The sequence below is a fragment of the Streptomyces sp. NPDC060049 genome (assembly GCF_042736715.1).
In the GTDB taxonomy this organism is placed as follows: domain Bacteria; phylum Actinomycetota; class Actinomycetes; order Streptomycetales; family Streptomycetaceae; genus Streptomyces.
Genome location: NZ_JBHWVV010000008.1, coordinates 115,343 through 229,693, shown reverse-complemented (window position 1 = coordinate 229,693; position 114,351 = coordinate 115,343). Strand labels below are relative to the sequence as shown.

The 114,351-nt window shown below is 71.9% G+C and carries 98 protein-coding genes (2 of these 98 only partly in view); 66 read left to right on the top strand and 32 right to left on the bottom strand.

Annotated features, from left to right (window positions below):
* Positions 1-405 carry the final stretch of an MDR family MFS transporter gene (locus ACFWBY_RS17430; RefSeq protein WP_385342169.1) on the top strand. The gene continues 2,130 nt to the left of window position 1, outside the view, so only the last 405 of its 2,535 coding nucleotides appear in the window; the start codon falls outside the window, past its left edge; the stop codon is at positions 403-405.
* 95 nt (positions 406-500) lie between these two features.
* Here the strand turns inward: ACFWBY_RS17430 and ACFWBY_RS17425 are convergent, their stop codons facing one another.
* Positions 501-1,286 (bottom strand): VOC family protein, encoded by a 786-nt coding sequence (locus ACFWBY_RS17425; protein WP_385343662.1) that lies wholly within the window; start codon positions 1,284-1,286, stop codon positions 501-503.
* 183 nt (positions 1,287-1,469) lie between these two features.
* On the opposite strand from ACFWBY_RS17425, the gene ACFWBY_RS17420 reads away from it, so the two are divergent.
* Positions 1,470-2,330: a sulfurtransferase gene (locus tag ACFWBY_RS17420; RefSeq protein ID WP_385343660.1), complete on the top strand. Its 861-nt coding sequence runs from the start codon at positions 1,470-1,472 to the stop codon at positions 2,328-2,330.
* Positions 2,331-2,386: 56 nt separating this feature from the next.
* On the opposite strand, the gene sepH is transcribed toward ACFWBY_RS17420, so the two are convergent.
* Positions 2,387-3,394, bottom strand: a complete 1,008-nt coding sequence (sepH, locus tag ACFWBY_RS17415; RefSeq protein WP_385343657.1) for a septation protein SepH — start codon at positions 3,392-3,394, stop codon at positions 2,387-2,389.
* A 531-nt stretch (positions 3,395-3,925) separates the two neighbouring features.
* Between sepH and ACFWBY_RS17410 the strand changes: the two genes are divergently transcribed.
* A complete protein-coding gene (locus ACFWBY_RS17410) occupies positions 3,926-4,762 on the top strand; it encodes a hypothetical protein (RefSeq protein ID WP_385343655.1) in 837 nt (278 codons plus the stop codon).
* 34 nt (positions 4,763-4,796) lie between these two features.
* Here the strand turns inward: ACFWBY_RS17410 and ACFWBY_RS17405 are convergent, their stop codons facing one another.
* Together ACFWBY_RS17405 and ACFWBY_RS17400 are read right to left on the bottom strand one after the other, a co-directional pair.
* Positions 4,797-6,131, bottom strand: coding sequence for a D-arabinono-1,4-lactone oxidase (locus ACFWBY_RS17405; RefSeq protein ID WP_385343652.1), 1,335 nt, complete (start codon positions 6,129-6,131; stop codon positions 4,797-4,799).
* Positions 6,076-7,338, bottom strand: a complete 1,263-nt coding sequence (locus ACFWBY_RS17400) for an MFS transporter (RefSeq protein ID WP_385343649.1) — start codon at positions 7,336-7,338, stop codon at positions 6,076-6,078. Before ACFWBY_RS17400 ends, ACFWBY_RS17405 begins: the two co-directional genes overlap by 56 nt.
* A gap of 170 nt (positions 7,339-7,508) precedes the next feature.
* On the opposite strand from ACFWBY_RS17400, the gene ACFWBY_RS17395 reads away from it, so the two are divergent.
* Positions 7,509-8,684 (top strand): ferrochelatase, encoded by a 1,176-nt coding sequence (locus ACFWBY_RS17395; RefSeq protein WP_385343646.1) that lies wholly within the window; start codon positions 7,509-7,511, stop codon positions 8,682-8,684.
* Positions 8,685-8,699: 15 nt separating this feature from the next.
* Complete coding sequence (locus tag ACFWBY_RS17390; protein ID WP_385343643.1) at positions 8,700-9,512, top strand: inositol monophosphatase family protein; 813 nt, start codon at positions 8,700-8,702, stop codon at positions 9,510-9,512.
* A 97-nt stretch (positions 9,513-9,609) separates the two neighbouring features.
* On the opposite strand, the gene ACFWBY_RS17385 is transcribed toward ACFWBY_RS17390, so the two are convergent.
* Complete coding sequence (locus tag ACFWBY_RS17385) at positions 9,610-9,783, bottom strand: hypothetical protein (RefSeq protein WP_204357838.1); 174 nt, start codon at positions 9,781-9,783, stop codon at positions 9,610-9,612.
* Between the two features lie 246 nt (positions 9,784-10,029).
* Between ACFWBY_RS17385 and ACFWBY_RS17380 the strand changes: the two genes are divergently transcribed.
* From ACFWBY_RS17380 to ACFWBY_RS17365, 4 genes are all read left to right on the top strand, one after another.
* Complete coding sequence (locus ACFWBY_RS17380; protein WP_030008767.1) at positions 10,030-10,683, top strand: response regulator transcription factor; 654 nt, start codon at positions 10,030-10,032, stop codon at positions 10,681-10,683.
* A gap of 5 nt (positions 10,684-10,688) precedes the next feature.
* Positions 10,689-11,933, top strand: coding sequence for a sensor histidine kinase (locus ACFWBY_RS17375; RefSeq protein WP_385343640.1), 1,245 nt, complete (start codon positions 10,689-10,691; stop codon positions 11,931-11,933).
* A 383-nt stretch (positions 11,934-12,316) separates the two neighbouring features.
* Entirely contained in the window at positions 12,317-12,613 is a 297-nt protein-coding gene (locus ACFWBY_RS17370) for a DUF4193 domain-containing protein (protein WP_214953127.1), read from the top strand.
* 12 nt (positions 12,614-12,625) lie between these two features.
* Positions 12,626-13,543 carry a hypothetical protein gene (locus tag ACFWBY_RS17365; RefSeq protein WP_385343637.1) on the top strand — a complete coding sequence of 306 codons (918 nt, stop codon included), beginning with the start codon at positions 12,626-12,628 and terminating at the stop codon, positions 13,541-13,543.
* A 28-nt stretch (positions 13,544-13,571) separates the two neighbouring features.
* On the opposite strand, the gene ACFWBY_RS17360 is transcribed toward ACFWBY_RS17365, so the two are convergent.
* A complete protein-coding gene (locus tag ACFWBY_RS17360; RefSeq protein ID WP_385343635.1) occupies positions 13,572-14,033 on the bottom strand; it encodes a DUF3093 domain-containing protein in 462 nt (153 codons plus the stop codon).
* A gap of 58 nt (positions 14,034-14,091) precedes the next feature.
* Here ACFWBY_RS17360 and ACFWBY_RS17355 point away from each other — a divergent pair, with 58 nt between their 5' ends.
* The 7 genes from ACFWBY_RS17355 to ACFWBY_RS17325 all read left to right on the top strand — a co-directional run bounded on the left by ACFWBY_RS17355 (position 14,092) and on the right by ACFWBY_RS17325 (position 20,698).
* Positions 14,092-14,676 (top strand): PaaI family thioesterase, encoded by a 585-nt coding sequence (locus ACFWBY_RS17355; protein WP_385343633.1) that lies wholly within the window; start codon positions 14,092-14,094, stop codon positions 14,674-14,676.
* Positions 14,676-15,209 carry a dUTP diphosphatase gene (gene dut, locus ACFWBY_RS17350; protein WP_385343630.1) on the top strand — a complete coding sequence of 178 codons (534 nt, stop codon included), beginning with the start codon at positions 14,676-14,678 and terminating at the stop codon, positions 15,207-15,209. Before ACFWBY_RS17355 ends, dut begins: the two co-directional genes overlap by 1 nt.
* Position 15,210: 1 nt before the next feature.
* Positions 15,211-15,993, top strand: a complete 783-nt coding sequence (locus tag ACFWBY_RS17345; RefSeq protein ID WP_385343627.1) for a DUF3710 domain-containing protein — start codon at positions 15,211-15,213, stop codon at positions 15,991-15,993.
* A gap of 171 nt (positions 15,994-16,164) precedes the next feature.
* Positions 16,165-18,801, top strand: a complete 2,637-nt coding sequence (locus ACFWBY_RS17340; RefSeq protein ID WP_385343624.1) for an ATP-binding protein — start codon at positions 16,165-16,167, stop codon at positions 18,799-18,801.
* Positions 18,798-19,484: a response regulator gene (locus ACFWBY_RS17335; RefSeq protein WP_385343621.1), complete on the top strand. Its 687-nt coding sequence runs from the start codon at positions 18,798-18,800 to the stop codon at positions 19,482-19,484. The genes ACFWBY_RS17340 and ACFWBY_RS17335 overlap by 4 nt, the downstream gene beginning before the upstream one ends.
* Positions 19,485-19,508: 24 nt before the next feature.
* Positions 19,509-19,937 (top strand): OB-fold nucleic acid binding domain-containing protein, encoded by a 429-nt coding sequence (locus tag ACFWBY_RS17330; protein ID WP_112451269.1) that lies wholly within the window; start codon positions 19,509-19,511, stop codon positions 19,935-19,937.
* Between the two features lie 2 nt (positions 19,938-19,939).
* Entirely contained in the window at positions 19,940-20,698 is a 759-nt protein-coding gene (locus ACFWBY_RS17325; protein ID WP_385409670.1) for a DUF3159 domain-containing protein, read from the top strand.
* A 102-nt stretch (positions 20,699-20,800) separates the two neighbouring features.
* Here the strand turns inward: ACFWBY_RS17325 and ACFWBY_RS17320 are convergent, their stop codons facing one another.
* Positions 20,801-21,463: a TrkA family potassium uptake protein gene (locus ACFWBY_RS17320; RefSeq protein WP_214953432.1), complete on the bottom strand. Its 663-nt coding sequence runs from the start codon at positions 21,461-21,463 to the stop codon at positions 20,801-20,803.
* On the bottom strand, positions 21,460-22,128 hold the full coding sequence (locus ACFWBY_RS17315) for a potassium channel family protein (protein WP_385339921.1): 669 nt from the start codon (positions 22,126-22,128) through the stop codon (positions 21,460-21,462). Before ACFWBY_RS17315 ends, ACFWBY_RS17320 begins: the two co-directional genes overlap by 4 nt.
* Before the next feature lie 218 nt (positions 22,129-22,346).
* Here ACFWBY_RS17315 and ACFWBY_RS17310 point away from each other — a divergent pair, with 218 nt between their 5' ends.
* From ACFWBY_RS17310 to ACFWBY_RS17295, 4 genes are all read left to right on the top strand, one after another.
* Positions 22,347-24,410, top strand: a complete 2,064-nt coding sequence (locus ACFWBY_RS17310) for an APC family permease (RefSeq protein WP_385339920.1) — start codon at positions 22,347-22,349, stop codon at positions 24,408-24,410.
* A 131-nt stretch (positions 24,411-24,541) separates the two neighbouring features.
* The gene (locus ACFWBY_RS17305) at positions 24,542-25,873 is read left to right on the top strand and encodes a class I SAM-dependent RNA methyltransferase (protein WP_385339918.1); all 1,332 of its coding nucleotides are present in this window, start codon (positions 24,542-24,544) and stop codon (positions 25,871-25,873) included.
* Between the two features lie 140 nt (positions 25,874-26,013).
* A complete protein-coding gene (locus tag ACFWBY_RS17300; RefSeq protein ID WP_385339916.1) occupies positions 26,014-26,919 on the top strand; it encodes an antibiotic ABC transporter ATP-binding protein in 906 nt (301 codons plus the stop codon).
* The gene (locus ACFWBY_RS17295; protein ID WP_385339914.1) at positions 26,919-31,673 is read left to right on the top strand and encodes a caspase family protein; all 4,755 of its coding nucleotides are present in this window, start codon (positions 26,919-26,921) and stop codon (positions 31,671-31,673) included. The genes ACFWBY_RS17300 and ACFWBY_RS17295 overlap by 1 nt, the downstream gene beginning before the upstream one ends.
* Here the strand turns inward: ACFWBY_RS17295 and ACFWBY_RS17290 are convergent.
* Complete coding sequence (locus ACFWBY_RS17290) at positions 31,639-32,094, bottom strand: Lrp/AsnC family transcriptional regulator (protein ID WP_385339912.1); 456 nt, start codon at positions 32,092-32,094, stop codon at positions 31,639-31,641. The genes ACFWBY_RS17295 and ACFWBY_RS17290 overlap by 35 nt on opposite strands.
* A 127-nt stretch (positions 32,095-32,221) precedes the next feature.
* Here ACFWBY_RS17290 and ACFWBY_RS17285 point away from each other — a divergent pair, with 127 nt between their 5' ends.
* Positions 32,222-33,226, top strand: a complete 1,005-nt coding sequence (locus ACFWBY_RS17285; RefSeq protein WP_385339910.1) for an asparaginase — start codon at positions 32,222-32,224, stop codon at positions 33,224-33,226.
* 299 nt (positions 33,227-33,525) lie between these two features.
* Here ACFWBY_RS17285 and meaB read toward each other — a convergent pair whose 3' ends face one another.
* The 3 genes from meaB to ACFWBY_RS17270 are packed head-to-tail and all read right to left on the bottom strand — an operon-like array spanning position 33,526 to position 38,568.
* The gene (meaB, locus tag ACFWBY_RS17280) at positions 33,526-34,509 is read right to left on the bottom strand and encodes a methylmalonyl Co-A mutase-associated GTPase MeaB (protein ID WP_385339908.1); all 984 of its coding nucleotides are present in this window, start codon (positions 34,507-34,509) and stop codon (positions 33,526-33,528) included.
* A 10-nt stretch (positions 34,510-34,519) separates the two neighbouring features.
* Positions 34,520-36,715, bottom strand: a complete 2,196-nt coding sequence (gene scpA / locus ACFWBY_RS17275) for a methylmalonyl-CoA mutase (protein ID WP_385339906.1) — start codon at positions 36,713-36,715, stop codon at positions 34,520-34,522.
* Positions 36,712-38,568 carry a methylmalonyl-CoA mutase family protein gene (locus ACFWBY_RS17270; RefSeq protein WP_385339904.1) on the bottom strand — a complete coding sequence of 619 codons (1,857 nt, stop codon included), beginning with the start codon at positions 38,566-38,568 and terminating at the stop codon, positions 36,712-36,714. Before ACFWBY_RS17270 ends, scpA begins: the two co-directional genes overlap by 4 nt.
* 938 nt (positions 38,569-39,506) lie before the next feature.
* On the opposite strand from ACFWBY_RS17270, the gene ACFWBY_RS17265 reads away from it, so the two are divergent.
* The 6 genes from ACFWBY_RS17265 (at position 39,507) to ACFWBY_RS17240 (ending at position 45,458) form a co-directional block, all read left to right on the top strand.
* A complete protein-coding gene (locus tag ACFWBY_RS17265) occupies positions 39,507-40,490 on the top strand; it encodes a TauD/TfdA dioxygenase family protein (protein ID WP_385339902.1) in 984 nt (327 codons plus the stop codon).
* 44 nt (positions 40,491-40,534) lie between these two features.
* Positions 40,535-41,092 (top strand): NADPH-dependent FMN reductase, encoded by a 558-nt coding sequence (ssuE, locus tag ACFWBY_RS17260; RefSeq protein ID WP_385339900.1) that lies wholly within the window; start codon positions 40,535-40,537, stop codon positions 41,090-41,092.
* A 166-nt stretch (positions 41,093-41,258) separates the two neighbouring features.
* The gene (locus tag ACFWBY_RS17255; RefSeq protein WP_385339898.1) at positions 41,259-42,290 is read left to right on the top strand and encodes an ABC transporter substrate-binding protein; all 1,032 of its coding nucleotides are present in this window, start codon (positions 41,259-41,261) and stop codon (positions 42,288-42,290) included.
* Between the two features lie 9 nt (positions 42,291-42,299).
* Positions 42,300-43,121, top strand: a complete 822-nt coding sequence (locus tag ACFWBY_RS17250) for an ABC transporter ATP-binding protein (protein ID WP_385339896.1) — start codon at positions 42,300-42,302, stop codon at positions 43,119-43,121.
* Complete coding sequence (locus ACFWBY_RS17245; RefSeq protein ID WP_385339894.1) at positions 43,118-44,005, top strand: ABC transporter permease; 888 nt, start codon at positions 43,118-43,120, stop codon at positions 44,003-44,005. The genes ACFWBY_RS17250 and ACFWBY_RS17245 overlap by 4 nt, the downstream gene beginning before the upstream one ends.
* 121 nt (positions 44,006-44,126) lie before the next feature.
* Entirely contained in the window at positions 44,127-45,458 is a 1,332-nt protein-coding gene (locus tag ACFWBY_RS17240; protein ID WP_385339892.1) for an LLM class flavin-dependent oxidoreductase, read from the top strand.
* Positions 45,459-45,607: 149 nt separating this feature from the next.
* On the opposite strand, the gene ACFWBY_RS17235 is transcribed toward ACFWBY_RS17240, so the two are convergent.
* Together ACFWBY_RS17235 and ACFWBY_RS17230 are read right to left on the bottom strand one after the other, a co-directional pair.
* Positions 45,608-46,528 (bottom strand): NADP-dependent oxidoreductase, encoded by a 921-nt coding sequence (locus ACFWBY_RS17235; RefSeq protein ID WP_385339890.1) that lies wholly within the window; start codon positions 46,526-46,528, stop codon positions 45,608-45,610.
* 94 nt (positions 46,529-46,622) lie between these two features.
* Complete coding sequence (locus tag ACFWBY_RS17230) at positions 46,623-47,336, bottom strand: DUF2470 domain-containing protein (RefSeq protein ID WP_385339888.1); 714 nt, start codon at positions 47,334-47,336, stop codon at positions 46,623-46,625.
* Between the two features lie 203 nt (positions 47,337-47,539).
* On the opposite strand from ACFWBY_RS17230, the gene ACFWBY_RS17225 reads away from it, so the two are divergent.
* From ACFWBY_RS17225 to ACFWBY_RS17210, 4 genes are all read left to right on the top strand, one after another.
* Complete coding sequence (locus ACFWBY_RS17225) at positions 47,540-47,935, top strand: cell division protein SepF (protein WP_362735136.1); 396 nt, start codon at positions 47,540-47,542, stop codon at positions 47,933-47,935.
* A 67-nt stretch (positions 47,936-48,002) separates the two neighbouring features.
* Positions 48,003-49,379 (top strand): ATP-binding protein, encoded by a 1,377-nt coding sequence (locus ACFWBY_RS17220; protein ID WP_385339886.1) that lies wholly within the window; start codon positions 48,003-48,005, stop codon positions 49,377-49,379.
* 101 nt (positions 49,380-49,480) lie between these two features.
* The gene (locus ACFWBY_RS17215) at positions 49,481-49,822 is read left to right on the top strand and encodes a nucleotide pyrophosphohydrolase (protein ID WP_385339924.1); all 342 of its coding nucleotides are present in this window, start codon (positions 49,481-49,483) and stop codon (positions 49,820-49,822) included.
* A 123-nt stretch (positions 49,823-49,945) separates the two neighbouring features.
* Positions 49,946-50,431, top strand: a complete 486-nt coding sequence (locus ACFWBY_RS17210) for a DUF6099 family protein (RefSeq protein ID WP_385339885.1) — start codon at positions 49,946-49,948, stop codon at positions 50,429-50,431.
* 293 nt (positions 50,432-50,724) lie between these two features.
* Here the strand turns inward: ACFWBY_RS17210 and ACFWBY_RS17205 are convergent, their stop codons facing one another.
* Positions 50,725-51,003 (bottom strand): hypothetical protein, encoded by a 279-nt coding sequence (locus ACFWBY_RS17205; protein WP_385339883.1) that lies wholly within the window; start codon positions 51,001-51,003, stop codon positions 50,725-50,727.
* A gap of 201 nt (positions 51,004-51,204) precedes the next feature.
* Here ACFWBY_RS17205 and ACFWBY_RS17200 point away from each other — a divergent pair, with 201 nt between their 5' ends.
* Together ACFWBY_RS17200 and mmuM are read left to right on the top strand one after the other, a co-directional pair.
* Positions 51,205-52,128 carry an LLM class F420-dependent oxidoreductase gene (locus tag ACFWBY_RS17200; protein ID WP_385339881.1) on the top strand — a complete coding sequence of 308 codons (924 nt, stop codon included), beginning with the start codon at positions 51,205-51,207 and terminating at the stop codon, positions 52,126-52,128.
* 16 nt (positions 52,129-52,144) lie between these two features.
* The gene (mmuM, locus tag ACFWBY_RS17195) at positions 52,145-53,083 is read left to right on the top strand and encodes a homocysteine S-methyltransferase (protein ID WP_385339879.1); all 939 of its coding nucleotides are present in this window, start codon (positions 52,145-52,147) and stop codon (positions 53,081-53,083) included.
* Positions 53,084-53,345: 262 nt separating this feature from the next.
* Here mmuM and ACFWBY_RS17190 read toward each other — a convergent pair whose 3' ends face one another.
* Positions 53,346-53,543: a hypothetical protein gene (locus tag ACFWBY_RS17190; protein WP_385339877.1), complete on the bottom strand. Its 198-nt coding sequence runs from the start codon at positions 53,541-53,543 to the stop codon at positions 53,346-53,348.
* Between the two features lie 102 nt (positions 53,544-53,645).
* Here ACFWBY_RS17190 and ACFWBY_RS17185 point away from each other — a divergent pair, with 102 nt between their 5' ends.
* Positions 53,646-55,040, top strand: coding sequence for a hypothetical protein (locus ACFWBY_RS17185; RefSeq protein ID WP_385339875.1), 1,395 nt, complete (start codon positions 53,646-53,648; stop codon positions 55,038-55,040).
* Positions 55,041-55,206: 166 nt separating this feature from the next.
* Here ACFWBY_RS17185 and ACFWBY_RS17180 read toward each other — a convergent pair whose 3' ends face one another.
* Positions 55,207-55,575: a DUF1266 domain-containing protein gene (locus tag ACFWBY_RS17180; RefSeq protein ID WP_385339873.1), complete on the bottom strand. Its 369-nt coding sequence runs from the start codon at positions 55,573-55,575 to the stop codon at positions 55,207-55,209.
* A 95-nt stretch (positions 55,576-55,670) separates the two neighbouring features.
* A complete protein-coding gene (locus ACFWBY_RS17175; RefSeq protein WP_385339871.1) occupies positions 55,671-56,177 on the bottom strand; it encodes a DUF4188 domain-containing protein in 507 nt (168 codons plus the stop codon).
* 83 nt (positions 56,178-56,260) lie between these two features.
* On the opposite strand from ACFWBY_RS17175, the gene ACFWBY_RS17170 reads away from it, so the two are divergent.
* The 6 genes from ACFWBY_RS17170 to argF all read left to right on the top strand — a co-directional run bounded on the left by ACFWBY_RS17170 (position 56,261) and on the right by argF (position 64,277).
* A complete protein-coding gene (locus ACFWBY_RS17170; protein WP_385339869.1) occupies positions 56,261-56,902 on the top strand; it encodes a MerR family transcriptional regulator in 642 nt (213 codons plus the stop codon).
* An 87-nt stretch (positions 56,903-56,989) separates the two neighbouring features.
* Positions 56,990-58,579, top strand: coding sequence for a 3' terminal RNA ribose 2'-O-methyltransferase Hen1 (locus ACFWBY_RS17165; RefSeq protein ID WP_385339867.1), 1,590 nt, complete (start codon positions 56,990-56,992; stop codon positions 58,577-58,579).
* Entirely contained in the window at positions 58,576-61,170 is a 2,595-nt protein-coding gene (locus tag ACFWBY_RS17160) for a polynucleotide kinase-phosphatase (RefSeq protein WP_385339865.1), read from the top strand. The genes ACFWBY_RS17165 and ACFWBY_RS17160 overlap by 4 nt, the downstream gene beginning before the upstream one ends.
* A gap of 179 nt (positions 61,171-61,349) precedes the next feature.
* On the top strand, positions 61,350-61,817 hold the full coding sequence (locus tag ACFWBY_RS17155; RefSeq protein WP_385339863.1) for a hypothetical protein: 468 nt from the start codon (positions 61,350-61,352) through the stop codon (positions 61,815-61,817).
* A gap of 92 nt (positions 61,818-61,909) precedes the next feature.
* Positions 61,910-63,136 carry an arginine deiminase gene (locus tag ACFWBY_RS17150; protein WP_385339861.1) on the top strand — a complete coding sequence of 409 codons (1,227 nt, stop codon included), beginning with the start codon at positions 61,910-61,912 and terminating at the stop codon, positions 63,134-63,136.
* Positions 63,137-63,266: 130 nt separating this feature from the next.
* Positions 63,267-64,277, top strand: a complete 1,011-nt coding sequence (gene argF, locus ACFWBY_RS17145) for an ornithine carbamoyltransferase (RefSeq protein WP_385339859.1) — start codon at positions 63,267-63,269, stop codon at positions 64,275-64,277.
* On the opposite strand, the gene ACFWBY_RS17140 is transcribed toward argF, so the two are convergent.
* Entirely contained in the window at positions 64,278-64,787 is a 510-nt protein-coding gene (locus tag ACFWBY_RS17140) for an ATP-binding protein (RefSeq protein ID WP_385339857.1), read from the bottom strand.
* A gap of 209 nt (positions 64,788-64,996) precedes the next feature.
* On the opposite strand from ACFWBY_RS17140, the gene ACFWBY_RS17135 reads away from it, so the two are divergent.
* Together ACFWBY_RS17135 and ACFWBY_RS17130 are read left to right on the top strand one after the other, a co-directional pair.
* On the top strand, positions 64,997-65,824 hold the full coding sequence (locus ACFWBY_RS17135; RefSeq protein ID WP_385339855.1) for an enoyl-CoA hydratase family protein: 828 nt from the start codon (positions 64,997-64,999) through the stop codon (positions 65,822-65,824).
* 4 nt (positions 65,825-65,828) lie between these two features.
* Positions 65,829-68,102, top strand: a complete 2,274-nt coding sequence (locus ACFWBY_RS17130; RefSeq protein ID WP_385339853.1) for a bifunctional salicylyl-CoA 5-hydroxylase/oxidoreductase — start codon at positions 65,829-65,831, stop codon at positions 68,100-68,102.
* Positions 68,103-68,381: 279 nt separating this feature from the next.
* Here the strand turns inward: ACFWBY_RS17130 and ACFWBY_RS17125 are convergent, their stop codons facing one another.
* The gene (locus ACFWBY_RS17125; protein ID WP_385339851.1) at positions 68,382-69,182 is read right to left on the bottom strand and encodes a PaaX family transcriptional regulator C-terminal domain-containing protein; all 801 of its coding nucleotides are present in this window, start codon (positions 69,180-69,182) and stop codon (positions 68,382-68,384) included.
* A 9-nt stretch (positions 69,183-69,191) separates the two neighbouring features.
* Positions 69,192-70,841: an AMP-binding protein gene (locus ACFWBY_RS17120; protein WP_385339849.1), complete on the bottom strand. Its 1,650-nt coding sequence runs from the start codon at positions 70,839-70,841 to the stop codon at positions 69,192-69,194.
* A gap of 224 nt (positions 70,842-71,065) precedes the next feature.
* On the opposite strand from ACFWBY_RS17120, the gene ACFWBY_RS17115 reads away from it, so the two are divergent.
* The 3 genes from ACFWBY_RS17115 to ACFWBY_RS17105 all read left to right on the top strand — a co-directional run bounded on the left by ACFWBY_RS17115 (position 71,066) and on the right by ACFWBY_RS17105 (position 73,115).
* The gene (locus ACFWBY_RS17115; RefSeq protein WP_385339847.1) at positions 71,066-72,241 is read left to right on the top strand and encodes an acyl-CoA dehydrogenase family protein; all 1,176 of its coding nucleotides are present in this window, start codon (positions 71,066-71,068) and stop codon (positions 72,239-72,241) included.
* Complete coding sequence (locus tag ACFWBY_RS17110; RefSeq protein WP_385339845.1) at positions 72,238-72,636, top strand: RidA family protein; 399 nt, start codon at positions 72,238-72,240, stop codon at positions 72,634-72,636. The genes ACFWBY_RS17115 and ACFWBY_RS17110 overlap by 4 nt, the downstream gene beginning before the upstream one ends.
* 170 nt (positions 72,637-72,806) lie before the next feature.
* A complete protein-coding gene (locus ACFWBY_RS17105) occupies positions 72,807-73,115 on the top strand; it encodes a hypothetical protein (RefSeq protein WP_385339843.1) in 309 nt (102 codons plus the stop codon).
* A 116-nt stretch (positions 73,116-73,231) separates the two neighbouring features.
* On the opposite strand, the gene ACFWBY_RS17100 is transcribed toward ACFWBY_RS17105, so the two are convergent.
* Positions 73,232-74,611 carry an aminopeptidase P family protein gene (locus ACFWBY_RS17100; protein WP_385332445.1) on the bottom strand — a complete coding sequence of 460 codons (1,380 nt, stop codon included), beginning with the start codon at positions 74,609-74,611 and terminating at the stop codon, positions 73,232-73,234.
* Between the two features lie 171 nt (positions 74,612-74,782).
* On the opposite strand from ACFWBY_RS17100, the gene ACFWBY_RS17095 reads away from it, so the two are divergent.
* The 14 genes from ACFWBY_RS17095 (at position 74,783) to ACFWBY_RS17030 (ending at position 91,189) form a co-directional block, all read left to right on the top strand.
* Complete coding sequence (locus ACFWBY_RS17095) at positions 74,783-77,152, top strand: collagenase (protein WP_385332442.1); 2,370 nt, start codon at positions 74,783-74,785, stop codon at positions 77,150-77,152.
* Positions 77,153-77,245: 93 nt separating this feature from the next.
* Positions 77,246-78,397: an NAD(P)/FAD-dependent oxidoreductase gene (locus ACFWBY_RS17090; protein ID WP_385332439.1), complete on the top strand. Its 1,152-nt coding sequence runs from the start codon at positions 77,246-77,248 to the stop codon at positions 78,395-78,397.
* A gap of 35 nt (positions 78,398-78,432) precedes the next feature.
* Positions 78,433-78,780: a (2Fe-2S)-binding protein gene (locus ACFWBY_RS17085; protein ID WP_385332437.1), complete on the top strand. Its 348-nt coding sequence runs from the start codon at positions 78,433-78,435 to the stop codon at positions 78,778-78,780.
* Positions 78,761-80,314 carry an NAD(P)/FAD-dependent oxidoreductase gene (locus ACFWBY_RS17080; protein ID WP_385332434.1) on the top strand — a complete coding sequence of 518 codons (1,554 nt, stop codon included), beginning with the start codon at positions 78,761-78,763 and terminating at the stop codon, positions 80,312-80,314. The genes ACFWBY_RS17085 and ACFWBY_RS17080 overlap by 20 nt, the downstream gene beginning before the upstream one ends.
* Positions 80,315-80,390: 76 nt before the next feature.
* Positions 80,391-81,320: a dihydrodipicolinate synthase family protein gene (locus ACFWBY_RS17075; protein WP_385332431.1), complete on the top strand. Its 930-nt coding sequence runs from the start codon at positions 80,391-80,393 to the stop codon at positions 81,318-81,320.
* A 30-nt stretch (positions 81,321-81,350) separates the two neighbouring features.
* Complete coding sequence (locus ACFWBY_RS17070) at positions 81,351-82,355, top strand: proline racemase family protein (protein WP_385332428.1); 1,005 nt, start codon at positions 81,351-81,353, stop codon at positions 82,353-82,355.
* The gene (locus tag ACFWBY_RS17065; protein ID WP_385332425.1) at positions 82,352-83,383 is read left to right on the top strand and encodes a proline racemase family protein; all 1,032 of its coding nucleotides are present in this window, start codon (positions 82,352-82,354) and stop codon (positions 83,381-83,383) included. Before ACFWBY_RS17070 ends, ACFWBY_RS17065 begins: the two co-directional genes overlap by 4 nt.
* Complete coding sequence (locus ACFWBY_RS17060) at positions 83,380-84,327, top strand: ornithine cyclodeaminase family protein (protein WP_385332422.1); 948 nt, start codon at positions 83,380-83,382, stop codon at positions 84,325-84,327. The genes ACFWBY_RS17065 and ACFWBY_RS17060 overlap by 4 nt, the downstream gene beginning before the upstream one ends.
* 56 nt (positions 84,328-84,383) lie before the next feature.
* The gene (locus ACFWBY_RS17055; RefSeq protein ID WP_214956446.1) at positions 84,384-85,094 is read left to right on the top strand and encodes a GntR family transcriptional regulator; all 711 of its coding nucleotides are present in this window, start codon (positions 84,384-84,386) and stop codon (positions 85,092-85,094) included.
* A gap of 295 nt (positions 85,095-85,389) precedes the next feature.
* The gene (locus tag ACFWBY_RS17050; protein WP_385332418.1) at positions 85,390-87,132 is read left to right on the top strand and encodes an ABC transporter substrate-binding protein; all 1,743 of its coding nucleotides are present in this window, start codon (positions 85,390-85,392) and stop codon (positions 87,130-87,132) included.
* A gap of 22 nt (positions 87,133-87,154) precedes the next feature.
* Positions 87,155-88,138, top strand: coding sequence for an ABC transporter permease (locus tag ACFWBY_RS17045; protein ID WP_385332415.1), 984 nt, complete (start codon positions 87,155-87,157; stop codon positions 88,136-88,138).
* Positions 88,135-89,121 carry an ABC transporter permease gene (locus ACFWBY_RS17040; protein ID WP_385332412.1) on the top strand — a complete coding sequence of 329 codons (987 nt, stop codon included), beginning with the start codon at positions 88,135-88,137 and terminating at the stop codon, positions 89,119-89,121. The genes ACFWBY_RS17045 and ACFWBY_RS17040 overlap by 4 nt, the downstream gene beginning before the upstream one ends.
* Entirely contained in the window at positions 89,121-90,167 is a 1,047-nt protein-coding gene (locus ACFWBY_RS17035; protein ID WP_385332408.1) for an ABC transporter ATP-binding protein, read from the top strand. The genes ACFWBY_RS17040 and ACFWBY_RS17035 overlap by 1 nt, the downstream gene beginning before the upstream one ends.
* Positions 90,164-91,189 (top strand): ABC transporter ATP-binding protein, encoded by a 1,026-nt coding sequence (locus ACFWBY_RS17030; protein WP_385332405.1) that lies wholly within the window; start codon positions 90,164-90,166, stop codon positions 91,187-91,189. The genes ACFWBY_RS17035 and ACFWBY_RS17030 overlap by 4 nt, the downstream gene beginning before the upstream one ends.
* A gap of 98 nt (positions 91,190-91,287) precedes the next feature.
* Here the strand turns inward: ACFWBY_RS17030 and ACFWBY_RS17025 are convergent, their stop codons facing one another.
* Complete coding sequence (locus tag ACFWBY_RS17025; RefSeq protein WP_385332402.1) at positions 91,288-93,375, bottom strand: prolyl oligopeptidase family serine peptidase; 2,088 nt, start codon at positions 93,373-93,375, stop codon at positions 91,288-91,290.
* 97 nt (positions 93,376-93,472) lie between these two features.
* Here ACFWBY_RS17025 and ACFWBY_RS17020 point away from each other — a divergent pair, with 97 nt between their 5' ends.
* Complete coding sequence (locus tag ACFWBY_RS17020; protein WP_385332399.1) at positions 93,473-95,032, top strand: MFS transporter; 1,560 nt, start codon at positions 93,473-93,475, stop codon at positions 95,030-95,032.
* A 45-nt stretch (positions 95,033-95,077) separates the two neighbouring features.
* Here the strand turns inward: ACFWBY_RS17020 and ACFWBY_RS17015 are convergent, their stop codons facing one another.
* Both ACFWBY_RS17015 and ACFWBY_RS17010 read right to left on the bottom strand, forming a co-directional pair.
* On the bottom strand, positions 95,078-96,466 hold the full coding sequence (locus tag ACFWBY_RS17015; RefSeq protein ID WP_385332396.1) for a cytochrome P450: 1,389 nt from the start codon (positions 96,464-96,466) through the stop codon (positions 95,078-95,080).
* Positions 96,467-96,575: 109 nt separating this feature from the next.
* Entirely contained in the window at positions 96,576-97,232 is a 657-nt protein-coding gene (locus tag ACFWBY_RS17010; protein WP_385332393.1) for an excalibur calcium-binding domain-containing protein, read from the bottom strand.
* A gap of 312 nt (positions 97,233-97,544) precedes the next feature.
* On the opposite strand from ACFWBY_RS17010, the gene ACFWBY_RS17005 reads away from it, so the two are divergent.
* A complete protein-coding gene (locus ACFWBY_RS17005) occupies positions 97,545-98,168 on the top strand; it encodes an ADP-ribosyltransferase (RefSeq protein ID WP_385332390.1) in 624 nt (207 codons plus the stop codon).
* A 162-nt stretch (positions 98,169-98,330) separates the two neighbouring features.
* Here the strand turns inward: ACFWBY_RS17005 and ACFWBY_RS17000 are convergent, their stop codons facing one another.
* From ACFWBY_RS17000 to ACFWBY_RS16980, 5 genes are all read right to left on the bottom strand, one after another.
* Positions 98,331-98,477, bottom strand: a complete 147-nt coding sequence (locus ACFWBY_RS17000) for a hypothetical protein (protein WP_385332387.1) — start codon at positions 98,475-98,477, stop codon at positions 98,331-98,333.
* A 19-nt stretch (positions 98,478-98,496) separates the two neighbouring features.
* Positions 98,497-99,270 carry a hypothetical protein gene (locus tag ACFWBY_RS16995; RefSeq protein ID WP_385332384.1) on the bottom strand — a complete coding sequence of 258 codons (774 nt, stop codon included), beginning with the start codon at positions 99,268-99,270 and terminating at the stop codon, positions 98,497-98,499.
* 58 nt (positions 99,271-99,328) lie between these two features.
* Entirely contained in the window at positions 99,329-100,495 is a 1,167-nt protein-coding gene (locus ACFWBY_RS16990; RefSeq protein WP_385332474.1) for a helix-turn-helix domain-containing protein, read from the bottom strand.
* A gap of 459 nt (positions 100,496-100,954) precedes the next feature.
* A complete protein-coding gene (locus tag ACFWBY_RS16985) occupies positions 100,955-102,484 on the bottom strand; it encodes a helix-turn-helix domain-containing protein (protein ID WP_385332381.1) in 1,530 nt (509 codons plus the stop codon).
* A gap of 298 nt (positions 102,485-102,782) precedes the next feature.
* Positions 102,783-104,717, bottom strand: a complete 1,935-nt coding sequence (locus ACFWBY_RS16980; protein ID WP_385332378.1) for an amidohydrolase — start codon at positions 104,715-104,717, stop codon at positions 102,783-102,785.
* 92 nt (positions 104,718-104,809) lie between these two features.
* On the opposite strand from ACFWBY_RS16980, the gene ACFWBY_RS16975 reads away from it, so the two are divergent.
* The 5 genes from ACFWBY_RS16975 to ACFWBY_RS16955 all read left to right on the top strand — a co-directional run bounded on the left by ACFWBY_RS16975 (position 104,810) and on the right by ACFWBY_RS16955 (position 112,457).
* Positions 104,810-105,901 (top strand): LacI family DNA-binding transcriptional regulator, encoded by a 1,092-nt coding sequence (locus tag ACFWBY_RS16975; protein ID WP_385332375.1) that lies wholly within the window; start codon positions 104,810-104,812, stop codon positions 105,899-105,901.
* Between the two features lie 138 nt (positions 105,902-106,039).
* On the top strand, positions 106,040-108,769 hold the full coding sequence (acnA, locus tag ACFWBY_RS16970; protein ID WP_385332372.1) for an aconitate hydratase AcnA: 2,730 nt from the start codon (positions 106,040-106,042) through the stop codon (positions 108,767-108,769).
* Between the two features lie 305 nt (positions 108,770-109,074).
* The gene (gene ngcE / locus ACFWBY_RS16965; protein ID WP_385332369.1) at positions 109,075-110,526 is read left to right on the top strand and encodes an N-acetylglucosamine/diacetylchitobiose ABC transporter substrate-binding protein; all 1,452 of its coding nucleotides are present in this window, start codon (positions 109,075-109,077) and stop codon (positions 110,524-110,526) included.
* 44 nt (positions 110,527-110,570) lie between these two features.
* Positions 110,571-111,515 carry a carbohydrate ABC transporter permease gene (locus tag ACFWBY_RS16960; RefSeq protein WP_214956481.1) on the top strand — a complete coding sequence of 315 codons (945 nt, stop codon included), beginning with the start codon at positions 110,571-110,573 and terminating at the stop codon, positions 111,513-111,515.
* 12 nt (positions 111,516-111,527) lie between these two features.
* Positions 111,528-112,457: a carbohydrate ABC transporter permease gene (locus ACFWBY_RS16955; RefSeq protein WP_385332365.1), complete on the top strand. Its 930-nt coding sequence runs from the start codon at positions 111,528-111,530 to the stop codon at positions 112,455-112,457.
* Here ACFWBY_RS16955 and ACFWBY_RS16950 read toward each other — a convergent pair.
* Positions 112,450-113,181 carry an MgtC/SapB family protein gene (locus tag ACFWBY_RS16950; protein WP_385332362.1) on the bottom strand — a complete coding sequence of 244 codons (732 nt, stop codon included), beginning with the start codon at positions 113,179-113,181 and terminating at the stop codon, positions 112,450-112,452. The two genes, ACFWBY_RS16955 and ACFWBY_RS16950, sit on opposite strands and share 8 nt — an antisense overlap.
* 34 nt (positions 113,182-113,215) lie before the next feature.
* Positions 113,216-114,351, bottom strand: the 3' portion of a protein-coding gene (mgtA, locus tag ACFWBY_RS16945; protein ID WP_385332359.1) for a magnesium-translocating P-type ATPase. 1,585 nt of this gene lie beyond the right edge of the window; 1,136 of the gene's 2,721 nt are visible here — the last part of the coding sequence; its start codon lies beyond the right edge, outside the window — the gene reads right to left on this strand; its stop codon occupies positions 113,216-113,218.

Below are 114,351 nucleotides of genomic sequence, written 5' to 3'. Positions count from 1 at the left end.
GCCGGACTGCTGATCCTGACCGGCCTCGAGGGCGGTGTCGGGTACGTGCCCAAGGTGCTGCCCGCCACGCTCCTCATCGGCCTGGGCCTCGGCACGGCACTGATGCCGATCTTCGCCACCGCGACCGCGGGCATCGCCCCGCGGCACGTCGGCGCGGCCTCGGCGGCCGTCGTCACGGCCCGGCAACTGGGCGAATCGATCGGCGTCATGGTGCTCGGCGTCGTCATCTCCGCCCACCTGCACATCGAGTCGATGCAGGAGGTGGCCCGAGCACAACTGCGCGGCTACACCGTCTCCCTGTGGTGGGCGGCCGGAGGCATGGTGATCGCCGCTCTGATCGCGGCCCTGACGGTCACCACCAAGACGCCCCGCGACGAGGTACCGCGGGCCGCGGCGCTGCGGTAGCCCGCCGCCCGCCGCCCGCCGCCCGCCGCCCGCCGCCCGCCGCAGGGCGCAGGGCGGACCGGGCGGGGCGGCGCCGCCGGGCAGGGGCCCGGCGGTCAGCGCCTGCTGCGGACGAGGGCGAAGACCGCGCCCTCCGGGTCCGCCACCGTGGCCGCCCGGCCACTGAGGCCCTCGCGCGGCGGGGCGACGATCCGGCCGCCGAGCCGGTCGACCCGGGCGACGGCCGCGTCGGTGTCCTCGACCTCGAAGTAGGTCATCCAGTGCGGCCCCCGGTCGTGCGGCAGCGCCCGGCCGACCCCGTGCACGGCGGCCACCGGCCGGCCGCCCAGGAACAGGGTCAGGTAGTCGAAGTCGTCGGAGGCGGTCGCGTGCGCACGGGCCTCGTGGCCGAAGACGTGCTCGTAGAACTTGCCGACCGTCGAGGTGTCCTGCGTGACCAGCTCGTTCCACACCGGCACGCCGGGGACCCCGGCCGGCCAGGTACCGAGGTGGGCCGCGCCCTGCCAGAGCCCGAAGATGGCGCCCAGCGGGTCCGAACAGATCGCCACTCGCCCGGCGGGTCCGGCGTCCAGCGGTCCGACCGCGACCGTGCCGCCGCAGGAGCGGATCGATTCGGCGGTCGCGTCGGCGTCGTCGGTGGCGAGGTACGTCGTCCAGGCCACCGGCAGGTGCCGGTCCGGCGGCAGCTCGCCGATGCCGGCCACCTCCCGCCCGTCGAGCAGGGCCCGGACGTACGGGCCCAGCTGCTCGGGGCCCGGCACGTACTCCCAGCCGAACAGGTCGGCGTAGAACTCCTCGGTGGTTCCGAGGCTGTGCACCATCAGGCTCGCCCAGCACGGCGTGCCGGACGTGCGCCGCGTTGCTTCCAATGCCTCGGTCATGTCAGCCGTCTCCTCCGCGATCACGTCCGTCGGGCTTGCCGGAGTGATGCTTCCACTCCGAGGGGCTCGGCGCGCCCCGACCGGCCGGGTTTCGGGGCCCGCCGGGAGAGATGACCGAATCGGTGCGGCCCGCCGGTGCCAGCCTTGTGACGCGAGTGCGGCACGAGGAGCAAAATGGCCCGTATGACTGCGAACACCAGCCCTGCCCCCGTCCTTTCGGCCGCCGAACTGAAGACCGAGCTGGCCGGTCCGCGGCCGCCGGTCCTCCTGGACGTCCGCTGGCAGCTCGGCGGCCCGAACCAGCGGCCCGCGTACGAGGCGGGACACCTGCCCGGCGCGGTCTACGTCGACCTCGACGCCGAACTGGCTGGCCCGGCGGGGTCCGGGGGCCGCCACCCGCTGCCGGACCCGGAGGAGTTCGGGGCGGTGGTGCGCCGGGCCGGGGTCTCGGCGGGCACGCCCGTGGTCGTGTACGACGGCGGCCAGGGCTGGGCGGCGGCGCGCGCGTGGTGGCTGTTGCGCTGGACGGGTCACACGGACGTGCGGGTCCTGGACGGGGGACTGGCCGCGTGGGCCGCCGAGGACGGTCCCCTCTCCAAGGACGTCACCCCCGTACCGGAGGGTGATTTCAAGCCAAATCCGGGCTCCATCGGGCTGCTGGACGCGGACGGGGCGGCGGCACTGGCCCGGTCGGGGGTCCTGCTGGACGCGCGGGCGGGGGAGCGCTACCGGGGCGAGGTCGAACCGATCGACCGGGTCGGGGGCCACATCCCCGGGGCGGTGTCGGCGCCGACCACCGAGAACGTGGGTTCGGACGGACTGTTCCTGGCGCCGGACGCCCTGCGGGAGCGGTTCGCGGCTCTGGGCGTGCCCGCGGAAGGCCGGGCCGCGGTGGGGGTGTACTGCGGCTCCGGCGTCTCGGGGGCCCACGAGGTCCTGGCCCTCGAATCGGCGGGCATCCCGGCGGCCCTGTACGCCGGCAGCTGGTCGCAGTGGTCCTCGGACCCGGCGCGGGAGGTCGCCGTCGGCGAGCTCCCCGGATAGCGGCCGGGGGCCGACCGCGCGCGGCGGGTGACGCGGCGCGCGCTCGGCCCGGGGCGCTACTCCTGCTTCTTGCGGCGGGTGCCGAAGACGATCTCGTCCCAGCTCGGGACCGCCGCGCGGCGGCCGGGGCGGACGCCGTCGGCCTCGGCCTGGCGGTCGGTCGTGCCCGTCAGACGGTCGCGGTGGCCCGCCACCGTACGCGGCATCAGGACGTCCGCGTACGCGGTACCCGCACCGGCCGAGGCCGACGCGGCCGGCGGTTCCTCCGCCTCGGGCTCCTCCACCGGCTCCGGGACCACCAGGTCGCCGCGGAAGCTCGGTACCGCCTCCAGCAGGCTCGTCAGGGTGTCCCGCTCTTCCTCGGGCTCCGGCGGCGGGGGAGCGACCGGCCTCTCCAGCTGGCGGTCGAGCGCGCGGTCCAGCGGCCGGTCGCGCGGCAGCCGCGCGATCCTCGGTACGAAGGGGAAGCTCGGTTCGGGCGTCGCCGGCAGGTCGTCCGACTCGCCGATCAGGGAGCGGGCCTCGTCGTCCACGGCCACGACCAGCCGGCGCGGCGGGTCGTACGTCCAGCTCGCCGAGTGCGGTTCGCCCGCGACCCGGTAGACCAGCAGGACTTCCCACGTGCCGTCGTCGCGGCGCCAGGAGTCCCACTGCACGGACTCCTTCTCGGCCCCGCGCAGCGTGAGCCGTTCCTGCACGGCCTCGCCCAGCTGGGGTCCGGTGTTCTCGCCGGGACGGCGCACGGGAGTCTTTCGGGCCCGCTCCGCCATGAACGCGCGCTCGGCGAGCACGGGGCCCTCGAAGCGGCGTACGCGGTCGACGGGGATCCCGGCGAGCTGCGCGACCTCCTCAGCGGAGGCGCCGGCCCTTATGCGGGCCTGGATGTCGCGGGGGCGGAGGTGGCTCTCCACCTCGATCTCGATCTGGTTCAGGCGCGCACGGTCATTGCGCACGGCAGCCCGTAGACGCTCGTCGATCGGAAGCGTGTACTCCGTGCTGTCCGCAGCCTTGAGCACCAGTCGTGTGCCGTCATTTGAGACGGCCACGACACGCAGTTCGGGCATGGGGACCTCCCGGGTGGTGCCTGCCGACGTCACGTGCGTCGCTGCTTCCGCTAGTCGAGTGTGGCCTGCCCGGGTGCAGCCTGCCACTACCTTGCCGAGTTAAACCGGCGTGTCGGGCATGCGCCCTTGATCGCTGTTATGGCACGGTTACCTGTTGGGCACGCACAGTGACGGAACGATTACTGTGCGCAGCAGGATCCGTGCAATACCGCGGCATCGCCGGTCTCGAGTGCCGTTTCTCCATCAGCCGGCCCCCTCTCCCGGGTCCGGACATCCGAAAGGAAGGACGGCCCCAGGGCTCGCCACAGTACTCCATTCGGGCCACCTGGGTGGACCGCCGCGCCGCCGAACTTGTCCCGGACGGCGGGAGTTGGGCTGCCCTGGATCGGGTCCGCATCCGGCCGGACCTGGGGGCGCGCCCGTTTCCGGGTGTCCTGTTTCACAGAATCTCCCGAAATGGAACTATCTGTTTCGCTCATGGGTCAGTAACTGGAGGAAGCGGAGAAACGCGAGAGGCAGGACGCGCAGCGGATGGTGACGGGTCAGAAGGCGGCGGCGGAGATCGGTCCGGAGCCGGAGCAGCGGCCGGAGCCGGAGAAGAAGAAGCTCGAACTGAGTGCGGCTCAGGTCGCGGGCTCCTCGCTCGCCACGGTCGCGGCCGCCCTGCTCGCCTCGCAGATGGGCGTCTACGGGACCATCCTCGGCGCCGGTGTGGTGAGCGTGGTCGCCACCGCGGGCGGGCCCGTCATCCAGCACTTCTTCCGTCGCACGGGTGCCCAGCTGCGCGAGAGCTCCTGCCTGAGGAGCCGCCAGGTACCGGTCGACGGCGCGCGCGCGGAGCGGGCGCCCGACGGCACGATGATGCTGCGCCGGGCCGGGCCCCCGCCCCCGCTCTCCGCGGACTTCGGCGAAGCCACCGTGCACGGCAGCCGGGTGCGGGGCTGGAAGCGCAGCGCCGCGGCGTCGGCCGCCGCCTTCGCCCTCGCGATCGGCGGGATCGCCGCCTACGAGGCGGTCTCCGGGAACGCCGTCAGCAGTGGGAACAAGACCGTCTGGGGCGGTACGCCCCAGAACGCCGGCAACAGCGGTCCGGCACCGCGTGACGATTCCGGCACCGGCGGCAAGGGCCCGGACGGAACGGCCCCGGAGACCGGGAACCCGCCGAGCCCCTCGCCCCCGAGCGGCAGTCCGAGCCCCTCGCCCGACCCGGTCTCCTCGCCGTCCCCGGGCCCGACGCCGAGCCCGACACCGCCGAAGCCGGACCCGACGCCCACGCCCTCGCCCCCGCGCCCCCCGACACCGGGCGACGGCAAGGCCACGCCCGGCGGAGCGGGCACGGACACCGGCCAGGGGTCGCAGAGCCCCTGAGGGCGCACGGTCCGCCGGGCCCGGCATCAACAGCTCAGTCCCCCAGTACCCGCCGCAGGTAGTCGTTGCCGAACACCCGGTCCGGGTCGAGCCGGTCCCGGAGCGCCGTGAACTCGCCGAAGCGCGGGTAGACCCGGGCGAAGTACTCGGCGTCCCGCGTGTGCACCTTGCCCCAGTGCGGCCGCCCGCCGTGCGCCGTGAAGATCCGCTCGGCGGCCGTGAAGTAGGCCTGGTACGGCGTGCCCTTGTACATGTGCACCGCGATGTACGCGGTCTCGCGCCCCGAGGCCGTCGACAGGGTGATGTCGTCGGCCGGAGCCGTCCGGACCTCCACCGGGAAGCTGACGCGCAGACCCGAGCGGTCGACCATCGCCTTCAGCTCCCGCAGGGCCTCGACGACGTGTTCGCGCGGCAGGGCGTACTCCATCTCCACGAACCGGACCCGGCGCGGACTGGTGAACACCTTGTACGGGATGTCCGTGTAGGTGCGCGCAGACAGGGCGCGGCTCGCGATCCGGGCGATGGAGGGAATGGCCGAGGGGACCGCGCGGCCGAAGGAGTTGGCGGCCTGGAAGACCCCGTTGGACAGCAACTCGTCCTCGATCCAGGCGGACACCGCTCCGGGCGGGGCCGCCGGGCCCTGGCTGCGGTTGTTCCGCTTGGTGTTGCAGTTGCCGGTGTGCGGGAACCAGTAGAACTCGAAGTGCTCGTTCTCGGCGTGGTGCTCGTCGAACTCGGCGGTGACCCGGTCGAAGCCCATCGGCTCCTCGCGGGCGGTCAGGAAGAAGAGCGGCTCCACGGCGAAGGTGATCGCGGTGACGACGCCGAGCGCCCCGATGCCGAGCCGGGCGGCCGCGAAGACCTCCGGATTCTCCTTCTCCGAGCAGGCCATGAGGCGCCCGTCCGCGGTGACCAGCTCCAGGCCGCGGATCTGGGCGGCGATGGAGGCGGAGTCGCGGCCGGTCCCGTGGGTCCCCGTGCTGGTGGCGCCGGAGACCGTCTGCTCCATGATGTCGCCCATGTTCGTGAGCGACAGGCCCTCCCTGGCGAGGGCCAGGTTGAGGTCCTTGAGGACCGTGCCCGCCGCCACGGTGACGGTGCCGGCCTGCCGGTCGATCTCCTGGATCCCGGCCAGTGCCTGCGGGCGGACCAGTACGCCGTCGGTGGCGGCGGCCGAGGTGAAGGAGTGGCCGGTGCCGACCGCCTTCACCTTCAGCCCGTCCTGGGCGGCCCGGCGGACCGCCTCCTGGAGCTCCCCGACCGAAGCGGGGGCCACCACGCGCACGGGCGTGGCGCTGACGTTGCCCGCCCAGTTACGCCACGCGGTGGCCCGTGTCCCGCTCTTCCCTGCTGTCCCCGTCGTCGCCATCGTTGGAAGGCTCCTCCCCTTGCGCCGACCTCGTCAGCCGGCGATAACCCGCGAACGCCACCGCCGCCGCGGCGGTCCCCGCCGAGATGGAGACGACGTACCCGCTCCTCGCGCCGGCCGCGTCGATGACCCAGCCGGCCACTGAGGAGCCGAGCGCGACCCCGACCGCGAGGCCGGTGCTGATCCAGGTCATGCCCTCGGTCAGCTTCGCGCGTGGCACGTGCGCCTCGATCAGGGCCATCGTGGTGATCATCGTGGGAGCGATGGCGAGGCCCGAGACGAAGAGCGCCACGGCCAGAAATGGAAGGTTCCCGGCCAGTAGGAGGGGGATCATACTCACGGCCATCGCACAAATGCCCAGCACCCACCGGGGTTCGGCCTTCCCCTTGAGGTGGAGCAGCCCGAATACGATGCCCGCGAGGCAGGAGCCGACCGCCCAGACGGCCAGGATGAAGCTGGCCGCGGCCTTGTGGCCCTGCTCCTCGGCGAAGGCCAGGGTGACCACGTCGATCGAGCCGAAAATCGCCCCGGTCGCCACGAAGGTGGCCATCAGCACCTGGAGTCCGGGGGAGCGCAGGGCCGAGGTCCGGTCGGTGTCCTCGCCGCGCGGGTGCGGGGCCGGCTCGGTGGCGCGCTGCGCGGTCAGCCACCACACGCCCACCAGCAGGCAGGCCCCGGCGACCAGCGGGCCGGCCTCGGGGAACCAGGTGGTGGAGAGCCCGATGGCGATGATCGGGCCGAAGATGAAGCAGACCTCGTCGAGGACGGACTCCAGGGAGTACGCCGTGTGCAGCTCGCGCGGGGAGTCCCGGTAGATGGCCGTCCACCGGGCGCGGATCATCGAGCCGACGCTCGGCACGCAGCCGGCGAGCGCCGCGAAGAGGAACAGGGTCCAGTCGGGCGCGTTGTTGGCGGCGCAGAGCAGCATGCCGGAGACGGCGACGACGGCGAGCAGGGTCGCCGGGCGCAGGACGCGCCGCTGGCCGTACTGGTCGACCAGGCGGGACACCTGGGGGCCGATGACGGCGGCGGAGAGCGCGAGGGTGGCGGTGATGGCGCCGGCCAGCGAGTACCGGCCGGTGAGCTCGGAGATCATCGTGAGGATGCCGACGCCGACCATGGAGAGCGGCAGCCGGCCTATGAGGCCGGCCGCGCTGAAGCCCCGGCTCCCGGGGGCGGCGAAGATCGCGCGGTAGGGACTGGGCAAGGTGCCCTCCGTAAGGGACGTCGATGGCTCATACAGGTTACGACCGCGCACAAGGCGCCCGCATGGGGAAAGGGGCAACAGGAAGTAAGGGTTACCTTACCTTTGCGGGGCCTGATCCGGACGCCGGGCCTGTTTCCCGCCCGGCCGGGGCGGGTGGCAGGATTCGGGACATGTCTGACCAGCTCCGCGCCTCCGCCGCCGGCCCGGCCGAAGGCCCCGCCGCCCCCTACGACGCCCTCCTGCTGCTGTCCTTCGGCGGCCCCGAGGGGCCCGACGACGTCGTGCCGTTCCTGGAGAACGTCACGCGGGGGCGCGGCATCCCGCGGGAGCGGCTCAAGGAGGTCGGGCAGCACTACTTCGGCTTCGGCGGCGTCAGCCCGATCAACGGGCAGAACCGCGAGCTGCTGGACGCGCTGCGGCGGGACTTCGCGGAGCACGGGCTGGACCTGCCGGTCTACTGGGGCAACCGCAACTGGGCCCCGTACCTGAACGACGTGATGCGCGAGATGGCCGCCGACGGCCGCCGCCGCGTCGCGGTGCTCGCGACCAGCGCCTACGCCTCGTACTCGGGCTGCCGCCAGTACCGGGAGAACCTCGCCGACGCGCTCGCCCTGCTCGCCGAGGAGGGCGTGCCCGAGGCGGAGCTGCCGAAGGTCGACAAGCTGCGGCACTACTTCAACCACCCCGGCTTCGTCCAGCCCATGATCGACGGGGTGCTGGCGTCGCTGGAGTCGCTGCCCGAGGAGGTGCGGGCCGGCGCGCGGCTGGCCTTCACCACCCACTCGATCCCGACCGCGGCCGCGGACGCCTCCGGCCCGGTCGCGGACCACACCGGGCACGGCGAGGGCGGTGCCTACGTCAAGCAGCACCTGGACGTCGCGAAGGTGATCGCCGACGCGGTCCGCGCGCGGACCGGCACCGAGCTGCCCTGGGACCTCGTCTACCAGTCGCGCAGCGGCGCCCCGCACGTCCCGTGGCTGGAGCCGGACATCTGCGACCACCTGGAGGCCCTGCACGAGGCGGGCACCCCGGCGGTCGTCATGGTGCCGGTCGGCTTCGTCTCGGACCACATGGAGGTGCTCTACGACCTCGACACGGAGGCGACGGCGAAGGCCGCCGAGCTGGGGCTGCCCGTCGCCCGCTCGGCGACGGTCGGAGCCGACCCCAGGTTCGCGGCGGCCGTACGGGACCTCCTGCTGGAGCGGGCCGCGGCCGAGCGGGGCGAGCCCGTGGAGCGCTGCGCGCTCGGCCGGCTCGGAGCCGGCCATGATCTGTGTGCCGTGGGCTGCTGCCCGGCACGGGTGCCCCGGCCGGCGGCCGCGGGCGCCGACAGTCCGTACGCGTAGGGAGTGGAACCGGCCGTGATCCGCGAAGTCTCCGAAGAGCTGAAGAGCGAACTGCTGGACGTGGCCCTGGAGGCCGCCCGGCGGGCGGGCGCCCTGCTGAGGGACGGCCGTCCGGCCGACCTGGCGGTCGCGGCGACCAAGTCCAGCCCGATCGACGTGGTGACCGAGATGGACATCGCGGCCGAGAAACTGATCACCGGCATCCTCGGGGAGCGCCGGCCCGAGGACGGGCTCCTCGGCGAGGAGGGATCCGACACGGCGGGGGCCAGTGGCGTCCGATGGGTGATCGACCCGCTGGACGGAACCGTGAACTACCTCTACGGCCTGCCTTCCTGGAGCGTCTCGATCGCCGCGCAGTACCACGGGACGACCCTGGCCGGGGTGGTGGCGGCGCCGATGCGGCAGGAGACGTTCCACGCGGTGCTGGGGCGCGGGGCGTGGCTGGGCGACGTGCGGCTGGCCTGCCGGGCCGCCGCTCCGCTGGACCAGGCCCTGGTCAGCACCGGCTTCGCGTACGTCCAGACGCGCAAGGCCCACCAGGCCGAGGTGGCGCGGCGGATCATCCCGGTCGTGCGGGACATCCGGCGCGGCGGCTCGGCGGCGATCGACCTGTGCGACGTCGCCGCCGGGCGGCTCGACGGGTACTGGGAGCGCGGGCTGAACCCCTGGGACCTGGCGGCGGGCGAACTGATCGCCCGGGAGGCCGGTGCGCTGACCGGCGGCCGGCCCGGTGAGCCGGCCTCCGGCGAGCTCGCGCTGGCCGCGACGCCGGCGGTGTTCTCCTCGCTGCAACCGCTGCTGGAGGAGGCCGGGGCCTGGCACGACTGAGCGGCCGGCCGCGGCCGCTCCGGGCAAGGAAGGAACCCCGGCGGCCGCGTCGCGGCCTCCGGGGTCCGGGGGCGTGTGGGATCGGCGGGTGCCGGGGTCAGCAGGCGGAGACGGTGACGGGAACGCCGTGATCGGCCGCGATGCGCTGGAGGTCCTCCAGCTCCGCCTGTTCCACTTCCACGAGGAAGTCGTCGCCCGTCTCGCGAGCCTGCCTGAGGTCCGACTGCGTGCTCCTGATGCGCTGCAGGAGACCCGCGGTGAATGCGTCCATGGTGGGTTCGCCCCCTCTTCGTGGGTCGGCGGCGGCACGTGGCAGTCCGCCGTCAGGGAGTGTTCGGGGTGTGAAGTCGTCATCCCCGCCGCCCTGGCCCCAGAAACCTCGTGAGGCGAGGGAATCCTCACTTCTGCCCCTCGGGTATCCCCCGCGTAGCGTCTTACAGCCGGTTTACGGCCGAAAGGGGCAGGATGGGCGACGCACCACACGCCTGCCCTGACGGGCACTGAGGAAGGAAACGACGTGCGCGTACTCGTCGTCGAGGACGAGCAGCTGCTCGCCGATGCGGTGGCCACCGGACTGCGCCGGGAGGCCATGGCCGTGGACGTCGTGTACGACGGCGCCGCGGCCCTCGAGCGCGTCGGGGTCAACGACTACGACGTGGTCGTGCTCGACCGGGACCTCCCGCTCGTGCACGGCGACGACGTCTGCCGCAAGATCGTCGAGCTCGGCATGCCCACCCGCGTGCTCATGCTGACGGCGTCGGGCGACGTGAGCGACCGGGTCGAGGGCCTGGAGCTCGGGGCGGACGACTACCTGCCCAAGCCCTTCGCGTTCACCGAGCTGACCGCGCGCGTCCGGGCGCTCGGGCGCCGCACCACCGTGGCACTGCCCCCCGTGCTGGAGCGTGCCGGGATCAAGCTGGACCCCAACCGCCGGGAGGTCTTCCGCGAGGGCAAGGAGGTGCAGCTGGCGCCGAAGGAGTTCGCGGTGCTGGAGGTCCTCATGCGCAGCGAGGGCACGGTCGTGTCCGCCGAGCAGCTCCTGGAGAAGGCGTGGGACGAGAACACCGACCCGTTCACCAACGTGGTGCGCGTGACGGTGATGACGCTGCGGCGCAAGCTCGGGGAGCCGCCGGTCATCGTGACCGTCCCCGGTTCCGGCTACCGGATCTGACGCGGGTGGCAGCGACTCCGGTGCCACCATCGGCGCCACCGAAACCGACCTGGGACCCCGGCCAGCCCGAGGGTCCTTTCCCTTGGCTGCGGCCGACCATCCGCATACGCCTCACGCTGCTGTACGGCGGGATGTTCCTGATCGCGGGCATCCTGCTGCTGTCGATCATCTACCTGCTGGCGGCGCAGGCGCTGCGCGAGGGCAACGGACTGCCGTTCAAGATCGTCGGCGGGACCGACATCCGGGTCACCAGCACGTGCCCGGGCGTGGGCGGCACGGGGCAGACCCACGACCAGTTCAACGCCGCGATCAACGCGTGCATCCTCGAACAGCGCAGGCACGCGCTGGACGACCTGCTGAGCCGGTCGCTGATGGCCCTGATGGGCCTCAGCATCATTGCCTTCGCCTTCGGCTACGCGATGGCCGGCCGGGTGCTCTCCCCGCTGGGCAAGATCACCCGGACCGCCCGGCGGGTGGTCGGCTCCGACCTGACCCGGCGGATCGAGCTGGACGGGCCGGACGACGAGCTCAAGGAGCTCGCCGACACCTTCGACGAGATGCTCGACCGGCTGGAGCGTGCCTTCACGGCCCAGCAGAGGTTCGTGGCCAACGCCTCGCACGAGCTGAGGACCCCGCTGGCCATCAACCGGACGCTGCTGGAGGTGCACCTCTCCGACCCCGGGGCGCCGGTGGAGCTGCAGCAGCTCGGCAAGACCCTGCTCGCCACCAACGAGCGCAGCGAACAGCTGGTGGAGGGCCTGCTGCTGCTGGCCCGCAGCGACAACCAGATCATCGAGCGCAAACCCGTGGACCTGGCCGAGGTGGCCTCGCGCGCCATCGACCAGGCGCGCGGGGAGGCTCACGCCAAGGGCATCGAGATCAGGGGCGAGCGCGCGCCGGCGGTGGTCCAGGGCAACGGCGTGCTGCTGGAGCGGATCGCGCTCAACCTGGTGCAGAACGCCGTCCGCTACAACGTCCCGGACGACGGCTGGGTGGAGGTCACGTCCGAGGCCGTGCACGGGCAGGCGGTCCTGTTGGTATCGAACACGGGTCCCGTGGTTCCCGCGTACGAGGTGGACAACCTCTTCGAGCCCTTCAGACGGCTGCGTACGGAGCGCACGGGCAGCGACAAGGGTGTGGGGCTCGGCCTCTCCATCGCGCGCTCGGTGGCGCGCGCGCACGGCGGCAGGATCCAGGCGATCCCGCGCGAGGGCGGTGGCCTCGTGATGCGCGTCACCCTACCCTTGTGATGCCGGTCACTCCGTGTTCGCCGTCGGCTGAATGCTTGGGATCTGAAGCTAATGACTTCTGTGCGATCGATCACAGTGTCGAGTGTCCGCCCAGATGCGTTCAGTGACCTCGGGAGGGCGGAAAGCCCGGGAAGTCCGGGTTTCCGGCCCCCCTAACGGCGGGAAATACATGGGGTGGCGTTTGTGCAAGACGGCCCCCCGACCGTGTACGGTCCCGGTCGTCATCCCAGCCAATCGCTCCTTCTGATGTGCGGCTGGGTGTCGATTGAGTAACAGACCTTGATGTGAGGCAAAATCTCCGCCTCAGGTCGGGCACAAGTCCGGCCTCTCGCGCGTTACGTGCGCTGAGACACCCGCTAAATCCCAGAGGGGGAGAGCGAACAATGGCAACGGACTACGACACTCCGCGCAAGACCGACGACGACGTCGACAACGACAGCATCGAAGAGCTGAAGGCTCGTCGTAACGAGAAGTCGTCCTCGAACGTGGACCTGGACGAATTCGACTCGGCGGAAGGCCTTGAGCTTCCCGGCGCCGACCTCTCCAACGAGGAGCTGGCCGTCCGGGTCCTGCCCAAGCAGGCCGACGAGTTCACCTGCATGAGCTGCTTCCTGGTGCACCACCGCAGCCAGCTGGCACGCGAGAAGAACGGTCAGCCGATCTGTCGCGACTGCGACTGACAGGCGTCGGCCGTGACTGGCTCGACACCATTTCGGAAGCGCCGCTTCCGGAAGCCTGGTGATCCGGCGGAGACGCAGGCGGGAACCAAGGACCCGGAAACGGCCCCTGGAGCCCCCGGCGTACCCGCCGTGCTCCCCGACACCGCCGAGGCGGTGCCGTCGGCCTCCGAGGCCGACGAGGGGTCCCGGTACGCCTCCGGGGTCCGTCGGCTGCAGGCCGTCAAGAACGGTGTGCGCAAGGGCGGCGAAAGTGCCAGGGCCGCCGCCCTCTACCTCACCGACCGAGTCATCGAGAACGCACCGCGCGTTCCGGTTCGGGACCTCGCGACCCTGCGCGCGCAGTTCCCGGGCCTCGGTCCCGATCAGCTCGCCGACAAGTTGATCGCGGGCGCCGCCAACGCGACGTCCACCATCGGCGCCGGGATCGGAGCCGCGGCCATGCTGCCGGTACCGCCCGCCATGCCGGCCGAGCTCGCCGCCGAGGTCACCGCGGTCGCGGCCGTCGAGCTGAAGCTCATCGCCGAACTCCACGAGGTCTACGGCCTGCGTCCGCCCGGCCACCTCGTCGAACGCAGCTTCGCCTACCTCACGTCGTGGACGGAGGAGCGCGGGGTGGACCTGACCCACCCGACCACGCTGAACGTGGCCCTGGGCGGTCAGATGAAGCGCGAACTGCGCCAGCAGATCATGAAGCGGATGTTCCGCAACCTGCCGAACCTGATGCCGTTCATGGTCGGCGCGGCCGTCGGAGCGGTCATGAACCGCAGGGACACCCGCAAACTCGCCGAGAAGGTACGTACGGACCTGCGCGGCAGGGCCGTGCCCTGGAGCGCCCTCGGCACGCTCCCGCCCCTTGAACAGCCCGTCCAGCCCCTTCCCGGGGCCGCGGGGGTCGCCATCGAGGTCCTGCGCCGGGACCCGCACGCCTGAGACCCGCGGTCCGGGTCCGGCGCGCAGGTCAGGCCGCGGCCTGCGCCGCGCGGATCGCCGCCACCAGGGCCTGGGGCTCGCGGGTGGAGACATAGACGTAGGGGGTCGGGTCCGCCGGGTCGGTCACCTCGACGCGGACCGCCGTCGGCACGTAGCTGCGCATCAGCATGAAGGCGCGCGTGTCGGCCTTGTACGTCCGCCAGGCACGGGCCTCTTCGGGGTCCAGGACCTCCGGATCGCCCAGCGCCGTCACGGGGATCCGGGCGTCCCCGGCGGCCAGCGCCCCGCCCGCCACGCGCACGCGCTGGGATCCGTACGAACTCACCACCAGCCCCGCCAGCGCGGTGCCCCCGACGAGCCCGGCCAGCGGGGGCAGCGTGCCCAGCGGCATCAGCATCAGCGCGCACGCGAGACCGGTCAGCGCGGCGATGCCCCACCAGGAGCGGGGGGCGGTCAGGCGTTCGTCGTGGTGCGCGGGAGAGGGCTGCATGCCGTCAAGCCTGCCACGAGGCGACCGGCGGGTAGCGGCGCGGGTAAGGTCTGCGGCTGTGAGTGGACGAAACACAGCGTTGACGCCCCCGGCCGATGCCGCCCCGCCGGTCAGGCATCCCGACGCCCCGGCACCCGGTGAGCTCCTCGGTGCGCACTACGAGCACTGTTTCGGCTGCGGGGACGGCCAGCCGCACGGGCTCCACCTGGAGGCCCGCGCGGGCGAGGGCGTTCGCGTCACCGCGGAGTTCACCGTCAAGCCCGCACACCAGGGCGCCCCCGGCCTGGCCCACGGCGGTGTGCTCGCCACCGCGCTCGACGAGACCCTGGGCTCCCTGAACTGGCTGTTGCGCGTCATAGCCGTCACCGGCCGGCTGGAGACGGACTTCGTGCGGCCCGTGCCCGTGGACACGGTCCTGTACCTGGAGGCCGAGGTCACCGCCGTCGCGGGCCGGAAGATCTACTCCAGCGCGGTCGGCCGGATAGGCGGCCCCCGGGGCCCCGTCGCACTGCGCGCGGACGCCCTCTTCATAGAGGTGAAGGTCGACCACTTCATCGACAACGGACGGCCCGAGGAGATCCGGGCGGCGATGGCCGACCCGGACCAGGTCAGGCGCACACGCGCCTTCGAGGTGAACCCCTGATGCCTGAGAACGACACCGGCGTGGACGTGGCCATCAGGCGCGTCGACCCGGAGGTGCCGATCCCCGCCTACGGGCACCCCGGCGACGCCGGCTGCGACCTGGTCACCACGGTGGCCGCCGAACTGGAGCCGGGGGAGCGGGCCGTACTGCCCACCGGGGTCTCCATCGCGCTGCCCGAGGGGTACGCGGCGTTCGTGCACCCGCGCTCCGGCCTGGCCGCCCGCTGCGGGCTCGCGCTCGTGAATGCCCCGGGGACGGTGGATGCCGGGTACCGTGGGGAGATCAAGGTGATCGTGGTCAATCTCGACCCGCGCGAGAGCGTCAGGTTCGAGCGTTTCGACCGCATTGCCCAGCTGGTTGTCCAGCGGGTCGAGAAGGTGCGCTTCCACGAGGTGGCGGAACTTCCCGGCTCGGCGCGGGCCGAGGGGGGTTTCGGCTCCACCGGTGGTCATGCGGCCGTGGCCGGATCCGGCGCTGGTCAGCAGGGTGGGAATGGCTACGCTTCGGTCGTATCCGACCGGGAAGGACAGTGACGTGTTCGGACGTCGCAAGAAGAACGACTCCGTCAAGGACGGCGGCGCGGCCGAGCAGGTCGTCGACGGCGTCGGCGCCGATGAGCAGGACGGCGTGGAGGAGACCGACGGGACCCGTCCGCGCAGGATGAACCTGCCGCCGGCCCCGCGGCCCGACGGCCCCTGGGACGTCTCCGAGGTCCCCGGCAACCCCGAGGAGGGCCGGGTGGACCTCGGCGGAATCCTCGTACCGGGTGTCGAGGGCATGGAGCTGCGCGTCGAGGTCGCCGGTGACGCGATCGTCGCCGCGACCGTGGTGCTCGGCGACAGTGCCGTACAGCTGCAGGCCTTCGCCGCACCGCGCAAGGAAGGCATCTGGGGCGAGGTCCGCGAGGAGATCGCCGACGGCATCACCAAGCAGGGCGGCATCATCGACGAGGTCGAGGGTCCGCTGGGCTGGGAGCTGCGCGCGCAGGTCCCCGTACCGCTGCCGGACGGGCAGACCGGCGCGCAGCTGGTCCGCTTCGTCGGTGTGGACGGGCCCCGCTGGTTCCTGCGCGGTGTCATCTCCGGCCAGGGCGCGGTGCGCCCCGAGTCGGCCGGAGTGTTGGAGCGGATCTTCCTGGACACCGTCGTGGTCCGCGGCGAGGGCCCGATGGCCCCGCGGGACCCGATCGTCCTCAAGCTGCCCAACGACGCGCAGATGGTGCCGGACGGCGTGCAGACAGAGGACCAGGAAGGCTCCCGCTTCGGCGGCGGCATGGGCCAGCTGGAGCGGGGCCCGGAGATCACCGAGGTCCGCTGACCGCGAGGTCGCGCGCGGGCGTCGCGCGGGGCGAACGTTTCCGGCCGTGGGCCGTACTCCTTGGGGGTACGGCCCACGGCCCTATCCCCTGGGCGTCAGGGAACCGTCAGGGATCGGCCCGTACGCCGCGATCGGCGCGTGATCGGGGGAAATGTCCCCGAGAATGAGCGCATGAAACGCGGCAGGCTACGGATCTATCTCGGCTCGGCACCGGGCGTGGGCAAGACGTACGCCATGCTCTCGGAGGGCCACCGGCGGGCGGAGCGCGGCTCCGACTGCGTCGTCGGCTTCGTCGAGCACCACGGGCGGCCGCGCACCGAGGTCATGCTGCACGGCCTGGAACGGATCGAGCGCAAGGAGCTCTCCTACCGGGGCGCGGCCTTCACCGAGATGGACGTGGACGCGCTCCTCGCCCGCAGGCCGGCCATAGCGCTGGTCGACGAGCTGGCCCACACCAACGTGCCGGGCTCGCGCAACCCCAAGCGCTGGCAGGACGTCGAGGAGCTGCTGCGGGCCGGGATCGACGTGGTCTCCACCGTGAACATCCAGCACCTGGAGTCCCTGGGCGACGTGGTGGAGTCGATCACCGGAGTGCGGCAGCGGGAGACCGTGCCGGACGAGGTGGTGCGCCGGGCGGACCAGATCGAGCTGGTCGACATGTCCCCGCAGGCGCTGCGGCGCCGGATGGCGCACGGCAACATCTACAAGTCGGACAAGGTCGACGCGGCCCTGTCCAACTACTTCCGCCCGGGCAACCTGACCGCGCTGCGCGAGCTCGCGCTGCTCTGGGTCGCCGACCGGGCCGACGAGTACCTCCAGCAGTACCGGGGCGAGCACGGCATCCGCTCCACCTGGCAGGCGCGCGAGCGGATCGTCGTGGGACTCACCGGCGGACCCGAGGGGCGCACCTTGATCCGGCGGGCGTCGCGGGTGGCGGCGAAGGGTTCCGGCAGCGAGATCCTCGCCGTGTACATCGCCCGCAGCGACGGGCTGACCGCGGCCTCGCCGAAGGAGCTCGCCGTCCAGCGGACGCTGGTCGAGGATCTTGGCGGAACGTTTCACCACGTCATCGGCGACAACATCCCCGAGGCACTGCTCGCATTCGCCCGCGGGGTCAACGCCACCCAGATCGTGCTCGGCTCCAGCCGCCACCGCTCCTGGCGGTACGTCTTCGGCCCCGGGGTCGGCGCCACCGTGGCCCGCGACTCCGGGCCCGACCTCGACGTGCACATCGTCACCCACGAGCAGGCCGCCAAGGGCCGCGTCCTCCCCGTGGTCCGCACGGCGGCCCGGCTCGGACGGACCAGGATCGTGGCCGGCTGGGTGGCGGGGGTCGTCCTCCCGCTCCTGCTCGCGGCGCTGCTCACACACGTCGACAGCGATCCCGGCCCCGCCAACGAGATGCTGCTCTTCCTGGCCCTCACCGTGGCCGCCGCCCTGCTGGGCGGGCTCTACCCGGCGCTCGCCTCCGCCGCCGTCGGCTCCCTGCTGCTGAACTACTACTTCGCCCCGCCCGTCCACCGCTTCACCATCTCGGACCCCGAGAACATCGTCGCCATCGCCGTGTTCTTCGGTGTCGCCGGCTCCGTGGCCTCCGTCGTCGACGCCGCCGCCCGCCGCACCCACCAGGCCGCCCGGCTGCGCGCCGAGTCCGAGATCCTCTCCTTCCTCGCCGGGAGCGTCCTGCGCGGCGAGACCACCTTGGACGCGCTGCTGGAGCGGGTGCGCGAGACCTTCGCCATGGAGTCGGTGGCACTGCTGGAGCGCGAGAGCGACGTCGAACCCTGGCAGCCCGCCGGCAGCGTCGGCCCGAACCCGGTCGCGCGCCCCGAGGACGCCGACGTGGACATGCCCATCGGCGACCACATGGCGCTGGCCCTGTCCGGCCGGGTGCTGCCCGCCGAGGACCGGCGCGTCCTCGGCGCCTTCGCCGCCCAGGCCGCCGTGGTGCTCGACCGGCAGCGCCTGGTCGGGGAGGCCGAGGAGGCCCGGCGGATGGCCGAGGGCAACCGGATCCGGACCGCGCTGCTCGCCGCCGTCAGCCACGACCTCCGTACGCCGCTGGCCTCCATCAAGGCCTCCGTCAGCTCCCTGCGCTCCGACGACGTGGAATGGTCCGAGGAGGACCGGGCCGCGCTCCTGGAGGGCATCGAGGACGGCGCGGACCGGCTCGACCACCTCGTGGGCAACCTGCTCGACATGTCGAGGCTCCAGACCGGCACCGTCACCCCGCTCATCCGCGAGATCGACCTCGACGAGGTGGTCCCGATGGCACTGGGCGGCGTACCCGAGGACAGCGTCCTGCTGGACGTCCCGGAGAGCCTGCCCATGGTGGCGGTCGACCCCGGGCTGCTGGAGCGGACCGTGGCCAACGTGGTCGAGAACGCCGTCAAGTACAGCCCGGCGGGGGAGCAGGTGCTGGTCGCGGCCAGCTTCCTCGGCGACCGGGTCGAGGTACGGGTCGTCGACCGCGGTCCGGGCGTGCCCGACGAGGCCAAGGAGCGGATCTTCGCCCCCTTCCAGCGGCACGGGGACGCCCCGCGCGGGGCCGGCGTGGGCCTGGGCCTCGCGGTCGCGCGCGGCTTCGCCGAGGCCATGGACGGCACCCTGTCCGCCGAGGACACCCCCGGCGGCGGACTGACCATGGTGCTCACCCTTCGGGCGGCCGCCGGCGGGCGGGCGCGGGTCCCCGTGGGCGTGGACGGCGAGGGCCGCGGCGCGCCCGGCGCCGGCGGGCCGGGCGGACCCGGGGCGGACCCCGCAGATTTCGACCTCGATCCGATACGACAGAAGGCAGGCCCTCAATGACCCGGGTGCTCGTGGTGGACGACGAACCCCAGATCGTCCGAGCCCTCGTGATCAACCTGAAGGCCCGCAAGTACGAGGTCGACGCGGCCGCCGACGGGGCGAGCGCCCTGGAACTGGCCGCCGCCCGCCACCCCGACGTGGTCGTCCTGGACCTGGGCCTGCCCGACATGGACGGCGTCGAGGTGATCAAGGGGCTGCGCGGCTGGACCCGCATCCCGATCCTGGTCCTCTCCGCCCGGCACAGCTCCGACGAGAAGGTCGAGGCCCTGGACGCGGGCGCCGACGACTACGTCACCAAGCCGTTCGGCATGGACGAGCTGCTGGCCAGGCTCCGCGCCGCCGTCCGGCGGGCCGAACCGGCCGCCGGGTCGGGCGAGGACGAGGTGCTCGTCGAGGCGGGGGCCTTCACGGTGGACCTCGCGGCGAAGAAGGCGGTGCGCGAGGGCCGGGACGTCCGCCTGACGCCCACCGAGTGGCACCTGCTGGAAGTGCTGGTCCGCAACCGCGGCAAGCTGGTCAGCCAGAAGCAGCTGCTCCAGGAGGTCTGGGGGCCCTCGTACGGGACCGAGACCAACTACCTGCGCGTCTACATGGCGCAGTTGCGCCGCAAACTGGAGGCGGACCCCTCGCACCCGCGGCACTTCATCACCGAACCGGGCATGGGATACCGCTTCGAGAGGTAGTGGGCGCGCCGGTACGCTTCCTGTATGAGTGCTGAACCGCGTCCCGAGAAGCCCGCGAAGCCGGCGAAGCCCGCCAGGCCGGCGGGCCGGTTCCGCCGGATGATAGAGCGGCTGTCCACCTCCCAGGAGGAGCTGCATTCCGCGGAGCTGCAGGAGGACGCAGAAGCCGCGGGGTGCACGCGGATCTGCGATTGCCACGACCGCCAGATAGTCAAGGTGACCGGGACCCTGCGTACCGTCACCCTGCGGCCGCGGGCGGGAGTCCCCGCCCTGGAGGCGGAGCTCTTCGACGGCTCCGCCGCGCTCGACGTCGTATGGCTCGGACGTCGCTCGATCGTGGGAATCGAACCCGGCCGTCGCATGATCGCCTCCGGGCGGATCTCGATGAGCCACGGCCGTCGGGTGCTCTTCAACCCGAAGTACGAACTCCGACCGCTCGGACAGGAGCACTGACGGTGACGTCACTCGACAAACCGAACTCGCATGAGGCGGATCCCCACACCGGTCCCGGTACGGATCCCGCCGCGGATCAGGCGGCCGTGACCCAGGCGGCGCTCTTCGACGCCTTCGGGGGCATCCGCGGAACCGTGGAGACGATGCTCCCCGGGCTGCTCTTCGTCATGATCTACACGATCAACAAGGACGTGAAGCTCTCCGCGATCGCGGCGGGCGCGGTCGCGGTCCTGCTCGTGATCGTGCGGCTGCTGCGCAAGGACACGGTGAAGCACGCCTTCAGCGGGGTCTTCGGCGTCGGCGTCGGCGTGGCCTTCGCGCTCTTCACCGGCAGCCCGAAGGGCTTCTACCTGCCCGGCATGATCTACGGGGCCGGCCTGGGCGTGGCCTTCACGCTCTCGGCGCTGGTGGGCTTCCCGCTGCTCGGGGTGATCCTGGGGCCGGTCTTCAAGGAGAACCTGTCCTGGCGCACGCGCAACCCGGGGCGCAAGAAGGCCTACATCAAGGCCAGCCTGGCGTGGGGCCTCATCTTCCTCGCGAAGTACGCGATCCTCTTCCCGCTGTACTGGTGGGGCGACGCGACGCAGCTGGGCTGGGTGCTGGTCGCGCTGAAACTGCCGCCGATGGTGCTGGCGGTGTACTTCACGTGGGTGTTCCTGGCGAAGGCGCCGCCGCCGATCGACGTGATCGCGGAGTGGGAGGCGGCGGAGGCCGCCGAGAAGGCGGCCAAGGCCGCCGCCAAGGACGGCCCGGGAGTCTGACCCGTACGCCGCCTTGCGTTGCCTCTCGGGCCCAGGGATGCACGAAGGGGCGGCCGACCAGGATGGTCGGCCGCCCCTTCGTGCGTTCGGCGCCGCCGCAGGCTAGTCCGCGGCCTGGAGGAGGTCCTCGAGCTGCTCCTCGCGGGCCTGGGCGGCCACGAAGAGGAGCTCGTCGCCCGGCTCCAGGGTCTCCTCGCCGTGCGGCGTGAGCACCCGGTTGCCGCGGATGATCGTGACCAGCGAGGTGTCCTCGGGCCAGGTGATCTCGCTGATCTGCTTGCCCGCGACCTGGGAGTCGGCGGGCAGGGTCAGCTCGACCAGGTTGGCGTCACCGTGGCTGAAGCGCAGCAGACGTACCAGGTCGCCGACGCTGACGGCCTCCTCGACCAGCGCCGACATCAGGCGCGGCGTGGAGACGGCGACGTCGACGCCCCACGACTCGTTGAAGAGCCACTCGTTCTTCGGGTTGTTCACGCGGGCCACGACCCGGGGGACCCCGTACTCGGTCTTGGCCAGGAGGGAGACGACCAGGTTGACCTTGTCGTCGCCCGTGGCGGCGATGACCACGTTGCACCGCTGGAGCGCCGCTTCGTCGAGCGAGGTGATCTCGCAGGCGTCGGCCAGCAGCCACTCGGCCTGCGGCACCCGTTCCACCGAGATGGCGGTCGGTGCCTTGTCCACGAGGAGGACCTCGTGGCCGTTCTCCAGGAGCTCGCCCGCGATGGAGCGGCCCACCGCGCCGGCTCCGGCGATAGCGACCCTCATGCGCGTCCCTCCTCAGGACCCTCGGCGAAGACTTCCTCCACCTTGTCGATCTCGTCCGTGCGCATCATCACGTGAACGAGGTCGCCCTCCTGCAGGACGGTCGCCGACGTCGGCAGCATGGCCTCGCCCAGCCGGGTGAGGAAGGCGACGCGGACGCCGGTCTCCTCCTGCAACTGGCTGACCTTGTGGCCGATCCAGGCTTCGGAGGTGTGCACCTCGGCGAGCTGGACACCGCCGCTCGGGTCGCGCCACAGCGGTTCGGCGCCCGACGGCAGCAGCCGGCGGAGCATCTGGTCGGCGGTCCACCGGACGGTCGCGACCGTGGGGATGCCCAGACGCTGGTAGACCTCGGCGCGCTTGGGGTCGTAGATGCGGGCGGCGACGTTCTCGACGCCGAACATCTCGCGGGCCACGCGGGCGGCGATGATGTTGGAATTGTCACCGCTGCTGACCGCGGCGAAGGCGCCCGCCTCCTCGATGCCGGCCTCGCGAAGGGTGTCCTGGTCGAAGCCGACTCCGGTGACGCGGCGGCCGCCGAAGGAAGCCCCCAGCCGACGGAATGCGGTGGGGTCCTGGTCGATGACCGCGACCGTGTGCCCCTGCTGTTCCAGGGTCTGCGCGAGGGCGGAGCCCACTCTTCCGCAGCCCATAATGACGATGTGCACGGCCGTCCTTCCGGCTGTCAGCGCTCGCTGGTTTCCAGCCTCATTGCTGCTCTGGCTTAACAGGGTCTCAGACCATGGCCCAAGCTACACACGGGCGGTCACCACTGTGACCATTTGCGCTGCGGCCGGCGCCTCTTTGCCCTGGATACGGTCGGACTTCGTGCCGTAATGGGGTGGGGGGTTCGTCAGTCCGATTTCGAACGCTTACGATCCTCTGCGTGTCCAAACTGACCGACGTGCCCAAACGGATCCTGATCGGCCGGGCGCTACGCAGCGACCGCCTCGGAGAAACGCTCCTCCCCAAGAGGATCGCCCTTCCTGTCTTCGCATCCGACCCACTCTCCTCCGTGGCATATGCCCCTGGCGAGGTCCTACTGGTCCTGTCCATCGCGGGCGTGTCGGCGTACCACTTCAGCCCCTGGATCGCCCTCGCGGTCGTCGTGCTGATGTTCACGGTGGTCGCGTCCTACCGGCAGAACGTCCACGCCTACCCGAGCGGCGGCGGTGACTACGAGGTCGCCAACACCAACCTCGGGCCCAGGGCCGGTCTGACCGTCGCGAGCGCCCTGCTCGTCGACTACGTCCTCACCGTCGCCGTGTCGATCTCCTCCGGGGTCGAGAACCTCGGCTCCGCAGTCGATTTCGTCATCGAGCACAAGGTGCTCTCGGCGATGATCATGATTCTGCTCCTCACGCTGATGAATCTGCGCGGCGTGAAGGAATCGGGGAACTTCTTCGCGATCCCCACCTACGTGTTCGTCGGCGCCGTATTCGTGATGATCGCGTGGGGAGCCTGGCGCGGCATCGTCATGGGCGACACCATGCAGGCACCGACGGCCGATCTGGAGATCAAGGCCGAACACCAGGGGCTGGCCGGCTTCGCCCTGGTCTTCCTGCTGCTGCGCGCCTTCTCCTCCGGCTGCGCGGCCCTGACGGGCGTCGAGGCCATCAGCAACGGCGTCCCGGCCTTCCGCAAGCCCAAGAGCAAGAACGCGGCCACCACCCTCGCCCTCATGGGCGCCCTCGCCGTCACCATGTTCTGCGGGATCATCGGCCTGGCCATGGCCACCGACGTCAAGATGTCGGAGAACCCCGCCACGGACCTGCTGGACAACGGAGTCCCGGTCGGTGAGGACTTCGTCCAGCACCCGGTCATCTCCCAGGTCGCCGAGGCCGTCTTCGGCAACGGCAGCTTCCTGTTCATCGTGCTCGCCGCGGCCACCGCGCTCGTCCTGTTCCTCGCCGCGAACACCGCCTACAACGGCTTCCCGCTCCTAGGCTCGATCCTCGCCCAGGACCGCTACCTGCCCCGCCAGCTGCACACCCGCGGCGACAGGCTCGCCTTCTCCAACGGCATCGTGCTCCTCGCCGGCGCCGCGATGCTGCTGGTGTGGATCTACGACGCCGACTCGACGAAGCTGATCCAGCTCTACATCGTCGGCGTCTTCGTCTCCTTCACGCTGAGCCAGATCGGCATGGTCCGGCACTGGAACCGCCACCTGGCCTCCGAGCGCGACCCCGCCGCCCGCCGCCGGATGCACCGTTCACGGGCGATCAACACCTTCGGCGCCTTCTTCACCGGCATGGTGCTGGTCGTCGTCCTGGCCACCAAGTTCACCCACGGCGCCTGGGTCGCCCTGCTGGGCATGGTCATCTTCTACGGAACGATGACCGCGATCCGCAAGCACTACGACCGGGTGTCGAGCGAGATCGCCGCCGCCGAAGGCCCCAGCGACGACAGCGTGCGCCCCTCGCGGGTCCACTCCATCGTCCTGGTCTCCAAGGTCCACAAGCCCACCCTGCGCGCCCTGGCCTTCGCCAAGCTCACCCGCTCGGACAGGCTGGAGGCGCTCAGCATCAGCGTCGACCCCGTCGAGACCAAGGCCCTGCGCGAGGAGTGGGAGCGGCGCGGCATCAACGTCCCGCTCAAGATCCTCGACTCCCCGTACCGCGAGATCACCCGCCCGGTGGTGGAGTACGTCAAGGGCCTGCGCACCGAGAACCCGCGCGACGCCGTCAGCGTCTACATCCCCGAGTACGTCGTCGGGCGCTGGTACGAGCACCTGCTGCACAACCAGAGCGCCCTGCGGCTCAAGGGCCGGCTGCTCTTCACGCCCGGTGTGATGGTCACCTCGGTGCCCTACCAGCTGGAATCCTCGGAGCTCGCGAAGAAGCGGGCGAAGAAGCGCGCGGAGTGGAGCGCGCCGGGCGCGGTGCGCCGCGGCCCGGTGGACAGCCCGGCCACGCCCCGGCCGCGTCCGAAGGATCCGGCGGGCAAGTAGCCGGGCGGGGCCGAGGGCCCGAGTGGCGAACGGCCGGACGAGATCCACGTAAACTGGTGGGTCGGTCGTCCGGCCGTTCCGCATTTGCCTTTCTTACTTCCTTCCTCACTTAGCCTTGGAGCCTCCCCACCATGACGGAGCAGAACGAGAAGCAGTCACTGGTCGGGGAGGAGTACGAGGTCGAGGTCGGCCCCGTCGCGCACGGGGGCCACTGCATCGCCCGTACCGCCGAGGGCCGCGTCCTGTTCGTCCGTCACACCCTGCCCGGCGAGAAGATCATCGCCCGCGTGACGGAGGGCGACGCGGACTCCCGCTTCCTGCGCGCCGACGCCGTCACCGTCCTCGACCCCTCCAAGGACCGCACCCCGGCCCCGTGCCCCTACGCAGGCCCCGGCAAGTGCGGCGGCTGCGACTGGCAGCACGCCAAGCCGGGCGCCCAGCGCCGGCTCAAGGGCGAAGTCGTCGCCGAGCAGCTGCTGCGCCTCGCCGGACTCACCCCGGAGCAGGCGGGCTGGGACGGCACGGTCATGCCGGCCGAAGGCGACAAGGTGCCGGCCGGGCAGGTCCCGCAATGGCGCACCCGCGTCCAGTACGCCATCGACGAGGACGGCACCGTCGGCCTGCGCAAGCACCGCTCGCACGACATCGAGCCGATCGACCACTGCATGATCGCGGCGCCGGGCGTCAGCGAGCTGGGCATCGAGAAGCAGGACTGGCCCCAGATGGCCACCGTCGAGGCCATCGCCGCCTCCGGCTCCGGCGACCGCCAGGTCGTCCTCACCCCGCGCCCGGGCGGCCGCCTGCCCCTGGTGGAACTCGACAAGCCGGTCTCGGTCCTGCGCGTCGAGGAGAAGGACGGCGGCGTCCACCGCGTCCACGGCCGCCCCTTCGTGCGCGAGCGCGCGGATGGCCGTACCTACCGCGTCGGCATGGGCGGCTTCTGGCAGGTCCACCCGCAGGCCGCCGACACCCTGATCAAGGCCGTCATGCAGGGCCTGATGCCGCGCAAGGGCGAGATGGCCCTCGACCTCTTCTGCGGCGTCGGCATCTTCGCGGGCGCGCTCGCCGAACGCCTCGGCGAGACGGGCGCGGTGCTCGGCATCGAGTCCACGAAGCGCGCCGTCGAGGACGCCCGGCACAACCTGTCCGACTTCCCCCGCGTCCGCATCGAGCAGGGCAAGGTCGAGCAGATCCTCCCCAAGACCGGCATCACCGAGTGCGACCTCGTCGTCCTCGACCCGCCCCGCGCGGGCGCCGGCAAGCAGACGGTCCGCCAGGTGGCCGGCCTCACCCCGCGCCGCATCGCGTACGTGGCCTGCGACCCGGCAGCCCTGGCCCGCGACCTGGCCTACTTCGCGGAGTCGGGCTACAAGGTCCGCACCCTGCGCGCCTTCGACCTGTTCCCGATGACGCACCACGTGGAGTGCGTGGCGATCCTGGAGCCGGTGCGCGACGACGCGTGATCCGGGCCGCCTCCGGCCTGAGTTCCGGTTCCGGGACACAGGCCCGGAGACGGCCCTGCGTCGTTCCGGTGAGGTGTCAGCAACACGGCAGGTGGCGGTAGTTGCTCGCGTAGGCTTGTTCTCCTTACGGGGGAGGGGCATTGGGCGCAGTCGTCTTCGTGCACGGGGTGGGGAAGCAGTATCTGAGCGAGGACTCGCTCGCGCGGGATGTCGTGCCCGAACTGCTCGGTGGTGTGCGGCTCGCGGGCGGTCCGGTTCCGGCGGTCGAAGACGTCGGTGTGGCGTTCTACGGGGACCTGTTCCGGCCCTCCGGCGCACGGGCCGGGCACGAGCCGCCGTACGACGCGGGCGACGTCGAGACGGAGGAGGAGTTCCGGCTCCTCATAGCCTGGTGGGCCGAAGCGGCCCGGACCGACCCGGGGGTGCCGGATCCCGCGGAGGCGGGGACCCGCGGTGCGGGAGGCTGGATGGTCTCCCAGGCGCTGCGCTTGAACGCGGTGCGGGCGGCGCTCGACGCGCTCACCGGCGCGGTGTTCCTGCGGGGAGTCCTCGACCGTGCGCTGATCGGGAGCCTCAAGCAGATGGCCGCCTACTTCTCGGACGAGGACGTACGGCGCGAGGCCCGGGCCCGCGTGGCGGCGCGGATCACACCGGAGACGCGGGTCGTCGTCGCCCATTCCCTCGGCTCGGTCGTCGCCTACGAGGCGCTCTGCGACGAGGCGCATCACACCGACTGGGACGTTCGCAGGCTGGTCACCCTCGGATCCCCCTTGGGCATGCGCGCACTGGTCCTCGACCGCCTCGAGCCCGCTCCGGCCGAGGGGCGCGCAGTGTGGCCGAAGCCGCTGCGGGGTTGGACCAACATCGCGGACGCCGCGGACATCGTGTCCGTCGTGCGGGAACTGCGCCCCGCGTACGGCGCGGGCGTGGTCGACGAGGCCGTTCACAACGGCAGCCACATGCACGACGCCACGCGCTATCTGACGGCCGTCGAGACGGGCCGGGCCATCGCGGCGGGGCTCGCGCGGGAGCCCTTGGCGGATTGATGCGCTATCTCATCGCGGCGGGCACGCGTCACTACCAGGAGGATCCCGAACTGCCCTTGGTGCCCGGTGACGTCGAGGGCGTGGTGGAGCTCTTCCGGTCGATGGGGTACGAGAGGGTGCTGGCCTCCGTGTCGGAGGATCCCGACTCCGCGGACTTCGAGGACGCGCTGTCCGACTGGTGCGGCGCCCCGGGGCTCACCGCCGACGACGTGGTCGTCGTGTACTACGCCGGGCACGGGAACCGGGCACCGTCGGGGCACTACCGGCTCGCCTGCGCGGACACGACGTACGGACGCCCGCGGTCATGGCTGTCCCTGCCCAGCCTGGCCGAGGTGCTCGCCACCTCGCCCGTGCGGAACGTGCTGTTCGTCGTCGACGCCTGTCACGCGGCGGCCGCCGGCGCCGAGATCGGTTCCGTGACCGACACCATCGTGGCCGGCCGAGGACGTGGTGAGGCGCTCGGCTCGGGCACCTGGCTGCTCGCCTCCGCCCGCCATCGGGACGCCGCGGTCGACGGGGCCTTCGTCGCCGAACTCGCGAAGGCGTGCGGGCGTGGTGAGGGCCCGTCGCAGCGCTACATGGCGCCCGGGACCATCGCGGACCGTGTCAACCGGTCGTTCACGACGGCCGGGCTGCGGCAGCGGGCCGCCTGCTCCTCCGTCGACCAGTCGGAGCCGCCGCCCTTCTTCCCGAACCCCTTGTTCGACCCCGGAGCCGAGGTCACCGCCGCCGGGCGCGTCTGCGGCGACGCCTCCGACCTCTCGTCCCATTTCGAGCCGCGGGGCCGCGGGGTGGAGCAGGTGTACGACCCGGGCTCGTACTTCACGGGCCGGGACCGGGCCCTGCGCGAGGCGCGTGCGCATCTCGCGGGAGAGGGCGCCGCGGGCGTCCTCGTCGTCACCGCGGACCCCGGTTCGGGGAAGTCCGCCGTGCTGGGCCGCTTGGTTCTGGACGGTTGTACCGACGCGTCCGTCAACGCCCACCACCAGACCCAGGACGCACTGGTGGCGCGGCTCGCCTCTGCGGCGGACGTCCGGGCGACCAGTCCCGCCGCGCTGTTCGAGGCCCTGGCCGACCGCCGGACACCGTTCCGCGTCGTCGTCGACTCGCTCGACGAGGCCGGCCCGGGCGGTGACAAGGCGGAGGCGCGCCGCATCGCCTGGGAACTGCTGCGCCCCCTCGCCGGAGTCGCCTGCGTCCGGCTCGTGGTCGGCTCGCGGCGTGAGCTGTTGCCCCACACCGGGGACCGGGTTCCGGTCATCGACCTCGATGACAGCGCGTACGCCGACGACACGGACACGGCCGAGTACGTCGCCCGGATCATCTGCGACACGGGAGCGCCGTACCGGGACGCACCCGACGTCGGGCGCCAGGTAGCGGAGGAAGTGGCCCGCCGGGCCGGCCGCTGCTTCCTCGTCGCCCGCATGACGGCGAGCGCACTGCTGCGCGGCCGGCCCGTGGACACCACCCTGCCGGGCTGGGCGGAGCAGCTCCCCTCCGACGTGGGCGGGGCTTTCGAGACGTACCTCCAGAGGCTGCCGGCCGAGCGCTACGGCTCGACGATGGCGCTGCTCACGGCCCTCGCCTTCGGGGAGGGCAACGGTCTGCCGCGCAAGATCTGGGTGCGGGTGGCGGCGCGGCTGTCCGGGCTCCCGCTCACGGAGGCGGACGTCGACGTGCTGCTGAACGAGGACGGCTCCTACCTGGCCCACGCCTCGGTGGACGGGACCCGGTACTTCCGGCTGTACCACCAGGAACTGACGGACCACATGAAGGGCCGGGTGCTCAAGCACCGAGACATCGCGGACGTCCAGGAGTGCTTCGTCGAAATCCTGACGGGCCTGGTCCCCGAGCGGGACTGGCGCCGGGCCCACCCCTATGTCCGGGCCCACTTGGCGACCCACGCGGCGGGTTCGGGAGCGCTCGACGACCTGATCGAGGACGCGGCGTTCGTCGTCAGCGCGGAGCGCTCGACACTGCTGCCGGCTGTCCGGCACGCGCGGCGCAACCCGCAGCTGTCGATGGCCGTCGAACGCTATGGCTACCTCCTCGCGGGCAGGGATCCCGACACCGCCGACCCGGCCGGATTGCTGGCCTTCGTGGCCGGGACGTACGGGCAGCACGAGCTGGCCCGCCAGGCGGAGGGGCTTTCGACGTCGTTGGAGCAAGTCCGTGTCGAGCCCCGCGGGATCACCCCGCACCGGGTGGTGGGGCGGCATGACGGTGACGCGTACGCGGTCAGGTCGGTCAATCCGAACTGGATGATCGAGGACCTGGTTCTCCGGAACGGGGGGAGGATGGTGCTGGCGGCTCCGCCTCAAGCACCCCACGTGCACGTCTGGCTGCTCGACGATCCGTCCCAGTCGACGATCCTTCCGCATCCTGCGAACGTGGTCGGGCTGGCGTTGCTCACCGACCGGGCCGGGCGTCCGGAGGCGGTCACCCTCGATGCCGTGGGCACGTTGCGCATGTGGGACGTCGAGCATCAAACGCTGTCCCTGACGGTCTCGGACACCGGGTACGGCCGGCTCTTCGACGCCGGCCGTCTCACCGACGGGACCGCTGTCGTCGTCTGCGGGAACGCCGAGAGCGTGGTGGCCTTCTCGATACTCGCGGCGGAGCCGCTCGTCGAGGTGGAATGTCCTACTCTCCCGAACCGCATGTGGAATGACGAGGCCGGGGCGTCTGCCTGCCTCGGCCATGACGCGGACGGACGCGTCGGTCTGCTCGCCTGCGACGGCGTACGAGGCCGGGTCGTGCTGCATCCGCTGGAAGGGGACCGGGGAACGGCGGTGCTGCTGGAGGGCCTGAACGGCCCGGTACTCGTTGATCACATCCGAGGACCGAGCGGAACCCTTGCCGCCGTAGCGGTGGCGCGGGTTGAGATGCACCTCGTCGACCTGGGGTCGAGGAAGATCAAAACCATGCCTTTCGACGGCTTCTCATGGCAGAAGAGAGGCTTCGCGTACGGCAGCGGCGAGGATCCCGTACTCGTGGCACAGGATGACGATGCCTTGCTGACCACGCACCTCAACGGTTCCCCCGGCCGGATCGCGGTGCGGGGCAAGGACGTCTCGCACGCGATGCTCATGGCGCCGGTGGTGCACGACGGGCGGCTCTACGCCTTGATCGACGGGTTCGGCATCCACTTGTCCGTGGTCGACTGCGCCACTGGTGACTCGATCGGCCTTCCCCTCCTCGGGCACGAAGGCGCTATTTGCGGCTTGCGTCTCATCGCTGCCGGGGAAGCCGCCGGTCCCAACATCCTGGCCATCGGCAACGACGGCACTGCCAGGCTCTGGCCGTGGGGAGCCCATGAGGCAGGGGCCTCAGGACCACAACCCGTAGCAATCGAAGGGGCGTTCTCCGCGCCCGAGATCGAGGGCCTGCTCTCCTGGAGCCGGGATGCAGGCGCGGTCGTAGGTGTCACCGGTCGGCTTTTCCGGCGGGTCGAGTCGGCGTTGCGTACCGATCCGGCGAACGGCGACCTCCGCTCGTACGCCCGGAGCGTGGCCCTCGGAAACTGCCCGCGGGAGGAGGACTGCGTGGAAGATCCGGACGGTACGCTCCACCTCCTCTCCTGGAAGTACACAGGGCATGTGGAAGTGGAGCGGAACTCGAACCTCGGCGAATGGCCGGAGTCCTTGCCGGTGTCCCAGTGCGTCTGGCATCGCATTCGACCCGGTGGCGTCGTCGAGAACGCCTCTTTCGACTGGCTGCACGCTCACCGGGAAGCGGTCACTGGACAACTCCTCCCCCCGACGGGCGTGCAGCACCGGACCCGCTTCGTCGGTTTCGACGTGGTCCGCGCCCGCGTCCGTCTTTTGGGCGACCCCGAGGACAAACCGGATTGGGTGGACCTCCCGTGGACGCCCGACCCGGGGAACGACTACGTGTGCTCGACCGCGTTCACCGCGACCTCGGGTGACGCGGTGCTGCTGACGGGATCCAGGACGATGGGGGAGTGGGAGTCAAGCGTAGGCGGGCGCTTCGTCCGCGATAACGACTCCGGTGGGAGCGATGGTAAGAACGCCCGGAAGACGCAGACGCAGACTCCGACGACCGGCCGCTTGTGGAACATCGAGACGGGTGCTCCCTACCGGAGCGACATCGAGCTCGCACACGACGTCCAGCTCCTACTGCCCCACCACGGTGCGGCCGGGACCCGTTGGGTCGCACAGCGCGGCCGGGGCGGAGCGACATCCGTCGTCGACCTTGAGACGAACGGTCGGCATGCGGTCGATCCGCCGCGCAGCACTACGGCCGCATCCGGGCTGGGAGGCCGGATCTCGGGACACCGGACGCTGACCTCAGGGAGTTCCTATTTCCTTCGCTGGGCCGATACGCCGACGGGTGCGCCGGTCCTGCTCCACCTCGACAAGAACCTGTCGAACGATGCGAACGCTGCCTCCGTCACCGTCTGGGACTCCGCGACCCCCGATGCGCCCCGGAGCCTGCCCGTCCCGGCGACCCGTCTGCTGTGGACCGGGTCGGCCCCCAGCGGCGAGGCGCTGGTCGCGGTCAGTGACGGGCAGGGGGTGGCCCTGTGTCATCTGCCCAGCTGCGAGAAGGTGTGGTCCGCGCCCGTGCCCGCTCTGGTGACCTCGCTGCGAGCCCTCCCGGGGAACCCGTTCCTCGACCTGGCCGTCGGGACCCAGCAGGGAGTCGTCTTCCTGCGTCCCCGGCTCTCCGTCGGCTGGCGCGAGCGCCTTGGCGTGCTCAGTGGCCGACCGGGAGGCCCGTCGGTTCTTTGATGCGTTTCATGATGATCTGGGAGTTGACCTCCGTGACGCCTGAGAGGGCCGTGAGCTTTTCGATCCAGAGGCGTTCGTAGGCGCGGAGGTCCGCGACCGCGATGCGCAGGAGGCAGCCGGGGCTGCCGAAGAGGCGGTAGGCCTCGATGATGTCGGGGATGTCCTGGAGGGCCGCTTCGAAGGCTTCGACGGCCTCGCGGTCGCGGCGGACCTCTACGGAGACCAGGACTTCGAAGCCGCGGTCCACGGCTTCGGGGGAGATCACGGCGCGGTAGCCCTGGATGACCCCGTCCTCTTCGAGCTGGCGGACCCGGCGCATGCAGGGGGAGGGGGTCAGGCCCACGCGCTGGGCCAGCTCCTGGTTGCTGAGCCGGCCGTCGGCCTGGAGTTCGCGCAAGATTTCTCGATCGATGGCGTCCATGGCGCAATTATCAACTAGGGGTTGGGGGCTGGTGGGGTGTATTCGCAATCGTGTTGCGCGTAGATCGGCCTACCATTGCCTTTTGTAGAAAATGTGTGCGGATCGTGTGAGAGGGAGGACGGCAGTCATGGGACGCATCGTCGTCATCAGCACCGGCGGGACCATAGCCAGCCGCTGGCAGGGTTCCGGTTTCGCGGCCGACGCCGACGGGGCCGAGGTCATGGCGACGGCGCCGCTGCCGGAAGGCGTCACCGTCGAGGTCGTCGATCTTTTCAGTGTCAACAGTCCGCGGTTGACCACCGCCCACCAGTTGACTCTGCTGCGGACCGTGCACGAGGTGCTCGCCGACCCCGGGGTGGACGGTGTCGTCGTCACGCACGGGACGGACACGCTGGAGGAGTCGGCTTTCCTGCTGGACCTGCACCACCACGACGCGCGGCCGGTCGTCTTCACCGGCTCGCAGCGGCCCATGGGGGCGGCGGACGGGGACGGTCCCGGCAATCTCTACGATGCCCTGCTGACCGCCGCGACCACCCGGGGGCTCGGTGTCCTGATCGCGTTCGCGGGGCGGGTGCACGCGGCGCGCGGGACGGTCAAGGCGCAGGCGGTGGCGCTGGACGCGTTCGCCGACCCGTCGAAGGAACTGTTGGGGAAGGTCGGCTTCGGGAAGGTCACCGTGCTGCGGACCCCGGTGCGGCCCGAGCCGCTGCCGCTGCCGGCGATGCCCGAGGCCCTGCCGCGGGTGGACGTCGTGATGCACCACGCCAGCGCGGACCCCGTGCTGCTGAACGCCGCCGTGGCGGCGGGGGCGCGGGGCATCGTGCTGGTCGGCACCGGCGCGGGGAACGCGACGCCGGAGATCGTGGACGCGGTGAAGGCGGCGATCGCGGGGGGCGTGCTGGTGGCGCTGACCACGCGGGTTGCCGCCGGGCCGGTGACGGAGATTTACACCCATGGGGGTGCCGTGGACCTCGTCGCGGCCGGGGCCGTGCCGACGGGGACGCTGCGGGCGCCCCAGGCGCGGATCGCGGTGCTCGCGGCGTTGCTGGCCGCGGGGGATGACGGGGTGGAGGGGGCGCGGGTGCTGCGGCAGGCGTTGGCCTCGGGTGGGTCGGTGCTCGTCGCCGCCTGACCCTTGGCGGGTGGCGCTGGGCGGGCTTGCTCCCCGCCCCGCCCTTCCTCCGTTCCCCGGAGCTGCGCCCCGGACCCGCCCCGGGGCTCCGCCCCCCGCCCCGCGCCTCAAACGCCGGCGGGGCTGAATTGGGGCTCCGCCCCCGGCCCCGCGCCTCAAACGCCGGCGGGGCTGGATTGGGGCTCCGCCCCGGAACCCCGCGCCTCAAACGCCGGCGGGGCTGGATTGGCCCGGCTGGGCTGGGCTGGAATGGGCGGGGCGGGGCGGGTGCGGGTGCGCGTGCGGGTGGTCGGGTTCGGTTAGGGCTCCGTGAATGCCGTCAGGAGGCGGTTCGCCGCCAGGGTGGGGGTCAGGGTGCCTGCTCGGACGGCTGATTCCAGGGTCGGGGCCAGGTCCCGTACGGCGGGGCTGGAGCGCAGGCGCTCCAGGAGTTCGTCGCGGACCATCGACCAGGTCCACTCCACCTGCTGGGCCGCGCGCTTGGTCTGCAGGCGGCCGTCCGCGTCCAGCAGCTTGCGGTGCTGTTCCAGGCGGTTCCACACCTCGTCCAGGCCGGTGGACTCCCGGGCGCTGCACGTCAGGACCGGCGGGGTCCACGCCGCGTCGGCCGGGTGCATCAGGCGCAGGGCGCTCGACAGTTCGCGCGCCGCCGACCTCGCGTCGCGTTCGTGCGGGCCGTCCGCCTTGTTGACGGCGAGGACGTCGGCGAGTTCCAGGACGCCCTTCTTTATGCCCTGGAGCTGGTCGCCGGTGCGGGCGAGGGAGAGGAGCAGGAAGGAGTCGACCATGCCCGCGACCGTGGTTTCCGACTGGCCGACGCCCACCGTTTCGACGAGGACCACGTCGTAGCCCGCCGCCTCCATCACGATCATCGACTCGCGGGTGGCCCTGGCGACCCCGCCCAGCGTGCCCGCCGAGGGGGAGGGGCGGACGAACGCCGCCGGGTCGACGGCGAGGCGTTCCATCCGGGTCTTGTCGCCCAGGATGGAGCCGCCCGTGCGGGTGGACGAGGGGTCGACCGCGAGGACCGCCACGCGGTGGCCGAGCCCCGTCAGCATCGTGCCGAACGCGTCGATGAAGGTTGATTTCCCTACGCCCGGCACACCGCTGATGCCGATCCGGCGCGCCCGCCCCGAGTGGGGGAGGAGCTCCGTCAACAGGCTCTGGGCCAGGGCCCGGTGCGCCGGCAGGGTGGACTCGACGAGGGTGATCGCGCGCGCGATGAACGCGCGCTTCCCGTCGAGCACGCCCTTCGTGTAAACGGAAACGTCGATCTTCGGCACCCTCGGCCGCCTACAGCTCGTGGCCCAGGTTCGCGGCCAGCCGCGTCACCAGGTCGTGCGCCGCGTCCGGAATGACCGTGCCGGGCGGGAACACCGCCGTCGCTCCCATTTCGAGGAGCGTGGGAACGTCCGCCGGCGGGATGACCCCGCCCACGACGATCATGATGTCCTCGCGCCCCTCCGCCGCCAGCTGCTCGCGCAGCGCCGGTACGAGGGTCAGGTGGCCGGCCGCGAGGGAGGAGACGCCCACGACGTGCACGTCCGCCTCGACGGCCTGGCGGGCCACTTCCTCCGGGGTCTGGAACAGCGGGCCGACGTCCACGTCGAAGCCCAGGTCGGCGAAGGCCGTCGCGATCACCTTCTGGCCGCGGTCGTGCCCGTCCTGGCCCATCTTGCAGACCAGGATGCGCGGGCGGCGACCCTCCGATTCCTCGAACCGGTCGATGAGCGCACGGGTGCGCGCCAGGGACGGGGACTCGCCTGCCTCGGTTCGGTACACACCGGAGATCGTACGGATCTGGCTCGCGTGCCGCCCGTACACCTTCTCGAGGGCGTCCGAGATCTCACCGACGGTCGCCTTCGCGCGCGCCGCGTCCACCGCGAGCGCGAGGAGGTTGCCGTCGCCGCGCTCCGCCGCGTTCGTCAGCGCCCGCAGGGTGTCCTGGGTGACCGCTTCGTCGCGCTCCTCGCGCAGCCGCCGCAGCTTGGCGATCTGCTGGGTGCGCACCGAGGAGTTGTCGACCTTGAGGACGTCGATCTGCTCGTCGGTGGCCACCCGGTACTTGTTGACGCCGATCACCGGCTGGCGGCCCGAGTCGATACGGGCCTGCGTGCGCGCGGCGGCCTCCTCCACCCGGAGCTTGGGGATGCCCGCGTCGATGGCCTGCGCCATGCCGCCGGCCGCCTCGACCTCCTGGATGTGCTGCCAGGCCCGGCGCGCCAGGTCGTACGTCAGCTTCTCGACGTACGCGCTGCCGCCCCAGGGGTCGATGGAGCGGCAGGTCCCCGACTCCTGCTGCAGCAGGAGCTGGGTGTTGCGGGCGATGCGCGCGGAGAAGTCCGTCGGCAGCGCGAGCGCCTCGTCGAGGGCGTTGGTGTGCAGCGACTGGGTGTGCCCCTGGGTGGCCGCCATCGCCTCGACGCAGGTGCGCGTCACGTTGTTGAAGACGTCCTGCGCGGTCAGCGACCAGCCGGAGGTCTGCGAATGGGTGCGCAGGGAGAGGGACTTGGCGTTCTGCGGGTCGAACTGCTTGACCAGGCGCGCCCACAGCAGGCGGGCCGCGCGCAGCTTCGCGACCTCCATGAAGAAGTTCATGCCGATCGCCCAGAAGAACGACAGGCGCGGCGCGAACGCGTCCACGTTCAGGCCGACGGCCTGACCGGCCCGCAGGTACTCGACCCCGTCGGCGAGGGTGTACGCCAGCTCCAGGTCGGCCGTGGCACCGGCCTCCTGGATGTGGTAGCCCGAGATCGAGATGGAGTTGTACCGGGGCATCTTCTGCGAGGTGAAGGAGAAGATGTCCGAGATGATCCGCATCGAGGGCTTCGGCGGATAGATGTAGGTGTTGCGGACCATGAACTCTTTGAGGATGTCGTTCTGGATGGTCCCGGCGAGCTTGTCGGGGGAGACGCCCTGCTCCTCCGCCGCCACGATGTAGAGGGCGAGGACCGGCAGCACCGCGCCGTTCATCGTCATCGACACCGACATCTTGTCCAGCGGGATCCCGTCGAACAGCTGGCGCATGTCGTAGATCGAGTCGATCGCCACGCCCGCCATGCCGACGTCGCCCGTCACGCGCGGGTGGTCGCTGTCGTAGCCGCGGTGCGTCGGAAGGTCGAAGGCCACCGACAGGCCCTTCTGGCCGGACGCGAGGTTGCGCCGGTAGAAGGCGTTGGACTCCTCGGCCGTGGAGAAGCCGGCGTACTGCCGGATCGTCCAGGGCTGGTTGACGTACATCGTCGGGTACGGGCCGCGCAGGTACGGGGCCACACCAGGGTACGTCCGCAGGAAGTCCAGGCCCTCCAGGTCGCGGCCCGTGTACAGCGGCTGTACGCCGATGCCCTCGGGCGTCTCCCACAGCAGTTCGGCGGCGCCGGAGCCCGTGGACTCCTTGAGCGCCGTGCGCCACTGGTCCTCGGAGCCGGCGGCCGGGGCCGCGCCGCTCAGCGCGAGTTCGGAGAAATCGGGGATCCCGGTGCTGCTCAAGACGGCACTCCCATCCGGTCGAGTACGGAGGACAGCACGGCGACCGCGTCGCAGCCGGCGAAGACGTAGTCGTCCACGGCCGCCGCGGCGGTGCCGGGCTTGCCCGCGAGGAACACCGTCGTCGCGCCGACCGAGCGCAGGGCCGCGGCCACCGCCTCGGCCTGCTCCTCGTACAGCGCGTCGCTGGAACACAGCACGGCCATGCCGTCCGCGCCGCTCGCCGTGTACGCCGCCGCCGCCGTCTGCGGGGTCACCGACACCGGGTCGTGCACCGGGGTGACACCGCCCGCCTGGAACAGGTTGGAGGCGAAGGTGGCGCGGCCGGTGTGCGCGGCCGCCGGGCCCAGGGCCGCCAGGAAGATGGTGGGCCGGGCGCCCGTCGCCGCCAGGTGCGCGTCGCTGCGGGCGCGCAGTGCCTCGTACGCCTCGTCGCGCCGGACGCGGGGCAGTCCGCCGGTGAGCGGGGCCGGCGCGGGCTCGCGTACGACCGGCTTCTCGGAGAGCAGCGGGAACTCGCTGACCCCGGTGATCGGTTCGCGGCGCTTCGCCAGCTTCTTGGAGCGCTCGGCCCAGGTGGCGGCGAGGCGGTCGGCGACCAGGCCCGAGCGCAGGGCGGCCGCCTGGCCGCCCGCCTTCTCGATGGTCTGGAAGAACTCCCAGGCGGCGTGCGCGATCTCGTCCGTGAGCTGCTCGACGTAGTACGAGCCGCCGGCCGGGTCGATCACGCGGGCCAGGTGGGACTCCTCCAGCAGGATGGTGGAGGTGTTGCGGGCGATGCGGCGCGCGAAGGCGTCGGGCAGGCCCAGCTCCTGGTCGAAGGGCAGGACGCTGACCGCGTCGGCGCCGCCCACGCCCGCCGCCATGCAGGCGACGGTGGTGCGCAGCATGTTCACCCACGGGTCGCGGCGGGTCATCATCACCGGCGAGGTGACAGCGTGCTGGCGCTGGGCGCCGGCCGCCGGGGTCCCGCAGGCTTCGGCGACGCGGGCCCACAGGCGCCGGGCGGCACGCAGCTTGGCGATGGTGAGGAACTGGTCGGCGGTCGCCGCGTAGCGGAACTCCAGCTGACCGAAGGCCGCTTCCGTGGTCAGGCCGGCCTCCGTCAGGGCGCGGAGGTAGGCGACACCGGTGGCCAGGGAGAGCCCCAGCTCCTCGGCGGCGCTGCCACCCGCCTCGTGGTAGGGCAGGGCGTCGACCGTCAGGGCGCGTACGTGCGGCCAGGCGGCCGTCTCCCGGGCGAGCGCGGCGGCCCCGGCGAGGTCCAGGGCCTCTCCCGTGCGGGCCTCGTGGCCCAGCGGGTCGGCGCCGAGCGAGGCGTGGGCGGCCTCGGGGGCGACCGCGCGCTCGGTGTACAGGGCGAGCAACGCCCGGGCGGCGTCGGCGAATTGGGCCCCGGGGTCGAGGGAGACCGGCGCGAGGTCGAGGTAGACCCCTTCCAGCGCGCGGGCCAGGCCCTCGGCGGGGATGCCGGCGTCGCCGACGGCAAGCCACAGCGAAGTGGTGCCGTTCTCCAGGTCGCCCAGAGCCGCCTCGTTGACCCGTACGGGGTCGGTGCCGGCGATCCGCTGGCGGACGTCCCAGCCCGAGGCGGCGTTGCCCTCGGCACGTCCGCCCCGTACGAAGGGCGCGAAGCCGGGGAAACCGGTGTCGGGCGCGGTTTCGGGCGCGGTGTACAGCGGACGGGTGGTGAGCCCGTCCTCTAGCTTCGTGGACAACGCGTCTTCCGCTGCCTCGCCGGAAACTTCCTTGCCCGACTTGCGCAGCACGCCTTCTACCAGGCGCTGCCACTGCTCATGCGTCGCGTCAGGGAACTCGGCGGCCAAGGAGAGCCCGTCATCAGGCAGGACCGTCATGGCTCGAATGTTAGGGGGGTCCTCTGGGAGCTCCTATAACCACCGGATGTGATCTCCCCCTCTCATGTGAGACGGGAGGGGTCACGGAAGAGCGGAGTCGTGGGGGCTACCGGGAGTACGGGGGCCGCGCGGGGGCGGGTCTGCGTGCGGGGGTTGCCGCTGCCCTGCGGGGCTGGTCCCCTACCCACCCTTCCCCCGTTCCCCGGGCTCCGCCCGGACCCGCGCCTCGAACGCCGGCGGGGCTGGGGGCCGGGTGTCGTGCGCGTCGGCGGGGCTGGGTCCGCCGGGCGTGGCGGGTGCGTTGCGGGGGTGTGAAATCCGGCCACGGGTTTCGTCCGTGGGCTGGATGGCCGCCTGGGAGGAAGGCGCAGGTCAGGGCGGGTGCGGACAGGGTGGTTCGGGTGGCCGGACGGGCGGTGGAACGGGGTTGACCGGGAGTGGGGGCGCTGGCAGTCTCCGGGACATGTCCGCGAACGAGTTCCTCGCCCCGCGGCTCCACACCCCCGGCTCCTGTACCGCGCCGGGCGAGTGTCAGGGCCGCTGTCCGGCCCGCCGCCGCGCCTGAGAGGCGCCGCCCCCCGACGGGTACTCCGTCGGCCGTGGGCCTCCCCTCGGTGTCCTTGATCCGCCCTTGATCCGCCGTTGATCTCGCGGGCGTCTTTCGAGTCCACCACTTCCCCGGTCACCCGTTCGTCCTTCGCCCTCGTCGCTCGGCGGCGCGTGACGCCCGACGCCCGATGCCCGTCGTCCTTCGCCCGTTGCCCGGGGCGCGGCCGCCGCGCGGAGTGCCTCGGGCCGGCCGATCGGGCTTCGCCGACCCGACTGCGCTCGTCTGCCTGTCTGCCTGCCTGCTTCAGCTTCGCCGTGCCCACCGCACCTTCGTGCTGCCCTCCGCCCACCTCCGCTTCCTCCGTCGCGGAAACAAACAAGGAGCCACCATGACCACCGCCACCCGCACCGCCGTCACCGTCACCAAGATCGGCGGCCGCATAGGCGCCGAGATCGGCGGCGTCCGCCTCGGGGGTGAGCTCGTACACGAGGACGTCGCCGCGATCAGGGCCGCGCTGCTCACCCACAAGGTCGTCTTCTTCCGCGGACAGGACCACCTCGACGAAGCCGGGCACGAGGCCTTCGCCCGGCTCCTCGGCGCACCCGTCGCCCACCCCACCGTGCCGTCCGCCGACGGCCGCTACGCGCTCGGCATCGACTCCCACCACGGAGCCCGCGCCAACCAGTGGCACACGGACGTCACCTTCGTCCCCGCCTACCCCGCCTTCTCCATCCTGCGCGCCGTCACCGTCCCGCCGTACGGGGGCGACACCCTGTGGGCCAACACGGCCGCCGCCTACGCCGCCCTCCCCGAGCCGCTGCGTGCCCTGGCCGACAGCCTGCGCGCCGTGCACTCCAACGAGTACGACTACGCGGCCCTGAAGCCCGAAGCCCTGCCCGAGGCGCTCGCCCAGTACCGCGAGGTGTTCACCTCCACCACGTTCCTCACCGAGCACCCGGTGGTCCGCGTGCACCCCGAGACCGGAGAACGCACCCTGCTCCTCGGCAATTTCGTCCAGCGGATCAGCGGCCTCACCGGACGGGACTCGCGCCTGCTCCAGGAACTCTTCCAGGCCCACATCGAGACCCCCGAGAACACCGTCCGCTGGCAGTGGCAGGCCGGTGACGTCGCGATCTGGGACAACCGCGCCACCCAGCACTACGGCGTGGACGACTCCGACGACCACGAGCGCACCCTGCGCCGCGTGACGGTCGACGGTGACCTCCCGGTCGGGCCGGACGGGGTTCCGTCCCGGCTGATCAGCCCGGAGACCGTGCCCGACCCGGCCTTCGGCATCGCTTCCGGAGCTTCCGGGGCTTCCGGAGCCGGTTCCCAAACCTCCGCCGCGGCTTCCGGAACCACCACCGTCTGACCCGCCTGCCCGCCCCGCCACCCCGCCAGCCAAGGAGCGCCCCCGTGCCCACGCTGCTCGCCCTCACCGGCAGCCCGTCCGTCCACTCCCGTACCGCCGTCGTCGCCGACCACGTGCTGCGCCGCCTGGACCACGCCGGGTTCGACACCGCCCACCTCTCCCTGCGCGAGCTCCCCGCCGCCGACCTGCTCTCCGCCCGCCGCGGCGAGCCGGAGATCCGGCGGGCCCTCGAGGCCGTCGCCGAAGCCGACGGGATCGTGATCGCGACCCCGGTCTACAAGGCCTCGTACACCGGCCTGCTCAAGGCCTTCCTCGACCTGCTCCCGCAGGACGGCCTGGCCGGCAAGACGGTCCTCCCGCTGGCCACGGGGGGCAGCCTCGCCCACGTCCTGACGATCGACTACGCCCTGCGCCCGGTCCTCGCGGCGCTCGGCGCCCGGCACGTCACCGCCGGCCGTTTCGTCCTCGACTCCTCCGTCGAGCGCGGGGAAGGGCCCGACCGGCTGCGGCCCGAGGCGGAGCTGGACCTCTTCCAGGCCGTCGACGAGTTCGCCGAGGCCCTGCGGGCCGCCGGGGCCGTCCCGCTCGCCACCGCGCACTGACCTCCGGGACCGGGGACCGGGGACCGGGACCGGACCCGCCTCGCGAGATCCGACCGGACCGCCCCCGCCGCCCGCCCCCGCCCACCCGTCCGACCCCGCCTGTCCGACCCCGCCCGCCCAGACCCGCCCGCCCGACCCGCCCAGACCGGATCGACAAGGAATCGTCATGCCCGCAGCCTTCACCTCGACCCCCACCTCCCGACGCCAGTTCCTCACCCTGCTCGGCATCTCGGCGGCCGCGGTGAGCTGCGGGACGGCGACCGCCACCGGAGCCCGCGGCAGCCAGGTCACCTCCCTGAAGTACCAGGGCAACGTCGGCGCGGTCACGCTCCCCGAGCTCGCGGCCGACCTCGGCCATCTCGGTGACCTCACCCTGGACTGGGTCGGCAACACCATCAGCGGCCCCCAGGACATCCAGTCCGCCGCCACCGGCCAGACCCACTTCGGCGGCGCCTTCAACGGCGCGATCGTGAAACTGGCCTCCAGCAAGGCCCAGATCAAGGCCGTCACCTCCTACTACGGCTCCGACAAGGACACGTACCTCGGCTACTACGTCCTGGAGGACAGCCCGATCCGCTCCGCCCGCGACCTGATCGGAAAGAAGGTCGGCATGAACACCCTGGGCGCCCACGCCCAGGCGCTGCTGGACATCTACCTGGAACGCAACGGCATCCCCAAGTCGCAGGCGGGCGATGTCGAGTCCCTCGTCGTACCGCCCGTCAACACCGAGCAGGCACTGAGGCAGAAGCAGATCGAGGTCGGCGTCCTCAGCGGCGTGCTGCGCGACAAGGCCCTGGCCGTGGGAGGCATCCGCCCGCTGTTCAAGGACTTCGAGCTGCTCGGCTCCTTCAGCGCCGGCTCGTACGTGATGACCGAGCGCTTCATCAAGGAGAACCCGGACACCGTACGGACCTTCACCACGGGCGTCGCCAAGGCCATCGAGTGGTCCCGCGCCACCCCGCGCGAGGAGGTCATCGCCAAGATGACGGAGATCGTCAAGAAGCGCGGCCGCAACGAGGACACCTCGACCCTGCAGTACTGGCGCTCGTACGGGGTGGCCGAGCCCGGCGGCCGCATCGCCGACAAGGAGTTCCAGCTGTGGATCGACTGGCTGGCCGAGCGCGGCGAGGTCAAGAAGGGGCAGCTGAAGGCCGCCGACCTCTACACCAACGAGTTCAACGAATACGGAAAGGGCTGAGGCGCGGCCATGGCGAAGATCGTGTTCGAGTCCGTGACGAAGGCCTTCCCGACGAAGGACAAGAAGAACGGAGGGGAGTTCACCGCGCTCGACGGCATCGACCTGGAGATCGCGGCGGGGGAGTTCCTGGTGGTCGTGGGCCCGAGCGGCTGCGGCAAGTCCACGCTCCTCGACCTGCTCGGCGGCCTGACCCCGCCGACCTCGGGCCGGATCCTGCTCGACGGCAAGCCGGTGACGGGGCCGGGGCTGGACCGGGGCATCGTCTTCCAGCAGTACGCGCTGCTGCCGTGGCGCACGGCGCTCGGCAACATCGAATTCGGCCTGGAGGCGACCGGCGTCCCGCGCCGTCAACGAACGGCGCGGGCAAGGGAGTTCCTCGACCTCGTGGGCCTCACCGGCTTCGAGGACCGTCATCCCCACGAGCTGTCCGGCGGCATGCGGCAGCGGGTCGCCATCGCGCGCTCCCTCGCCTACGACCCGGACGTGCTCCTGATGGACGAGCCGTTCGCGGCCCTCGACGCGCAGACCCGGGAGTCCCTCCAGGACGAACTGCGCCGCATCTGGCAGAGCACCGGCAAGACGGTCGTGTTCATCACGCACGGCATCGAGGAGGCCGTGTACCTCGGGCAGCGGGTGGCCGTCATCACCTCCCGCCCCGGCCGGGTCAAGGAAGTCGTCCCGGTGTCGTTCGGCGGCCGGTCCGCCGGCGCCACCGGCGAAGACCTGCGGTCCAGCCCGGAGTTCGCCCGCTACCGCCACGAGATCTGGACCCTGCTCCACGACGAGGTGGCCCGCGCCCAGCAACTGGAGAAAGAGGAGGCAGCCGTATGAGCACCACGGTGGAGGCCGAAGTGGAGGAGGCGGTACGGGGCCTGGTGCCCCCGGTGGTACGGGAGCCCGCGCGGGTCCCCGTGCGGGTACCGGCCGCGACCGGGGCGCCGCTCGTGCTGCGCGTGCTGCGCGTGCTGCGGGCCGTGGCGCTGCGCTCGGCGGCGATCGTCGCCCTGCTCGCGCTGTGGGAGACGGCGCCGCGGCTGGGGCTGGTCGACGCGACGTTCCTGCCGCCGGTCAGCGAGGTGGCGACGGCCTGGTGGGAGCTGCTGGGCGACGGGCAGCTCGCCGAGCACACCAAAGCCAGCCTGGCCCGCTCGTTCGGGGGCTTCGCCATCGCGGTCCTGGTCGCGGTCCCGCTCGGACTGCTGATCGGCTGGTACCGGCCGGTCGCGGTACTGCTCGGGCCGCTGCTGGAGGTGTTCCGCAACACGGCGGCGCTGGCGCTGCTGCCGGTGTTCGTGCTGCTGCTGGGGATCGGGGAGACCTCGAAGGTCTCCATCGTCGTGTACGCATGCGTCTGGCCGATCCTGCTGAACACCATCAGCGCGGTGGGCAACGCCGATCCGACGCTCGTGAAGCTCGCCCGGTCCATGGACCTGTCCACTCCGAGGCTCTTCCAGAAGGTGATCTTGCCGGCGTCGGTGCCCGCCGTCTTCACGGGGATCCGGCTGGCCGGGGCGGTATCGATCCTGGTCCTGGTGGCCGCCGAGATGATCGGCGCGAAGGCCGGCCTGGGCTATCTGATCAATGCCTCGCAGTTCAACTTCGCGATCCCGCAGATGTACGCGGGCATCGTCACCATCTCCGCGATCGGCCTGGTCTTCAACCAGTTCCTGGTCGCCGTCGAACGCCGCCTGAGCCTCTGGCGCGTCCCGTCCTGAGCGCAGACGGCTGACCGCAGGCCGCTGACCGGTTGACCCCGGACCGCTGACCGGCCGACTCGCCCCGGCCCGACGCGCTCCGCCCCGCCCCGCCCCCACCCGATTCCGCCGAGGACACGACATGACCACACCCCGCACCCTCCACCTCAACGCCTTCCTCATGAACGCCGGTCACCACGACGCCGCCTGGCGGCACCCGGCCAGCAGCCCCGAGCGGGTCACCGACGTGCGCTACTTCCAGGAACTGGCCCGGACCGCCGAGCGCGGGCGCCTCGACTCGGTCTTCTTCGCCGACGGGCTCGCCCTCTGGGGCAAGGCCCGCTACAACGCCCTCGGCGGATTCGAGCCGCTCACGCTGCTCTCCGCCATCGCCGCCGTCACCGAGCACATCGGGCTCATCGCGACCGTCTCCACCACCTTCAACGAGCCCTTCCACACCGCCCGGAAGTTCGCCTCCCTCGACCACATCAGCGACGGCCGGGCCGGCTGGAACATCGTGACCTCCGGCACCGTCGACGAGGCCCGCAACTTCAACCGCGACGAGCACCTGGAGCACGGCCTGCGCTACGACCGCGCCCGCGAGTTCCTCGAGGTCGCGACCAAGCTCTGGGACAGCTGGGAGGACGACGCGGTCGTCCTCGACAAGGAGCGCGGGATCTACGCCGATACCGACAAGCTCCACCCCGCCGCCCACCGGGGCGAGTACTTCGGCGTGGCCGGCCCCCTCAACGTCCCCCGCTCCCCGCAGGGGCGCCCGCTCCTGGTCCAGGCCGGCTCCTCCGAGGACGGCAAGGAGTTCGCCGCCCAGTACGCCGAAGCCGTCTTCACCGCGCAGCAGACCCTGGCCGACGGCCAGACCTTCTACAAGGACCTCAAGTCCCGACTCGCGAAGTACGGCCGGGCCGAGGACGACCTCCTCGTCCTGCCGGGCATCGCCCCCCTCATCGGTTCCACCGAGGCCGAGGCGAAGGCCCTGGGACAGGAGCTCACCGACCTGCAGGTGCCGGAGTACGGGCTCGCGCAGCTCTCCGGGATGCTCGGCACCGACCTCACCGGGCTCCCGCTGGACGGCCCGCTGCCCGAGCTCCCCGAGGAGCGGGACATCAACGGCAACAAGAGCCGCTTCACGCTCGTCGCCGAGCTCGCCCGCCGCGACGGCCTCACCCTGCGCGAGCTGATCGCCCGCCTCGGCGCCGGCCGGGGCCACCGCGTCTTCGCCGGGACGCCCGAGCAGATCGCCGACCAGCTGGAGGAGTGGTTCACCCGGGGCGCCGCCGACGGCTTCAACATCATGGCGCCCGTCCTGCCCACCGGCCTCACCGACTTCGTCGACCAGGTCGTCCCGATCCTCCAGCGCCGCGGCCTCTTCCGCACCGAGTACGGCGGCCGGACCCTGCGCGAGAACTACGGACTGGCGCGCCCCGCCAACCGCTACGCCGTGGCCACCGCGTGAGTGGTCACGTCGGCGACGTGCGCGCGAGCCGCCGGAGCGAACCGCTCCGGCGGCTCGCGCGTGGAGCCGTACGGCCCGCGGCCCGGAAGGGCCGGAGGCCGGGCGGGTCCGCCGTCCTCAGACCCCGCCGTGCTCAGACCCCGCCGTCCTCAGACCGTCAGGACGATCTTGCCGCGGGTACGGCCGGCGGCGCTGAACTGCCAGGCCTTCGCCGCCTCGGCGAGCGGCAGCGCATGCTCCACGTTGACCGTGAGCGCACCCTTGTCCGCGAGCTCGGCGAGGAAGGTCAGGTCGGCGGTGTCCGGGCGGACCCACAGCTGGTGCGCGCCCTGGGCGGCCGCCGTGTAGTCGGCGATGGAGACCACCCGGTGCCGTTCCTTGACCAGGGACTGGAGGGTGGCGATGACGTCGTCCCCGAAGAAGTCGAGTGCCGCGTCGACGCCTTCCGGGGCCAGCGCGCGGACCCGGTCGGCGAGGCCCTCGCCGTACAGGACCGGCTCGGCGCCCAGCGAGCGCAGGTAGTCGTGGTTGTGCTCGCCCGCCGTTCCGATGACGCGCAGTCCGAGCGCGACGGCGATCTGCACGCCGAGCGAGCCGGTGCCTCCGGCGGCGGAGTGGATGAGCACGCTCTCGCCGGCGCTGAGGCCCGCGCGGGTGAGCGACTGGTAGGCGGTGAGCCCTGCCAGCGGGATGCCCGCGGCCTGCTCGAAGGTCAACTCGCGCGGCTTGCGGGCGAGGGTGCGGACGGGGGCGGCGACCAGCTCGGCGTACGTACCGAGCTCCACCCATTCCTTGCGGACGTAGCCGTACACCTCGTCGCCCACGGCGTAGTCGAAGGTGTCCGGGCCGACCGCCTCGACGACGCCGGCCACGTCCCAGCCGGGTATGACGGGGTAGCGGACTTCGAGGATCGAGTCGAGGTATCCGGCGGCGAGCTTCCAGTCCACCGGGTTCACACCGGCCGCCTTGACGCGGACGAGGACGTCGCCGGGGCCGACCTTGGGCTCCGGGGCGTCAACGAGCTCCAGGGCGTCGGTGGTTCCGTATGCGGTGTACGCGATTGCCTTCATGATCGTCCCCAACGGGGGGCCCGGGGCCGGTATTCCGGGCCGGAACGACCTCTTTCCGGAATCTCCCACTCCCGGAGGTGCTGCCCGGGCGGGCTCAGGCGGGGAGGGTGTTGCGGTGCGAGCGGCGCCGGGCCGCGCTGAACAGGGCCTGGATCTGGGCCCCCGACTGCTCCACGTCGTCGAGCGGCGAGGGGAAGGGGAGCCGCACGTCGCGGTGGCCGCGCCGCTCCTCCAGCCGCAGGGTGATCCCGTACCGGTCCATGGCGACCGGCAGCGCGCGCAGGAGGGTGGACTGTTCGGGCTGGTCGACGGGGCGCGGCTCGACCAGGCGCAGGAGGAGGGTGACCAGGTCGGCGTGGTCGTCGAGGAGGTGGGTGAGCATCCCGGCCTCGTACGGGGCCAGGGGGTCGGGCCGGGCCGCGTCCAGTTCGTCGAGGCCGACGTACGAGCGGGTGCCGCCGGAGGTTTCGAGGACGGCCTGCCCGAACTCGACGCAGGTGGAGTCGGAACCCCCGTCGGAGTGAGGAGTGAGGAGTCGCCCGATCAGGGTGACGCGGGCGCGCACGCGGTCCCGCACGGGGGTGGGGGCGACGTCGGTGAACTCCAGGCGGATCGAGGGTCGGGGCTCGGTGCGGCCGCCCGGTTCGGCGGGGTGTGCGGCGGGGTGCAGGTGGAGCCGGCCGAGCGGGTCGGTGCCGTCGAGGTGGCGGATCTCCGTGCTGATCCCGTCGGTGACGACGGTCATGGAATGGGCGGCGGCCAGGATGGACCGGACCCGCTCGGCGTCGGTGGGCATGGGCAGGTGCATGTGGATCTCCGTCGTCCCGAGTGCGAGTAGCGGCGCGATGCATGCTTAGGTTTGCCTAACCTAACCCACTCGGCGGGTGGTGGGTAGCGGATGGTGGGCAGTCGGAGCGGCCGGTCCCGACACCTCGTGTCGGTGTTGGGCTGAACGGGTGAAACGCGAGAGGATGGGGGGATGCACATGAAGCGCAGGGCCGGGGCGGCCCGGTGAGCAGGTACGACGTCACCGACGAGCAGTGGGAGGGGCTCGCGCAGGTGGTCCCCCTGCGCAGTCGCAACGAGTGGCCCTCCCGGGTGGACCACCGCACGATCCCCAAGGCGCCGGGGGCGTCCGCGGCGGAGCAGCGGCGCTTCGTGGTGATCCGCGTCCAGGTCTTCGCGGACGCGCGGGAGGTGGCGGAGTACCTGATCGCGCAGATCCCGGTCCTGCTGGACCTCACGGGCGCGGACAGCGAAGTGGCCAAGCGGATCCTGGACTTCAGCAGCGGCGTGGTCTTCGGGCTGGGCAGTGGGATGCACCGGGTCGACCGGAACGTCTTCCTGCTGGCGCCCGTGGGGACCGAGGTGGAGGGGATCGCGGCCGCGGCCGTCCCCCGATCGTAGGAAGGTCCCGCGGACGGAACGGTTCACCGGACCCCAAGGGGGTCCCGCGGGCCGTACCGTCCCGCGCATGATCCCGCCTGCCTCGGTCCCGACCGCCGCTTCCGCCGCACTCGCCGCACCCGTTGCGCCCGCCGCCTCGGCGTTGCCCGCCGTATCCGTCGCGCCGGCGGTGCCCGCCGTATCCGTCACGTCGGCGGTGCCCGTCGTGCCCGCCGTATCCGTCACGTCGACGGTGCCCGTCGTGCCCGCCGCGCGCGCCGCGCGTGCCACGCCGGGCCTGACACCGGCGGCCGCGGCCGCCGAACCTGCCGCCGGGGTGCCGTACCTGCGGCCCGTCGTCACCGAATTACGGCTCTCCGCCTACGGGGCGCACCGAGGGGCCCGGTTCGCGCTCGGTGCGGTCACGCTGTTCGCCGGACCGAGCGGGAGCGGCAAGTCGCAGGTGCTGGAGGCGTACGCGGCGCTGGCCGCGCTGGGTGGCGGTGCCACGCTCGAAGAGGTCTTTCCCGCACCGCGGGCCCGGATCCCGGACCGGTCGGTGCCGGACTCCGAGCGGCGCAGGGGGTTCAGGCTCGGCTGCACGGTCGACGGCCCCGCCGGGCCGGTCCGGCTCGACCTCGCCGTCCAGGCGGAGCCCACGCTGCGGATCGTCGGTGAACGGCTCTCCGCGGACGGGCAGATCCTGCTCGGCACCGCCTTGCGCGACCCGGGGCGGCGCTCCGTCCAGGCGGCCTGGCTGACCGGCGGGGCCATCGGGGTCACCAGGGCCCCGCTCCCCGACGACCGGCTCGGCACGGCACTGCTCCCGCTGCGGGTGGCCGGCGCCACGGACGGGCAGCGCCGGGTGCTGGCCGCCGCCGAGCAGGTGGTGGTGGCGCTGCGCTCGGTGTTCCCCTGCGACCCGCGTCCGGAGCGGATGCGGGAGCCGGTCGCGCCGGGGGAGGGGCGGCTGCTGGGCGACTGCGCCAACCTGGCCGACGTGCTGCGCCGGACCCGCACGGAATGCGGCACCCGCTACGGGCTGTTGACCGAGGCCGCCCGGACCGGCTGCGCGGGGTGGGTGGCCGGGCTGGACGTCCGGGCCCCCGAGGGCGGGCCGGTCACCGGCCTGCTGGACCGGGGCTCCGCCCGGCCCGCGACGGAGCTGGCCAGGCTCGGCGCGGGCGAACTGCGCTTCCTGGCCCTCGCCCTGGTGCTGCTGACCGGGCCGGGGGTGCTGGCCATGGACCCGGCCGCCGAACTGCTGTCCGCGCGGCAGGCGCTGGCCGTGGTCGCCGACGGGTTCGACCGGGACCTCGACCGGCGCCAGAGCGCCGAACTGCTGCGGCTGGCGGTACTGGCCTGCGGGCGCGGCCAGGTCCGTCTGACGGCCTCGGCGGGCGAGGTGTGCGCGGAGACCGCCCGGGCGGTCGAGGGCGTCTCGGTGGTAGACCTGGGCGCATGAACGAGGAACGTGACACTCCCGTCGGGCACGGCGGGGAGCAGCGGGCGGGGCGGCCCGCGGAGCAGTCCGGGGAGCGGTCCGAGGGGCGGATCGAGGAGCGGATCGACCGTTTGCAGCGACGGCTCGCCGACTTCGCGGCGGCGCGCGGTTGGGAGCCGTACCACACGCCCAAGAACCTGGCGGTGGCGCTGAGCGTGGAGGCCTCGGAACTGGTCGAGATCTTCCAGTGGTTGACGCCGGAGCAGTCCGCGAGGGTCATGGAGAAGCCGGAGAGCGCACGCAGAGTGGCCGACGAGGTGGCTGATGTGCTGGCCTATCTGCTGCAGTTCTGTGAGGTTCTCGGGGTCGATGTGCTGGATGCGCTCGCCGCGAAGATCGAACGCAACGAGCTGCGGTTCCCCGTTCCGGGCGCCCCCGGGGCCGTCCGTCACTCTTCGGAGTGATGGCGTTATCCACAACCATGTTTGTGTCCACAATTTCCGAATACCCCTGGCTTTACCGGCCCGTTGCCCTCACTCTGGGTAGTGGTGAGGACGGCAGGATGTCGTGCGGACGGGGGACGGCATATGGACGCGGTACGGCTCATCGCAGCCGGCCGGCACGCGCTGGCACAGAGTGGGGCTGCGTGGGACATCGTGGGCGAGGCCTGGCAAGCGCAGGCGCTCGCGCAGGGCATAGGGAGCTGGCTGGCGGTCACCGGACCGCCGGAGCTGAGATCGGAGGCACGGGGGCTGGGTGAAGCGGGGGGCAGAGGGTGCGGGGTGCTCGACCGGGCGGCACTGCGCGGAGAGGGTTACGCGCCCGATCTCCCCCCGCGCGCGGCGCAGTTGACCGGAGTGGCGGATGTCCGGCAGGCGCTGCTCGGGCTGCAGGCGCTCCTGGGCGAAGTGGGCATAGCGCTGGTCGGGGTCGCCTGCGGCACGGACGACGAGGGTCTGTACTGGCAGTGCATAGAGTCGATAGACGCGGCGGACGAGTCGAGCGACCGGGTGCGGGCGATCCTGCGCCGGATTGCCGTGCGCGAGCGGGGATCCGCCTCCGGCGTGGCCTGAGCGACCGGGACCGGGACCAGCACCGGGGTTCGGGACCAGCGCGGGGGCCGGGACCTCCGGCACTGGCTCCGGGACCGGCACTGGCTCCGGCTCCGGCTCCGGCACCGAGACTGGCACCGGCTCCGGCTCCGGCTCTGGCACCGAGACTGGCACTGGCACTGCACTGGCTCCGGCACTGCACCGGCACCGGCACTGGCACCGGCACTGGCACCGGCTCCGGCAGTGTCCGGGGTCCAGGCCGGTGCCGCACGGAGTGGTGACGGGTCCCGCCGCGCGCGGCGGGACCCGTGCGGTCAGTGCGACCGGTAGGGCGGGCGGCCTTCGCTCCCCGGCGCGTGGCCGCCCTGCGGCAGCGGCGTGCCGGGGCTGCGGTCCGTGGAGGACTGGAGGTCGGCGTCGAGCTGCGAGAGGTCCGCGTTCAGCGCCGCCATCATCTCTTCCATCTGCTGCAGCAGGCCCTTCCGCGCGCCGCCCTGGGCGGGTACCGCCGACTCCCGGCGTGCGTTGTCGTCTGCTGCCTGCCCGGTCTGGCAGTCCTGGCGGCGGGTCTCCGGCGCGGACTCCTGGGACATGGCGGCCTCCTCGGCCCTGGCCCTTCCGAGGCGGAAGGGGGCGGTGGCCGCACCGGCGAAGGCCGCCGGCGCGCGGGCCGGGCGGTCCGGCTCCGTCCGAGCCAACGATCCCCCTACAGGCTGGTCACTGGCGGGGGCGGCGGCGGGCAGGCGGTCGGCTCGGATTCACCCGGCCGGGGTCGAAGGGGCAGGATGGAGGGCATGGATCTCCGTATCTTCACAGAGCCCCAGCAGGGGGCGAGCTACGACACCCTCCTGAGCGTCGCCAAGGCCACCGAGGACTTGGGCTTCGATGCCTTCTTCCGATCCGACCACTATCTGCGCATGGGCTCGGCGGACGGACTGCCCGGCCCCACCGACGCCTGGATCACCCTGGCCGGCCTGGCCCGCGAAACCAAGCGCATCCGGTTGGGCACGCTCATGACGGCCGGCACGTTCCGGTTGCCCGGGGTCCTCGCCATCCAGGTCGCACAGGTCGACCAGATGTCCGGTGGCCGGATCGAACTGGGCCTGGGCGCCGGCTGGTTCGAAGAGGAGCACAAGGCGTACGGAATCCCCTTTCCGGCGGAGCGCCTCGCCCGGCTGGAGGAGCAGCTGGCGATCGTCACCGGCCTGTGGGCCACCGAGCCCGGCGCCACCTTCGACTACCGGGGCGTCCACTACCAGGTGGAGAACTCCCCGGCACTGCCCAAGCCGGCCCAGGCCAAGATCCCCGTGCTGATCGGCGGCCACGGCGCGAAGCGCACCCCGCGCCTCGCCGCGCAGTACGCCGACGAGTTCAACATGCCGTTCGCCTCGATCCAGGACAGCGAGCGCCAGTTCGGCCGGGTCCGTGCGGCCGCCGAGGAGGCCGGGCGCAAGGCCGGCGACCTCGTCTACTCCAACGCCCTCGTCGTGTGCGTGGGCAAGGACGACGCCGAGGTGGCCCGGCGGGCTTCCGCCATCGGCCGGGACGTGGACGAGCTCAAGGCCAACGGCCTCGCGGGTTCCCCGGCCGAGGTCGTCGAGCGGATCGGCGCCTACGAGGAGGTCGGCTCCTCCCGCATCTACCTCCAGCTGCTCGACCTCGCGGACCTGGACCACCTGGAGCTGATCTCGGCCCGCGTCCTGTCCCAGCTCGGCTGAGGCGGGAGAGCCGGCCGTGCCCCGCGCGTCCCGCCCGCTGGCCGAGGCCCTGACCGGCCCCGGCGGCACGGCCGTGCTCCTGGACGGCGGCCTGAGCAACCAGCTCGCCGACCAGGGCTGCGACCTGACCGGGGGCCTGTGGACCGGCCGGGTGCTCGCCGAGCGGCCCGACCAGGTGGCGGCCGCGCACGCCGCGTACGCGCGGGCCGGCGCGCAGGTGCTGATCACCGCGAGCTACCAGGTGGGCTACGCGGCCTTCGCCCGCCACGGCTACGGCCCGGCCCGCACGACGGAGCTGCTGCGACGCAGCGTGCGGCTCGCCGCCCGGGCGGCCCGGGCGGCGGACCACGAGGTGTGGGTCGCCGCGTCCGTGGGCCCGTACGGGGCGGTGCTGGCGGACGGCTCCGAGTACCGGGGCCGGTACGGGCTGAGCGTGCGCGAGCTGGCGGCCTTCCACCGTCCCCGCGTCGAGGCGCTCCTGACCGAGGGGCCGGATGTCCTGGCACTGGAGACGGTCCCTGATGCCGTCGAGGCGCGGGCCCTGCTCGCGGTCCTCGCCGAGACGGGCGCCCGCGCGTGGCTGAGCTACACGGTGGCGGACGGCAGAACCCGGGCCGGCGGGTCCTTGTCCGAGGCCTTCGCCCTGGCCGCCGGGTCCCCGCAGGTCGTGGCGGTCGGCGTCAACTGCTGCGACCCCGCGGAGGTGCTGCCCGCCCTCGAAGCCGCGGCGGCAGTCACCGGGAAACCGCTGGTGGCCTACCCCAACGACGGTTCGGTCTGGGAGTCCGCCACCGGGACCTGGCGGTCTCCGCCCGCCACCGTCCCCTGGCCCACGGCCGACTGGCGGCGGGCCGGGGCCCGCCTCATCGGAGGCTGCTGCCGGATCGGCCCGCGGGACATCGCCGACCTCGCGGCCGGCGCGACCCCCCGCCGGGGTTCGCGGGACAGCCCTTAGTACTGCAAGGGTCTTTGGTCTGACGGGTTGGCAGCCTCGGGTGGTGTGTGGCCGCGTCGTTCGTAGTGGCTGACGCGGGCTTGGTGTTGTCGTCGGCGGCGCCAGTAGGACCAATGCAGGACGTGGCCGGGGCTTTGGCGGGGTCGGGTGGGTCATAGCTGCCAACAGCCACCCAAAGAACCGTTGCAGTACTAGTTGGCGACCTCGACGTCCGTACGGGAATGCGCTCCGACTGGGCGAGGTCGGGGCTGGAGCGACCCTGTCACTTGATGGGTTCGCTGTCGTGCGCGCCGCCGATGCAGGTCCACAGGCCGGTTGCGGACTCGTACTCCGATGATCCTCCACCTTTTGTGCATGTGTTCACGTCGACATCGGATACAGCAGCTTGTGCGGCAGGGCTCATGGCGCCGAGAACAGCCAGTACGACGGCGGTGATGAACCCGAGAAGTCGTGTACGCATGGGGACCTCCTGTGAGGACGGGCCATGGGTCACGACGTTACTCCGATCGGGTGCGGGTGCACTCCAGGGGCGTCCACCGGCATACGGCGGGAGACTGGTGTCATGGCGAACACACCCGTGGTAGCCGTAGGTCGACCGGATGGCCTTGGCTGGCGGCATGTCACCATCAACGACCGTCCTGCGGGCAAGGTCCGCTCGATGGGGGAGCTGCGAAGACTCATACGCGGCGCTGGTCTGGTATCCGGGTACGACATCCATTGGATCGGCGAGGACTGCACCGGCTGGCCGGATCGCACGTGGTACCGGCGCACCGTCGGCACTCTCATGACAGCCGGCCTGCTGGCAACTGCTTGCATGCTCTTCGTGATCGGCATGAAGGATACCTTTGGCGCTCTCACCTACTCCGGACGTGTCACGGGAATCATCTTTCTTCTCGCGGCAGCGCTGGAAATCGGTGCGGCACTGGCTGCTTTCGACTATTGGGGCAAGCGGAGGGTGGCCTATTCCGGGATGGTCGTCCTGCTCGGCGCCCTGGTATCAATTGCCGTCGGCTTGCTCATGCTCCTCATGCAGCTGATCGACGGCAAAAGGTACACGAATTACGTGCTGATTTGGATAATCTTCCCGATATTGTCTGTGGGGGCTCTGTACATACTCGCCCGCGACCGGGTGTGGAAGCTGGTTCCCCACCCCCAGAGATTCGTGGCCGGAGCGGTTGTCTCCAGTCTTCTCGCCATCCCCAACGTCACGTATACGCAGATATATGTCCCCTATGCAACATCTCCGATCGTGAACAGCGTGGCTTCCTTCGGGAAGTCGAGTCTGAGCGAGGATCGGTCGAAAATGTACCTGCCGGTTCATCTGTCCGTGAAGAACTCCGGCCAGATTCCCGTCTACGTCCTCGGCAGCATCTACTGGGTCCACGGCTGGGACTCCGCCCCGAAGAAGCCGGAGAAGCCGGGCTTCAAATTGATCCGAGCCGGCGAGTTCATCAGGCCGCCGGGATGGCTGTTGAACCCGGGAGGAGAATTCGCGGAGGACGAGGTAATCGAGATAATGCGACCTGGTGAGTTCAAATATGAGAAGATCAAGGTCCAGGCGGAACTGTACGCGGTAAGGAAAGACAGAATGACCATAGTCGGCAACTATGAGAGCTCCGGGAAGAGCCTGGGCGACCTCAAAAAGGAAGGCAAGGATCAGGATCCTCGAGGTCCGGAGGGTGAGAATCAGACATACCTGCGCTACCAGGCCGACATCTCGAACAGCAATGAGATCCTCAACGCGACTCGCGGTCGCCAGCGGATAACTCTGTGGTACGTGAACAAGAAGGAGCGGCCATACATTTACGCGGTTGTGGAGCCGCCAGGAGAGAGAGTGGATTTTGACAGCAGCGATCCTAATCGCAACAAGAAAGCCATTGATCGGTACGGCCTGGAGCACCTGCGCAGCTCAATGCAGCAGAAACCCTTCGCGGAACTCATGGACATGGCGAAGTGATGAAGCCCCCTACTTCCAGGGGATGTTGAGCCAGGGTCTGGACGGCTCCGCGGTCAGGGTCAGGTGCGTGGACAGGGAGCCGGCGTACCACTCCCCGAACTCCTCCTCGTCGAAGTGCAGGCACCGGCCCGAGCAGGTACCCGGCGGAGAACTCCGCCCAGGAGCGCTACGTCTCGCAGACCGTCCCACCGGCGCGGAGCACGGCGCGCTCCGCCTCCTCCGGCGTGCCGTAGCGGGTGCCGAGGCCCCAGCGGGCCGTCTGGGAGGCCCGGCCGAGGTCCCAGCCCTCGACGGGGCGTACGGATCCCCCCTCGGGCAGCCCGCCGGCGCGGATGCGCTGCTCGTAGCCAGCCCCTGCACCTGCCCGGCCCGTTCGGCAACGGCTCCTACGGGAAGCCGAAGCGCTGGCCGGCCCGGTGCGCCCGTTGGGCGAGCAAGGCGGCGAAGGGCGGCCCTGCGCCTCATGGGTTGTGGGCCCACAGGGTCGAGGCCCCGTCGGAGCGAGCCGTGCGCCGCCTTGGTCGGCCCGGCGCACGGCCCGCCCGCCGTCGTCCGCCAGCGGTCATCCGTTCCGGTCATGGGCGGCAGCGGTCCGGAGCCGGGCCCGCGCCGGCTCGGCCGACAAGATCCCTAGCCCTCTTCGTGTGAGCGGTGGCGGAAGCGGTCGGCCGCGCGGCGGCCGCGGGCTTCGACGGGGAGGACCCCGGTGGCCGCGGCCAGGCCGTAGGGCGGCATGTCGGAGTAGATCGACTCGTACGATCCCTCGGGCGCGATGTACGACTCGTGCCAGAGGCCCACGTGTCCGCGGATCTTGCCCGCGCGCTCCTTGCGGTTGATGATCGCCCAGACCCGGTGGTGGAACATGTCCGGGGCCGCGGCGTAGGCGTAGAGCTTCTCCTTGGACTCCCAGTACTGGACCACGTAGTACGTGCGGGGCGAACCGGTGAGCAGGACGTGACCGAGGAGTCCGCGGCTCTTGTCCCGGGTCAGTTCGCGGAGCATGCGGGGCATGGCGAGCAGGACCGGCACCCAGTGGTGCACCGCCCAGAAGTGGTTGATGCGCATTCCGATCAGCAGGACGACGACGTCGCCCTCGGCGGCCGCGGTGGTGGGGCCCGGTACAGGTTTCGCGGACACTCTGCCTCCAGTTCGCCTGGTTGGATAGCGGCACTGTCCGTGCATATTTGGATAGTGGCACTCTCCAAGGAAAGGTTCAAGAGATGCGACTGGCGGAGTTGAGCGAACGCAGTGGCGTCTCGACCGCGACGATCAAGTACTACCTGCGTGAGGGGTTGTTGAGGCCGGGGCGCCGCGTCAGCGCGACGAACGCCGAGTACGACGAGAGCCACCTGCGCAGGCTGCGGCTGGTGCGGGCGCTGATCCAGGTCGGCGGGATCCCGGTGGCCAAGGCCCGGGAAGTGCTCGCGCACGTCGACGACGAGACCCTGGGCCGGACGATCCGGATGGGCGCCGCCCTGTGGGCGCTGCCGCAGGATCCCGAACCGGACGAGGAGGACGCGGCGGTGGTCACCGCGCGGCGCGAGGTGGACCGGCTGCTGGAGACGCTGGGCTGGTCGACGGTCCGGGAGCTGGGCGGCCTGTCGCCGGTCCACCGGTCACTGGTGGTGGCCGTGGCCACGCTCCTGCGCCTCGGATATCAGTGGGACGCCGAACTGATGGCTCCGTACGCCGAACTCATGCACCAGGCGGCCGTGCGCGACCTGGACTTCGTGGAGACCCACCCCTCCGAGTCGGAGAAGGTGGAGACCGTGGTGGCTGCGGCCATCCTCTTCCAGCCGGTGCTGAAGGCACTGCACCGGCTGGCGCAGGAGGAGGAGTCGGCCCGGCGCTACGGGCTCTGACGCACGGCCGCGCCGGTCGTGCCCGGCAGCCGGAGCCGGTGGAAAATGGGGCGCGGACAGCCCCCGTGACCAAGAACAATCGCCCGTGTGTTCCTGACGATCTCCACCACCGGCTCCCCTGAACGACCCGCCACCGACCTGGGCTTCCTGCTGCACAAGCATCCCGGCAAGGCGCAGTCGTTCTCCACCTCCCACGGCACCGCCCACGTCTTCTACCCCGAAGCCACGGCCGAGCGGTGCACGGCGGGCCTGCTCCTGGAGGTGGATCCCGTCGCGCTCGTGCGGCGCGGCCAGGGCAAGGGCCGGGGCGGGACGCCCGACGCCGCGCTCGCGCAGTACGTCAACGACCGGCCGTACGCCGCTTCCTCGCTGCTGGCCGTCGCGCTGAGCGGCGTCTTCCGCAGCGCGCTGGCGGGCCAGTGCACCGCACGGCCGGAACTGACGGACGAGGTGCGTCCGCTGCGCATCGAGGTGCCGGCGCTGCCCGCCCGGGGCGGCGCGGACCTCGTGCACCGGCTGTTCGGCCCGCTCGGCTGGGCGTCGGTCAGGGTCACGCCGGTCCCGCTCGACGAGACGTTCCCCGAGTGGGGCGACTCCCGGTACGTGCGCCTGGTCCTGGAGGGCGAGCTGCGCCTCTCCGAGGCGCTGCGCGGCCTGTACGTCCTGCTGCCCGTCCTCGACGACGCCAAGCACTACTGGATCGCCGCCGACGAGGTGGACAAGCTGCTGCGCGCCGGTGAGGGCTGGCTCGCCGAGCACCCCGAGAGCGCCCTGATCACCTCCCGCTACCTCGCCCGGCACAAGCGACTGACCCAGGACGCCCTGGAGCGCCTGGAACTGGTCCGCCTCGCCGAGGCCGACGGCAGCGAGGTCGAGGAGATCGACAACGCCGTCGACGAGTCCCGCGACACCGAGGACAAGCCGGTGCCGCTCGCGGCACGCCGCCGCGAGGCGATCCTCGCCGCGCTGCGCGCCGCCGGGGCCGCCCGGGTCCTCGACCTCGGATGCGGCCAGGGCCAGTTGGTACAGGCGCTGCTGGCGGATCCGGCGTACACCGAGATCGTCGGCGTGGACGTGTCCGTGCGGGCGCTGCACGTCGCCGCCAGGCGGCTGCGGCTGGAGCGGATGGGGGAGCGGCAGAGCTCCCGCGTCCGCCTCACGCAGGGCTCCCTCGCTTACACCGACAAGCGGCTCGCCGGCTACGACGCGGCCGTGCTCAGCGAGGTCATCGAGCACGTGGACCCGGAGCGGCTGCCCGCCCTGGAGTACGCGGTGTTCGGCGCGGCCCGTCCCCGTACCGTCCTCGTGACCACGCCGAACGTCGAGTACAACGTCCGCTGGGAGTCCCTGCCGGCCGGGCACGTCCGGCACGGCGACCACCGCTTCGAGTGGACCCGCGCCCAGTTCCGGGCCTGGGCCGGCCAGGTCGCCTCGCGGCACGGCTACACCGTCGGCTACGTGCCCGTCGGGGACGACGACCCCGAGGTGGGGCCGCCGACCCAGATGGCGGTCTTCACCCAGACGGCCGGCACCAGGACCGCGGACACCCGGGCCGCGGACACCCGGGCCGCGGACACTCAGGCCGCGAACCCCGAGAGCAACGACACCCGGACCAACGACACCCGGACCAACGACACCCGGACCACCGACACCCCGAAGGAGGGCGAGGCAGCATGACCAGCTCCACCGACACCGCCGTGGATACCGGCCGCAAGCGCGTACTTCCCGTCACCGACCTGTCCCTCGTCGTCCTCATCGGGGCCACCGGCTCGGGCAAGTCCACCTTCGCCCGCACCCACTTCAAGCCCACCGAGGTCATCTCCTCGGACTACTGCCGCGGCCTGGTCGCCGACGACGAGAACGATCAGAGCGCCAGCAAGGACGCCTTCGAGGTCCTGCACTACATAGCGGGCAAGCGCCTCGCCGCCGGCCGCCTCACCGTGGTCGACGCGACCAGCGTCCAGGCCGAGTCCCGCCGGCAGCTGGTCCAGCTCGCCCGCGAGTACGACGTCCTGCCCATCGCGATCGTCCTCGACGTGCCCGAGGAGGTCTGCGCGGAGCGCAACGCGGCCCGCCCGGAGCGGGCCGGGCTTCCGCGCGCCGTCATCCAGCGCCACCGCCGGGAACTGCGCCGCTCGCTGCGCGGCCTGGAGCGCGAGGGCTTCCGCAAGGTGCACGTCCTGCGGACGCCCGAGGAGGTCGAGTTGGCCGAGGTCGTCCTGGAGAAGCGCTTCAACGACCTCACACACCTCACCGGCCCCTTCGACATCATCGGCGACATCCACGGCTGTTCCTCCGAGCTGGAGACCCTGCTCGCCAAGCTCGGCTATGAGGACGGCGCCCACCCCGGGGGCCGCACCGCGGTCTTCGTCGGCGACCTCGTCGACCGCGGCCCGGACAGTCCGGGCGTACTGCGCCGCGTGATGGGCATGGTCGCCTCCGGCAACGCCCTGTGCGTGCCCGGGAACCACGAGAACAAGCTCGCCCGTTACCTCAAGGGATCCAAGGTCCAGCTGACGCACGGACTCGCCGAGACCGTCGAGCAGCTCGCCGAGGAGCCCGAGGAGTTCGTCGAGGAGGTCCGCGCCTTCATCAAGGGCCTGGTCAGCCACTACGTCCTCGACGGCGGGAAGCTGGTGGTCTGCCACGCCGGACTGCCCGAGAAGTACCACGGCCGCACCTCCGGCCGGGTGCGCTCGCACGCCCTGTACGGCGAGACCACGGGCGAGACCGACGAGTTCGGCCTGCCGGTGCGCTACCCGTGGGCCGAGGACTACCGGGGCAAGGCCGTCGTGGTCTACGGACACACCCCGGTCCCGAACACCGCCTGGATCAACAACACCATCTGCCTCGACACCGGAGCCGTCTTCGGCGGCAAGATGACCGCCCTGCGCTGGCCCGAGCGCGAACTGGTCGACGTACCGGCCGAAAAGGTCTGGTACGAGCCGGTCAAGCCGCTCGCCACCGAGGCGCCGGGCGGGCACGACGGCCGCCCGCTCGACCTGGCCGACGTGCACGGCCGCCGGGTCGTCGAGACCCGGCACCTGGGCAACGTCAACGTCCGCGAGGAGAACGCGGCCGCCGCCCTGGAGGTCATGAGCCGATTCGCCGTGGACCCGCGCCTGGTGCCGTACCTCCCGCCGACCATGGCGCCCACGGCGACCTCGCGGATCGACGGCTACTTGGAGCACCCGGCCGAGGCCTTCGCGCAGTACCGCCAGGACGGCATCTCCCAGGTCGTCTGCGAGGAGAAGCACATGGGCTCCCGAGCCACCGTGCTGGTCTGCAAGGACGCCGACGCGGCCCGCCGGCACTTCGGCGTGGACGGGCCCACGGGATCCATGTACACCCGCACCGGACGCCCCTTCTTCAAGGATCCCGAGGTCACCGAGGAGGTCCTCGCCCGGCTGCGCGCGGCGATCACCGACGCCGGGCTGTGGGAGGAGTCGGCCGAGCCCGGCAGCGCCGACGGCGCGTGCGACTGGCTGCTCCTCGACGGCGAACTGCTGCCCTGGTCGCTGAAGTCCGGCGGCCTGCTGCGCAGCCAGTACGCGGCCGTGGGCGCGGCCTCCTCCGCCGTCTTCCCGGACGCCCTGGCCGCCTTGGAGGCGGCCGGCGCGCGGGGCGTCGACACCGCGGAGCTGCTGGAGCGCCAGCGCGGGCGGGCCGTCGACGCGGCGAGGTTCACCGAGGCCTACCGGCGTTACTGCTGGACCACGGACGGGCTGGACGGCGTACGGTTCGCCCCGTTCCAGCTGCTGGCGGCGGCCGGGCGGTCGCTGGCCGCCGTACCGCACGACGAGCAGCTGTTCTGGCTGGACCGGCTCGTCGCCGCCGACGAGGCGTCCGGGACCGGGCTGCTGCGCCGCACCGGCCGGATCCTGGTGGACACGGCCGACGAGGCCTCGGTACGGGCGGGCACCGACTGGTGGCTGGAGCTGACGGCCGCCGGCGGCGAGGGCATGGTCGTCAAGCCGCTCCAGGCGTACGCCAAGGACGGCAAGGGCCGCCTGGTCCAGCCGGGGGTCAAGGTGCGGGGCCGCGAGTACCTGCGGATCATCTACGGTCCCGAGTACACGCGGGCGGACCACCTGGAGCGGCTGCGCGGGCGCCACCTCGGGCACAAGCGCTCGCTCGCGCTGCGCGAGTACGCGCTCGGGCTGGAGGCCCTGGACCGGCTGGCGGCGGGGGAGCCGCTGTGGCGGGTTCACGAGGCGGTCTTCGCCGTGCTCGCGCTGGAGTCGGAGCCGGTGGACCCGAGGCTCTGACGGCGTCAAGGAAGCGCCCCCGTACGGTCGCTCATTAGGTCGTATGGGGGAACTTTCGCGGAGAACTCCGGGAAACCCCCCGGCGGGATCGTTCATCCAGGGCAGCGGAATGTCCGCGACCCTGGAAGGACGGAACGTCACCTATGAAGATGACCGCGCGCGGAAGCATTGCGGCACTCATGACCTGTATGGCCGCGGCCGGCGCGGCCACCCCGGCCGCGGCCGGCGCGGTGCCGGTGGGTGTCCCCCTCGACGCGGTGCGCACCACGCTCGGCGTGGACGTCCCGCACGTGGCCACCGGGGTCCCGGTGCCGGTCGTCGGGGCGCCCCAGGTGCCGGTGCACCACACGGGCGACATGCTGCCGACCCCGCTCCTCCCGGCGGTGCCGATCGGCACCGAGCTCGGCAGCACCCTCGTCACCTCTCCGGTGCCGAACCTGGCGGGCAAGCCCGAGACGGACGGCGAAGGTTCGCTGGACGCGCCCGCGACCACCGTGCGCACCCGCACTCCCGGACTGCTCGTCGGCTCCCCGCTGACGATGCCCGACGGGTCGAACTACGGGCTGCCGAACGTGACTCTTCCCGCGCTGGGCCTGATCGCCCCGGAGCTCACGGGCGCCCCGCAGGCCCTTCTCGGCCTGCGCTGAACCGGCGGTGGCGGCGGCGCCGCCCCGGCCGTACCTGACCCGCTGAGCCGACGCCACGTCAAAAAGCCGCCCGGTCTGCGAACGTGTACGGCATGGGATTCCATGTCGATTCCGAGACCGGGCGGCTTCGCCGCGTCATCCTCCACCGGCCCGACCTGGAGCTGAAGCGGCTCACACCGAGCAACAAGGACGCGCTGCTCTTCGACGACGTGCTGTGGGTGCGCCGGGCGCGCCAGGAGCACGACGGCTTCGCCGACGTACTGCGCGACCGGGGCGTCGCGGTCCACCTCTTCGGGGACCTGTTGCGCGAGGCCCTGGACATTCCGGAGGCGCGACGCCTCGTACTGGACCGGGTCTTCGACGAGAAGGAGTACGGTCCGCTCGCCACCGACCACCTGCGGTCGGTCTTCGAGGGGCTGGACTCGACCGCTCTCACCGAGGCGCTGGTCGGCGGGATGACCAAGCGGGAGTTCCTGGAGCGGCACAGGGAGCCGGTGTCGGTCCGCTTCCACGCCCTGGAGCTGGACGGCTTCCTGCTGGGGCCGCTGCCCAACCACCTCTTCACCCGCGACACCTCCGCCTGGATCTACGACGGGGTGTCGATCAACGCGATGCGCTGGCCGGCCCGGCAGCGCGAGACCGTGCACTTCGAGGCCATCTACAAGCACCACCCGCTCTTCACCGCCTCCGGAGCCTTCCACTACTGGTCGCAGGGTCAGGCGGACTACCCCTCCACCATCGAGGGCGGTGACGTCCTGGTCATCGGCAACGGCGCCGTGCTGATCGGGATGAGCGAGCGGACCACCCCGCAGGCGGTGGAGATGCTGGCGCGGGGGCTGTTCGCCGCCGGGTCGGCGACCACGATCGTGGCGCTCGACATGCCCAAGCGGCGGGCGTTCATGCACCTGGACACCGTGATGACGATGGTCGACGGAGATACGTTCACCCAGTACGCCGGCCTCGGCATGCTGCGCTCCTACACGATCGAGCCGGGTGACGGCTTGAGCGACCTGAAGGTGACCGACCACGCGCCGGAGCACATGCACCGGGCGATCGCGGCGGCGCTCGGCCTGGACTCGATCCGGGTGCTGACCGCGACGCAGGACGTGCACGCGGCGGAGCGCGAGCAGTGGGACGACGGCTGCAACGTGCTGGCGGTGGAGCCGGGCGTGGTCGTCGCCTACGAGCGCAACGTCACGACCAACACCCATCTGCGCAAGGAGGGCATCGAGGTGATCGAGATCCCGGGCAGCGAGCTGGGGCGCGGGCGCGGCGGGCCGCGCTGCATGAGCTGCCCGGTCGAGCGGGACGGGATCTGAGCGGGCGGAGCCGGGAGGCGCAGGCGGGGCGGTGTGCGGGAAGCGTCGGGCTGCCCCAGGGGGCCTGTATATCAATACGGAGCGTCGTATAGACTTCCAGAGTACCTGTCACCGTGACTTTGGAGTCCCCATGGGCACCGACCTCGTCGGCCGCAGTTTCCTCAAGGAGCTCGACTTCACGGCCGCCGAGTTCCGCGGCCTGGTCGAGCTCGCCGCCGAACTCAAGGCGGCCAAGAGGGCCGGGACCGAGCGTCGCCGCCTCCAGGGCAAGAACATCGCCCTGATCTTCGAGAAGACCTCCACGCGCACCCGCTGCGCCTTCGAGGTCGCCGCCGCCGACCAGGGCGCCCACACCACCTACCTCGACCCCTCCGGCTCCCAGATGGGCCACAAGGAATCGGTCGAGGACACGGCGCGGGTGCTGGGCCGGATGTTCGACGGCATCGAGTACCGGGGCGACGCGCAGGACACCGTCGAGCAGCTCGCCGCCCACGCCGGAGTGCCCGTCTTCAACGGCCTCACCGACGACTGGCACCCCACCCAGATGCTGGCCGACGTGCTCACGATGACCGAGCACTGCGCCAAGCCGCTGGAGCGGATCGCCTTCGCCTACCTGGGCGACGCCCGCTTCAACATGGGCAACTCCTACCTGGTGACCGGCGCGCTGCTGGGCATGGACGTACGGATCGTCGCGCCGGGGCGGTACTGGCCGGCCGAGCCGGTCGTGGCCGCGGCGCGCGAGCTGGCCGCCGCGAGCGGCGCCCGGATCACCCTCACCGAGGACCTCGCGGAAGGCGTCGGGCAGGCCGACTTCGTGCTGACGGACATCTGGGTCTCCATGGGCGAGCCCAAGGAGGTCTGGGACGAGCGGATCGAGGCGCTGTCCCCGTACGCCGTCACCATGGACGTGCTGCGCGCCACCGGCAACCCGGACGTGAAGTTCATGCACTGCCTGCCGGCCTTCCACGACCTCGGTACCGAGGTGGCGCGGGAGATCCACGAGCGGCACGGGCTGGACTCGCTGGAGGTGACGGACGAGGTGTTCGAGTCCGCGCACTCGGTCGTCTTCGACGAGGCGGAGAACCGGCTGCACACCATCAAGGCGGTCCTCGTCGCGACGCTCGCGGAGCCGGGCGCATAGTCATGCGCCGCTCGGGACCGCGGCGCTCCAGAGCGGGCGGCGCCGGGCCCGGAGGGCGAACCAGACCGCCTTGCCGTGCGGGGTGGGGCGGTGGCCGCAGGCCGAACTGAGGGTCCGGATCAGCAGCAGGCCGCGGCCGTGCTCCTGCCACGGGTCGGGGTGCGCGTCGTCCGTGCGGGGGGCGGTGAGGTCGCCGGGGGGCCGGGGGTCCCCGTCGTGGACCTCGACCTGGCACCCGTTCGCCAGCAGTTCCACGACGAGCTCGATGGGCGCGGCGGAGGGGGTGTGCTCGACGGCGTTGGCGACCAGTTCGGCGGTGAGCAGTTCGGCGGTGTCACTGTCGGCGGGGGAGTCGACATCGGCGAGGGCGGTACGGACCAGGGCGCGGGCGATCGGTACGGCCGCCGTCGTGTGCGGCAGGGTGATCCGCCAGGCGGAGGGGTCGGGCAAGGCGGGACCGTCCGTTCCTTCGCTCGTGGGGGCGGGCGCGGCAGGGTGAGGGGTGTACATGCGCGGCTTCGGGGTGTCGGCGGGGGAAATCCTGCTTTCAACGATACGAAGTGGAAATGTCGGCCCGTAGGGCACCCCGACGTCAGCGCAAGGGGCGTCGGTCACACATGTCGGGACCTTCGCGGCGTGTGGCGCCCCGAACCCGCCACGACAGCAGATCTATCGCGTTTCTGTGACGGTGGTCACGACCCGGTGATACCTTCGGGAAGGTGAGTCCCTTCCTCGGTTCCACACCAGCGACCGAACGCTGGCGCCACCTGCGGGTGGACCGCCGCGACGGCGTCGCCACCGTCACCCTCGACCGCCCCGAGAAGCTGAACGCGCTCACCTTCGGCGCCTACGCCGACCTGCGCGACCTGCTCGCCGAACTGTCCAGGGAGCGTTCCGTACGCGCCCTCGTACTCGGCGGCGAGGGACGCGGCTTCTGTTCCGGCGGCGACGTCGACGAGATCATCGGCGCCACCCTCGCGATGGACACGGCCCAGCTCCTCGACTTCAACCGGATGACCGGCCAGGTGGTCCGCGCCCTGCGCGAATGCCCCTTCCCGGTGATCGCCGCCGTCCACGGCGTCGCCGCCGGCGCCGGAGCCGTCATCGCGCTCGCCGCCGACTTCCGGATCGCCGACCCCACCGCCCGCTTCGCCTTCCTCTTCACCCGCGTCGGCCTCTCCGGCGGCGACATGGGCGCCGCGTACCTGCTGCCCCGCGTCGTAGGGCTCGGCCACGCCACCCGGCTCCTGATGCTGGGAGAACAGGTCAGGGCGCCCGAGGCGGAGCGGATCGGGCTGCTGAGCGAGGTGACCGAGGAGGGCTTGGCCTCCGCGCGGGCCGCCGAACTCGCCGCGCACCTGGCCGCAGGCCCCGCCCTCGCCTACGCACAGACCAAGGCGCTGCTGACCGCCGAGCTGGACATGCCGCTCGCCGCCTCCGTGGAGCTGGACGCGAACACCCAGGCACTGCTGATGAACGGCGAGGACTACCGGGAGTTCCACGCGGCCTTCACCGGGAAGCGGCCGCCCCAGTGGAAGGGCAGGTAGCGCGATGCCGGAAGCCGTGGCACTGCGGGTCGCCGTCGTGGGCGGGGGGCCGGGCGGGCTGTACGCCGCCGCACTGCTGGCCCGGCAGGGGCACGCGGTGGAGGTCTGGGAGCGGGGTGCCCCCGAGGACACCTTCGGCTTCGGCGTGGTGCTCTCCGACGAGACCCTCGGCGGGATCGAAGCCGCCGACACGGTCGTCTACGCCGCCCTGTGCGCGGAGTTCACCCGCTGGGACGACATCGACATCGTGCACCGGGGCCGCCTGCTGACCTCCGGGGGCCACGGCTTCGCCGCGCTGGGGCGCCGCCGCCTCCTGGAGATCCTGCACGAGCGGTGCGCGGACCTCGGCGTCCGGCTGCGCACGCGCACCGAGGCCCCCGGCCCGCCGGAGCTCGCGGCCTCGTACGACCTGGTGGTCGCCGCGGACGGGGTGCACAGCCCGGTCCGGGAGAGCGGGGCCGCGCACTACCGGCCGACGGTCACCGCGGGGCGGTGCCGGTACATCTGGCTGGCCGCGGACTTCGCCCTCACGGCCTTCCGCTTCGAGATCGCCGAGACCGAGCACGGGGTGATGCAGCTGCACGCCTACCCGTACGCGGGGGACGCCTCCACCGTGATCGTCGAGATGCGCGAGGAGGTCTGGCGGCAGGCCGGCTTCGACCTGTGCGACGAGGAGGAATCGGCGGCACGCTGCGCCAAGATCTTCAGCGAGGCCCTGCGGGGGCGGCCGCTGCGCGGCAACCGCTCGGCGTGGACCCGGTTCCGAACGGTCGTCAACGAGCGCTGGTCCCACGGCAACGTGGTGCTGATCGGCGACGCGGCGCACACCGCGCACTTCTCGATCGGCTCCGGCACCAAACTGGCCGTGGAGGACGCGCTCGCACTGGCGCGGGCGCTGGAGCACCAGCCGGACGTCCCCGCCGCGCTGGCCGCCTACGAGGAGGCGCGGCGGCCGGCCGTGGCCTCGACCCAGCGGGCGGCGGCCGCCAGCATGCGCTGGTTCGAGGAGATCGCGGGTCATGTGGACCAGCCGCCCCGGCAGTTCGCCTTCAACCTCCTCACGCGCAGCAGGCGGGTCACCCACGGCAACCTGCGGCTGCGCGACCCGCGTTTCACGCGCGCGGTGGAACGCGAGTTCGGCTGCCCCGACGACGGGCCGGACCGGGCGGGAACGCCGCCGATGTTCACGCCGTTCACCCTGCGGGGACTGACCCTGCGCAACAGGGTCGTGGTGTCCCCGATGGACATGTACTCGGCGGCCGCGGGCGACGGCGTACCGGGTGACTTCCACCTGGTCCACCTCGGCGCGCGGGCGCTCGGCGGGGCCGCACTGGTGATGACCGAGATGGTCTGCGTCAGCGCCGAGGGCCGGATCACGCCCGGCTGCACGGGCCTCTACACCGCGGAGCAGACGGCCGCCTGGGCGCGGATCGCCGACTTCGTGCACACCAGCGCGCCCGGAGTCGCCCTCGGCGTCCAGCTCGGCCACTCCGGCCGCAAGGGTTCGACCCGCGTGATGTGGGAGGGCATGGACACCCCCCTGCCCGAAGGCAACTGGCCGCTGGTGGCCGCCTCCGCGCTGCCGTACCGGCCCGGGGTCTCGGCCGTCCCGCGCGCGCTGGACGACGCCGGCCTCGCCGCCGTCCGCTCGGACTTCGCGGCCGCCGCGGCCCGGTCCGCCACGGCCGGCTTCGACCTGCTGGAGCTGCACTGCGCGCACGGCTACCTGCTCTCCGGGTTCCTCTCCCCGCTGACCAACCGGCGCACCGACGCCTACGGCGGCCCGCTGGAGAACCGGCTCCGCTTCCCGCTGGAGGTCTTCGACGCGGTCCGCGCCGTCTGGCCCGAGGACCGGCCTATGACGGTCCGCCTCTCGGCCACGGACTGGGCGCCCGGCGGGACCTCGCCCGAGGACGCCGTGGCCATCGCCGAGGCCTTCGCGGCCCACGGCGCCGACGCCGTCGACGTCTCGACGGGCCAGGTCGTGGCGGACGAGGCCCCCGAGTACGGGCGCTCGTACCAGACCCCCTACGCCGACCGGATCCGGGCCGCCCTCGGCGTCCCCGTCATCGCGGTCGGCGCGATCTCCTCCTGGGACGACGTCAACTCCCTGCTCCTCGCGGGCCGCGCCGACCTGTGCGCACTGGGCCGACCGCACCTCTACGACCCGCACTGGACCCTGCACGCGGCCGCCGAGCAGTCCTACGCGGGCCCGGCCGCGCCCTGGCCCGCCCCCTACCTGGCCGGCAGCCGCAAACCGCCGACCGGCCGGGAGTAGCGCGCACCGCGGCCCTCAGGCGGCGGCGTGCCTGAAGGCGGTGACCCGGCCCAGCAGCGGCTCGGAGGCGAGCGCGGCCCCCAGCTCGCGGACCGCCTTCGGCGGGCAGCGCGCCGATCGGCATCGGGTACGGCGGGGTGCACAAGAGGTCGCCGGCGACGGCCGCGTCGTCGCCGGTCCACCAACCGGAGAAGGGATCGGCCGAGCCGTAGGCGTCCGGACCCCGCCGCTCCAGGGCGTCGTCCACCGCGCAGACGGGTTTCCGCTCGGACAGCCGGCTCAGGACTCCACGAACCGGGCGCCGATGGCCCACAGCCTGTCGTGGAGTTCGGCGAACACCGCAGCCGAGCGGTCGCCGGGCCAGTCCGCCGGGAGGAGGTCGCGGGGCAGGCCCGGGTCGGCGTACGGGAGGCGGCGCCAGCTGTCCAGGGCGAGGAGGTAGCCGCGGTAGGCGGCCTCCGGGGGCGGGGGCGGGCCCGCGTGCAGGGCCCGCAGGGCCGGTTCGTGCAGGTCGAGGAACTCCTCGTGCTGCTTGGCCAGCGCCGCCAGGTCCCACCAGCGGGCCACCGACTCCGCGGTCGGGGCGAAGCCGAGGTGGACGCCGCGGAAGAGCTCCACGTACGGCGTCAGGCGCAGCCGGTCCAGGGTGCGCAGGGTCTCCCCGCGCAGGTGCGCCGGGGCGATCCACACGCCCGGCGAGACCGAGCCGAAGCCGAGCCGGGCCAGCCGGGAGCGCAGCAGGTGCCGCTTGGCGCGCTCCTGCTCCGGCACGGAGAACACGGCCAGCAGCCACTCCTCGGACCGGCGCGGAGCCCCGTAGATCCGCCGGTCGCCGTCCTCCAGCAGTTCGCGGGCCTCCTCGGAGAGCTCGTACGCCGCGGAGCCGTCCACGGCCCGCGCCGGCAGCAGGAAGCCGCGCCGCTTCAGCCGGGACACCGACGAGCGGACGGACGGGGCGTCCACGCCGGCCGCGCCCAGTAGCCGCACCAGCGCGGACACCGGGACCGGGCCCGGGAAGGCCCGCCCGTAGGCTCCGTAGAACGTGACGATCAGGGATCGCGGGGGATGTTGCTCGGCCACGGGTTCACTCTAGGACGTGCCCGGCCGGTCGGGCCGGGTGGACCGGCCCTCCTCGCGCAGCCGGAAGCGTTGCAGCTTGCCCGTCGCCGTTCGCGGCAGGGCCGGCAGGAAGACGAAGGTGCGCGGACATTTGTGCGGGGCCAGCTCGCCGCGCATGAAGGTGCGCAGGGCGTCCTCGGTGAGGACGGCCCCTTCCCGGGGGACGGTGTACGCGACCACGATCTGCCCGCGCCGCTCGTCCGGGCGCCCGACCACCGCGGCCTCCAGGACGTCGGGGTGGCGCAGGAGGGCCTCCTCCACCTCCGGGCCCGCGATGTTGTACCCCGCCGAGATGATCATGTCGTCGGCCCGGGCCACGTAGCGGAAGTAGCCGTCCGCGTCACGGACGTAGGTATCACCCGTGACGTTCCAGCCGTCCCTGACGTACTCGCCCTGCCGCGGGTCCGCCAGGTAGCGGCAGCCCACCGGCCCCCGGACCGCCAGCAGCCCCGGCTCGCCGTCCGGGACCGGCCGGCCGACCCCGTCCAACACCCGGGCCTGCCAGCCCGGCACCACCCGGCCCGTCGTGCCGGGGCGGATGTCCCCGTCGGCCGCCGAGATGAAGATGTGCAGCAGCTCGGTCGCGCCGATCCCGTTGATGATCCGCAGACCCGTCCGCTCATACCAGGCCTTCCAGGTCGCCGCCGGCAGGTTCTCGCCCGCCGAGACGCACCGCCGCAGCGCGCTCAGGTCGTAGGCGCCCGTGTCGTACGGCCCCAGGGTGTCCAGCATCGACCGGTAGGCGGTCGGCGCCGTGAACAGCACCGACACCCGGTGGTCGGCGAGCGCGGGCAGCAGCCGGCGCGGGGACCCGTCCTCCAGCAGCAGGGCCGAGGCGCCGGCCCGGAGCGGGAAGACCACCAGGCCGCCGAGGCCGAAGGTGAAGCCGAGCGGCGGACTGCCCGCGAAGACGTCGTCGGGCCGGGGGCGCAGCACCTGGCGGGAGAAGGTGTCGGCCACCGCCAGCAGATCGCGGTGGAAGTGCATGCACCCCTTGGGGCGCCCGGTGGTGCCCGAGGTGAAGGCGATCAGCGCGACGTCGTCGGCGGAGGTCTCCACCGCCGCGTAGGGCTCCGCGTGGCGCTCGGACGCGGCCAGCCGCAGCAGGTCGTCCGGTGCCCCGCCGCCGTACGCGGTGATCTTCAGGCCCGGCACCTGTGCTTTGACCAGGTCGTCGACCACTCCCGCCTGGCACAGGGCGTGGCTCACCCGGGCCATCGAGCACACCGTGGCCAGCTCCTGCGCGCGCTGCTGCGCCAGCACGGTCACGGCCACCGCACCGGCCTTCATCACCGCGAGCCAGCACGCGGCGAGCCACGGGCTGGTGGGGCCGCGCAGGAGCACGCGGTTGCCGGGGACGACGCCGAGGTCGGCGGTGAGGACGTGCGCGAGCCGGTCGACGCGGGCGAGCAGCTCCCCGTACGACCAGACCGTGCCGTCCGCGCAGCGGAAGGCGGGCCGGTCGGGACCGAGCCGGGCGATCGTGGCGTCGAGCAGCTCCGCGCCGCAGTTGAGCCGGTCGGGATAGGCCAGCTCGGGGAGTTCGAAGAGGAGCTGCGGCCAGGCCTGCGCGGGCGGCAGGTGGTCGCGGGCAAAGGTGTCACGGTGAGCGGAAGGCATGAGCTCCAAGGCGGGTTCGCCCCCTTGCAACGGTCCTGGCCCCGGGTCGGGGCCGGACCCTCCATATGGACCTTGCGGAACCGGTGGGACCTGATGTGCCGTGAGCTGGTGGGGCGGTGGAACCTGTGGCACCGAATGTGCGGAGCCTGCCGTGCGGTCGCAGCACGAGCGTATCGTCATGGTGACGGCAGTCAACAGGACGCGATAGAGGCTGGGGCATACGGATGACCGGATTCGCGGGATCCGCAGGATTCGCGCTCGGGGCGGACCAGGAGGAGTGGTGCGCGCGGCTGCGCGCACTGGCGCAGGAGCGGCTGCGGCCGCTCGCGGAGAAGGGGGAGCCGGGCCGGGTCAACCGGCCGCTGCTCGCCGCGCTGGGTGAAGCGGGTCTGCTGGAGCGGCTGTTCACCTCGGGCGCGCTGGAGCTGTGCCTGCTGCGCGAGTCACTCGCCTACGGCTGCACCGAGGGCGAGACGGCGCTCGCCCTCCAGGGCCTGGGCGCCCACCCGGTCCTGAGGTCGGGCAGCGACGCCCAGCGCGAGCGCTGGCTGCCCGGGGTGCGCACCGGCCGCACGGTGGCGGCCTTCGCGCTGAGCGAGCCCGGGGCGGGCTCGGACGCGGCCGCGCTGGAACTGGAAGCCGTGCGGGACGTGCGCGAGGGGGCGGCCGGATGGCGGCTCTACGGGCGCAAGTGCTGGATCTCCAACGCCCCCGAGGCGGACTTCTACACCGTCTTCGCCCGCACCGGCGAGGGCCCGGGGGCCAAGGGGATCACCGCCTTCCTGGTCCCGGCGGACCGGCCGGGGCTCTCCGGCGAAGCCCTCGACATGCTCTCCCCGCACCCCATCGGGGCGCTGGCCTTCGACGGCGTCCCGGTCGGGCCGGACGACCTGCTCGGCGAGCCGGGGCGCGGCTTCCGGGTCGCCATGGACACCCTGAACCTCTTCCGGCCCAGCGTGGGCGCCTTCGCCGTCGGGATGGCCCGGGCCGCCCTGGACGCCACGGTGGCGCACACGGCGGCCCGTACGGCCTTCGGCGGGGTGCTGGGAGACCTCCAGGCGGTCGCGCACCGGGTGGCCGAGATGGCGACGCGGACCGAGGCGGCCAGGCTCCTCGTCTACGCCGCGGCGGGGGCCTACGACACCGACGCGGGCTCCCCGGAGGTGCCGCGGCGGGCGGCCATGGCGAAACTGCTGGCCACGGAGACGGCCCAGTACGTGGTCGACCACGCGGTCCAGCTCCACGGCGCCGTCGCGCTGCGCCGCGGCCACCTGCTGGAACACCTCTACCGGGAGGTGCGGGCACCGCGGATCTACGAGGGGGCGAGCGAGGTGCAGCGCACGATCATCGCGAAGGAGCTCTACCGGGGCCTCGCCCGGGCGGCGGCGGTGGAGGCGTGAGCCTGGAGCGGGTCAATCCGCGGGAGCTGTCCCCGGCGACGGGCTTCTCGCACGCCGTCGTCGCGAGCGGCGGCCGGCTGGTGTTCCTGGCGGGTCAGACGGCGCTCGACGGCGCGGGCGAGGTGGTGGGCGGGACGCTGCCGGAGCAGTTCGAGCGGGCGCTGGCCAATCTGCTGGCCGCGCTGGCGGGGGCGGGCGGCTCGCCCGCCGATCTGGCGCGGGTCACGGTGTACGCCGTCGACGTGGCGGCCTACCGGGCCTGCGCGCCCGAACTCGGCCGGATCTGGCGCCGGTTGGCGGGGCGCGACTACCCGGCGATGGCCGTGGTGGGGGTGGTCCGGCTGTGGGACGTGGCGGCGATGGTGGAAATCGACGGGCTCGCCGTGCTTCCTTAGTCGTTTTCGCAGGTCAGAAGTAGTGCCTTTGACAGTCGGCGGGGGAGGAGGGAGGGTTGAAACGCCCCTAAATGGGGTGAATCCGACCTCATTTTCGGAGGTGCATGACCATGCGCCGTGGGTTCGTTGCGGCAACCGTGGCAGGGGCCGCCGGCATCACCCTCGGGTTGATGCCCGTCAGCAGCGCTTTCGCGTCGGGGCTGCCGCAGACGTATCAGTGTTCCGATTCGCGCGGGGACAACTGGTGGCGCCACTGCTGCGACTCCTCCCGCTGGGACGACCGTCCCAGCTGGTGCTGGGACAACAGCAACTGGAACGACCGCTGGGACAACGACAACTGGGACCACCACTGGAACAACAGTGACTGGAACGGCAACCGGCACGACGGCGACCGGCACGGCAACTGGAACAACGACCGGCACGACGCCCGCTGGAACGACGACCGTCACGACCACGACTGGAGCAACTGGAACCACTGACTGAACCGACGTCCGGCCGGGGGCGCCGCGAGGCCCCAGTGGTAGGGGGAGCGGCCCGCGGCAGGCCCCGCGCACCGCAGGTGCGCGGGGCCTGCCTGGTCCCTGACGACCGAGGCCTAGCCCTCCAGCAGGTTCCCCATCCACTCCTCGATCCCCGCGACCGTCCGCGGCAGGGCGCCCGACATCAGTCGGGCGCCCTCCGCCGTGATCACCAGGTCGTCCTCGATGCGGACGCCGATGCCGCGCAGCTCCGGCGGCAGGGTCTCGTCGTCGGGCTGGAGGTAGAGGCCGGGCTCGACGGTCAGGACCTGGCCCTCCTCCAGGATCCCGTCCAGGTAGGCGTCCGCCCGCGCCTGCGCGCAGTCGTGCACGTCCAGGCCCAGCATGTGCCCGCTGCTGCACAGGGTGTACCGCCGGTGCAGGTCGCCCTCCGCGTGCTTGAGCACGCCCCACTCCGCGAGCCCCTCGGCGATCACGCGCATCCCGGCCCGGTGGAAGTCGCGGAAGCTCGCCCCCGGCCGCAGCGCCGCCATGCCCGCGTCCTGCGCGGCCAGCACCAGCTCGTACACCTGCCGCTGGACGGGGGAGAAGCGCCCCGACAGCGGGAGGGTGCGGGTGATGTCGGCGGTGTAGAGGCTGTCGGTCTCCACGCCCGCGTCCAGCAGGAGCAGTTCGTCGCCGCGGAGCCGGCCGTCGTTGCGGATCCAGTGCAGGACGCACGCGTGCGCGCCCGACGCCGCGATGGTGTCGTACCCGGTCCCGTTGCCCTCCGCCCGTGCGCGGCGGTTGAAGACCCCCTCGATCCAGCGCTCCCCGCGCGGGTGGGCCAGCGCGCGCGGGAGGTCCCGTACGACGTCCTCGAAACCGGCGGTGGTGTGGTCGACGGCCAGCTGCAGCTGGTCCACCTCCCACGCGTCCTTGACCAGGCGCAGCTCTGAGAGCGCGGCGCCGAGCTCCGGGTCCGTGGTGGCGAGGCGCCCCGACGGGGAGCCCAGCGTGTCCAGGTGCGCGCAGCGGATGCCGGAGAGGCGCTCGGCCTCCGCCAGGTCGGGGCGGCGGCCGACCCAGAACTCCCCGTAGCGGCGGTCCCGGTAGAACTCCTCGGTGCCGTCCGCGCGCGAGGAGCGGGGGCGCAGGTAGAGGACGGCCTCGTGGGCGTGCGGGCCGGCGGGTTCCAGGACCAGGACGTGGCCGACCTGGTCCTCACCGGTGAGGCCGGTCAGCCACGCGTATGCGGTGTCCGGCCGGAAGCGGTAGTCGCAGTCGTGGGTGCGGGCCCGCAGTTCGCCGGCCGGGATGATCAGGCGTTCGCCGGGGAAGCGGGCGGAGAGGCGGGCGCGGCGGGCCGGGGTGAGCGCGTAGGCGGGGATGCGGTCGGACTCCGGGAGCGGTGAGGCCGCCCAGTCGGACGCCATGAAGCGGGACAACTCCGGTGACACCGGCAGGTCGTGGCTGCCGATGTTGAGTCCGGTGGGGCGGGAGTGGGGGTCGGTCACGGGAGCTCCCTCGGGAAGACGCGAACTGGTGGGCGCACAGGTCTTGTCAGTGCAATTTCACATTACTATGTTACAGCTCACACTGCGGCTCGTTAATCCCCGTCAAACGCCGCGTGAAGCAGGGCAATCCACGCACCATTCCCCCACCTCCCCTCCCTACAGGAGTCCTTGGTGTCCCAGCACAGTGTCGTGCGTACGTCTCTCCTCTCCGCCGCCGTCGCGGTCACCCTCCTCGCCACGGCGGGCCAGGCCGTGACCCAGGCGGCGGAGACCGGTGCCGGCGCGAAGGCCCCGGGCGTCGCCGCGCCCGCCACCTTCGCCCCGGGCGCCCAGGGCGCCAACCCGTTCGACGAGGTCGACCACATCGCGGACGCGCCGAAGACGGACCCGGCACCCGCTCCGGCTCCCGGCGGCGAGGCCGTCGCCGACGGCAAGGTCCCCGGCGCCGTCACCCGGCCCGCCGCCGCGAGCACCATGAAGAGCGGCAAGCTCGCCGCCGCCCAGGGCGTCGCCGCGGGGGTTCCCTGCACCCTCGACGGGATCACGAACCTCACTCCCGAGCAGTTCGCCGACTTCCTCGCCGACCCGGCCGTCACCGCCGGCTCGGGCGGCTGCCTCTCGGGCCTCATCTGGACCTGGGACGCCCGCCTGGCCCCCGTCATGTCCGACGCCCACGTCCAGGCCGTCTCCCGCCGGATATCCGGCCTGGCCGCCGCCCACGACGGCCGCAACTCCTCCCACCTGGAGGAGATGTTCACCTACCTGCACGCCGTGGCCTACCACGACCACTCGCGCGCGGAGATCGACGTCACCGACGCCCCGACCGTGGACGCGATGCGCAAGGCCATCGCCGACTTCGCCGGCGCGGCCCGCACCTTCGACGTCACCGCCTCCAACGCCCGCACCCTGCGCGAGGCCCTCTACGCCGGCAGCGCCCCCGGCCTGCGCCACCACCAGCTCGGCCTGATCAAGAAGGTCATGGCCGCCATGGATCCCTCGCACCCCGCGACGAACCTGGACACCGCCTGGGCGGGCGCGGCGCTCGCCGCCCTGTCCGTCAACTACCTCGGCGTGTACAACCAGGACGCCGCCTTCCACGCCGCGGCCGCCGGCGACGCCCCGTACCGGGCCGTCTTCAAGAACTTCGCCACGTACGCCCACCTCAAGGGCACGGCCAACGCCTGGGTGGCGCGCGACGCCCTCGCCGAGTACGGCCGCTTCGGCCAGATGGCCGGCCTGAAGGACGGGGTCGTCGCCGACCTCGGCGCACTGCTGGGCCCGGTCACGTCCGCCTTCGGCGAAAGCAGCCAGTGGGGGAAGGTCGTCGGCTGGCTCGAGTTCTACGGGGCGTGCAAGCAGTACGGGGTGTGCAAGGCGGACATCGAGAACCGGCTCTTCCCGAACACCTTCACCTACGACAACGGCGCCATCAAGGTCCGCACCGGCCTCGACCGGGCCACCGTCGACCAGCTCTACTACGCGAGCAAGCAGGTCAAGACGCAGTTCCACCGCGTGCTGGGCACCGACCAGCCGCTCGCCGGAGACGTCAACACCACGCTGAACGTCGTGCTCTACGCCTCGCGCGCCGACTACGAGAACTACCACCCGGTCCTGACGGGTTACGGCACCAGCAACGGCGGCATCTACATCGAGAACGGCGCCACCTTCTACACCTACCAGCGCCGGGTCCCGCAGGACTCCCAGCTCACGCTCGAAGAGCTCTTCCGCCACGAGTACACGCACTACCTCAACGGCCGCTTCGCCGTCCCCGGCACCTTCGGGCAGGGCCCCTGGTACCAGTACGACCGCACGACCGCCATGGACGAGGGCACCGCCGAGTTCTTCGACGGCGCGACCCGCGACAACGGCATCGCGGTGCGCAAGTCCCTGGTCAAGAGCATCATCAACGACACGGCCGGCGGCGGCCCGCGCATGTCGGTGGACCAGCTGCTGCACGCCACCTACGACCGGGACGGCTTCCGCTTCTACAGCTACGCGGGAACCTTCTTCGAGTTCATGTGGACCGAGCACCCCTCGCTGCTGAAGGAGATGTACGGCCACCTGCGCGCCAACGACCCGGCGGCCTTCGACGCCTGGCGGACCCGGATGGGCCAGGACTCCTACCTCCAGCGCGCCTACGACCGCTTCCTCGACGCCCAGATCGCCAAGGTCGACCAGCTGTTCGTGCCCAACACCTCCTTCACCCCGAACGCCCAGCTGCGCGACGCGGCGCTCGCGGACGTGAAGTCGTCCTTCAGGACGGCCACCTACAGCAACCCGGACTGCGTGGAGAACGGCGACGCCGGCAAGCGCCGGTTCACCTGTACCGGCAAGATCACCGCGAACCTGAAGAACTGGCGCAGTGAGGACCAGAACTTCAAGGACGTGTCCGAGACGGTCGACTACTTCATCCTCGACCGGGCGGGCGCGGCCTCGAACAACCTGGCCGACATGAACTGCTCCTTCGGTCCGCCGGAGATCTGGTCCAACCACCTGGCGGGCACCTCGAGCTACAGCTGTGAGGGTCCGCTGCGCGGCTGACCGGCCGCGGGCCGGTCCCACCCAGGGGACCGGCCCGTTCCCCTTCTGTCGTCCTCCCTGTTCCCGCTCTGAAGAATGTGACATATTACTGCCGTGCCCAAGAGAACTTCCCTGGATGTCGTGATCATCGGCGCGGGTGTCGTCGGAGCCGCGTGCGCGTATTACGCGGCGCGCGCCGGGCTCGGTGTGGCCGTCGTCGACCGCGGCGCGGTCGCGGGCGGCACGACCGGCGCCGGCGAAGGCAACCTGCTCGTCTCCGACAAGGAGGCGGGCCCGGAGCTGGACCTCGCGCTGCTGTCGGCGCGCCTGTGGCGCGAACTGGCGCCCGAGCTGCCCGAGGCGATCGAGTACGAGGCCAAGGGCGGTCTGGTCGTCGCGGCCGACGAGGCCACGGTGAAGGGGCTACGGGGCTTCGCGCAGGGCCAGCGCGCCGCAGGGGTCGACGCGGTGGAGGTCGGGCCCGGCGAACTGCGCGAACTGGAGCCCCATCTGGCCCCGGGGCTCGCGGGCGGCTTCCACTACCCGCAGGACGCGCAGGTCCAGCCGGCCCAGGCGGCGGCGCGGCTGCTGGCGGCCTCGGGCGCGCGCGTGTACCTCGGCGAGGAGGTGACGGGCCTGCTGCTCGGCCCCGGCGGCGAGGTGCGGGGCGTCCGCACACCCCGCCGGGACCTGTCGGCCCCGGCGGTGGTCAACGCGGCCGGCACCTGGGGCGGTGCGGTGGGCGCGCTGGCGGGGGCCCCGCTGCCGGTGCTGCCGCGGCGGGGGTTCGTCCTGGTCACGGAGCCCCTGCCGAGGGTGGTGCGGCACAAGGTGTACGCGGCGGACTACATCGCGGACGTGGCGAGCGGCTCGGCCGCGCTCCAGTCCTCGGCGGTGGTCGAGGGAACCCCGGCCGGTCCGGTGCTGATCGGGGCCACCCGGGAGCGGGTGGGTTTCGACCGGTCGCTGTCGACGGAGGCGCTGCGGCGGCTCGCGGCGCAGGCCGCAGCGCTGTTCCCGGTGCTGTCGTCCGTCAAGGTGCTCCGGACCTACCACGGCTTCCGCCCGTACCTTCCGGACCACCTCCCGGCGATCGGCCCGGACCCCCGGGCGCCGGGCCTGCTGCACGCCTGCGGACACGAGGGGGCGGGCATCGGGCTGGCCCCGGCGACGGGCGCCCTGATCGCGGCGGCCCTGACGGGCACCGGGCCGCCCCTGGACCCGGCGCCCTTCGACCCGGCCCGCTTCGCGCGGGGAGAGCAGTGAGTGCCGGCCCCGTGGACCAGCAAGGAGAACGGACGATGACCGAAGCGACGGACCCGCCCGCCCGGGCGGGACGGCGAACGCCCCGCGGCCTGGTCGGCGGGGCTCCGGCGGAGACCTGGAGCCTGAGCTTCGACGACCGCGAACTGCCCGCGCAGGCGGGGCAGAGCATCGCCGCCGTCCTGTGGTCCGCCGGCATCCTCGCCTGGCGGACCACCCGCGAGACCGGCGCCCCGCGCGGCGCGTTCTGCGGGATCGGGAGCTGCTACGACTGCCTCGTCACCGTCAACGGCCGCCCGAACCAGCGCGCGTGCCTCGTGCCCGCCCGGCCCGGGGACCGTGTCACCACCCAGGAAGGAACCGGTCATGCCGACCTCGCCGTCTGACCGCGAATCCGCCGACCGCGAATCCGCCGACCGCGACGGCCCGGACCGCGACGGCTCCGACCGCGCCGTGTCCCGTCCGGCCGGGTCCGGCCGCGGCCCCTCCCGCCCCGGCGCGGCCGACCGCGAGCCGTGCGACCTCGCCGTCGTCGGCGCCGGACCGGCCGGTCTCGCCGCCGCCGTCACGGCCGCCGGGCTCGGGCTGCGCGTCGCCCTCCTCGACGCGGGGGAGCGGCCCGGCGGGCAGTACTACCGCCACCCGGCGCCGGAACTCGGCGCGGCCCGCCCCGAGGCCCTGCACCACGGCTGGGGCGCCTTCGCCTCGCGCGAAGCCGCCCTGCGCGCCCACGAGGAGGCCGGGCGGATCTCCTACCTGCCCCTCCACCACGTCTGGACCGTCGTCCCCGACGGGGCCGGCGACCCGGCGGCCCCCGAGTGGATCCTGCACGCCGTCGCCGGACCCGAGGAGGCCGCCGCGAGCCTGCGGGCCCGTGCCGTCCTGCTCGCCACCGGAGCCTACGAGCGCCAACTGCCCTTCCCCGGCTGGACCCTGCCGGGCGTCGTCGGGGCCGGCGGGGCGCAGGCCATGCTGAAGAGCGGGCTCGTGCTCCCGGGCAAGCGCGTCGTCGTCGCCGGCAGCGGGCCCCTGCTGCTCGCCGTGGCCGGCTCGCTCGCCGCCGCCGGGGCCCGCGTGCCCGCCGTGGTCGAAGCCGCCGCCTACACCGGTTACGCCGCCCACACCCCCGTCCTGCTCCGCAACCCCGCCAAGCTCGCCGAGGCCGCCACCTACGGCAGTGCCCTGCTGCGCCACGGCATCCGCTTCCTGACCCGGCACGCCGTCACCGAGGCCCACGGCTCCGACCGCGTCGAGGCCGTCACCGTGGCCCGCCTCGACCGCGACTGGCGCCCCGTCCCCGGCACCGGCCGCCGCATCCCCTGCGACGCCGTCGCCGTCGGCCACGGGCTCGTGCCGCAGCTGGAACTGGCGACCGGCCTGGGCTGCGCCACCGCCGCCGGGCCCGACGGGGCCGTCGCCCTGCAACTCGGCCCCGACGGGCGGACCTCCGTCCCCGGTATCTGGTCCGCCGGGGAGACCGGCGGCGTCGGCGGCGCCCAGCTGGCCCTGGCCGAAGGGGAGATCGCCGCCCACGCGGTGGCCGGCCGGCCCGTCCCGGCCGGGCTCGCCCGGACCCGTACGAGGCTGCGCGCCTTCGCCGCCGCGATGGCCGCGGCCCACCGCCCGGGCTCCGGCTGGACCGGCTGGCTGCGCGAGGACACCGACGTGTGCCGCTGCGAGGAGGTCCCGGCCGGCCGGATCCGGGAAGCCGTCGAAGACCTGGGAGCGCGGGACGCCCGTACGGTCAAGCTCCTCACCAGGGCGGGCATGGGCTGGTGCCAGGGCCGGATGTGCGGTCCGGCCGTCGCCGCCCTGGCCGGACAGGACGCGACGGCCGAAGGCGCCGTGCCCGACCGCAGGCCGCTGTCGTGCCCGGTCCCGCTGGGCCATCTCGCGGAACTTCCGCCCGCGAACCACTGATCCGGGGTGCCGCGAGTCTTGTGGCCCTCTCGTACCCACTAGTAAAATGTCACACATCACCCTAGGGAGCTCACTCATGACCCACGCGCACACCCCCGCGCCCGCCGGTACGGACACCCGCACCCGCCCCTGGCACGGCATCATGGTCGCCACCACGCTACCCCTGCGGGAAGACCTGAGCGTCGACCACGACGCCTACGCCGAGCACGTGGCCTGGCTGATCGCGAACGGCTGCGACGGCGTCGTTCCCAACGGCTCCCTCGGCGAGTACCAGACCCTGACCGACGAGGAGCGCGCCCGCGTCGTCCGTACGGCCGTCGAGGCCGCCGGCGACGGCGCCCGCGTCATGCCCGGCGTCGCCGCCTACGGCAGCGCCGAATCCCGCCGCTGGGCCGAACAGGCCGCCGAGGCCGGCGCCGGATCCGTCCTGCTGCTGCCCCCCAACGCCTTCCGGGCCGACGAGAACACCGTGCGCGCGCACTACGCCGACGTCGCCCGCGCCGGGCTGCCCGTCGTCGCGTACAACAACCCCATCGACACCAAGGTGGACCTCGTCCCGTCCCTGCTCGCCCGGCTGCACCAGGACGGCTCCATCGTCGCCGTCAAGGAGTTCAGCGGAGACGTGCGGCGCGCCTACGAGATCGCCGAACTCGCCCCGGGCCTGGACCTGCTGATCGGCGCCGACGACGTCCTGCTCGAACTGGCCCTGGCCGGCGCCGTCGGCTGGATCGCCGGATACCCCAACGCCCTCCCGCAGTCCTGCGCCACCCTCTACCGGGCAGCCGTCGCCGGGGACCTCACCACCGCCCTGCCGCTCTACAAGTCCCTGCACTCGCTGCTGCGCTGGGACTCCAAGACCGAGTTCGTGCAGGCCATCAAGCTCTCCATGGACCTGGCCGGTCGCCCCGGCGGCCCCACCCGGCCGCCCCGCTTCCCGCTGACCGGCGAGATCGAGGCCGGCGTCCGCGCCGCCACCGAGAAGGCCCTCGCCGAGGGTCACAACTAACCAAGGCCACAAGCCAGTCAGGGGGTCTCCATGCGCACACGCCACGTCTACCACGCGGTGGACTCGCACACCGAGGGCATGCCCACCCGGGTGATCACCGGGGGAGTCGGGGTGATCCCCGGCGACACCATGGCCGCCAAGCGGCTCCACTTCATCGAGCACCTGGACCACATCCGGACCCTGCTCATGTACGAGCCGCGCGGCCACTCCGCGATGAGCGGCGCGATCCTGCAGCCCCCGACCCGTCCCGACGCCGACTTCGGCGTCCTCTACATCGAGGTGTCGGGCCTGCTCCCCATGTGCGGGCACGGCACCATCGGGGTCGCCACCGTCCTCGTCGAGACCGGCATGGTGCCCGTCGTCGAGCCGGTCACCACCGTCCGGCTCGACACCCCGGCCGGACTGGTGAGCGTGGACGTGCGCGTCGAGGACGGGGCGGCCACCGCCGTCACCCTCACGAACGTGCCCTCCTTCAGCGTCGGGCTCGACCTCAAGGCCGACGTCCCCGGATACGGCACGGTCACCTACGACCTCGCCTACGGCGGGAACTTCTACGCCTTCGTCGAACTCGACGCGCTCGGCCTTCCCTTCGACCGGGAGCACGGCGACGAGCTGCTCGCCGCCGGACTGGCCGTCATGGACGCGGTCAACGCCTCCGACAACAGGCCCGTACACCCCGAGAACCCCTCCATCGCCGGGGTCAAGCACGTCTACCTCGCCGCCCCCGGCTCCGACGCCCGCCGCTCCCGGCACGCGATGGCCATCCACCCCGGCTGGTTCGACCGCTCGCCCTGCGGTACGGGGACCAGCGCGCGCATGGCGCAACTGCACGCCCGTGGGCAGCTGGCGCTGGACACGGACTTCGCCAACGAGTCGTTCATCGGCACCGAGTTCACCGGCCGGCTGATCGGCGAGACCACCGTGGGAGGGGTCCCGGCCGTCGTGCCCGCCATCACCGGGCGGGCCTGGATCACCGGCACCGCCCAGTACTTCCTCGACCCGTCCGACCCCTTCCCGGGAGGGTTCCTCCTGTGATCACCGTTCGGACCGAGGACTACCACGCCGCGGGGGAGCCCTTCCGTATCGTCGACACCCTCTCGGGAGGCCTGCCGCCCGTGCCCGGCGACACCGTCGCCGAGCGGTGCGCCACCGCCATCGGGCCGGGCGGATCGGGAACGGCGCCGAGGCGGGGCGCCCTGGACGACCTACGACGGCTCCTCGTGCAGGAGCCGCGCGGGCACGCGGGGATGTACGGGGGCTTCGTGGTGCCGCCCGACGACGACGGGGCCCACTTCGGCGTGCTGTTCTGGCACAAGGACGGCTACTCCACCGCGTGCGGCCACGGCACCATGGCACTCGGCGCCTGGGCCGTGGACACCGGCCGGGTCTGCGCCCCGGACGACGGCGAGGTCCAGGTACGGATCGACGTGCCCTCGGGGCGGGTCTGCGCGACCGTGCACCGCGCGGTCGGCCGCACGACCGGGGTCACCTTCCGCAACGTCCCGGCGCGCACCAGCGCCCGCAAGGTGCCCGTCGCCACCACCCTGGGCATGGTCGAGGCCGACATCGCACACGCCGGGGCCTGTTACGCCTCCGTCGCCGCGCGGGACCTCGGCCTGGAGGTGACCCCCGCCGCTCTGCCCTCGCTCGTACGGGCCGGGCGGGAGGTCCGGGCCGCCCTCGCCACGCACCCCGGGACCTGGCACCCGGGCGGGCCGCTGCTCTCCGGGGTCTACGGCGTGATCCTTTACGACGAACTGCCCGACACCCCCTTCGGGCCGCACCAGCGCAACGTCACCGTCTTCGCCGACGGGCAGATCGACCGCTCGCCCTGCGGCTCCGGCACCTCGACGCGGCTGGCGCTGCTCGCCGAGGACGGGCGGCTCGGGGAAGGGGAGGACCTGCTGCACGAGTCGGTCGTCGGCACGGTCTTCACGGGCCGGGTCGGCGAGCGCGTGGCGGACGGCCTGGTCACGGAGGTCACCGGCACCGCGTACCGCACGGGTGAACACCTCTTCACCGTCGACCCGTACGACCCGCTCGCCACCGGGTTCCTGCTGTGATCCGCCGGCTGTCGGGCGCCGAGACGGCCGGCCTGCTCACCCCGGCCGCCGCCGCGGACGCACTGGCCGACGTACTGCTGGCCGGGCTGGACCCGGAGACCTGCCCGCCGCGCAGCGCGATGCCCGTGCCGGGCGGCGGCGAACTGCTGGTGATGCCGGCCGCCACCGCGGCCTACGCGGGCGTGAAGATCGCAGGGGTGGCGCCCGGGAACCCGGCGCTGGGCCTGCCCCGGATCACCGGGTCCTACCTCCTCCTGGACGGCCCCACCCTGCGCCCGCTGGCCCTGCTCGACGGGGCGGCGCTGACCACCCTGCGCACCCCGGCGGTCTCGGCGCTCGCGCTGCGCCACCTGGCCCCGGCCGGGCGGCCGCTGCGGCTGCTCCTCTTCGGGTCGGGCCCGCAGGCGTACGGGCACCTCGAAGCGGTGCTGGCGATGCGGCAGCTGGCCGAGGTGGTGGTCGTGGCCCGCGACCCCGCCGGCGCCGGCAAGCTGGCGGAGCACGCCCGGGGACTGGGGGTCGCGGCCCGGTCGGGCGTGGCGGCGGAAGTGGCGGACGCCGACCTGGTGATCTGCTGCACCACCGCCCGCGAGCCGCTCTTCGACGGGCGCCTGATCGCACCGGGCGCCACCGTCGTCGCGGTCGGCTCGCACGAGCCGGACGCCCGCGAGGTCGACACGGCCCTGGTCCGGCGCGCGGCGGTGTACGTGGAGTCGCGCGCGGCGGCCCTGCGCGAGGCGGGGGACCTGCTGGTGCCGGAGGCGGAGGGGGCCATCGGCGCGGGTCACATCAGCGGCACCCTGGCCGACCTGGTCACGGGCAGAATGCCCGGTGCGGGGGCGGCGAGTTGTCCACAGCTCTTCAAGAGTGTGGGCATGGCCTGGGAAGATCTAGCCGTGGCCGTCGCCTTGTTCGAGGCCGCCGGGGAGAATAGCGCAACGTGACATTGTACGCTGTTCCTCCGCACGCCAGTGGTGTGAGCGGTCTCGGAGGATATGCAATGGGTGACCTGAAGCAGCACAGTCTCATCAAAGCTCAGGAACGGCTCCGCGACCAGGTCGGCCACGCCCTGCGGGCAGCCCTGATAGCGGGAGAACTGCGCCCCGGGAGCGTCTACTCGGCCCCGGGCCTCGCGGCCGAGCTCGGCGTCTCGGCCACCCCCGTCCGCGAGGCCATGCTCGACCTCGCACGCGAGGGCCTCGTCGAGCCCGTCCGCAACAAGGGCTTCCGGATCACCGAGGTCAGCGAGCGCGACCTGGACCAGTACACCGAACTGCGCACGATGATCGAGGTGCCGACCATCGGCCGGATCACCAAGATCGCGACGGCCGAGCAGCTGGAGGCGCTGCGGCCCATCGCCGAGGAGATCGTCACCAGCGCCCGCGAGCACAACCTCATCGGGTACCTGGAGGCAGACCGCCGCTTCCACCTGACCCTGCTGGCGCTCTCCGGCAACGACCGGCTGGTCGAAACCGTCGGCGACCTGCGCAAGCGCTCCCGGCTGTACGGGCTGACCGGCCTGGACGAGGCGGGGAAGCTGGTCTCCTCCGCCGAGGAGCACGTCGAGCTCCTCGACCTGATGCTCACCGGCGACTCCGAGGCGGCCGAAGCCTGCATGACCCGCCACCTCGGCCACGTCCGCTCCCTCTGGGCCCAGGGCCGCGACGAACCGGTCGGCCGCATCCCGGGCGGCCTGGGCTCGGGCCTCTAGGCCTTCGGATCTTGCCGGCCCCCGGACCAGGCGCCTCGCCGCCCGGGGGCCCGGTCGCCCCGATGTCGACGAGGGCCCGGTAGCGCTCCCGCGCGGCCGGGCCCTCGTCGACGTGGTTGACGGCGACGGCCCGCATCCCGGCGCGGCGCCCCCGCGCCCGGAGGCCCAACGCCCCTATGACCAGCCGGGTTTGGACACGGCTGGATAACAGCGGGTCCAAACCCTTGTCAGTACAATTTCACATTACTATGTTACCGGTCACATCATAGAGCGCGGCCCTTCACTGGAGTGACCCATGACCAAGCGCACCCAACTCGCCCTCGCCACCGCCCTGGTGGCCGCACTCGCACTCGGCGCCTCGGGCTGCTCCGACCCCAAGAAGGGCTCCGCCGGGGCGGGTGCCTCCAACCCCGCCTCCGCCAACGACGGGAAGATCCTCGGCGGGACCCCGGTGAAGGGCGGGACGGTCACCATCCTGTCCAACCAGGACTTCGCCCACCTCGACCCCGCCCGCAACTGGGTCATGCCGACGATGGACCTCGGCACCCGCCTCCTCTACCGCACCCTGGTCACCTTCAAGGCCGAGCCCGGCAAGGCCGGCAGCGAGCTCGTCCCGGACCTCGCCACCGACCTCGGCACCCCCTCCAACGGCGGCCGCACCTGGACCTTCACCCTGAAGGAGGGCGTGAAGTACGAGGACGGCTCGCCCATCAAGGCGCAGGACATCAAGTACAACGTCGAGCGCTCCTTCGCCCCCGACCTCACCGGCGGCCCCGACTACGCGGCCCAGTACCTGGCAGGCGGCGAGGGCTACAAGGGCCCGCTCCAGGGCAAGCACCTCGACTCCGTCAAGACCCCCGACGACCGCACGATCGTCTTCGAACTGAAGCGGCCCGTCGCCGAGTTCTCCGCGACCGCGACCCTGCCCACCTTCGCGCCGGTCCCCGAGGCCCAGGAGAAGGGCACCCAGTACGACGCCCGCCCGTTCTCCTCCGGCCCGTACAAGATCGAGTCGTACGACCGGGACAAGAAGCTCGTCCTGGTCCGCAACGAGCACTGGGACGCCAAGACCGACACCGTCCGCAAGGCCTACCCGGACAAGTTCGTGGTCGTCATGGGCCTCAAGGGCGGCCAGATCGACGACCGCATCATCGCCGGCGAGGGCGCCGACGCCTCCGCCGTCCAGTGGTCCGACATGCGGCCCGAGAGCGCGCCCAAGGTGCTGCCCAAGCCGGAGGTCAAGTCGCGGCTGCTGGCCGAGTCCCAGGGCTGTACGGAGATGCTCCACCTCAACAACTCCCGCGCCCCCTTCGACGACCCCAAGGTCCGCGAGGCCATGCAGTACGCCGTGGACAAGGAGGCCGTGGTCACCGCGGGCGGCGGCCCGGCCCTCAACGAGATCGCCACCGCCTACCTGCCCCCGGCCATGTCCGGCGGCAAGCAGGCCGACACCCTCAAGATCGCCCCCTCCGGGGACCCCGCCAAGGCCAAGGAACTCCTCAAGGCCGCCGGCAAGGAGACCCTGAAGGTCTCGCTCGCCGTCTCCACCGGCGACAAGGGCAAGGCGGAGGCCCTCCAGCAGGGCCTGGCCCGTGCGGGCGTCGAGGTCGTCATCGACACCGTCGACCCGGGCGCCTACTACGACGTCGTCGGCGACCTCTCCACCACCCCCGACATGTCGCTCACCGGCTGGTGCCCCGACTACCCCTCCGGCTCCACCTGGATCCCCTTCGTCTTCGACGGGCGCACCATCAAGGAGAAGGGCAACCAGGGCAACAACGCCCAGTTCCGCGACGACGCCACGATGAAGCGGATCGACGAGATCAACGCCATGGCGGACGCCAAGCAGGCCAACCAGGCCTGGATCGACCTCGACGCCGAGATCATGAAGAAGTCCCCGGCCGTCCCGATCCTGCTGGAGCGCAAGCCGCTGCTCGTCGGCACCAACATCGCGGGCGCGTTCGGCCACCCCGTCTGGGTCGGCCAGATCGACTACGCCACCATCGGCCTCAAGGACCCGTCGAAGAGCCAGGGTTGAGGACGCGGGGGCCACTGACACCATGACCACCACCGCACCGGGCGCCGCCGGACCGGGCACCGCCCGTCCGCCGGCCCCGGACGGCGCACCGGCCGGGGCCGTCCCCCCGGGCAGCAGCCCCTGGCAGCTCGCCCGGCGGGAGCTCCGCCGCCGCCCCGCCGTCCGCGTCAGCCTCTGCGTCGTCCTGCTCTTCGTCCTGATGGCCGCCACCGCCCCCTGGCTGGGCGCGCTGGGCGGCTGGTCCCCGGACGAGTTCGACAAGTCCGCCATCGACCCGTACCTCGGGGGTCAGCCCCTGGGCTCCCTCGGCGGGATCAGCCCCGAGCACTGGCTCGGCGTCGAACCCGTCACCGGCCGCGACCTGTTCGCCCGCGTCGTCCACGGCGCCCAGGTATCGCTCCTCATCGCCTTCGCCGCCACGGCGATCGTCGTGGTGACCGGCACGGCCGCCGGCATAGCCGCCGGCTACTTCGGCGGCCGCACCGACGCCGTCCTGTCCCGCCTCATGGACCTGACCATGTCCTTCCCCAGCCTCATCTTCATGATCGCGGTGCTGTCGGCGGCCAAGGACGTCAACCGCATCGTCCTCATCACCGCCGTCATCGGCGTCTTCGGCTGGCCCGGCGTCGCCCGGGTCGTGCGCGGCCAGACCTTCTCCCTCAAACACCGCGAATACGTGGACGCCGCCCGCGTCGGCGGCGCGAGCGCCTGGCGGATCCTGACCCGCGAGATCCTTCCGGGCGTCTCCGGACCGGTCATCGCCTACACCACCCTGCTCATCCCCGGCATGATCAGCACCGAGGCCGCCCTCAGCTACCTCGGCGTCGGCGTCCGCCCGCCCACCCCCTCCTGGGGCCAGATGATCGCCGAGTCCGTGGCCTACTACGAGACCGACCCCATGTACTTCGTCATCCCGAGCCTCTTCCTCTTCTTCGCCGTCCTCGCCTTCACCCTGCTCGGCGACGCCCTGCGCGACATCCTCGACCCGAGGGGCGCCCGGACGTGATCCTCTACCTCGTGCGCCGGCTGTTCGCCCTCGCGGGCGTCCTCCTGGCGATCGCCGCCGTCACCTTCCTCATCTTCTACGTGCTCCCCTCCGACCCGGCCGCGGCCGCCTGCGGAAAGACCTGCAGCACCGAGCGACTGGCCGACGTACGCGCGTACCTCGGCCTCGACCGGCCGCTGTGGCGGCAGTTCGGCGACTTCCTCACCGGCATCTTCACCGGACGCACCCTCGGCACCGGCCAGTACGCCGTCCAGTGCGACTTCCCCTGCCTGGGCTACTCGTACGAGAACTCCCTGCCCGTGTGGGACCTGCTGATGGACCGCCTCCCGGTCTCCGCCTCCCTCGCCGTCGGAGCCGCGGCCCTCTGGCTGGTCCTCGGCCTCGGCGCGGGCGTCACCGCGGCCCTGCGCAAGGACTCCGCCACCGACAAGGTGCTCATGGTCGGCGCGGTCGCCGCGGCTTCCCTGCCCGTCTACTTCACCTCGGTGATGCTCATCTACGGGGTCATCCGCGTGGCCGGGCTCCTGCCCTACCCCACGTACCAGGCCTTCACCGACAACCCGCTCGCCTGGGCGAGCAACCTGCTGCTCCCCTGGACGGCGCTCGCCCTGCTCTACGCGGCCATGTACGCCCGCCAGAGCCGCGGTTCGATGATCGAGGCGATGGCCGAGCCGTACATCCGCACCGCCCGCGCCAAGGGCATGCCCGAGCGCACGGTCGTGGTCAAGCACGGGCTGCGCTCCGGCATGACCCCGATCCTCACCATCTTCGGCATGGACCTCGGCGGCCTCCTCGCCGGAGCCGTCATCACCGAGTCCATCTTCGGACTCCCGGGCATCGGGCGGCTGTTCTACGGGGCGCTCGTCAACTCGGACCAGCCCGTCGTCCTCGGGGTCACGCTGCTGGCCGCCTTCTTCATCGTCGTCGCGAACCTCGCCGTCGACCTCCTGTACGCCGTCATCGACCCGAGGGTGAGGTATTGATGACCCCCGCTCCCCAGCCGCCCCCAGGGGCGCCGGTCCCCGGGCCGCCGCTCCTCGAAGTACGGGACCTGCGCGTCACCTTCACCACACCGCGGGGCTCCGTACGGGCCGTCGACTCCCTCGGCTTCACCGTCGAGGCCGGCCGCACCCTCGGCATCGTCGGCGAGTCGGGGTCGGGCAAGTCCGTCACCTCCCTCGCCGTCATGGGCCTGCACCGGGGCGCCGAGATCGGCGGGTCCATCGCGCTGGCCGGACAGGAGCTGACCGGCCTGTCCGAAAAGCAGCTGTCCAAGCTGCGCGGCCGCAAGATGGCCATGATCTTCCAGGATCCGCTGTCCAGCCTGCACCCCTACTACACGATCGGCGAGCAGATCGCCGAGCACTTCCGGGTCCACTTCAGGTCCGGGCGGGCCGCCGCGAAGAGGCGCGCCGTCGACATGCTCGGCGAGGTCGGCATCCCGGAGCCCGCCCGCCGGGCGGGGGAGTATCCGCACCAGTTCTCCGGTGGCATGCGCCAGCGGGCGATGATCGCCATGGCGCTGGCCTGCGAGCCCGAACTGCTCATCGCCGACGAGCCCACCACCGCCCTCGACGTCACCGTGCAGGCGCAGATCCTGGAGCTGATCGCCCGGCTCCAGCAGGAACGCGGCCTCGGCGTCGTGATGATCACCCACGACCTGGGCGTGGTGGCCAGGGTGGCCCACGAGGTCCTGGTCATGTACGGCGGCCGGGCCGCCGAACAGGCACCGGTGGACGATCTGTTCGCCGACCCGGCTCACCCGTACACCCGGGGGCTGCTCGACTCGCTGCCCCGGCTCGACGACAGCGACGAAGAGCCGCTGCGGGCCATCCCGGGCTCCCCGCCCTCACTGCTGGCCCCGGCCCCGGGGTGCGCCTTCGCGCCGCGGTGCGCGGTGGCCGCCGCGGCCTCCGACGAGGAGCGCGAACGCTGTACCAGCGTGCGGCCGGCCCTCGCGCCCTACGGTGGCACCGCCCGCGAGGCGGCCTGCCACTTCACGGGCGCCGTCCGGGAGGTGTCCCGATGAGCACGGCGAAGAACACCGCTCCGGCGCCCGCCGCCGTCCCGGCGGCCCGCGACGCGCAGACCCGTCCGCTCCTGCGCGTGCGCGACCTCACGATGGCCTTCCCCGGCAAGCGGAGCGTGTCCGGGCGGCGGGGGGCGCCCGTGCGCGCCGTCGACGGGGTCTCCTTCGACCTGTCGGCCGGCCAGACCCTGGGCCTGGTGGGGGAGTCGGGCTGCGGCAAGTCGACCACCGGCCGGATGCTGGTCCGGCTGCTGGAACCGACCTCCGGCAGCGTCGAGTTCGACGGGAAGGACATCAGCCGGCTCTCCCAGGGCGCCCTGCGCCCGCTGCGCCGGCACGTCCAGATGGTCTTCCAGGACCCGCACTCCTCCCTCAATCCCCGCCAGACGGTGGCCCGGATCATCTCCGACCCGCTGCTGGTGCAGGGGTCGGGCGCGGCGGACGCCCGCCGCAGGGCCGCCGAGCTGATGGAGCTCGTCGGGCTGATCCCCGAGCACATCGACCGCTATCCGCACGAGTTCTCCGGCGGCCAGGCGCAGCGCATCGGCATCGCCCGGGCGCTCGCCACCAGCCCGCGCCTGATCATCGCCGACGAGCCGGTCTCCGCGCTCGACGTCTCCGTCCAGGCGCAGATCGTCAACCTGATGGAGCGGCTGCGGGCCGAGCTGGACCTGGCCTACGTGTTCATCGCGCACGACCTGTCCGTCGTGAAACGGGTCAGCGACCGGGTGGCCGTCATGTACCTCGGCCGGATCGTGGAGATGGGCGACAAGAAGTCGCTCTACGAGAACCCCCAGCACCCGTACACGCGGGCGCTGCTGTCCGCCGTACCGCTGCCCGACCCGGCGGCGGAGCGGCGGCGCGAGCGGATCGTGCTGCTCGGCGACCCGCCGAGCCCGGCCGCCCCGCCTCCGGGCTGCACCTTCCACCCCAGGTGCCCCATGGCGCAGGAGATTTGCCGCACCGAACGTCCGCTGCTGCGGACCGTGGCCTCCCGAGAGGTGGCCTGTCATCTGGTGTAGGCGCAGAAGCCCGGGCGACTGACGGGGAACCCGGGGAAGAGGAGGGCCCCGGAGCCGGATGACCATCGGCTCCGGGGCCTTCCGCCGTCCGCCGGACCTCAGGCCAGGCCCAGCTCCTTGCGGAAGAACTCCAGTTCCAGGGCCATGACCTTCTCCCGGACCCCGCCGGGAGTCATGTGCGTGACGCCCGGCAGCGCGAGCAGCTGGTGCGGGCGGCCCGCGTCGAAGAGGGCCTGCGACAGGCGCAGGGTGTGCGACGGGTGGACGTTGTCGTCGGCCAGGCCCGTGACCAGCAGCAACGGCCGCGACAGCCCCGCCGCGTCCGGGATCAGGCAGTCCCGCTCGTAGACCTCCGGGTGCTCCTGAGGCAGACCCAGGTAGCGCTCGGTGTACGCCGTGTCGTAGTGGCGGAAGTCGGTCGGCGCGGCGCCGGCGGCGGCCGCGTGGAAGACGTCCGGGCGGCGCAGCACCGCGAGCGCGGAGAGGTAACCGCCGTAGGACCAGCCGCGGATGGCGACTCGCGACAGGTCGAGGTCGCCGTGGCGTTCCCCGAGCGCGTGCAGGGCGGCGACCTGGTCGTCGAGGGTGACGTCGGAGAAGCCCCGGTACATGGCGTGCGTGAACGCGGGCGAGACGTAGGAGGTGCCTCGGTTGTCGATGGTGATCACGGCGAAGCCCTGATCGGCCCACCACTGGCGGTGCTGCCAGCGGCGCGGCTCGGCGCTGACGTCCTGCATGCCGGGGCCGCCGTAACTGTCCAGCAGCACGGGCAGCCGGGTGCCGGGAACGTGCCCGCGCGGCAGCACCAGGGCGGTGGGGATCGCGTGCTCCGTCACCCGTTCCAAAACCGGGGTCACCCGGTACGGCAGCGGCTGCGACAGATCGCCGGGGACGAACTCGCGCCCGTCGGCGGTCCGCAGGACGCGCCGGATCCCCTCCGCGTCGGCGGAGGTCAGCAGCAGCGCGCCGGCGGACGCCTGCACGGAGTGCACCCCGGGTCCGTCCGCGAGCGGGCTCAGCCCTCCCGTGTCCGGATCCAGGAGCAGCACCTGCTGCTCGGAGGGGTCCCGCAGGCCGGCCTCGATCAGCAGCCGGTTTCCGTGGACGCCGGCCACCTTGCGGACCTGGATGCCGTCCCCGGTGAGGAGTACGCCGTCCAGCGCGAGCGCGCGGGCGGCGCCGCCGGGGGTGTCGGCGCAGGTGAGCATCCGCCCGTCGGCGAGGCGCGCCGGGGTGCCGACGAGCATCGGGTCCACCCACTGCGGGTGCGTGGTGCGCGACAGTTCCCTGGTGCGCCCGGTGGCCGGGTCGGCCGTGAGCAGCACGACGTTCTGCTGGAGCCGGTCCTGCACGGTGAGCAGGATCTCGGAGTCCGATTCCCAGTCGGCGTCGGAGACGTACGGATAGGTGCCGGCGTCCCAGCCGAGGCGGACGGGCGCGTGCCCGTCCGGCCCGAACACCCACAGTTCCACCTCCGCGTTGGGGCCGCCGGCCTCGGGGTAGGCGAAGTCCTCGGCCGGCCGTTCCGGACGGGCCGGGTCGGCGAACCAGCGCCGCTGGAGGGCGGATTCGTCGACCCGGGCGGCGAGCAGGCTCTGCCCGCCGGGGGACCACCAGTGCCCCCGGTCGCGGCCGAGCTCCTCGGCGGCGGCGAATTCGGAGATCCCCCAGCGGGCTCCGTCGTCGGGGCTGATCCGGCCGCCGGGGGCGGTGTACAGGGCGTCGTCGGCCACGTACGCGACGCGCGAGCCGTCGGCGTTCGGGCGGGGGTCGAAGACCGGCCCGGCGGCGGGGACTTCCTTGGGCTGCGCGGGCTGTCCGGCCTCCGCGTCGCGGGTGACCGCGTACAGCCGCCCGTGGAGCGCGAACACCGCGTGGCGGCCGTCGCCCGAGAGCGCGTACGAGCCGATGCCCGCGGCGACGAGCCGGGTGCGCTCGCGCAGCCGGCGCTCGGCGACGGGGAGGGGCGCGGGCTCGGGGGACAGTTCGCGGGGGTCGGCGAGCCGGGTCTCGGTGCCTGTGGCGGTGTCCAGGACCCAGAGGCCGTCGAGGGGGTCCGTGGGCCCGGTGGAGCGGAGGAACCAGAGGAGCCGGCCTTCGTCGCCGAACGCGAAGGCGCGCGGGGCGCCGTAGGTGAACCGGGCGGTGCTCGCGGAGAGCCTGAGGAAGTCATCCATGCGATCCATGGAAGCAGTGTGGCATGTGAAATAGCACATAGCATATGCCACATCGCCTAGGCTGTTCGAGTGGTGACCCCCGGGGTACGGGTTTAGCGTCGGAAAAGTGGACCCGAACGCTTCGCCGAGCAGTACCAGTACCGGGACCGACGGCAAGGTCCAAGGCAACGGAGGCGGTCACCTTCCCGCTCTGCTGGTGATCGCTTCGTGCCAGCTCATGGTCGTTCTCGACATCACCATCGTGAACATCGCGCTGCCGCACATCCAGACCGCGCTCGACTTCTCCACCGAGAGCCTGTCCTGGGTCGTCAACGCCTACACCCTCACCTTCGGCGGCCTGCTGCTCCTCGGCGGGCGGACCGGCGACATCCTCGGGCGCAGGCGCGTCTTCATCTTCGGTGTCCTGCTCTTCGGCCTCGCCTCGCTCCTGGGCGGATTCGCCCAGAACGAGGGTCAGTTGCTGGCGGCCCGGGCCCTCCAGGGCGTCGGCGGCGCCATCGCCTCACCGACCGCGCTCGCGCTGATCACCACGAACTTCCGCGAAGGACCGGAACGCACCCGGGCCTTCGGGGTCTTCGCCGGCGTCTCGGCGGGCGGCGGCGCGATCGGACTGCTGGCCGGCGGCATGCTCGTCGAGTGGCTGAACTGGCGCTGGGTGCTCTTCGTCAACGTGCCGATCGCCCTGCTGATCGCGGTGGCCACCCCGAAGGTCATCCGCGAGTCCGAACGCCATCCCGGGCACTTCGACTTCGCCGGAGCCCTGCTCTCCACCGTCGGCATGGTCACGCTCGTCTACGGATTCATCCGCGCGTCCCAGGAGGGCTGGCGGGACCCGCTGACACTCGCCTCGTTCGGGGCGGCCGTGGTGCTGCTGACCCTCTTCATCCTCAACGAGCGGCGCTCGCCACAGCCGATCACCCCGCTGCACATGTTCGCCGACCGCAACCGGGCCGGAACGTACGCCATCATGCTCTTCTTCGCCTGCGCGATCTTCGGCATGTTCTTCTTCCTGACCCTCTTCGTGCAGAACGTGCTGGGCATGAGCCCCCTGCAGGCCGGACTCGCCTTCCTGCCGGTCAGCGCGATGATCGCGGTGACGGCTGGGCTCACCTCCCAGCTCCTGCCCAAGTTCGGGCCGAAGCCGTTCATGGTGACGGGCTCCCTCCTCTCGGCCGCCGGACTGGCCTGGCTCACGCAGACCGACATCCACTCGACGTACCTGGGCAGCATCCTGGGCCCGATGCTGCTGTTCAGCGCCGGCATGGGCATGCAGTTCGTGTCCCTGACGCTGATGGCCCTCTCGAACGTCTCCGACCGCGAGTCGGGCGCGGCCTCCGGCCTGCTGAACGCCACGCAGCAGGTGGGCGGTTCGCTCGGCCTGTCCATCCTGGTCACCGTCTTCGGCACGGCCAGCCGCAACGAGGCCAAGGACCAGGTGGGATCCTTCCTGCGCACGGCGACCCCCGAACAGAAGGCCTTCTTCGCCCGTACCAAGCAGTTCCCGAAGCCGTGGAGCGACCAGGTCCTCACCTCGGGCGTGGGCGCGGCGTTCGTGGCGGCGGCCGCCTTCACCCTGCTCTCGGCCCTCATCGCGCTCTTCGTCATCCAGGTCCGCCCCTCGGACCTCGCCCGGCTCCAGGGCAACCACACCCCGACGGCGGTCTGAGCCGCTCCCCGGCGACGTGCCGCACCGGCTCGGGGCGCCGGCGCGTTACGCGTCCACGCGCCGGACCCGGCAGCGCGCCGGACCCCGGGTCTGCAGGGTGATACCCGCGCTGACGGGGACCTCGGCGTCCACCGCCTCGAACTCGTAGGCGCGCAGGATCATCGCCAGCGCGATCACCGACTCCAGCATCGAGAAGTGCTGCCCGATGCAGGCGCGCGGGCCCCCGCCGAAGGGGAACCAGGCGTAGCGCGGCCGGGCCGCCTCCGCTTCCGGCGTGAACCGGTCGGGGTCGAAGCGCTCCGGGTCCGGCCAGTAGCGCGGGTGGCGGTGGGTCACCCAGGGCGCCAGGATCACGTCGGCGCCCGCCGGGATCGTGTGCCCGTCGACCTCGGCCGCGGCGACCGAGCTGCGGCCGATGGTGGGGGCCGCCGGGTAGAGCCTCATGGCCTCCTTGAGCACCTGCGTGAGGTACGGGAGGCGGTCGAGGTCGGCGGCCCCGGGCGTACGGTCGCCCAGGACGGCGGCGATCTCGGCGCGGGCCCGGCTCTGGATGCCGGGGTGGCGGCCGAGCAGGTGGAGGGAGAAGGCCAGCGAGGTGGCGGTGGTCTCGTGTCCGGCGAGCAGGAAGATCAGGACCTGCTCGCGCAGTTCGGCGGCGTCGAACTCCCCGTCGTCCGTGCTCGAGGCGGCGGCGAGCAGGGACAGCAGGTCCTCGCCCCCGCCGGCTGCGCCGCCCCGGCGCTCGGCGATGATCGCGTCGCACACCCCGTACAGCTCGTCCAGGGCGGCGGCCGCCCGCCTGTTGTCGGGCGTGGGCCAGCTGCGGGGGATGTTGAGCGGGGAGTAGCCGCGGCGCAGCGCGTATTCGGTGATGACCGGAAAACAGCGGTGCACGACGTCGGCGGTGGCGTCCACATCGGTGCCGAAGAGGATCCGGGAGACCGCGCGCAGTGCGAGGGCCATCATCTCGTCGGCGACGTCGAGGGTTCCGTCGGCGGTCTTCTCCCAGGCGGCCAGGGTCGAGGCGGTCTCGTCCGCGACGGCGTGGGCGTACCCGTCCACCCGGCGCTTGGTGAACAGCGGCTGGACCAGCCGCCGCTGGCGCAGGTAGTCCTCGTCCTGGCTGGTCAGCAGGCCGTTGCCGAAGGAGTCCCGGACCTCCTGGTAGACGGCGTTGTCCTTGCGGAAGTTGGCCGCCTGCGTGGCCAGTACCTGCTGGACGCCCTCCGCCGAGAACACGCAGTGCAGCTCGGCGCGCAGCCCGGGCGGGCCGGCGGTGATCCGGACGACGTCGCCGTGCTCGCGCATCGCCCGCAGGTACGTACCGAGCGAGTCCGACTTCAGGTCGGCGAGCGAGCCGAGCAGCGGGGCACCCGCGAGCAGGGGCGTTCGCGTACCGGCGCGGTCGCCCGCCCGTGTTGTCTCTTCTGCCATGTCCCCGTCCTCAGCCTCGTCCGACGGGTCCGATTCTGCGGGCCGCCGCCGCCCGGGGACGAGGCCCGTCACGGCATACGGCCGAATACCGACGCTGCCGCCGGCCGGGTCACTTGTCGCAGGCGATGCCGTCGTTGTCGCGGTCGAGGTGCTTGCCGTAGCCGGGCTGGCCGCGCTTGATGGGGGTGACGCCGGCGGCCTTGGCCTCGGCGCAGTTCTTGTAGCTGACGTCCTTGGGGCCCGGTGCCGGGGTCGGCGAGGACGCAGGGCCGGGCTTCGTCTTGCCCTGGGTCGCGGCGGGTGCCGGGGTCTTGGCGGGAGCGGGCGTCTGGGTGGGACCGGGGGTCTTGGCGGGGCGCAGGGCGGCTCCGGCCCGCTCCGGGCACGGGTTGCCGGGAGCGGTCAGCGAGATCTCTACGGCGGTGTCGCCCGGCAGCGGGCTCCCGGCCGCGGGGGTCTGGAAGCAGACCGCCCACTGGGCGTGGTCGCCGGCCAGCGGGACGTCGGAGTAGGCGCTGCGGACCTCGACCGGCTTGGTGACGAGCGGTCCGACGAGGGCCTCGGCCTCGGCGGACTTCGTGCCGACGAGCGCGGGCATCGCGGGCGGTGCGGCGGACGCGCTCGGCGAGGGCGCCGGAGCCGGCTTGTCGGCACTCTTCGACGCGTCCGCGTCCGCGCCCTCGCAGCCGGCGAGAGTCAGGACGAGCGCTCCCGCCATCGCCGCCGTCGCGAGAACGCCGCGCCGGTGTCCGCTCCGCTGAAACATGTGCCCCCCATGGCCGCCCCGCTGATCCGCCGCAGCATACGCCGACCGGGGCCGCGTGTACGGCGAACGCGTGTCCGGTGCCCCGCGGAGCGGTCCGCGGGGGAGCGGGGCGGGCGGGGGTGAGGGGATGAGGCGGGCGGGGGTGCGGGAGCGGGGCCGGCGGGTGTGCGGGAGCGGGCTCCGCGGGGCTTCGCCGAAGGATCGTTCCTCCATCAACTCGCCGCGATCTCAGGGCAGTCGGGCCCACGGCGACACGCTCACCATCGGGTGAGGATGCCTCCCCGGGCGGGGCGGGGGCGCGAGGGTGGGCGCATGATCACTTATGCCCTGCGGCGCCGCGCCGCCGTGCTCGCGACCGCCCTCGCCGCCGCGCTGCTGCCCCCGGCCTCGGCCTCGGCCTCCGCGCCCGCCGCCCCGTCGCGCGCCGCCGCCCCGGCGAACTCCTGCCCCCGGGTCCACGACCACCTCTACGCCGCCGCCGACGAGCGCGTCGAGGTGGAGCGCATCACCCCCTCCCCGTCGTGGCGCATCAACTGCAAGCAGCTCTACCGCTCCGACGGCCGCCCGCCGTCGGTGGTCTTCGAGGAGGGCTTCCTCCCCAAGGACACCCTGAACGGCCAGTACGACATCGAGAGCTACGTCCTGGCCAACCAGGCCTCCCCGTACGTCTCCACGACCTACGACCACGACCTCTACAAGTCCTGGAAGAGCGGCTGGAACTACTACATCGACGCCCCGGGCGGGGTGGACGTCAACCGGACCATCGGCGACACCCACAAGTACGCCTCCCAGGTCGAGGTGGCCTTCCCGGGCGGCATCGCCCGCTCGTTCATCGTGGCCGTCTGCCCGGTGGACAAGGAGAGGAAGGTCGAGATCATGGACCGGTGCGAGGACAACCCGTACTACGAGCCCTGGCGGGCCGGCTATCCCGGCTGAGCGGCGCCGCCGTCCTACGAGACCGGCACCCCGGGCCCGAGGAACCACAGGCCGGCGATGCTGCCGTCCTCGTGGAAGGTCACGCGGAACTCCCCGGGGCCGCGCTCCATGCCCAGCGGCACGTCGACCACGGTGAACTCGCCGAACGCGACGTCCCGGGGATCACCGTGCGACCGGTAGCGTGGGCAGCATCCCCGAGATCGACGAGGACAACACGACGTGGGTCTCGCGGGTTTGCTGCCAGCGCTGGCGGGCGGCCCGGTCGGCGTCGGCACGGCGGTGCAGTTCGTCGGCGAGGTCCTGGTTCACGGTGTCCTCTCGGGCGAGGTCAGATGAGGGACGGCAGGATGCCGCGGGGCCACCGGCCGAGCCAGAACGCGGCGGCCGAGGGCTGGAACTGGCCCTCGGTCGAACCATCGTGCAGCAGGTACTCGGTGGGGGCCAGGTAGCCGTCGCCGGGTTCGAGGCGTATACGGAGGATGCGGACGGGTCGGCCGCTGGCCGCGTAGGAGCGGTAGTCGTTGGTATGGGGGCAGCGGTGCGCGTAGTCCACGGGGTGTACGGACCGGCACACGGCCTGAGCGTCGATGGTGCCGAGGATGATGTACCGCGTCCCCGGGCCGAGATTCAGGCACAGCCTGCGCCGGCCGGTGTGCTTGTCGGCGAACCTGAGCTTGTCCCAGTTGTCGAGATGGAGTCCGAGCAGCCGCCCCTGCTCGTAGTTGTCCGTGGTGGTGGTCATGTCGGGCTTGGCGAGGGACTGCCCGAGGTACACCGCGTCCGGATCGCCGAGGGGGCGGGTGAGGTTCGGGTCCGGGCTGTCGGCCCAGGGAGCGTACTCGGGCTGCTGTCCGGCCGCGTCGCTGGGGACGTCTTCGGAGGGCATCAGCGTGTCGACGGAGGCGTTCCACTCCTCCTCGCCGCCGCCTTCGGGCGTGAGTCGGTAGAAGGTGATCCCCGTGTCCTCGGGGACTTCAATGACCACGCCCGTACGGGAGGTGGCGGTGTCGTAGGCGAGGTCACCGCGCAGGGGCCAGCGGGGATCGGGGTCGTCCGCCTGCTGGCGTACGCGGTCATGGTCAGTGCGACGCGTAGAGCTCATGTAGCGGAACGTATGCGCCCCGCTACGCAGGAATATGATTCCGTGGAATACCCGCAGATCAGTCCAGCGAAAAACGTCCGGTCATGCCCCGCAGCCGCTGGCGCGTGGCAACCCTCTCGGCGTAGACGATCTTCCGCAGAGTCGCCCGTGCGACGGGGTGATTGCGGACCAGTTGCGGGGCGATGTGCTCGGCCGTCTCCAGCTCGGTCAGGGCCTGGTCGCGGTTGCCGTCCCACAGCCACGCGCGGGCGAGGTCCATGTGGTGGTGACCGAGACGGGAGTTCGGCAGGACCGCGATGTGCGCCGGGTCCGCCTCGCGGTTCAGGCGGAGTGCCTTCGTCTGGTCGCTCATTTCCAAGGCAGCGCTGACGCTGTGGATGATGACGTTGCCGAGAGAAAAGGTGACGGAGTGCCGATCGTGGATCTCGGGACCGACGTAGGCGTTGACCCGCTCACCTGCTGTACGGGCCAGAGCGAGGCGCTCGTCAGCCCCGGCCGCGTTCCCGCCCCGGGCACAGGAGATCGCGGACCGCAGGTGGAGGGCGCCCCACATGCGCAGGGCGAGCGGGTCACCGGATTCGTACTCCGCCTCGATGCCGGCGAGGGCCTTGTCCCCGAGGGCGAGGGCGTCGTCCCAGTCGGCGGAAGCCCAGGTGTCCCACATCCGCATCCACAGGGCCATCGCGGGCATCACCGGGTCGCCGGAGAGCTGCGCCGACCATGTAGCGCGTTCGCAGGCCATGGCGACCAGCTCGGGATGTCCGAGGGCGTGGGCGGCGGTGTGGGCGAACTTGCACGCCACCGCGTAGATCGCGAACGCCTCTTCGCGCTCATGTCCGGTGGAGACCTCGGCGAGGGCGCGGGCCTCCCGCAGCATGTCCGGCAGCTCGATCAACACGGCGCCGTTCGCAGCGGCGTCGCGCAGGCGAAGCAGACGCTTCATGTCGTGCCACAGCAACTCGGACGGGCGCGGGGTGCCGTCGAAGACGGGGGCGAGGTCATAGCGGCGCAACTCCCGCAGGATGGAGGCCGCGGACACCTGCCACTTGGTCTCGGCGCCACCGCCCGTGTACGGGCGATCGATCAGGGTGTTGGGATGGCAGTGCAGGGCGGCGGCCACCGCGTTGATCAGCCCGGCCCGGTCCAGCTCGATCCGGCCCTTCTCCAGCTTGGACACCCATCCCTGCGTCCGGCCGAGGGCGGCGGCGAGGTCGGCTTGGGTCATCCCGACGGAGAGCCGCTGTCGCCGGACCCGCTGCCCGATCCGCTCTTGCTCCTCGATGTACCCGCTCACATCCACCACCCCGATCCGTTAACGCTTCTGACGCGAAGGTACCGCTGGGAGCACGCGGGTGGCGGCCCTTGGCCAATGGATCTCAGAACCCGGAAAGCCCTTGCTGGCTCGGAGAGTTCAGGTGATGCTCGGCAAACCGGCGGGATGCCTGCACTTTTAGAACAAATAACCCTGAAATGACTGAGACCCCGTCATCCTCTGTTAGGGGATGGCGGGGTCTCGCACCAAATGACACTGCGTCAATCGCCGGGTCATCTCCTTGCATAGTTGCTGCACAAGGGGATGGAAACTGCTGGAAGGTATCGATGGGTGTCGGAAGGTATCTCCGCAGGTCGGCGGCCACTTCTGAGGGGGGCGTAATGCCTGCTTCAACGCATTGGGTCCGGCTTCCTAGATGTCCCGGAAGATCTCGATCTGCGCGCCCACCGAGTTGAGGCGTTCCGCCAGTTCCTCGTAGCCGCGGTTGATGACGTAGACGTTGCGCAGGACCGAGGTGCCCTCGGCCGCCATCATCGCCAGGAGGACGACCACCGCCGGGCGCAGGGCCGGCGGGCACATCATCTCCGCCGCGCGCCAGCGGGTGGGCCCCTCGACCAGGACGCGGTGCGGGTCCAGGAGCTGGAGGCGGCCGCCGAGACGGTTGAGGTCCGTCAGGTAGATGGCCCGGTTGTCGTACACCCAGTCGTGGATCAGGGTCTGACCCTGGGCCACGGCCGCGATGGCGGCGAAGAACGGGACGTTGTCGATGTTCAGCCCGGGGAAGGGCATGGGGTGGATCTTGTCGATCGGCGCTTCGAGCTTCGACGGGCGGACGGTGAGGTCCACCAGGCGGGTGCGGCCGTTGTCCGCGGTGTACTCCGGTGAGCGGTCGTGGTCGAGTCCCATCTCCTCCAGGACCGCGAGCTCGATCTCCATGAACTCGATCGGGACCCGGCGGATGGTCAGCTCGGACTCGGTGACCACGGCCGCGGCCAGCAGGCTCATCGCCTCGACCGGGTCCTCGGAGGGGGAGTAGTCCACGTCCACGTCGATGTTCGGGATGCCGTGGACCGTCAGGGTCGTGGTGCCGACACCGTCCACGCGGACGCCGAGGGCCTCCAGGAAGAAGCACAGGTCCTGGACCATGTAGTTGGAGGAGGCGTTGCGGATGACCGTGGTCCCGTTGTGCCGGGCGGCGGCCAGCAGCGCGTTCTCGGTGACGGTGTCCCCGCGCTCGGTCAGCACGATCGGGCGCTCGGGGGAGACCCCGGCCTCGACCTGGGCGTGGTAGATGCCCTCGGTCGCGGTGATGTCCAGGCCGAAGCGGCGCAGGGCGATCATGTGCGGCTCGATGGTGCGGGTGCCGAGGTCGCAGCCGCCGGCGTAGGGCAGCTTGAAGTGGTCCATCCGGTGGAGCAGGGGGCCCAGGAACATGATGATGCTCCGGGTCCGGCGGGCCGCGTCCGCGTCCATGGCGTCCATGTCGAGGCGGGCCGGCGGTACGAGTTCCAGGTCGACGCCGTCGTTGATCCAGCGGGTGCGGACACCGATGGAGTTCAGGACCTCCAGGAGGCGGTAGACCTCCTCGATGCGGGCGACCCGCCTCAGCACCGTGCGCCCCTTGTTGAGGAGCGAGGCGCACAGCAGTGCGACGCAGGCGTTCTTGCTCGTCTTGACGTCGATGGCGCCGGACAGACGGCGACCGCCGACCACGCGCAGGTGCATCGGACCGGCGTAGCCCAGAGAGACGATTTCGCTGTCGAGGGCTTCCCCGATGCGGGCGATCATCTCAAGGCTGATGTTCTGGTTGCCGCGCTCGATCCGGTTGACGGCACTCTGGCTGGTGCCGAGTGCGTCGGCGAGCTGACTCTGTGTCCAGCCCCGGTGCTGCCGGGCGTCACGGATGAGCTTGCCGATGCGTACGAGGTAGTCGTCTGCCATGTCTGCACCGTATCTCAGATATGAGATTCCGCCCGCGCCGGGTGTGGCAGACGGGTGTTACCAGGCGTCAGGTCCCATGGTGGGGCCGGCGGGCGCGCGGCGCGCGGCGAGCCCTCCGGGCGGCCGGGCGGGCGGCGCCCCGCCCCTCTGCGGACAAAAAGGGCAACCGCTGCCCTTCTGCGGACAAAGAGGGCAACCGCCGCCCCACTACGGACAAAGAGGGCAACCGCCGCGCCTGATGGCAGAGGGGCCGAGCGGGGCAGATGCCCGCAAAGGGTACCAAGCGGCGCCGGTTGCCTCAGTGACCGCAGGCGTGGTGGCGGCCCCGGCCGGCGCCGTGGACCGCCGCGTACGAGGCCGGGCGCGGGCCCGCGGCCGCGGCGCGGGCCACCCGCGCCGAAGCCGTCCGCCCCGACGCCGAATCCGCGTCGTGCACCACACGGCCGCCGACCAGGGTCATCCGTACCCCCGTCCCGCTGATGTCGGCCACCGGACAGCGCGTCACATCCCGGTCCAGCACCACCAGGTCCGCCGCCTTGCCCGCCTCCACGGTGCCGGTCAGCTCCTCCTGGCGAAGCTGCCAGGCCGTTCCCGAAGTGTGCATGCGCAACGCCGAGTCCCGGCTCAGCCCCTCGAGCTCCCGGTACAGCTCGCCCGCCCCGGAGGCGCCCTGCCGGTCGATCGCCGTACGCAGCTGGTTCCACACCTGCAGGGCGTCCACGGGCCAGTCGGAGCCGCCGGTCAGCCGCGCGCCCGCCTTCTCCAGGCTGCGGGCCGGGTACATCCACCGGTGCCGCTCGGGCCCGATGTAGGGGAGCAGCGCCTCCATCGTCCAGGTGTCCTTCGCCGCCCACTGGAGCTGCAGGCACGCCGCGACGCCCAGCTGCGCGAAGCGCCGCAGGTCCGCCGGGTCCACGAGCTGCAGGTGGGCCACCGCGTTGCGGGCGTCCCGGTGTCCCGTCACCCGCCGGGCGTACGCGTATCCGTCCAGAGCGGTGCGTACCGCCCGGTCTCCGAGCCCGTGGGCGTGCATCTGCCAGCCCGCCCGGTTGAAGGCGGCGCTGAGCCGGCCGTACTGCGCCGCCGCGGTGTAGAGCTCGCCCCGGTTCGCGGTCGGTGCGCCGTTCCCGTCGAGGTAGGGCTCCAGCAGGGCGGCCGTCTGCGCGGGGTACTCGATGACCCCGTCCAGGAACACCTTGATCATCCCGAACCGGAGCCCCCGCACTCCCTCGAACTCCCGCCGCAGGCCCCGCGCGTACGCGAGCGAGCCCGCCGGGTCCTCGGCCTGCTCCGCGTCCAGCCGGATCGCGGGAACGATCCGCTGAGGCAGCCTGCCCGCCGCCGAGAGCGCCTGGTACAGCTCCAGCTCGCGCCGTCCCACCAGGGCGTCCATCATCGTCGTGACCCCGCAGGCCGCCGCCAGCTCCAACACCTCGGCGCACGCCGCGACCAGTTCGGCCCGGGTGCGCTCCGGTACGAACCGCTTCACCAGCCCCTGCGCGTCGTCCTTGAAGACGCCCGTCGGCTGCCCGTCCGCGTCCTTGACCACCTTGCCGCCGACCGGGTCGGGCGTGGCCGCCGTGACCCCGGCGATGTCCAGGGCCCGCTGGTTGGCCCACAGGTTGTGCCCGTCGCCGCCGACCAGGACGACCGGCCGCCGGGTGGGGAGCGCGTCCAGCATCGAGTGGTGCGCGGTGGTGCCCACGGGGAGCAGTCCGACCGGGTTCCAGTCCTCCACCACCAGCCAGCCGTCGGGTTCGGCGGCCGCGCCGCCGGTGTCGGCGAGGAAGCCGGTCAGGATCTCCCGGAGCTCCTGCGGGGTGGTCTCCGCGCCGTCCAGGGAGGGGGACAGCGAGCGCTCCCCGGCGCCGAGCGGGTGGACGTGGCCGTCGTGGATCCCGCTCATCACCGTGTTGCCGCGGGCGTCGACCACCTCGGTGTCCCGGCCCACGTACCGGCGCAGCGCCGCATCGGTCCCGGTGGCCAGGATCTTCCCGTCCCGGCTGACCGCGACCGCCGACACGGGCCCCCGGCGAGCGGTCCCGGTGAACACCGAGGCGTTGCGGACCACCAGGGCGGCCGAACCCCGCCCGCCGGAAGGGGCGGCGGAGGCGGCCGCGGCGGGCCCCGCACCCAGCAGGCCCGCCGCACCGGCGGCCCCGGCGGCGGCGAGAAGCCCCCGGCGGGACAGGGGAGACAGGGGGGACAGAGGGGAGGAAGAAGAAGACTGCATGCCCACTCCAAACGTTGGTGTGGCCAGGACGCTGTTTGATTAAGGGCTTAACCGGAACCCGCCTCCGGCGACGAAATCCGTACGATGGCGCCGTGCCCGCCCCCCTTCACGCGCCCGCGCCCGTCCCGATGCCCCCGCCCGCGCCCGTGCCCGGTCCGACCCTCGCCGACATCGCGCGCGCCGCCGAGGTCTCCACCGCGACCGTCTCGCACGCGCTCAACGGCACCGGACGCGTCGGCGAGTCCACCCGCCGCCGGGTGCGCGAGGTGGCCGGCGCCCTCGGCTACGGGGCCCGGCGCGGCCCGCACAGCCGCAGCCTCGGCATCGCCGTGACCACGTACGCGGGGTTCGCCTGGGACTTCGCGCGGATCGCCTACTTCTCCCGGATGCTCATCGCCGCCACCTCGGCGGCGCACGCCCACGGCTACGCCCTGACCACGCTGCCCGCCGACCGGGGCGCCGAGCCGCTGTGGCACACCCTGGCGGTCGACGGGATGCTGCTGCTCGACAGTCCGGCCGACGACCCGGTGCTGCGCGCGCTGCGGGCGCGCGGTCTGCCGGTGGTCTTCGACGGGCCGCCGGTCGATGCCCGGCCGGGGGACGTGTGGGTGGACAACGACCACACCGCCACCACCCGCGAGGTACTGGACCACCTCGAGGCCTCCGGCGCCCGGCGGATCGCGCTGCACGCGGGCTACGGCCGGGAGTTCTACACCGGGGCCGTCACGTCAGCCTATGAACACTGGTGCGCCGGGCACGGCCGGGCTCCGCTCGTGGTCCCCTTCGACCCCAACGACGCGGCCGGGCATGCCTTCGACTCCGCGTTCGCGGGGCCGGACAGGCCCGACGCCGTCTACTGCGTATACGACCCGGGCGGCCGGCAGGTGCTGGCCGCCGCCGCGCGCCATGGCATCCGTATCCCCGGACGTGTCCCCGGCGGGACGTCCGGCGCCCGGCCGGGGGAGGACGGGCTGCTGCTGGTCTGCGCCAGCGAGGACCCGGCGTACGCCGAGAACGAACCCTCCGTGACCACCGTCACCTTCAACCCGGAGCGGATCGCCGAATCGGCGGTTTCGTCCCTGGTCAAGCTGATCGAATCCGGACATGCGCAATCGCCTGGCAGGCTGACGGTACCGGCGGGGTTGTGGGTGCGTGCCTCGTCCCGGCCACCTCTCATGTACTAGAGTTATCTCGACATCGAGATATCTGCCCTGACGTACCGCAGCCGCCCCGCTGGTAAGGGTTACCTAACTTAGCCTCACCTTAGCGGATTGGCCAGAGTGCCTCGCGGCAGGATTGCGGTAATACGCGCGAATTCATGCATGAAGGAGACTGTCGTGTCGGCGAACAGCTTCGACGCCCGCAGCACGCTGCAGGTGGGCGACGAGTCGTACGAGATCTTCAAGCTGGACAAGGTCGAGGGCTCCGCCCGCCTTCCCTACAGCCTGAAGGTCCTGCTGGAGAACCTGCTCCGTACCGAGGACGGCGCGAACATCACCGCCGACCACATCCGGTCGCTCGGCAACTGGGACTCGCAGGCCCAGCCCAGCGAGGAGATCCAGTTCACGCCGGCCCGCGTGATCATGCAGGACTTCACCGGCGTTCCCTGCGTCGTGGACCTCGCCACCATGCGCGAGGCCGTGAAGGCCCTCGGCGGCGACCCGTCCAAGATCAACCCGCTGGCGCCGGCCGAGCTGGTCATCGACCACTCGGTCATCGCCGACAAGTTCGGCACCAACGAGGCGTTCGCCCAGAACGTGGAGCTGGAGTACGGCCGCAACAAGGAGCGCTACCAGTTCCTGCGCTGGGGCCAGACCGCCTTCGACGAGTTCAAGGTCGTCCCCCCGGGCACCGGCATCGTCCACCAGGTCAACATCGAGCACCTCGCCCGCACGGTCATGGTCCGGGGCGGCCAGGCGTACCCCGACACCCTCGTCGGCACCGACTCGCACACCACGATGGTCAACGGCCTGGGCGTACTGGGCTGGGGCGTCGGCGGCATCGAGGCCGAGGCCGCGATGCTCGGCCAGCCGGTCTCCATGCTGATCCCGCGCGTCGTGGGCTTCAAGCTGACCGGCGAGCTGCCCACCGGCACCACCGCCACCGACCTCGTGCTGACCATCACCGAGATGCTCCGCAAGCACGGCGTCGTCGGCAAGTTCGTCGAGTTCTACGGTGAGGGCGTCTCCGCCACCTCGCTGGCGAACCGCGCCACCATCGGCAACATGTCGCCGGAGTTCGGTTCCACCGCCGCGATCTTCCCGATCGACGACGAGACGCTGAAGTACCTGCGCCTGACCGGCCGCGACGCCCAGCAGGTCGCGCTCGTCGAGGCGTACGCCAAGGCCCAGGGCCTGTGGCTGGACCCGGCCGCCGAGCCGGACTTCTCCGAGAAGCTGGAGCTCGACCTCTCCACGGTCGTCCCCTCCATCGCCGGCCCGAAGCGCCCGCAGGACCGCATCGTCCTCGCCAACGCCTCGCAGCAGTTCGCCCAGGACGTGCGCAACTACGTCAACGACGACGAGGAGGCCGGCAAGGAGTCCTTCCCGGCGTCCGACTCGCCGGCCACCGCGAACGGTGTGCCCACCAAGCCCACCCCGGTGACCCTGGCCGACGGCACCTCCTTCGAGATCGACCACGGCGCCGTCACGGTCGCCGCGATCACCTCGTGCACCAACACCTCGAACCCCTACGTCATGGTCGCCGCGGCGCTCGTGGCGAAGAAGGCGGTCGAGAAGGGCCTGACCCGCAAGCCGTGGGTCAAGACCACGCTGGCCCCGGGCTCCAAGGTAGTCACCGACTACTTCGACAAGGCCGGACTGACCCCGTACCTGGACAAGATGGGCTTCAACCTCGTCGGGTACGGCTGCACCACCTGCATCGGCAACTCCGGTCCGCTGGAGGAGGAGATCTCGAAGGCGATCAACGAGGCCGACCTCGCGGTCACCTCGGTGCTCTCGGGCAACCGCAACTTCGAGGGCCGCATCAACCCCGACGTCAAGATGAACTACCTGGCCTCCCCGCCGCTGGTCGTCGCGTACGCCATCGCGGGCTCCATGAAGGTGGACATCACCAACGACGCCATCGGCATCGACACCGAGGGCAAGCCGGTCTTCCTGAAGGACATCTGGCCCTCCGAGGCCGAGGTCAACGACGTCGTGGCGAACGCCATCGGCGAGGACATGTTCAACAAGTCCTACCAGGACGTCTTCGCGGGCGACGCCCAGTGGCAGGCGCTGTCGATCCCGACGGGCAACACCTTCGAGTGGGACCCGCAGTCCACCTACGTCCGCAAGCCCCCCTACTTCGAGGGCATGACGATGGAGACCACCCCGGTCTCCGACATCGCCGGCGCCCGCGTGCTGGCGAAGCTGGGCGACTCGGTCACCACCGACCACATCTCCCCGGCCGGTGCGATCAAGGCCGACACCCCGGCCGGCAAGTACCTCACGGAGCACGGCGTCGAGCGCCGCGACTTCAACTCGTACGGTTCCCGCCGCGGCAACCACGAGGTCATGATCCGCGGTACCTTCGCCAACATTCGCCTCCGCAACCAGATCGCGGCGGGCACCGAGGGCGGCTTCACCCGCGACTTCACCGTCGAGGGCGCGCCCGTCGCCTTCATCTACGACGCCTCGCAGAACTACCAGGCCGCCGGCATCCCGCTGGTCATCCTGGCGGGCAAGGAGTACGGCTCCGGCTCGTCCCGCGACTGGGCGGCCAAGGGCACGGCGCTGCTCGGCGTCAAGGCCGTCATCGCGGAGTCCTACGAGCGCATCCACCGCTCGAACCTGATCGGCATGGGCGTCCTGCCCCTGCAGTTCCCCGAGGGCGCCACGGCGGCCTCCCTGGGCCTCACCGGCGAGGAGACCTTCTCCTTCACCGGTGTGGAGGAGCTGAACAACGGCACCACCCCGCGCACCGTCAAGGTGACCACCGACACCGGCGTGGAGTTCGACGCGGTCGTCCGCATCGACACCCCCGGTGAGGCGGACTACTACCGCAACGGCGGCATCATGCAGTACGTGCTCCGCAACCTCATCCGCGGCTGAGCGCATATCGGCACCAAAGGGCCGTACCTCCGTTAAAGGAGGTACGGTCCTTCCGTTTCTGCGGGCGGCTCCGACGGCCAAGTCAGGTGACGGTGAGGTCTCAACTCGGAAAAGCCGGGGCCCATACCGGCACATGATCTTGCTCACAGGAGCGGAAGTGGACTATACCTGTGCCCGTCCGGATCGCCGCGAAACGAGCGGCCCCGGACGGGGGGACGGCGGGGACCTGCGGTGATGTCCGCACGTGCGGCAACAGCCACACTTCCTTCCTCCTTCACACTCCTGACGAAGGCGAGGACTTGAACATGGGATCCACCTCCGCCCACGGCGAGAACAGCAACGGTGAGGGCCTCGGCCGCCGCGACCTGATCAAGCGCTCCGCGGCACTCGGCCTCATCGCCGTACCGACGATGAGCTTCCTGTCCGCGTGCGCCTCCGGCTCCGAGGAGACGACCAAGGGCAACGAGGCCAAGACGGCCACGTCCAAGGAAAACCCGTTCGGCGTCTCCAAGGGCAGCAAGCTCGACGTGGTCGTCTTCAAGGGCGGCTACGGCGACGACTACGCCAAGGCCTGGGAGGCGGCGTTCGACAAGAAGTGGGGCACCACCACCTCCCACCTCTCCACCCAGGAGATCACCTCCAAGCTGCAGCCGCGCTTCAACGGCGGCAACCCGCCGGACGTCGTCGACGACTCCGGCGCCCAGCAGATCAAGCTGGACGTGCTCGCCAAGGGCAACCAGCTCGCCGACCTCACCGCGGTGCTCGACGCCCCCTCGCCCGACGACCCGGCCAAGACGGTCCGGGACACGCTGATGCCGGGGACCGTCGAAGGCGGCATGGTCGGCGGCAAGTTCGTCGCGCTGCAGTACGTCTACACCGTCTGGGGCCTGTGGTACTCGGGCAAGCTCTTCAAGGAGAAGGGCTGGACCCCGCCGAAGACCTGGCCCGAGTTCATGGAGATCTGCAAGAAGGCCAAGGAAGCCGGCATCGGCGGCCTGGCCCACCAGGGCAAGTACCCGTACTACATCAACGTCGCCATCATGGACCTGATCGCCAAGAAGGGCGGCCTGGATGCCATGAAGGCGATCGACAACCTGGAGCCGAACGCCTTCGCGGACAACCCGGTCGCGCTCGAGGCGGTCGAGGCGATCTACGAGATCGTCGAGAAGGACCTGCTGCTGCCGGGCACCAACGGCCTGACGCACACCGAGTCCCAGACCCAGTGGAACCAGTACAAGGCCGCCTTCATCACCTCCGGCTCCTGGCTGGAGAACGAGCAGCTCAAGCAGACCCCGGACGACTTCGACATGCAGTTCCTGCCGATGCCGGTGCTGCCCGGGAGCAAGCTGCCCTTCGAGGCCATCCGCGCCGGCGCCGGCGAGCCCTTCATCGTCCCGGAGAAGGCCGCCAACAAGGCCGGCGGCCTGGAGTTCCTCCGCTCGATGCTGTCGCGCGAGTGGTCGACCCTCTTCGCCCAGCAGGCCAACTCCCTCACCGTCCTCAAGGACGGCGTGGACCCGGCGGTCAAGCTCCGCCCGGGCACGCAGTCGGCCGTCGCCGCGCTCAAGGCGGCCGGGGACAACACCTTCAACTACCGTTACGCGGACTGGTACAGCGAGATGGGCACCGAGCTGGAGAACGCGTCCAATGAGCTGATGGCCAAGCGCATCCAGCCCAAGGAATGGATCAAGCGGGCCCAGGCTGCGGTAGACAAGGCGACCAAGGACCCGAACGCCAAGAACAACAAGCGCAGCTGACACCAGCGTCCACCGGTCACCCGGACACACCAGGGACGGACACCATGAGCCACGTAGCAAACAGCAAAGGGCGGGGCGGCTTCATCGCCGGCTTCCTCATCCTGCCCCTCGCGCTGTATCTGACCTTTGTCATCTGGCCGTACATCCAGACGTTCGGCTACTCCTTCACCAACTGGACGGGTCAGTCACCGACTTTCGACTTCGTCGGTCTGGACAACTACTCGGCCCTGCTGAAGGACGAGGTCTTCCGCGGCGCGCTGCTGCACAACCTGCTGCTCTTGGTGTTCGTCCCGGCGGTCACCATCCTGATCTCCCTGTTCTTCGCCTTCATGCTGAACGCCGGAGGGCGCAGCGGGGCCGGCGGGGTCCAGGGGGTGGCGGGTTCAGCCCTCTACAAGGTGATCTACTTCTTCCCGCAGGTCCTCTCCCTCGCCATCCTCGCGGTGCTCTTCGGAGCCGTGTACCGCAGCGACCAGGGCGGCCTGCTGAATGGATTCCTCGTAAAACTGGGACTGGTCGACCCGTCCCACCCGATCGAATGGCTCAACGAGCCCAACTTCGTCCTCTGGTGCCTGCTGCTCGTCGTCGTCTGGCACGGGGTCGGCTTCTACCTCGTCCTCTTCTCGGCCGCCATGCAGTCGGTCCCCAAGGACATCTACGAGGCCGCGCTCCTCGACGGCGCGGGGCGCGCCCAGACCTTCTTCAAGGTCACGCTGCCCCTGCTGTGGGATTCTGTACAGACCTCCGCGGTCTATCTGGGCATCGCCGCGATGGACATGTTCGTCCTCGTGTCGACCATGACCTCGGGCCAGTTCGGCGGCGGACCGGACCACCACAGCGAGGTCATGGCGACGGTGCTGATGCGTAACTTCCTGTACTTCGGCCAGGCCGGATACGCCTGCGCCATGGGGGTCGTGATGCTCGTCCTCACCCTGATCCTCTCCGCCATCACGCTGCGGGCCACTCGCCGCGAGCACGTCGAGTTCTAGCGGGAGACCACGATGACCACAGTGATCAAAGCACCGGGCGAGGCGGCAGCCGAGAAGCGCGCCGCCGGCACCGGGCAGACCCGCGGCCGGGGCAAGGGCGGCTCCGAGGGCATGGTCCTCAACGTCTTCTCGCACGGCTTCCTCGCCGTGTGGGGGATACTGATCATCCTGCCCCTGATCTGGCTGGTGCTCGGCTCCTTCAAGACCGACGCGCAGATCGGCGGCTCGGCCCTGAGCTGGCCGGCCCACTGGGAGTTCGACGCGTTCGGCCGCGCCTGGACCAAGGGCATCGGGAACTACTTCGCCAACACGCTGATCGTGATGGTGTTCTCGGTACCGCTGACGATGCTGCTCGGCTCGATGGCCGCGTACGTCCTGGCCCGCTACCCGTTCACGGGCAACCGGCTGATCTACTACTTCTTCGTCAGCGGGGCCATGTTCCCGGTCTTCCTGGCGCTCGTCCCGCTGTTCTTCATGGTGAAGCGGCTGGACATGCTCAACTCGTACCAGGGCCTGATCCTCGTGTACGTGGCGTACTCGATGCCCTTCACCGTCTTCTTCATGCACTCGTTCTTCCGGACGCTGCCGACGGCCGTGCACGAGGCGGCGGTGATCGACGGGGCCTCGCACACCCGGATCTTCTTCCAGGTGATGCTGCCGATGGCCAAGCCCGGCCTGATCAGCGTCGGGATCTTCAATGTCCTCGGGCAGTGGAACCAGTACATCCTGCCCTCCGTGCTGATGCAGCCGCAGACCGGATCGGACCCCGAGCGCTACATGCTCACCCAGGGCCTGATCCAGTTGCAGTACCAGATGGGCTACGAGACGGACCTGCCGGTGCTGTTCGCCGGTGTGACCATCGCGATGATCCCGATGCTGGTGGTCTACCTGTCCTTCCAGCGTCAGATCCAGGCCGGCCTGACGTCCGCCACCCTCAAGTAGCGGACGCGGACCGGTCGGGCACGACCGACCAGCTGACCGCCGAGACGGAGGGGTCGAGGGAGAGGTTGCTGACCGCTTCCTCCAGCATCCGGCCCCCCTCGCCCTCGGCGGTCAGCAGTGCGGACACCGTCACCAGGCCGGCCGTCGGGCCGTCCTGGCTGCGGATCGAGCGCAGCTGGTAGCCGGGCCGGCCCAGCGCGTCGACCAGCCGGTGGCGGATGTGGGCCTCCTCCGCCTCCAGGCACACGGCCTCGAAGTGGAAGTCGGTGGCCACCTCGGCACCGCCCCCCGGGTCGCGGTCCATGCGCCGGCCCAGCGGGCGCAGCAGGAGGTTCGCTCCCACCACGCCCGCCGTGCCGAAGGCCGCCAGGACGAACATCCCGGTGCCGGCGAGGCAGCCCACGGCCGCCGAGCACCACAGGGTGGCGGCCGTGTTCAGGCCCCGTACGCTCAGCCCGTCGCGCATGATCACGCCGGCGCCGAGGAAGCCGATCCCCGAGACGATCTGGGCGGCGACCCGCGAGCCGTCGTACTGGACCTGCGAGACCTCGCTCATGAAGCCGTACTGCGAGAGCAGCACGAACAGCGCGGCGCCGCCCGCCACCAGGGCGTTGGTCCGCAGGCCCGCCATCCGGGCCCTCCACTGCCGTTCCAGGCCGATCGCCGCCCCGAACCCGAGCGCCGCGGCCAGGTGCCCGGCCATCTCCCATTCGGTGAGGCCCATGGCCCGCCTCCCTCCTTCTGTCGCGTGCGGCCTCTTACAGCCAGGTGCCGAACTTGCGGATGTACACGGTCTTCAGCAGCTGCGTGAGCGTGCAGTAGGCGAGCAGCACGCCGATCAGCCACGGGAAGTAGCTCGCCGGCAGGGCCACGAAGCCCAGCGACTCGGCCAGCGGCGAGAAGGGCAGGTAGAGCCCGGTCAGCACCGCGAGGACGGTCATCACCATCACCGGCCAGGAGGCGCGGGACTGGATGAAGGGGATCTTGCGGGTACGGATCATGTGGACGATCAGGGTCTGCGAGAGCAGTCCCTCGATGAACCAGCCGGACTGGAAGAGCGCCTGGCTCGCCTCGCTGTTGGCGGCGAACACGTTCCACATGATCACGAACATGGCGATGTCGAAGATCGAGCTGATGGGACCGATGCAGACCATGAACCGGCCGATGCCCTTGGCGTCCCAGTTGCGGGGCTTGCGCAGGTACTCCTCGTCCATCCGGTCCCACGGCGTGGCCAGCTGCGCGATGTCGTAGACGAGGTTCTGGACCAGCAGCATGATCGCCAGCATCGGCTGGAAGGGGATGAAGGCGCTCGCCACCAGCACCGAGAAGACGTTGCCGAAGTTCGAGCTGGCCGTCATCTTGATGTACTTGATCGTGTTGCCGAAGGTGGTCCGGCCTTGGATCACGCCCTGCTCCAGGACGGTCAGGTCCTTCTCCAGCAGGATGATGTCCGCCGACTCCTTCGCGATGTCGACGGCGGTGTCGACGGAGATGCCGACGTCGGCGTCGTGCAGCGCGGCGGCGTCGTTGATGCCGTCCCCGAGGAAGCCGACCGTGTGGCCGTCGGCCTGCAGGGCCCGGACGATCCGTGCCTTCTGGACCGGGTTGACCTTGGCGAAGACCGTCGTACGGGCGGCCAGCGCGCGCAGCGCCGCGTCGTCCAGGGCGTCGAGCTCGCCGCCCGAGACCACATGGCCCACGTCGATGCCGACGTCGGCGCAGACCCGGGCCGCCACCAGCTCGTTGTCGCCGGTGACGACCTTGACCGCGATGCCCTTGTCGGCGAGGCCCTGCAGGGCCTCGGCGGCGTCGGCCTTCGGCGGGTCGAGGAAGGCGAGGAAGCCGACCAGGGTCAGCCGGTCCTCGTCGGCGACGGTGTAGGTGTCGCGCGGGG

Bases quoted from the DNA above. Each gene is read 5' to 3' on its own strand.
- ACFWBY_RS17425 (WP_385343662.1), bottom strand. From the start codon at position 1,286: ATGACCGAGGCATTGGAAGCAACGCGGCGCACGTCCGGCACGCCGTGC.
- ACFWBY_RS17420 (WP_385343660.1), top strand. From the start codon at position 1,470: ATGACTGCGAACACCAGCCCTGCCCCCGTCCTTTCGGCCGCCGAACTG.
- sepH (WP_385343657.1), bottom strand. From the start codon at position 3,394: ATGCCCGAACTGCGTGTCGTGGCCGTCTCAAATGACGGCACACGACTG.
- ACFWBY_RS17410 (WP_385343655.1), top strand. From the start codon at position 3,926: ATGGTGACGGGTCAGAAGGCGGCGGCGGAGATCGGTCCGGAGCCGGAG.
- ACFWBY_RS17405 (WP_385343652.1), bottom strand. From the start codon at position 6,131: ATGGCGACGACGGGGACAGCAGGGAAGAGCGGGACACGGGCCACCGCG.
- ACFWBY_RS17395 (WP_385343646.1), top strand. From the start codon at position 7,509: ATGTCTGACCAGCTCCGCGCCTCCGCCGCCGGCCCGGCCGAAGGCCCC.
- ACFWBY_RS17385 (WP_204357838.1), bottom strand. From the start codon at position 9,783: ATGGACGCATTCACCGCGGGTCTCCTGCAGCGCATCAGGAGCACGCAG.
- ACFWBY_RS17370 (WP_214953127.1), top strand. From the start codon at position 12,317: ATGGCAACGGACTACGACACTCCGCGCAAGACCGACGACGACGTCGAC.
- ACFWBY_RS17360 (WP_385343635.1), bottom strand. From the start codon at position 14,033: ATGCAGCCCTCTCCCGCGCACCACGACGAACGCCTGACCGCCCCCCGC.
- dut (WP_385343630.1), top strand. From the start codon at position 14,676: ATGCCTGAGAACGACACCGGCGTGGACGTGGCCATCAGGCGCGTCGAC.
- ACFWBY_RS17340 (WP_385343624.1), top strand. From the start codon at position 16,165: ATGAAACGCGGCAGGCTACGGATCTATCTCGGCTCGGCACCGGGCGTG.
- ACFWBY_RS17335 (WP_385343621.1), top strand. From the start codon at position 18,798: ATGACCCGGGTGCTCGTGGTGGACGACGAACCCCAGATCGTCCGAGCC.
- ACFWBY_RS17330 (WP_112451269.1), top strand. From the start codon at position 19,509: ATGAGTGCTGAACCGCGTCCCGAGAAGCCCGCGAAGCCGGCGAAGCCC.
- ACFWBY_RS17320 (WP_214953432.1), bottom strand. From the start codon at position 21,463: ATGAGGGTCGCTATCGCCGGAGCCGGCGCGGTGGGCCGCTCCATCGCG.
- ACFWBY_RS17305 (WP_385339918.1), top strand. From the start codon at position 24,542: ATGACGGAGCAGAACGAGAAGCAGTCACTGGTCGGGGAGGAGTACGAG.
- ACFWBY_RS17295 (WP_385339914.1), top strand. From the start codon at position 26,919: ATGCGCTATCTCATCGCGGCGGGCACGCGTCACTACCAGGAGGATCCC.
- ACFWBY_RS17290 (WP_385339912.1), bottom strand. From the start codon at position 32,094: ATGGACGCCATCGATCGAGAAATCTTGCGCGAACTCCAGGCCGACGGC.
- ACFWBY_RS17285 (WP_385339910.1), top strand. From the start codon at position 32,222: ATGGGACGCATCGTCGTCATCAGCACCGGCGGGACCATAGCCAGCCGC.
- ACFWBY_RS17270 (WP_385339904.1), bottom strand. From the start codon at position 38,568: ATGACGGTCCTGCCTGATGACGGGCTCTCCTTGGCCGCCGAGTTCCCT.
- ACFWBY_RS17265 (WP_385339902.1), top strand. From the start codon at position 39,507: ATGACCACCGCCACCCGCACCGCCGTCACCGTCACCAAGATCGGCGGC.
- ACFWBY_RS17255 (WP_385339898.1), top strand. From the start codon at position 41,259: ATGCCCGCAGCCTTCACCTCGACCCCCACCTCCCGACGCCAGTTCCTC.
- ACFWBY_RS17250 (WP_385339896.1), top strand. From the start codon at position 42,300: ATGGCGAAGATCGTGTTCGAGTCCGTGACGAAGGCCTTCCCGACGAAG.
- ACFWBY_RS17245 (WP_385339894.1), top strand. From the start codon at position 43,118: ATGAGCACCACGGTGGAGGCCGAAGTGGAGGAGGCGGTACGGGGCCTG.
- ACFWBY_RS17240 (WP_385339892.1), top strand. From the start codon at position 44,127: ATGACCACACCCCGCACCCTCCACCTCAACGCCTTCCTCATGAACGCC.
- ACFWBY_RS17235 (WP_385339890.1), bottom strand. From the start codon at position 46,528: ATGAAGGCAATCGCGTACACCGCATACGGAACCACCGACGCCCTGGAG.
- ACFWBY_RS17230 (WP_385339888.1), bottom strand. From the start codon at position 47,336: ATGCACCTGCCCATGCCCACCGACGCCGAGCGGGTCCGGTCCATCCTG.
- ACFWBY_RS17220 (WP_385339886.1), top strand. From the start codon at position 48,003: ATGATCCCGCCTGCCTCGGTCCCGACCGCCGCTTCCGCCGCACTCGCC.
- ACFWBY_RS17210 (WP_385339885.1), top strand. From the start codon at position 49,946: ATGGACGCGGTACGGCTCATCGCAGCCGGCCGGCACGCGCTGGCACAG.
- ACFWBY_RS17205 (WP_385339883.1), bottom strand. From the start codon at position 51,003: ATGTCCCAGGAGTCCGCGCCGGAGACCCGCCGCCAGGACTGCCAGACC.
- ACFWBY_RS17200 (WP_385339881.1), top strand. From the start codon at position 51,205: ATGGATCTCCGTATCTTCACAGAGCCCCAGCAGGGGGCGAGCTACGAC.
- ACFWBY_RS17190 (WP_385339877.1), bottom strand. From the start codon at position 53,543: ATGCGTACACGACTTCTCGGGTTCATCACCGCCGTCGTACTGGCTGTT.
- ACFWBY_RS17185 (WP_385339875.1), top strand. From the start codon at position 53,646: ATGGCGAACACACCCGTGGTAGCCGTAGGTCGACCGGATGGCCTTGGC.
- ACFWBY_RS17170 (WP_385339869.1), top strand. From the start codon at position 56,261: ATGCGACTGGCGGAGTTGAGCGAACGCAGTGGCGTCTCGACCGCGACG.
- ACFWBY_RS17160 (WP_385339865.1), top strand. From the start codon at position 58,576: ATGACCAGCTCCACCGACACCGCCGTGGATACCGGCCGCAAGCGCGTA.
- ACFWBY_RS17155 (WP_385339863.1), top strand. From the start codon at position 61,350: ATGACCTGTATGGCCGCGGCCGGCGCGGCCACCCCGGCCGCGGCCGGC.
- ACFWBY_RS17150 (WP_385339861.1), top strand. From the start codon at position 61,910: ATGGGATTCCATGTCGATTCCGAGACCGGGCGGCTTCGCCGCGTCATC.
- argF (WP_385339859.1), top strand. From the start codon at position 63,267: ATGGGCACCGACCTCGTCGGCCGCAGTTTCCTCAAGGAGCTCGACTTC.
- ACFWBY_RS17140 (WP_385339857.1), bottom strand. From the start codon at position 64,787: ATGTACACCCCTCACCCTGCCGCGCCCGCCCCCACGAGCGAAGGAACG.
- ACFWBY_RS17130 (WP_385339853.1), top strand. From the start codon at position 65,829: ATGCCGGAAGCCGTGGCACTGCGGGTCGCCGTCGTGGGCGGGGGGCCG.
- ACFWBY_RS17120 (WP_385339849.1), bottom strand. From the start codon at position 70,841: ATGCCTTCCGCTCACCGTGACACCTTTGCCCGCGACCACCTGCCGCCC.
- ACFWBY_RS17115 (WP_385339847.1), top strand. From the start codon at position 71,066: ATGACCGGATTCGCGGGATCCGCAGGATTCGCGCTCGGGGCGGACCAG.
- ACFWBY_RS17105 (WP_385339843.1), top strand. From the start codon at position 72,807: ATGCCCGTCAGCAGCGCTTTCGCGTCGGGGCTGCCGCAGACGTATCAG.
- ACFWBY_RS17085 (WP_385332437.1), top strand. From the start codon at position 78,433: ATGACCGAAGCGACGGACCCGCCCGCCCGGGCGGGACGGCGAACGCCC.
- ACFWBY_RS17080 (WP_385332434.1), top strand. From the start codon at position 78,761: ATGCCGACCTCGCCGTCTGACCGCGAATCCGCCGACCGCGAATCCGCC.
- ACFWBY_RS17075 (WP_385332431.1), top strand. From the start codon at position 80,391: ATGACCCACGCGCACACCCCCGCGCCCGCCGGTACGGACACCCGCACC.
- ACFWBY_RS17070 (WP_385332428.1), top strand. From the start codon at position 81,351: ATGCGCACACGCCACGTCTACCACGCGGTGGACTCGCACACCGAGGGC.
- ACFWBY_RS17055 (WP_214956446.1), top strand. From the start codon at position 84,384: ATGGGTGACCTGAAGCAGCACAGTCTCATCAAAGCTCAGGAACGGCTC.
- ACFWBY_RS17050 (WP_385332418.1), top strand. From the start codon at position 85,390: ATGACCAAGCGCACCCAACTCGCCCTCGCCACCGCCCTGGTGGCCGCA.
- ACFWBY_RS17045 (WP_385332415.1), top strand. From the start codon at position 87,155: ATGACCACCACCGCACCGGGCGCCGCCGGACCGGGCACCGCCCGTCCG.
- ACFWBY_RS17035 (WP_385332408.1), top strand. From the start codon at position 89,121: ATGACCCCCGCTCCCCAGCCGCCCCCAGGGGCGCCGGTCCCCGGGCCG.
- ACFWBY_RS17030 (WP_385332405.1), top strand. From the start codon at position 90,164: ATGAGCACGGCGAAGAACACCGCTCCGGCGCCCGCCGCCGTCCCGGCG.
- ACFWBY_RS17025 (WP_385332402.1), bottom strand. From the start codon at position 93,375: ATGGATCGCATGGATGACTTCCTCAGGCTCTCCGCGAGCACCGCCCGG.
- ACFWBY_RS17015 (WP_385332396.1), bottom strand. From the start codon at position 96,466: ATGGCAGAAGAGACAACACGGGCGGGCGACCGCGCCGGTACGCGAACG.
- ACFWBY_RS17010 (WP_385332393.1), bottom strand. From the start codon at position 97,232: ATGTTTCAGCGGAGCGGACACCGGCGCGGCGTTCTCGCGACGGCGGCG.
- ACFWBY_RS17005 (WP_385332390.1), top strand. From the start codon at position 97,545: ATGATCACTTATGCCCTGCGGCGCCGCGCCGCCGTGCTCGCGACCGCC.
- ACFWBY_RS16995 (WP_385332384.1), bottom strand. From the start codon at position 99,270: ATGAGCTCTACGCGTCGCACTGACCATGACCGCGTACGCCAGCAGGCG.
- ACFWBY_RS16990 (WP_385332474.1), bottom strand. From the start codon at position 100,495: ATGACCCAAGCCGACCTCGCCGCCGCCCTCGGCCGGACGCAGGGATGG.
- ACFWBY_RS16985 (WP_385332381.1), bottom strand. From the start codon at position 102,484: ATGGCAGACGACTACCTCGTACGCATCGGCAAGCTCATCCGTGACGCC.
- ACFWBY_RS16980 (WP_385332378.1), bottom strand. From the start codon at position 104,717: ATGCAGTCTTCTTCTTCCTCCCCTCTGTCCCCCCTGTCTCCCCTGTCC.
- acnA (WP_385332372.1), top strand. From the start codon at position 106,040: ATGAAGGAGACTGTCGTGTCGGCGAACAGCTTCGACGCCCGCAGCACG.
- ngcE (WP_385332369.1), top strand. From the start codon at position 109,075: ATGGGATCCACCTCCGCCCACGGCGAGAACAGCAACGGTGAGGGCCTC.
- ACFWBY_RS16960 (WP_214956481.1), top strand. From the start codon at position 110,571: ATGAGCCACGTAGCAAACAGCAAAGGGCGGGGCGGCTTCATCGCCGGC.
- ACFWBY_RS16955 (WP_385332365.1), top strand. From the start codon at position 111,528: ATGACCACAGTGATCAAAGCACCGGGCGAGGCGGCAGCCGAGAAGCGC.
- ACFWBY_RS16950 (WP_385332362.1), bottom strand. From the start codon at position 113,181: ATGGGCCTCACCGAATGGGAGATGGCCGGGCACCTGGCCGCGGCGCTC.